The sequence below is a fragment of the Aliihoeflea sp. genome (assembly GCF_052435475.1).
GTDB lineage: Bacteria > Pseudomonadota > Alphaproteobacteria > Rhizobiales > Rhizobiaceae > Aliihoeflea.
The window spans coordinates 1-115,343 of sequence record NZ_JBQVMV010000011.1 but is presented as its reverse complement, the minus strand read 5'-3'; the positions used below and the strand labels follow the sequence as shown (position 1 = coordinate 115,343).

General features: G+C 65.1%; 94 protein-coding genes and 1 riboswitch (1 of these 95 running past the window's edge). Of the genes, 27 read left to right on the top strand and 67 right to left on the bottom strand.

Annotation, left to right across the window (positions count from 1 at the left end; genetic code table 11):
* The 5 genes in view from ACT6QU_RS13425 to ACT6QU_RS13405 are tightly spaced (each overlapping or abutting the next) and all read right to left on the bottom strand, a layout consistent with a single transcriptional unit that may run on beyond the window.
* Positions 1-382 carry the 5' portion of an aminotransferase class IV family protein gene (locus ACT6QU_RS13425; RefSeq protein WP_444565850.1) on the bottom strand. Its footprint begins 281 nt before the window's first position, so the window shows 382 of its 663 coding nt (coding positions 1-382); the start codon lies at positions 380-382; its stop codon lies beyond the left edge, outside the window.
* Complete coding sequence (locus tag ACT6QU_RS13420) at positions 331-1,485, bottom strand: aminodeoxychorismate synthase component I (RefSeq protein ID WP_444565851.1); 1,155 nt, start codon at positions 1,483-1,485, stop codon at positions 331-333. Before ACT6QU_RS13420 ends, ACT6QU_RS13425 begins: the two co-directional genes overlap by 52 nt.
* On the bottom strand, positions 1,482-2,087 hold the full coding sequence (locus ACT6QU_RS13415; RefSeq protein WP_444565852.1) for an energy-coupling factor transporter transmembrane component T family protein: 606 nt from the start codon (positions 2,085-2,087) through the stop codon (positions 1,482-1,484). The genes ACT6QU_RS13420 and ACT6QU_RS13415 overlap by 4 nt, the downstream gene beginning before the upstream one ends.
* Positions 2,084-2,758, bottom strand: a complete 675-nt coding sequence (locus tag ACT6QU_RS13410; RefSeq protein ID WP_444565853.1) for an energy-coupling factor ABC transporter ATP-binding protein — start codon at positions 2,756-2,758, stop codon at positions 2,084-2,086. Before ACT6QU_RS13410 ends, ACT6QU_RS13415 begins: the two co-directional genes overlap by 4 nt.
* Entirely contained in the window at positions 2,755-3,309 is a 555-nt protein-coding gene (locus tag ACT6QU_RS13405) for a biotin transporter BioY (RefSeq protein ID WP_444565854.1), read from the bottom strand. Before ACT6QU_RS13405 ends, ACT6QU_RS13410 begins: the two co-directional genes overlap by 4 nt.
* A 149-nt stretch (positions 3,310-3,458) precedes the next feature.
* On the opposite strand from ACT6QU_RS13405, the gene ACT6QU_RS13400 reads away from it, so the two are divergent.
* Positions 3,459-3,686 (top strand): DUF982 domain-containing protein, encoded by a 228-nt coding sequence (locus ACT6QU_RS13400; RefSeq protein ID WP_444565855.1) that lies wholly within the window; start codon positions 3,459-3,461, stop codon positions 3,684-3,686.
* Between the two features lie 4 nt (positions 3,687-3,690).
* Here ACT6QU_RS13400 and lpdA read toward each other — a convergent pair whose 3' ends face one another.
* The 7 genes from lpdA to ACT6QU_RS13365 all read right to left on the bottom strand — a co-directional run bounded on the left by lpdA (position 3,691) and on the right by ACT6QU_RS13365 (position 13,544).
* Positions 3,691-5,085 (bottom strand): dihydrolipoyl dehydrogenase, encoded by a 1,395-nt coding sequence (gene lpdA / locus ACT6QU_RS13395; RefSeq protein WP_444565856.1) that lies wholly within the window; start codon positions 5,083-5,085, stop codon positions 3,691-3,693.
* 181 nt (positions 5,086-5,266) lie between these two features.
* The gene (locus tag ACT6QU_RS13390) at positions 5,267-6,610 is read right to left on the bottom strand and encodes a dihydrolipoamide acetyltransferase family protein (RefSeq protein ID WP_444565880.1); all 1,344 of its coding nucleotides are present in this window, start codon (positions 6,608-6,610) and stop codon (positions 5,267-5,269) included.
* Positions 6,611-6,868: 258 nt separating this feature from the next.
* Entirely contained in the window at positions 6,869-7,882 is a 1,014-nt protein-coding gene (locus tag ACT6QU_RS13385; RefSeq protein WP_444565881.1) for an alpha-ketoacid dehydrogenase subunit beta, read from the bottom strand.
* A 227-nt stretch (positions 7,883-8,109) separates the two neighbouring features.
* The gene (locus tag ACT6QU_RS13380) at positions 8,110-9,342 is read right to left on the bottom strand and encodes a thiamine pyrophosphate-dependent enzyme (protein ID WP_444565882.1); all 1,233 of its coding nucleotides are present in this window, start codon (positions 9,340-9,342) and stop codon (positions 8,110-8,112) included.
* Positions 9,343-9,416: 74 nt separating this feature from the next.
* Positions 9,417-10,574, bottom strand: coding sequence for an iron-containing alcohol dehydrogenase (locus tag ACT6QU_RS13375; protein ID WP_444565883.1), 1,158 nt, complete (start codon positions 10,572-10,574; stop codon positions 9,417-9,419).
* Between the two features lie 201 nt (positions 10,575-10,775).
* Positions 10,776-12,161 (bottom strand): aldehyde dehydrogenase family protein, encoded by a 1,386-nt coding sequence (locus ACT6QU_RS13370; protein ID WP_444565891.1) that lies wholly within the window; start codon positions 12,159-12,161, stop codon positions 10,776-10,778.
* Between the two features lie 12 nt (positions 12,162-12,173).
* Positions 12,174-13,544, bottom strand: coding sequence for a glutamine synthetase family protein (locus tag ACT6QU_RS13365; RefSeq protein ID WP_444565884.1), 1,371 nt, complete (start codon positions 13,542-13,544; stop codon positions 12,174-12,176).
* 292 nt (positions 13,545-13,836) lie between these two features.
* Between ACT6QU_RS13365 and ACT6QU_RS13360 the strand changes: the two genes are divergently transcribed.
* Together ACT6QU_RS13360 and ACT6QU_RS13355 are read left to right on the top strand one after the other, a co-directional pair.
* The gene (locus tag ACT6QU_RS13360) at positions 13,837-15,012 is read left to right on the top strand and encodes an efflux RND transporter periplasmic adaptor subunit (RefSeq protein ID WP_444565885.1); all 1,176 of its coding nucleotides are present in this window, start codon (positions 13,837-13,839) and stop codon (positions 15,010-15,012) included.
* A gap of 12 nt (positions 15,013-15,024) precedes the next feature.
* Positions 15,025-18,162, top strand: a complete 3,138-nt coding sequence (locus ACT6QU_RS13355) for an efflux RND transporter permease subunit (RefSeq protein WP_444565886.1) — start codon at positions 15,025-15,027, stop codon at positions 18,160-18,162.
* A 70-nt stretch (positions 18,163-18,232) separates the two neighbouring features.
* Here the strand turns inward: ACT6QU_RS13355 and ACT6QU_RS13350 are convergent, their stop codons facing one another.
* The 10 genes from ACT6QU_RS13350 to ACT6QU_RS13305 form a co-directional block, all read right to left on the bottom strand.
* Entirely contained in the window at positions 18,233-19,471 is a 1,239-nt protein-coding gene (locus ACT6QU_RS13350) for an ABC transporter substrate-binding protein (protein WP_444565887.1), read from the bottom strand.
* A gap of 48 nt (positions 19,472-19,519) precedes the next feature.
* A complete protein-coding gene (locus tag ACT6QU_RS13345) occupies positions 19,520-21,409 on the bottom strand; it encodes an AMP-dependent synthetase/ligase (RefSeq protein WP_444565888.1) in 1,890 nt (629 codons plus the stop codon).
* A 241-nt stretch (positions 21,410-21,650) separates the two neighbouring features.
* Positions 21,651-22,457 (bottom strand): ABC transporter ATP-binding protein, encoded by an 807-nt coding sequence (locus ACT6QU_RS13340; RefSeq protein WP_444565889.1) that lies wholly within the window; start codon positions 22,455-22,457, stop codon positions 21,651-21,653.
* A complete protein-coding gene (locus tag ACT6QU_RS13335) occupies positions 22,454-23,239 on the bottom strand; it encodes an ABC transporter ATP-binding protein (protein WP_444565890.1) in 786 nt (261 codons plus the stop codon). The genes ACT6QU_RS13340 and ACT6QU_RS13335 overlap by 4 nt, the downstream gene beginning before the upstream one ends.
* Positions 23,236-24,336 (bottom strand): branched-chain amino acid ABC transporter permease, encoded by a 1,101-nt coding sequence (locus tag ACT6QU_RS13330; RefSeq protein ID WP_024587781.1) that lies wholly within the window; start codon positions 24,334-24,336, stop codon positions 23,236-23,238. Before ACT6QU_RS13330 ends, ACT6QU_RS13335 begins: the two co-directional genes overlap by 4 nt.
* Before the next feature lie 4 nt (positions 24,337-24,340).
* Positions 24,341-25,210 carry a branched-chain amino acid ABC transporter permease gene (locus ACT6QU_RS13325; RefSeq protein WP_244437434.1) on the bottom strand — a complete coding sequence of 290 codons (870 nt, stop codon included), beginning with the start codon at positions 25,208-25,210 and terminating at the stop codon, positions 24,341-24,343.
* Between the two features lie 108 nt (positions 25,211-25,318).
* Positions 25,319-26,353 carry a zinc-binding dehydrogenase gene (locus ACT6QU_RS13320; protein ID WP_444565018.1) on the bottom strand — a complete coding sequence of 345 codons (1,035 nt, stop codon included), beginning with the start codon at positions 26,351-26,353 and terminating at the stop codon, positions 25,319-25,321.
* 10 nt (positions 26,354-26,363) lie between these two features.
* Positions 26,364-27,335, bottom strand: coding sequence for an NADPH:quinone oxidoreductase family protein (locus ACT6QU_RS13315; RefSeq protein ID WP_444565017.1), 972 nt, complete (start codon positions 27,333-27,335; stop codon positions 26,364-26,366).
* A complete protein-coding gene (locus ACT6QU_RS13310) occupies positions 27,335-28,567 on the bottom strand; it encodes an acyl-CoA dehydrogenase family protein (RefSeq protein WP_444565020.1) in 1,233 nt (410 codons plus the stop codon). Before ACT6QU_RS13310 ends, ACT6QU_RS13315 begins: the two co-directional genes overlap by 1 nt.
* 14 nt (positions 28,568-28,581) lie before the next feature.
* Positions 28,582-29,226 (bottom strand): TetR/AcrR family transcriptional regulator, encoded by a 645-nt coding sequence (locus ACT6QU_RS13305; RefSeq protein WP_444565016.1) that lies wholly within the window; start codon positions 29,224-29,226, stop codon positions 28,582-28,584.
* Between the two features lie 156 nt (positions 29,227-29,382).
* On the opposite strand from ACT6QU_RS13305, the gene ACT6QU_RS13300 reads away from it, so the two are divergent.
* The 5 genes from ACT6QU_RS13300 (at position 29,383) to ACT6QU_RS13280 (ending at position 35,359) form a co-directional block, all read left to right on the top strand.
* Positions 29,383-30,198, top strand: a complete 816-nt coding sequence (locus ACT6QU_RS13300; RefSeq protein WP_444565015.1) for an SDR family oxidoreductase — start codon at positions 29,383-29,385, stop codon at positions 30,196-30,198.
* A gap of 11 nt (positions 30,199-30,209) precedes the next feature.
* Positions 30,210-30,701: a MaoC family dehydratase gene (locus ACT6QU_RS13295; RefSeq protein ID WP_029660512.1), complete on the top strand. Its 492-nt coding sequence runs from the start codon at positions 30,210-30,212 to the stop codon at positions 30,699-30,701.
* A complete protein-coding gene (locus ACT6QU_RS13290) occupies positions 30,698-31,732 on the top strand; it encodes a phosphotransferase family protein (protein WP_444565014.1) in 1,035 nt (344 codons plus the stop codon). Before ACT6QU_RS13295 ends, ACT6QU_RS13290 begins: the two co-directional genes overlap by 4 nt.
* A 23-nt stretch (positions 31,733-31,755) precedes the next feature.
* Positions 31,756-32,532: an SDR family NAD(P)-dependent oxidoreductase gene (locus ACT6QU_RS13285; protein ID WP_444565013.1), complete on the top strand. Its 777-nt coding sequence runs from the start codon at positions 31,756-31,758 to the stop codon at positions 32,530-32,532.
* 136 nt (positions 32,533-32,668) lie between these two features.
* Positions 32,669-35,359 carry a bifunctional diguanylate cyclase/phosphodiesterase gene (locus tag ACT6QU_RS13280; protein ID WP_444565012.1) on the top strand — a complete coding sequence of 897 codons (2,691 nt, stop codon included), beginning with the start codon at positions 32,669-32,671 and terminating at the stop codon, positions 35,357-35,359.
* Here the strand turns inward: ACT6QU_RS13280 and ACT6QU_RS13275 are convergent.
* From ACT6QU_RS13275 to ACT6QU_RS13260, 4 genes are all read right to left on the bottom strand, one after another.
* Positions 35,356-35,907, bottom strand: coding sequence for a sarcosine oxidase subunit gamma (locus tag ACT6QU_RS13275; RefSeq protein WP_444565011.1), 552 nt, complete (start codon positions 35,905-35,907; stop codon positions 35,356-35,358). The genes ACT6QU_RS13280 and ACT6QU_RS13275 overlap by 4 nt on opposite strands.
* 186 nt (positions 35,908-36,093) lie before the next feature.
* Positions 36,094-39,072, bottom strand: coding sequence for a sarcosine oxidase subunit alpha (locus ACT6QU_RS13270; RefSeq protein WP_444565010.1), 2,979 nt, complete (start codon positions 39,070-39,072; stop codon positions 36,094-36,096).
* A 166-nt stretch (positions 39,073-39,238) separates the two neighbouring features.
* A complete protein-coding gene (locus tag ACT6QU_RS13265; RefSeq protein WP_444565009.1) occupies positions 39,239-39,550 on the bottom strand; it encodes a sarcosine oxidase subunit delta in 312 nt (103 codons plus the stop codon).
* A 9-nt stretch (positions 39,551-39,559) separates the two neighbouring features.
* Positions 39,560-40,813 (bottom strand): sarcosine oxidase subunit beta, encoded by a 1,254-nt coding sequence (locus tag ACT6QU_RS13260; protein ID WP_444565008.1) that lies wholly within the window; start codon positions 40,811-40,813, stop codon positions 39,560-39,562.
* A gap of 302 nt (positions 40,814-41,115) precedes the next feature.
* Here ACT6QU_RS13260 and rpsU point away from each other — a divergent pair, with 302 nt between their 5' ends.
* From rpsU to ACT6QU_RS13245, 3 genes are all read left to right on the top strand, one after another.
* Positions 41,116-41,355, top strand: a complete 240-nt coding sequence (rpsU, locus tag ACT6QU_RS13255; RefSeq protein ID WP_024587796.1) for a 30S ribosomal protein S21 — start codon at positions 41,116-41,118, stop codon at positions 41,353-41,355.
* Between the two features lie 130 nt (positions 41,356-41,485).
* Positions 41,486-42,325, top strand: coding sequence for a tetratricopeptide repeat protein (locus tag ACT6QU_RS13250; protein ID WP_444565007.1), 840 nt, complete (start codon positions 41,486-41,488; stop codon positions 42,323-42,325).
* Positions 42,326-42,388: 63 nt separating this feature from the next.
* Positions 42,389-42,862: a DUF992 domain-containing protein gene (locus ACT6QU_RS13245; protein WP_444565006.1), complete on the top strand. Its 474-nt coding sequence runs from the start codon at positions 42,389-42,391 to the stop codon at positions 42,860-42,862.
* Between the two features lie 59 nt (positions 42,863-42,921).
* Here the strand turns inward: ACT6QU_RS13245 and ACT6QU_RS13240 are convergent, their stop codons facing one another.
* From ACT6QU_RS13240 to ACT6QU_RS13215, 6 genes are all read right to left on the bottom strand, one after another.
* Positions 42,922-44,322: an NAD(P)(+) transhydrogenase (Re/Si-specific) subunit beta gene (locus ACT6QU_RS13240; protein WP_444565005.1), complete on the bottom strand. Its 1,401-nt coding sequence runs from the start codon at positions 44,320-44,322 to the stop codon at positions 42,922-42,924.
* A gap of 10 nt (positions 44,323-44,332) precedes the next feature.
* On the bottom strand, positions 44,333-44,749 hold the full coding sequence (locus tag ACT6QU_RS13235) for a proton-translocating transhydrogenase family protein (RefSeq protein WP_444565004.1): 417 nt from the start codon (positions 44,747-44,749) through the stop codon (positions 44,333-44,335).
* On the bottom strand, positions 44,749-45,954 hold the full coding sequence (locus tag ACT6QU_RS13230; RefSeq protein WP_444565003.1) for a Re/Si-specific NAD(P)(+) transhydrogenase subunit alpha: 1,206 nt from the start codon (positions 45,952-45,954) through the stop codon (positions 44,749-44,751). The genes ACT6QU_RS13235 and ACT6QU_RS13230 overlap by 1 nt, the downstream gene beginning before the upstream one ends.
* Positions 45,955-46,014: 60 nt before the next feature.
* The gene (locus ACT6QU_RS13225; RefSeq protein WP_024587802.1) at positions 46,015-46,242 is read right to left on the bottom strand and encodes an aa3-type cytochrome c oxidase subunit IV; all 228 of its coding nucleotides are present in this window, start codon (positions 46,240-46,242) and stop codon (positions 46,015-46,017) included.
* 78 nt (positions 46,243-46,320) lie between these two features.
* Complete coding sequence (locus tag ACT6QU_RS13220; RefSeq protein WP_081718996.1) at positions 46,321-46,464, bottom strand: DUF3096 domain-containing protein; 144 nt, start codon at positions 46,462-46,464, stop codon at positions 46,321-46,323.
* Positions 46,465-46,547: 83 nt separating this feature from the next.
* Positions 46,548-47,339, bottom strand: coding sequence for an N-acyl amino acid synthase FeeM domain-containing protein (locus ACT6QU_RS13215; RefSeq protein WP_024587803.1), 792 nt, complete (start codon positions 47,337-47,339; stop codon positions 46,548-46,550).
* Positions 47,340-47,550: 211 nt separating this feature from the next.
* Between ACT6QU_RS13215 and ACT6QU_RS13210 the strand changes: the two genes are divergently transcribed.
* The 3 genes from ACT6QU_RS13210 to ACT6QU_RS13200 all read left to right on the top strand — a co-directional run bounded on the left by ACT6QU_RS13210 (position 47,551) and on the right by ACT6QU_RS13200 (position 53,346).
* Entirely contained in the window at positions 47,551-48,855 is a 1,305-nt protein-coding gene (locus ACT6QU_RS13210; protein ID WP_444565002.1) for an MFS transporter, read from the top strand.
* Positions 48,856-48,903: 48 nt separating this feature from the next.
* Positions 48,904-49,114, top strand: a riboswitch (cobalamin riboswitch).
* Positions 49,115-49,218: 104 nt separating this feature from the next.
* On the top strand, positions 49,219-52,074 hold the full coding sequence (locus ACT6QU_RS13205) for a ribonucleoside-diphosphate reductase subunit alpha (RefSeq protein WP_444565001.1): 2,856 nt from the start codon (positions 49,219-49,221) through the stop codon (positions 52,072-52,074).
* Positions 52,075-52,260: 186 nt separating this feature from the next.
* A complete protein-coding gene (locus tag ACT6QU_RS13200) occupies positions 52,261-53,346 on the top strand; it encodes a ribonucleotide-diphosphate reductase subunit beta (RefSeq protein ID WP_444565000.1) in 1,086 nt (361 codons plus the stop codon).
* Positions 53,347-53,349: 3 nt separating this feature from the next.
* Here ACT6QU_RS13200 and ACT6QU_RS13195 read toward each other — a convergent pair whose 3' ends face one another.
* A complete protein-coding gene (locus ACT6QU_RS13195) occupies positions 53,350-54,300 on the bottom strand; it encodes an AraC-like ligand-binding domain-containing protein (RefSeq protein WP_444564999.1) in 951 nt (316 codons plus the stop codon).
* A gap of 188 nt (positions 54,301-54,488) precedes the next feature.
* On the opposite strand from ACT6QU_RS13195, the gene capB reads away from it, so the two are divergent.
* Both capB and capA read left to right on the top strand, forming a co-directional pair.
* Positions 54,489-56,249 (top strand): caprolactamase subunit beta, encoded by a 1,761-nt coding sequence (gene capB, locus ACT6QU_RS13190; protein WP_444564998.1) that lies wholly within the window; start codon positions 54,489-54,491, stop codon positions 56,247-56,249.
* A gap of 16 nt (positions 56,250-56,265) precedes the next feature.
* Positions 56,266-58,341, top strand: a complete 2,076-nt coding sequence (capA, locus tag ACT6QU_RS13185) for a caprolactamase subunit alpha (protein WP_444564997.1) — start codon at positions 56,266-56,268, stop codon at positions 58,339-58,341.
* Here the strand turns inward: capA and ACT6QU_RS13180 are convergent, their stop codons facing one another.
* The 12 genes from ACT6QU_RS13180 to ACT6QU_RS13125 all read right to left on the bottom strand — a co-directional run bounded on the left by ACT6QU_RS13180 (position 58,342) and on the right by ACT6QU_RS13125 (position 69,173).
* Positions 58,342-58,788, bottom strand: a complete 447-nt coding sequence (locus ACT6QU_RS13180) for a GNAT family N-acetyltransferase (protein WP_444564996.1) — start codon at positions 58,786-58,788, stop codon at positions 58,342-58,344. It abuts the gene before it with no gap.
* Positions 58,789-58,808: 20 nt separating this feature from the next.
* Positions 58,809-60,056 carry an ABC transporter substrate-binding protein gene (locus ACT6QU_RS13175; RefSeq protein ID WP_444564995.1) on the bottom strand — a complete coding sequence of 416 codons (1,248 nt, stop codon included), beginning with the start codon at positions 60,054-60,056 and terminating at the stop codon, positions 58,809-58,811.
* Between the two features lie 8 nt (positions 60,057-60,064).
* Positions 60,065-61,111, bottom strand: coding sequence for a CobW family GTP-binding protein (locus tag ACT6QU_RS13170; protein WP_444836675.1), 1,047 nt, complete (start codon positions 61,109-61,111; stop codon positions 60,065-60,067).
* Positions 61,108-61,434, bottom strand: coding sequence for a hypothetical protein (locus ACT6QU_RS13165; protein WP_444564993.1), 327 nt, complete (start codon positions 61,432-61,434; stop codon positions 61,108-61,110). Before ACT6QU_RS13165 ends, ACT6QU_RS13170 begins: the two co-directional genes overlap by 4 nt.
* Positions 61,435-61,456: 22 nt before the next feature.
* Entirely contained in the window at positions 61,457-62,338 is an 882-nt protein-coding gene (locus ACT6QU_RS13160; protein ID WP_444564992.1) for a polysaccharide deacetylase family protein, read from the bottom strand.
* A 36-nt stretch (positions 62,339-62,374) separates the two neighbouring features.
* Positions 62,375-63,466, bottom strand: a complete 1,092-nt coding sequence (locus ACT6QU_RS13155) for an ABC transporter ATP-binding protein (RefSeq protein ID WP_444564991.1) — start codon at positions 63,464-63,466, stop codon at positions 62,375-62,377.
* A gap of 71 nt (positions 63,467-63,537) precedes the next feature.
* A complete protein-coding gene (locus ACT6QU_RS13150) occupies positions 63,538-64,749 on the bottom strand; it encodes an ABC transporter substrate-binding protein (RefSeq protein WP_444564990.1) in 1,212 nt (403 codons plus the stop codon).
* A 47-nt stretch (positions 64,750-64,796) separates the two neighbouring features.
* Complete coding sequence (locus ACT6QU_RS13145) at positions 64,797-65,567, bottom strand: SDR family NAD(P)-dependent oxidoreductase (RefSeq protein ID WP_444564989.1); 771 nt, start codon at positions 65,565-65,567, stop codon at positions 64,797-64,799.
* A 19-nt stretch (positions 65,568-65,586) separates the two neighbouring features.
* Positions 65,587-66,324: an SDR family NAD(P)-dependent oxidoreductase gene (locus ACT6QU_RS13140; protein ID WP_444564988.1), complete on the bottom strand. Its 738-nt coding sequence runs from the start codon at positions 66,322-66,324 to the stop codon at positions 65,587-65,589.
* Positions 66,321-67,166, bottom strand: a complete 846-nt coding sequence (locus tag ACT6QU_RS13135) for an ABC transporter permease (protein WP_444564987.1) — start codon at positions 67,164-67,166, stop codon at positions 66,321-66,323. The genes ACT6QU_RS13140 and ACT6QU_RS13135 overlap by 4 nt, the downstream gene beginning before the upstream one ends.
* 4 nt (positions 67,167-67,170) lie before the next feature.
* The gene (locus ACT6QU_RS13130) at positions 67,171-68,100 is read right to left on the bottom strand and encodes an ABC transporter permease (RefSeq protein ID WP_444564986.1); all 930 of its coding nucleotides are present in this window, start codon (positions 68,098-68,100) and stop codon (positions 67,171-67,173) included.
* Positions 68,100-69,173, bottom strand: a complete 1,074-nt coding sequence (locus tag ACT6QU_RS13125) for an ABC transporter ATP-binding protein (protein WP_444564985.1) — start codon at positions 69,171-69,173, stop codon at positions 68,100-68,102. The genes ACT6QU_RS13130 and ACT6QU_RS13125 overlap by 1 nt, the downstream gene beginning before the upstream one ends.
* A gap of 334 nt (positions 69,174-69,507) precedes the next feature.
* Here ACT6QU_RS13125 and ACT6QU_RS13120 point away from each other — a divergent pair, with 334 nt between their 5' ends.
* Positions 69,508-70,506 carry a GntR family transcriptional regulator gene (locus tag ACT6QU_RS13120; protein ID WP_444564984.1) on the top strand — a complete coding sequence of 333 codons (999 nt, stop codon included), beginning with the start codon at positions 69,508-69,510 and terminating at the stop codon, positions 70,504-70,506.
* On the opposite strand, the gene ACT6QU_RS13115 is transcribed toward ACT6QU_RS13120, so the two are convergent.
* From ACT6QU_RS13115 to ACT6QU_RS13095, 5 genes are read right to left on the bottom strand one after another with little or no spacing between them, the layout of a single operon-like run.
* Positions 70,503-71,474, bottom strand: coding sequence for a biotin-dependent carboxyltransferase family protein (locus ACT6QU_RS13115; protein WP_444564983.1), 972 nt, complete (start codon positions 71,472-71,474; stop codon positions 70,503-70,505). The two genes, ACT6QU_RS13120 and ACT6QU_RS13115, sit on opposite strands and share 4 nt — an antisense overlap.
* Positions 71,464-72,339, bottom strand: coding sequence for a 5-oxoprolinase subunit B family protein (locus ACT6QU_RS13110; RefSeq protein ID WP_444564982.1), 876 nt, complete (start codon positions 72,337-72,339; stop codon positions 71,464-71,466). Before ACT6QU_RS13110 ends, ACT6QU_RS13115 begins: the two co-directional genes overlap by 11 nt.
* Entirely contained in the window at positions 72,336-73,724 is a 1,389-nt protein-coding gene (locus tag ACT6QU_RS13105) for an acetyl-CoA carboxylase biotin carboxylase subunit (protein WP_444564981.1), read from the bottom strand. Before ACT6QU_RS13105 ends, ACT6QU_RS13110 begins: the two co-directional genes overlap by 4 nt.
* Positions 73,725-73,729: 5 nt before the next feature.
* The gene (locus ACT6QU_RS13100; RefSeq protein WP_444564980.1) at positions 73,730-73,972 is read right to left on the bottom strand and encodes an acetyl-CoA carboxylase; all 243 of its coding nucleotides are present in this window, start codon (positions 73,970-73,972) and stop codon (positions 73,730-73,732) included.
* A gap of 12 nt (positions 73,973-73,984) precedes the next feature.
* The gene (locus tag ACT6QU_RS13095; RefSeq protein ID WP_024587827.1) at positions 73,985-74,764 is read right to left on the bottom strand and encodes a 5-oxoprolinase subunit PxpA; all 780 of its coding nucleotides are present in this window, start codon (positions 74,762-74,764) and stop codon (positions 73,985-73,987) included.
* Between the two features lie 155 nt (positions 74,765-74,919).
* Between ACT6QU_RS13095 and ACT6QU_RS13090 the strand changes: the two genes are divergently transcribed.
* Positions 74,920-75,831 (top strand): LysR family transcriptional regulator, encoded by a 912-nt coding sequence (locus ACT6QU_RS13090; protein WP_444564979.1) that lies wholly within the window; start codon positions 74,920-74,922, stop codon positions 75,829-75,831.
* 182 nt (positions 75,832-76,013) lie between these two features.
* Entirely contained in the window at positions 76,014-77,381 is a 1,368-nt protein-coding gene (locus ACT6QU_RS13085; RefSeq protein WP_444564978.1) for an oligosaccharide flippase family protein, read from the top strand.
* A 9-nt stretch (positions 77,382-77,390) separates the two neighbouring features.
* On the opposite strand, the gene ACT6QU_RS13080 is transcribed toward ACT6QU_RS13085, so the two are convergent.
* On the bottom strand, positions 77,391-77,774 hold the full coding sequence (locus ACT6QU_RS13080; protein WP_444564977.1) for a hypothetical protein: 384 nt from the start codon (positions 77,772-77,774) through the stop codon (positions 77,391-77,393).
* 264 nt (positions 77,775-78,038) lie between these two features.
* Between ACT6QU_RS13080 and ACT6QU_RS13075 the strand changes: the two genes are divergently transcribed.
* Positions 78,039-79,427, top strand: a complete 1,389-nt coding sequence (locus tag ACT6QU_RS13075) for a hypothetical protein (RefSeq protein ID WP_444564976.1) — start codon at positions 78,039-78,041, stop codon at positions 79,425-79,427.
* Positions 79,428-79,460: 33 nt separating this feature from the next.
* On the opposite strand, the gene ACT6QU_RS13070 is transcribed toward ACT6QU_RS13075, so the two are convergent.
* On the bottom strand, positions 79,461-80,714 hold the full coding sequence (locus ACT6QU_RS13070; protein ID WP_444565019.1) for a glycosyltransferase: 1,254 nt from the start codon (positions 80,712-80,714) through the stop codon (positions 79,461-79,463).
* A gap of 159 nt (positions 80,715-80,873) precedes the next feature.
* Between ACT6QU_RS13070 and ACT6QU_RS13065 the strand changes: the two genes are divergently transcribed.
* Positions 80,874-82,184 carry a glycosyltransferase family 4 protein gene (locus ACT6QU_RS13065; protein ID WP_444564975.1) on the top strand — a complete coding sequence of 437 codons (1,311 nt, stop codon included), beginning with the start codon at positions 80,874-80,876 and terminating at the stop codon, positions 82,182-82,184.
* A gap of 14 nt (positions 82,185-82,198) precedes the next feature.
* Here ACT6QU_RS13065 and ACT6QU_RS13060 read toward each other — a convergent pair whose 3' ends face one another.
* The 10 genes from ACT6QU_RS13060 to ACT6QU_RS13015 all read right to left on the bottom strand — a co-directional run bounded on the left by ACT6QU_RS13060 (position 82,199) and on the right by ACT6QU_RS13015 (position 99,664).
* A complete protein-coding gene (locus tag ACT6QU_RS13060; RefSeq protein ID WP_444564974.1) occupies positions 82,199-88,621 on the bottom strand; it encodes a type I polyketide synthase in 6,423 nt (2,140 codons plus the stop codon).
* A gap of 139 nt (positions 88,622-88,760) precedes the next feature.
* Positions 88,761-90,068: a glycosyltransferase family 4 protein gene (locus ACT6QU_RS13055; RefSeq protein ID WP_444564973.1), complete on the bottom strand. Its 1,308-nt coding sequence runs from the start codon at positions 90,066-90,068 to the stop codon at positions 88,761-88,763.
* 179 nt (positions 90,069-90,247) lie between these two features.
* Positions 90,248-91,429 carry a Gfo/Idh/MocA family protein gene (locus ACT6QU_RS13050; RefSeq protein ID WP_444564972.1) on the bottom strand — a complete coding sequence of 394 codons (1,182 nt, stop codon included), beginning with the start codon at positions 91,427-91,429 and terminating at the stop codon, positions 90,248-90,250.
* A gap of 218 nt (positions 91,430-91,647) precedes the next feature.
* Positions 91,648-91,884, bottom strand: coding sequence for a hypothetical protein (locus ACT6QU_RS13045; RefSeq protein ID WP_444564971.1), 237 nt, complete (start codon positions 91,882-91,884; stop codon positions 91,648-91,650).
* 115 nt (positions 91,885-91,999) lie between these two features.
* Positions 92,000-92,872: an ExeA family protein gene (locus ACT6QU_RS13040; protein ID WP_444564970.1), complete on the bottom strand. Its 873-nt coding sequence runs from the start codon at positions 92,870-92,872 to the stop codon at positions 92,000-92,002.
* Between the two features lie 131 nt (positions 92,873-93,003).
* Complete coding sequence (locus ACT6QU_RS13035; RefSeq protein ID WP_444564969.1) at positions 93,004-93,795, bottom strand: hypothetical protein; 792 nt, start codon at positions 93,793-93,795, stop codon at positions 93,004-93,006.
* Positions 93,783-95,378: a GumC family protein gene (locus tag ACT6QU_RS13030; protein WP_444564968.1), complete on the bottom strand. Its 1,596-nt coding sequence runs from the start codon at positions 95,376-95,378 to the stop codon at positions 93,783-93,785. The genes ACT6QU_RS13035 and ACT6QU_RS13030 overlap by 13 nt, the downstream gene beginning before the upstream one ends.
* Before the next feature lie 41 nt (positions 95,379-95,419).
* Complete coding sequence (locus ACT6QU_RS13025; protein WP_444564967.1) at positions 95,420-96,670, bottom strand: polysaccharide biosynthesis/export family protein; 1,251 nt, start codon at positions 96,668-96,670, stop codon at positions 95,420-95,422.
* Entirely contained in the window at positions 96,667-98,760 is a 2,094-nt protein-coding gene (locus ACT6QU_RS13020; RefSeq protein ID WP_444564966.1) for a hypothetical protein, read from the bottom strand. The genes ACT6QU_RS13025 and ACT6QU_RS13020 overlap by 4 nt, the downstream gene beginning before the upstream one ends.
* Positions 98,750-99,664, bottom strand: coding sequence for a hypothetical protein (locus ACT6QU_RS13015; protein WP_444564965.1), 915 nt, complete (start codon positions 99,662-99,664; stop codon positions 98,750-98,752). The genes ACT6QU_RS13020 and ACT6QU_RS13015 overlap by 11 nt, the downstream gene beginning before the upstream one ends.
* Before the next feature lie 216 nt (positions 99,665-99,880).
* Between ACT6QU_RS13015 and ACT6QU_RS13010 the strand changes: the two genes are divergently transcribed.
* The 4 genes from ACT6QU_RS13010 to ACT6QU_RS12995 all read left to right on the top strand — a co-directional run bounded on the left by ACT6QU_RS13010 (position 99,881) and on the right by ACT6QU_RS12995 (position 104,217).
* Positions 99,881-101,134 (top strand): glycosyltransferase, encoded by a 1,254-nt coding sequence (locus ACT6QU_RS13010; RefSeq protein WP_444564964.1) that lies wholly within the window; start codon positions 99,881-99,883, stop codon positions 101,132-101,134.
* 89 nt (positions 101,135-101,223) lie between these two features.
* Positions 101,224-102,255 (top strand): glycosyltransferase family protein, encoded by a 1,032-nt coding sequence (locus tag ACT6QU_RS13005; protein ID WP_444564963.1) that lies wholly within the window; start codon positions 101,224-101,226, stop codon positions 102,253-102,255.
* Complete coding sequence (locus ACT6QU_RS13000) at positions 102,252-103,205, top strand: glycosyltransferase family 2 protein (RefSeq protein WP_444564962.1); 954 nt, start codon at positions 102,252-102,254, stop codon at positions 103,203-103,205. Before ACT6QU_RS13005 ends, ACT6QU_RS13000 begins: the two co-directional genes overlap by 4 nt.
* Before the next feature lie 4 nt (positions 103,206-103,209).
* The gene (locus ACT6QU_RS12995; RefSeq protein ID WP_444564961.1) at positions 103,210-104,217 is read left to right on the top strand and encodes a glycosyltransferase; all 1,008 of its coding nucleotides are present in this window, start codon (positions 103,210-103,212) and stop codon (positions 104,215-104,217) included.
* Positions 104,218-104,227: 10 nt separating this feature from the next.
* On the opposite strand, the gene ACT6QU_RS12990 is transcribed toward ACT6QU_RS12995, so the two are convergent.
* On the bottom strand, positions 104,228-105,016 hold the full coding sequence (locus tag ACT6QU_RS12990; protein ID WP_444564960.1) for a WecB/TagA/CpsF family glycosyltransferase: 789 nt from the start codon (positions 105,014-105,016) through the stop codon (positions 104,228-104,230).
* A 126-nt stretch (positions 105,017-105,142) separates the two neighbouring features.
* On the bottom strand, positions 105,143-105,997 hold the full coding sequence (locus tag ACT6QU_RS12985) for a glycosyltransferase family 2 protein (RefSeq protein WP_444564959.1): 855 nt from the start codon (positions 105,995-105,997) through the stop codon (positions 105,143-105,145).
* Positions 105,998-106,340: 343 nt separating this feature from the next.
* Between ACT6QU_RS12985 and ACT6QU_RS12980 the strand changes: the two genes are divergently transcribed.
* Positions 106,341-107,780, top strand: a complete 1,440-nt coding sequence (locus ACT6QU_RS12980; RefSeq protein ID WP_444564958.1) for an undecaprenyl-phosphate glucose phosphotransferase — start codon at positions 106,341-106,343, stop codon at positions 107,778-107,780.
* Here the strand turns inward: ACT6QU_RS12980 and ACT6QU_RS12975 are convergent.
* Together ACT6QU_RS12975 and ACT6QU_RS12970 are read right to left on the bottom strand one after the other, a co-directional pair.
* Positions 107,774-108,481, bottom strand: coding sequence for a 4'-phosphopantetheinyl transferase family protein (locus ACT6QU_RS12975; protein WP_444564957.1), 708 nt, complete (start codon positions 108,479-108,481; stop codon positions 107,774-107,776). The genes ACT6QU_RS12980 and ACT6QU_RS12975 overlap by 7 nt on opposite strands.
* Positions 108,482-108,487: 6 nt before the next feature.
* Positions 108,488-113,095 carry a MupA/Atu3671 family FMN-dependent luciferase-like monooxygenase gene (locus ACT6QU_RS12970; RefSeq protein ID WP_444564956.1) on the bottom strand — a complete coding sequence of 1,536 codons (4,608 nt, stop codon included), beginning with the start codon at positions 113,093-113,095 and terminating at the stop codon, positions 108,488-108,490.
* 263 nt (positions 113,096-113,358) lie between these two features.
* On the opposite strand from ACT6QU_RS12970, the gene ACT6QU_RS12965 reads away from it, so the two are divergent.
* Positions 113,359-114,264 carry an acyltransferase family protein gene (locus ACT6QU_RS12965; RefSeq protein ID WP_444564955.1) on the top strand — a complete coding sequence of 302 codons (906 nt, stop codon included), beginning with the start codon at positions 113,359-113,361 and terminating at the stop codon, positions 114,262-114,264.
* A 38-nt stretch (positions 114,265-114,302) separates the two neighbouring features.
* Here ACT6QU_RS12965 and ACT6QU_RS12960 read toward each other — a convergent pair whose 3' ends face one another.
* Positions 114,303-115,193 carry a rhamnan synthesis F family protein gene (locus ACT6QU_RS12960; protein WP_444564954.1) on the bottom strand — a complete coding sequence of 297 codons (891 nt, stop codon included), beginning with the start codon at positions 115,191-115,193 and terminating at the stop codon, positions 114,303-114,305.
* Positions 115,194-115,343 lie beyond the last annotated feature (150 nt).

Here is a 115,343-nt window from a genome sequence, read left to right as displayed (position 1 = left end):
CACCCCGCGCCTGCGCATAGATTGCTCGGCTGTCGGTCTTGTGCCGGCGCAGCGGATCGGCGGCATCGAGCCGCGTCGCCGCGATGGCAAGCTGCCAGACCGTGCCGCGCGGAAGCGCCGTGAATGGCGTCGTCGTCAGCCCGATCTGGCCCGTCGTCGATAGCTCCAGCCGAACCCGCAAGGCCTCTTCGCTGGCGATCCAGTCGAGCACGTTTTCCGCGTCCTGCCGGTTGAAAGCAAAGCCCAGCGCGACCGCCGAATGCGCCATGCGATCCACATGCCGCGCGCGGCGCGGGATCGTGCCGTCCGCCTCGCGGCGCATGGTCTCGATCAGGGCGTAGCCGGCGAGTTGCCCGTCGCGAAGCGCGCTTTCAAAAGGCATTCGGCATATTCCCCTTCTGCCGTGGAATCGAAGACGACACCGCCGCCGACATTGTAGACGGCCTCGCCCGACGGATAGAGCGACAGGGTGCGGATCGCAACGTTGAACCGCATCCGCTGGCCGGGTGCAACCCAGCCGACCGCGCCGCAATAGACGTCGCGCGGACCGTCCTCCAGTTCCCGCAATATCTCCATGGCGCGGATTTTCGGCGCCCCGGTGATCGAGCCGCAGGGGAAGAGCGCAGCAAAAATGTCGGCAATGTCGAGTCCCGGCAGAAGCTTCGCGCGCACCCGGCTCACCATCTGGTGCACCGTCGCGTAGGTCTCGACCTTGAAGAGGTCCGGCACGTCGAGCGTCCCGACCTCGCTGATCAGCGAAATGTCGTTGCGCAGAAGATCGACGATCATCCGGTTCTCGGCCTGGTTTTTCGGATCGCCGGCAAGAAAATCGCGCTGGCGCGCATCGTCTTCCGGTGTCGCTCCACGCGGCGCGGTGCCCTTCATCGGCAGCGTTTCGATCCAGCCGTCGCGCGAAACGTCGAAGAAGAGTTCCGGCGAGCGTGAGACGACGACCGGTCCGTCGAGTTCGACCAGCGCCGAATGGCGCACCGGCTGGCGCACGGCAAGCTGCCGGAAGATCGCCAGCGGATCGCCCTCCCACCGCGCATGGACGGGAAAGGTCAAATTCCCCTGATAGCAGTCGCCGGCACGCAGATGGTCATGCAGCTTGGCGAACCGCGCTTCGTAAGTCGCCGCGGACCACGTCGCACGCGCGTCGAGTATCGCCGGCTCGGCATTCGAATGTGGCCGGAAAATCTGGCCGGCATCGCCCTCGAACGGGCCGTCGAATATGCCGAAGCACAGAAGCGGGGCGCGGCGGTTTTCGGGTAGCAGAGGCCGCAGTTTCGGCTCCAGAAGATAGCCGGCTTCATAGGAGACATAGCCGGCCAGCCACTTGCCCGCTTCCCGCGCCACCTGCGCTTCCTCCAAAGCCGGAAAGAACTCTCGTTCGTCCCACGCCACGATCAGCCGTTCCGGCTCGGCGAACAGAAGTTCACGCCCGGAAAAATCGTCGCGGAAGAGCACGAAGCTGCGAAAGTTCATTTGCGTGTGCTGCGGAAGCCCCGCGCGTCGATCGCGTCGGCGATGTCCTCGCCCATCTTGAGCGTGCGGACCAGCAGCGGCACGGCAAGCGCGACGAGGCTTCCATCGAGCCCGCGCGCCCTCTGCGCCTCGCGCACCTCCGCGCCCACCGACGCGATCAGCGGAATGAACCGAAGGGCGAGTGACAGCGCGAGGCTGATCTTTTCGACATCGACGCCGAGCTTTGCGAGCGGCTGCAAGCCGGTTTCGATCGCCGCCATGATCGCCGATGACGGGGTCGTCAGCGTCACCAGCCCGGCGAGGAGCACGAGCGCGGCAAGCCGCATTCCCATCGCGAACGCCGCTTCCCAGCCATTCAGCCAGGCGTGCGCAAGCACGAGGAGAACCATGACGATCAACAACGGCCGCAACACCTGCCAGATGTCGCGAAGCGTCAGCCCGGCCAGGAAGTACAGCGCGATTGCGACGGCGAGCGCAGCCGCCGTCCCGGCCAGTCCAGTCACGAAAAAGAGTCCGGTTCCGGCAATGGCGAGCACCGCCATTTTCGGCCCCGCCGCAAGGCGATGGATCGGGCTCGTTCCGGGCCGGTAGGCAGAGATCATCCCATCAGGCCTTCATAGTGGCGGATCGCATCGAAGGGCTTGCCGTCGAGGACGAGCCCGCCCTCGTCGAACACCAGCGCACGGTCGAAATTGGCGACGAGATCGAGGTCGTGTGTCACCACGATCGCCATCTCGTCCAACTCCGAAATCGTCCGGGCGACGCGCCTCTTGTTGCGCAGGTCGAGCAGCGTCGTCGGCTCGTCGAAGATGATGATCTCAGGCTCCAGAATTGTCACGCCGGCAATCGCCACCATCTGCTTCTCGCCGCCCGAAAGACGGTGCGTCTGCTCCTTGGCGAGGTGCGAAAGTCCGAACCGGTCAAGCCCCGTTTCGACCATCCGGGCGATCTCGTCCTTCGGAAGTTTGCGGTTCTTCAAGCCGAAGGCGAGGTCTTCCTCGACCACCGGATAGACGATCTGGTTGTCCGGGTTCTGGAAGACGAAGCCGACCTTCCCCCTCACCTCTTTCCCATCGCTTTTCGTATCTAGCCCATCGACGAAAACGCTCCCCGACGTCGGCACTAGCAAGCCGTTGATCAGGCGCACGAACGTGCTCTTGCCCGACCCGTTGGCGCCGATCACGGCAATGCGCCGCTCGGTGAGTTCGAGGCTGAAGGGCTTCAGAACCTCGCGCTCGCCGAAGCGGTGGCTGACGCCGGAGAAGCGGATCATGCGCGGCGGGGCGCCTCGATCAGCGGATAGGATTTGCGCACCGTCACCGCCACCGTCGCGGCGATCGCGGCCTTGATCAAATCGCCCGGAATGAAGCCCAGCGAACCCGCCGCCGCCTCGAAATAGGAGAGCCCGGTGGTCAGGCTGATCCAGGCGATGCCGATCGGATAGAGGACGAGAATGCCGCCGAGGACGTTGATGCCGAGCGCCTGGAAGAAGCCGAGATTGCGCCAGAAACGCTCGCAGAGGAGGCCGACCACGAAGGCCACCAGAATCCACGAAACGAGGAAGCCGCCGCCCGGTCCAGCGAAGACCGCGAAGCCGCCGCGCCCGCCGGCCAGAAGCGGAAGGCCCGCCGCGACGAGGACGAGGAACAGCGCGAGCGCCAGCGAACCGCGCTTGGCGCCGAGGACGGAACCGGCCAGCATCGCGCCCATCGACTGCGCCGTGATCGGCACGCCGACGATCGGCAGGGTGAACGGGGGGAAAACTCCGAGCGCTGCCGTCAGAGCGGCGAAAAGCGCGATGAAGACGATGTCTTTTGTGTTCATTGTGGCCCCGTTTCAGAGAATTTCGGCCCGTTCCGGCCGGTTTTGAGCTCGTTCGTTACGCCTTTGCGGCGAAATCTTCAACGCGCGGATAAGTCCGCCCGCAACCTGTCCACATCGGGCGAGTTCTGTGAGGCGAAGGAGCCCTCGCCATGACCAAGCATTTCGAAACACCCGTCAACCTCACCGACGGCCGCAGCCTCGCCTCGCTCGACGACGCCATCGCCGCCCTCTCCGACACCGGCTGGCCGGAGCGCGGGCCGCGCCACGACGAGGCGCTCGACATCTGCCTCAAGGTCCGCGACGGCCACCGTTCTCTATCGGAAGGCCGCATGGCGCTGGAGATGGCCGCGCAGGAAGCGGGCAATCTCCAGCCCTGATTTCCTAGATGTGCAAGGCGTGGCCAAGCGTCCGCAAAGCCGCTTCCTGCAAGGCTTCGCCCTGTGTCGGATGGGCGTGGATCGTGCCGGCGATGTCCTCCAGCCGGGCGCCCATTTCAAGTGCGAGCCCGAACGCCGCCGACAGTTCCGAGACGCCCCGTCCGACCGCCTGGATGCCGAGCACCAGATGGTTGTCCGACCGCGCCACGACCCTGACGAACCCCGCCTCGTCAGCCATCGACATAGCGCGGCCATTGGCGGAAAACGGGAACTGCGCCGTCTTGATCTCGCGCCCCGCCGCCTTCGCCTGATCGGGTGACAATCCGACCGAAACGATCTCCGGATCGGTGAAGCAGACGGCCGCGATCGCCACCTTGTCCCAGCTCCGTTTATGGCCCGCGACGATCTCCGCGACCATCTCGCCCTGCGCCATCGCGCGGTGCGCCAGCATCGGCTCGCCGGTCACGTCGCCGATGGCGAAGATGCCGCGCATGGAGGTGCGGCACGCGTCGTCGATGCGCACGAAGCGGCCATCCATGTCGAGCACCATTTCCTCGCGGCCCCAGCCCTCGGTCGCCGGCTTGCGCCCGACCGTGATGAGGATCGCGTCGGCCTCGATCTTCTGCTCCGCACCGTCTGCCGTCTCGACCAGAAGCGCGCCGGTGCCGGACAGGCCCTTGGCCTTGGCGGACAGCAACAAGTCGATGCCGAGTTCGCCAAGCCGCTTGGCGACCGGGCGCACCAGTTCAGCGTCGTAGAGCGGCAGGATGCGGTCCAGCGCCTCGACGACGGTAACCTTCGCGCCAAGCTTGGCAAAAGCGGTGCCGAGTTCGAGCCCGATATAGCCGGCGCCGATGACGGCGATCTTCTCCGGCAGCTTCGTCAGCGCCAGCGCTTCGGTCGAGGACATGACCTTGCCGCCGAAGGGCAGGTTCGGCAGCTCGACGGACTGCGAACCGGTCGCGATGACGATGTGCTCGGCGCGGATGATCTGCATGCCGGTCGACGTCTCGACCTCGACGGTCTTGCCATCGCGGAACCGCGCGCGGCCCTCGACGCTCTTGACCTTCGCCTTCTTGAGAAGTCCCGAAACGCCGGTCGTCAGCCGGCCGACGATGTTGTCCTTCCAGGCGATGGTCTTCTTGAGGTCGATCGCCGGCGAGGCGAGCGAGATGCCGACCGGCGACGCGCCCTTGGAGGCCTCGGTCGCTATGTGGAATTCGTCCGCCGCGTGGATGATCGCCTTGGAGGGGATGCAACCGACATTGAGACAGGTGCCGCCGGGGCGCTTTTCCTCGACGATGACGGTGTCGATGCCGAGCTGACCCGCCCGGATCGCGCAGACATAGCCGCCGGGCCCGGCGCCGATGACGAGGAGTTTGCAGGAGATGTCTTTCATGAAGTGGCTCCTGCTTGCGGGGTTTGGGCCCTATGGCGCCCCCCTCTGTCCTGCCGGACATCTCCCCCGCACGGGGGGAGATTACGCTGTGTCGATGACGAGACTAATCTCCCCCCTCGCGGGGGAGATGTCCGGCAGGACAGAGGGGGGCGTGAAGGATCGCGACAAGAATTGACCATGCTCAATCCCCCACAAAAATCAGCGCCGGCGTCTCCAGCAGCGCCTTGACGCGCTGGATGAACCGCGCCGCGTCCCAGCCGTCAATCACGCGATGATCGAAGGACGACGACAGATTCATCATCTTCCTCGGAATGAACTGCGTGCCGTCCCAGACGGGCCGCATCATCATCTTGTTGACGCCGACGATGGCAACTTCGGGGTGGTTGATGACGGGGGTGGTGACGATGCCGCCCATCGCGCCGAGCGAGGTGATGGTGATGGTGGAGCCGGAAAGTTCCTCGCGGCTGGCGGTGCCGGACTTCGCCGCCTCGGCGAGGCGGCCGACTTCCGCGCCGCAATCCCAGATGTCACGCGCCTCGACATGGCGCGCAACGGGCACGACCAGCCCGGTCGGCGTCTGCGCGGCGATGCCGATATGGATGCCGCCATGCTGACGGATGATGCCCGCCTCGTCGTCGAAGATCGCGTTGATCTCCGGCTGCTCGCCGATCGCCTTGGCCATCGCGCGCATCAGGAAAGGCAGGATGGTGAGCTTGGGCTGGTCCGGTTTCTTCGACGCATTCATCGCCGCGCGAAGCTCTTCGAGCGCGGTGACGTCGATTTCCTCGACATAGGTGATGTGCGGGATGGAGCGCTTGGCGAGCGCCATCTTCTCCGCGATCTTGCGGCGAAGGCCGACGACTTTGACCTCGGTGATTTCGGTGTTGCGGGACATGCCGCGCGGTGCGCTGGTCGAGCGGCCGGCGGAGAGGAACGCGTCGAGGTCTTCGTGGCCGATGCGGCCTGCGGGACCGGAGCCGGCGACTTGGCGCAGGTCGATGCCGGCCTCCTTGGCACGGAGGCGGACGGCTGGGGAGGCCAGAGGTTTTTCGCCTTCTGGGCGGGGGGCGCCGGTGGAGAGGGAGCTACCCCCACCCTTTATCCCTCCCCACAAGGGGGAGGGAGGCGTCGGCGCTTTTGCCTTACTCTGCGCCGGCGCAGCCGCCTCATCTGTGGATGCATTCTCGGCTTTTGGCGATGCCGTCTCCGGTTCCCCTCCCCCTTGTGGGGAGGGGTTAGGGGTGGGGGTCACTTCTTTGGAAGACTCTTCTTCCAGCCCCTCACCGCCCGTCTTGATCCGGATGAGCGGCGCGCCGACCGCGACGACGTCGCCGATCTCGGCGCCGAGCCACGAAATCTCGCCCTCGACGGGCGACGGGATCTCGACCGTTGCCTTGTCGGTCATCACTGCGGCCAGCACCATGTCCTCGCGGACCGGATCGCCGATCTTGACGTGCCATTCGACGAGTTCCGCCTCAGCCACGCCTTCGCCGACATCGGGCATCTTGATCGTGTGTTCAGCCATGATGCACTCCGAGCATGGTGTCGGCGGAATGGGGAAGCGCCTGCGGAAGCACCCCCACTCCGTCCCTTCGGGCCACCTCTCCCCCTGCCCAGGGGAGAGGAAACCAAGCTGGAAAAGCGCCGGCGCTGCGGCAGCGCATTTCCTCTCCCCCGGGCAGGGGGGGCCGAAGGACGGGCGAGACCCGTGGCTCGCCCCGGCAAGGTGGCACGCGAAGCGTGACGGAGTGGGGGTGATTGCGCTGTTTCAGAAGGGCCATCCTCACGCCTCCATCACGGCGCGAAGCGCTTCGCTGACGCGGGCGGGGCCCGGAAAATAGTCCCATTCCTGCGCGTGCGGATAGGGCGTGTCCCAGCCGGCGACGCGGGCGACGGGGGCTTCGAGGTGGTAGAAGCAGTGTTCCTGCACCAACGTGACGAGTTCCGCGCCGAAGCCGGACGTCATGGTCGCCTCGTGGACGACGACGCAGCGGCCGGTCTTCTTGACCGACGCCGTGATGGCGTCGAGGTCGAGTGGCAAAAGCGTGCGCAGGTCGATTACCTCGGCGTCGATGCCGGCGTCTTCGGCCGCGGCGAGCGCGACATGGACCATGGTGCCGTAGGCGAGAATGGTGACGGCCGAGCCCTCGCGGCGGGTGATGGCCTTGCCGAGCGGCACGGTGACGTGATCGGCGGCGACGTCGCCCAGATCGTGCTTCGACCAGGGCGTGACGGGCCGGTCGTGATGACCGTCGAAGGGGCCGTTATAGAGGCGCTTGGGTTCGAGGAAGATCACCGGGTCGGGGTCCTCGATGGCCGCGATCAGCAGGCCCTTGGCGTCCTGCGGGTTGGACGGGACGACGACCTTAAGGCCGGAGACGTGGGTGAACAGGGCTTCCGGGCTCTGGCTGTGCGTCTGGCCACCGAAGATGCCGCCGCCGGTCGGCATGCGGATGACGATCGGGCAGGTGAACTGGCCGGCCGAGCGGTAGCGGATGCGGGCGGCCTCCGAGACGATCTGGTCATAGGCCGGATAGACATAGTCGGCGAACTGGATTTCGACGCAGGGGCGAAGACCGTAGGCGGCCATGCCGACCGCGACGCCGACGATGCCGAGTTCGGAGATTGGCGTGTCGAAACAGCGCGACGAGCCGTATTTCTGTTGCAGGCCGGCGGTGCAGCGAAAGACGCCGCCGAAATAGCCGACATCCTCGCCGAACACGACGACGTTTTCATCACGGCCCATGGAGACGTCCATGGCGTCGCGGATCGCCTCGATCATGGTCATGCGGGGCATGGGGTGGACTCCGTAATCGGCTGCGTTTCGCCCTGTCGCGCCCCCCTCTGTCCTGCCGGACATCTCCCCCGCATGGGGGGAGATCGGCCTTCATGACGACCTCCATCAACAGTCGACGTTTGCGTGGGACGACGACGCGCGTGATCTCCCTCCTTGCGGGGGAGATGGGCGGCAGCCCAGAGGGGGGCAACGTGGAGCATCGAAGCTTCAATCAAACCCATCATCCCTCAAACCCCCGCCTGCTGGCGCTGGCGCCGCAGATGCGGCGGCATTTCGGCGTAGACGCCTTCGAACATGTCGCGCGCGGAAGGTCTGCCGCCGGCGTGGAGGGTGCCGTGCTTTTCGGCTTCCTTCTGCGCGGTGATGACCATGTCGAGCACTTCGGCTTCGGCCTGCTTGTGACGGTCGTCGGTCCACACGCCGCGGCGGATCAGATGGTTCTTCAGGCGGATGACCGGATCGCCGAGGGGCCAGTTGTCGGATTCGGTCTTGGGGCGGTAGGCGGATGGGTCGTCGGAGGTGGAATGCGCGCCGACGCGGTAGGTGACATATTCGACCAGCGTTGCGCCGAGGCCCATGCGGGCGCGCTCGACGGCCCATTTGGCGACGGCGTGGACAGCGAGATAGTCGTTCCCGTCGACGCGCAGCGCGGGCAGCCCGAAGCCGAGGCCGCGTGCGGCGAAGGTGCCGGCGCCGCCGCGGGCGATGCCCTGGAAGGTCGAAATCGCCCACTGGTTGTTGACGATGTTGAGGACGACCGGCGCGCGGTAGGTGGAGGCGAAGACGAGCGCGGCGTGGAAATCGCTTTCCGCGGTCGAGCCGTCGCCGATCCATCCGGCGGCGATGCGGCTGTCGTTCTTGATGGCGGACGCCATCGCCCAGCCGACGGACTGGATGAACTGGGTGCCGAGATTGCCCGAGATGGAGAAGAAGCCGTGGTCCTTGGCCGAATACATGATCGGCAATTGCCGGCCCTTCAGCGGGTCGGCCTCGTTGGAATAGATCTGGTTCATCATGTCGACCATCGGATAGTCGCCGGCGATGAGGAGGCCGGCCTGCCGATAAGTCGGGAAGTTCATGTCGCCGGGCTCCATGGCCCGCCGAAACGCGCAGGAGACGGCCTCCTCGCCCATATGCTGCATGTAGAAGGACGTCTTGCCCTGGCGCTGCGCCATCTGCATGCGCGCATCGAAGGAGCGCAGCGTCATCATGTGCTTGAGGCCCTCGAGCAGTTCCTCATCGGTCAGCGTGCCGGCCCAGGGGCCGACCGCCTCGCCGTCGCGATTGAGGACGCGGATGATCGAGAACGCCATGTCGCGGATCGTCGCCGGATCGACATCGACCGGCGGGCGCTCGACGGAGCCGGCGCGCGGGATCTTGACCTTGGAGAAATCCGGTTGGCCGCCAGGGCGTACCTCCGGCTCCGGCACGAACAGTCCGCCTTTGCGAGTCTCGACCATCCAACTTCCTCCCTTTGGGGCAATTTAGGACAGGATTGCTGACCTAGTCATCCCCTCATCGCACGCGAATTTCCTCACATCGACTTTTCGAGAAGCGCCAGCGCGGCTTGCTTCGTCAATTCGACCGGGTTGCCGCCTGCGGTCGGATCGACGATCGCCATTTCGGCGATGAGGTCGCGGCGCGCGTCGTCCATCTGGAGGCCGGGGATGAGGTCGCGCAGGGTGGAGGGTACAGACAGTTCGGTGCGAAGGTCCATGATCTTGCTGCGAAAGCCGTCGAAACCGCCGGAAATGCCGCAATAGGCGGCGAGGCGCTCGATGCGTTCTTCGATCGCGGGGCGGTTGAAATCGAGGACATAGGGCATGAACAGCGCATTGGTCATGCCGTGATGCGTGTCGTAGAGCGCGCCGATCGGGTGCGAGAGCGAATGAATCGCACCGAGGCCCTTCTGGAACGCGGTGGCGCCCATCGCGGCGGCCGACATCATGTGCGCGCGGGCCTCGATGTCGGTGCCGTCGGCAAAGGCGCGGGGAAGGTTTTCGAGGACGAGGCGAATGCCTTCGAGCGCTATTCCGTCGGCCATCGGGTGGTAGCCGGGGGCGCAATAGGCTTCCAGGCAATGCGCCAGCGCGTCCATGCCGGTGCCGGCAGTGATCGCCTTCGGCATGCCGACCGTGAGTTCGGGATCGGCGATGACGGTGACGGGCAGCATCTTCGGGTGGAAGATGACCTTCTTCGTGTGCGTCGCCTCGTTGGTGAGCACGCCCGCGCGACCGACTTCGGAGCCGGTGCCGGCTGTGGTCGGCACGGCGATGACGGGGGCGACGGCCGCAGAATCTGCGCGGGTCCACCAGTCGCCGACATCCTCGAAATCCCAGATCGGGCGCGGCTGGCCGGCCTGGAAGGCAATGAGCTTGCCCAGATCGAGCGCCGACCCGCCGCCAAACGCGATGACGCCGTCATGCCCGCCGGATTTGAAGACGGTGATGCCGGCGGCGAGGTTGGATTCGACCGGGTTCGGCCGGACGTCGGAGAATATGCCATAGGTGACCGTCGCCTTGTCGAGGATCGCCAGCGTGTCGGCGACGACGGGGAGTTTGGCGAGACCCGGATCGGTGACGAAGAGCGGGCGCGCGATGCCGGCCGATTTGAGGACGGCGGGCAGTTCACTGACCCGACCGGGGCCGAAGAGGACGGTGGTCGGGAAGTTCCACTTGAAGGTGAGGGTCATGTCATTGGCTTTCGGTATGTGAAGGCGCCCCCTCCACCATGCTGCGCATGGTCGGGGCGAGCCGCGGGTCTCGCCCGCCTTGCAGGCCCCCCCGCTTCGCAGGGGAGGATCTGAGGTCGCGGCCGATCTCGACGGTTGATCCTCCCCCGTTTAAGGGGGAGGTGGCGCGAAGCGCCGGAGGGGGCGTTCGAGCGATGCGCATCAGACTTCGCGCAGATGATAGCCCTTGGGGCGGGTGAGGTTGTCGTAGCCGGTGCGGCCCATAGCGCCGCCCTTGCCGGTGTCCTTGACGCCGGTCCAGACGAGGCCGGGGTCGACATAGTCGCAGCGGTTCATGAAGACCGTGCCGGTCTCGATCCGGTCGCCGAGCGCGGCGGCGCGGTCGGCATCGGTGGTCCACAGCGAGGCGGTGAGGCCGTAGGGGCTGTCGTTCATGAGCTGGATCGCCTCGTCGTCGTCGCGCACCTTCATGATGCCGACAATGGGCCCGAAACTCTCCTCGCGCATGACGCTCATCTGGTGATTGACGTTGGTCAGCACTTCGGGCGCGAGATAGGGCGAGCCTTCGCGGTCGTTGTCGACCTTCATGCCGACATGGGCGACCGCGCCCTTGCGCAGCGCCTCGGCCTTCTGCTCACGCACGAAATCGGCAAAGCGCGGTTGCGCCATCGGCCCTATCGTGGTCGCCTCGTCGAGTGGGTTGCCGACGACGTAATTCTTCGTCTCGGCGATGAAGCCCTCGACGAAATCGTCATAGACCTTTTCGTGGACATAGACGCGCTCGATGCCGCAGCAGCACTGGCCCGAATTGTAGAACGCGCCGTCGACGAGGTTGGCGACGGCATGGTCGAGCTTGACGTCCGGCAGGACATAGGCCGGGTCCTTGCCGCCAAGCTCGAGGCCGAGCGTCATGAAGGTGCCGGCGGCAGCCTTCTCCATCGCGCGTCCGCCGGCGACCGAGCCGGTGAAGTTGCAATGGTCGATTTTGCCCGAGCCGAGCAGTTTTTCGGTCTGGACGTGGTTGAGGACGATGTTCTGGAACACGCCCTTCGGCAGGCCGGCGACCTCGAACGCTTTGGCGAAGCGCTCGCCGACGAGCAACGTCTGCGCGGCGTGCTTCAGGATGACGGCATTGCCGGCCATCAGCGCCGGGACGATGGTGTTGATCGCGGTCAGATAGGGATAGTTCCACGGCGCGATGACGAGGACGATGCCGAGCGGCACGCGGCGCAGATAACGGTGGAAGCCGGGCCTGGCGTCATGCGGGATGACGTCGGCGAGCGCGGCTGCCGCGAGGTCGACCATATAGCGCGTGCGCTCCTCGACCCCGCCCTTCTCGCCGCCATAGCGGACCGGCCGGCCCATCTGCCAGGCCAGTTCCGGCACGATCTCCTCGTTCATGGCAAGAAGTGCCTCCAGAAAGGCAAGCACATACCGACCGCGCTCGGCGAGCGGCGTCTCGGCCCAGGCGATCTGCGCGGTCTTCGCGCGCTCGGTTATCGCATTGATTTCGGCATCGCTCGCGACCGGACGCTCGGCATGGAGCGAGCCGTCTACGGGCGAGATGAGTTTGATGGTTTCCACGATAGTCTCCGGTTTCTAGTACCGCTCAAATCCCCGATGGAGTTCCCAGTCGGTGACGCGGCGGTCGTATTCCATCTGCTCCCAGCGCGCGGTGTGGAGATAGTGCTCGACGACGTCGTGGCCGAGGGCGCTGCGGAGCATGTCGGAGCGCTCCAGCGTCGCGATGGCGGCGCGCAGGGTCTTGGGGATTTCGGGCAATTCGGCGCCCTGGTAGGCGTCGCCCTCGAAGGGGGCGGGCAGGTCGAGCTTTTCGTCGATGCCGGCAAGGCCGGCGGCGATGAGGGCGGCGAAGGCGAGATAGGGGTTCAGGTCGGCGCCGCCGATGCGGCATTCGGTGCGGATGCCCTTGGTCCCCTCCCCGCAGAGCCGGAAGCCGGCCGTGCGGTTGTCGCGGCTCCAGATCATCTTGGTCGGGGCGAAGGTGCCAGCCTGGAAGCGCTTGTAGGAATTGACGTAAGGCGCGAGGAACCAGGTATAGTCGGCGGCGTATTTGAGCTGGCCGGCGACCCATGAGCGCATCAGCGGCGTCATCGTGTATTCGCCCTTCTTGTCGAAGAAGAGCGGCGTCTTGCCGTTGGCCGACCAGATCGAATTGTGGATGTGGCTCGAATTGCCCGCCAGCGCGTAGTCGTATTTGGCCATGAAGGTGACGGCCTTGCCTTGCAGATGCGCGATCTCCTTGGCGGCATTCTTCAGGAAGACGTGGCGGTCGGCCATTTCGAGCGCATCGGAATAATAGACGTTGATCTCCTCCTGCCCCGGTCCCCATTCGCCCTTGGAATTCTCGACGGGAATGCCGGCCTCCTCGAGGCCGTTGCGCAGGGCGCGCATGTATTCCTCTTCCTTCGACGTGATCTGGATCAGGTAGTCGCCGATATGCGGAGAGGCGGTGCGAAGCTCTTTCCAGCCCTGTCCCTGGGCGCTCTCATAGCTTTCGTCGAACAGGTAGAATTCGAGTTCGGAGGCGAAATAGGCGAGATAGCCGCGATCCTTCAGCCGGTCGACCTGGCGCTTGAGGATGGCGCGCGGCGAGTGGGCAAGGTCTTCGTGGCTGTGATGGTCGAGAAGGTCGGAAAGGACGAGCGCGGTCTTTTCCAGCCACGGCGTCAGGCGGATGGTCGACAGGTCCGGCTTGATGACGAAATCGCCATAGCCCTTCTGCCAGCTTGCCGCCTTGTAGCCGGGGACCGGCTCCATATCGATGTCGTTGGCGAGCAGGTAGTTGCAGCCATGGGTTTCTTCATAGGCGCCGGCAAGGAAGTGCCGCGCCGTGAAGCGCTTGCCGATGAGGCGGCCCTGCATGTCGGCGGCCGCGACGAGAATGGTATCGATGTCGCCGGCTGCGACCAGTTTCTTCAAGGCGTCGAAGGAAAGCGATCCGGTCATGCGGCCCTCTGTGCGGCGGCGCCAGATGGCGTGCCTTGTTGTTCGAGCAGGGGCACTTGCGGCCCAAGATGATCATTTGGATCACGCATTCGTGCGCCTCTCAAGGGCCAAAGCGTGGTCAGATGTGCCGTTCCTTACGGATATTTAACAACAAAACTGGTGCATGGACCGCCTGCTGCTGGCATAAATCGTCCAGCGGAGCGCATCGCCCGTCACCTTCGCATGTTGCTGCATCCGCTCCGAGGCTTCGAGGCTTCGCGCGCTGCGGTCGGATTTTGAACCGGAGTCACCCATGCCGATCTGGAAACAGCTCATCGTCTGCATCGCCTTGCTCGCCATCGGCGCCGCAGCGTGGGTTTTCTTCGTGCCCGGATCGCGCGAGACGCTGGCGAGCTTCGGTATCGGCTCGGCACCGGCCGCCACGGAAGCCTCCGCCCCGGCGGCACGCGGCGGACAGGGACGCGGCGGCGCGGGTGGCGGAGGCGGAGGCGGCGTCATAACGACGCCGGTCACGACCGCGACGATCAATGACCGACTTCAGGCGATCGGCACCGGCCGCGCGGCCGAAACGGTTGCGGTGACGCCTTTCGCCTCGGGACGGCTGACGGAAATTCTGGTGCGCTCCGGCTCGACGGTGGAAGCCGGCGACATCATCGCACGGCTCGATTCGCAGGCGGAGACGATCGGCGCGGAGCGCGCCCGCTTTGCGCTCGAAGACGCGCAGGCTCGGCTGGAGCGCGTCAATCAGCTTCGCTCCTCGAACACGGCCTCGCAGGTGCAGGTGACCGAGGCGCAGCTCGGCGTCGAGAATGCGCGGCTCGAACTCGCGGACGCCGAACTGGCGCTCGACCGCCGCCAGATCGAGGCGCCGATTTCCGGCATCGTCGGCATCCTTCCCGTTTCGGTTGGCAACTATGTGACGAGTTCGACCGAGATCGCGTCGATCGACGACCGCACGTCGATCCTCATCGATTTCTGGGCACCGGAACGCTATGCCGGAGCCATCGAGGTCGGCGCCGAGATCGAGGCCTCGCTGATCGCCCGGCCGAACGAGGTGTTTCGCGGCGAGGTGAGCGCCATCGACAACCGCGTGGATGCGGAAAGCCGCACGCTGCGCGTCGAGGCGACGATCGACAATCCGAGCGACGCGCTGCGCGCCGGCATGTCCTTTCAGGTCCGCATGACCTTTGCCGGCGAAACCTATCCGGCGGTCGATCCGCTGACCGTGCAATGGGGCACGGACGGAGCGTTCATCTGGACCGTGGAGGACGGCGTCGCCCGGCGCACGCCCGTCCGCGTCGTCCAGCGCAACACCGATTCCATCCTGATCGCGGCCGAGGTCGAGCCGGGCATGCAGGTCGTCTCCGAGGGCATCCATCTCGTGCGCGAAGGCGGCGACGTGCGGATCGCGCAGCGCCGCGGCCAGGGGGCGGAAGGCCTGCCCGCCGTCGAAGCACGCGGCTCGTAAGGGGGCAGCGTCATGTCCAACGGCACCGACCAGATCCACAACGTCAACGACATGACGGCGCTCTTCGTGCGCCGCGCCGTCCTCGCCTTCGTGGTCAACGTGCTGATCGCGGTGGCCGGCCTTGCCGCCTTCTTCGGCGTCGAGGTGCGCGAACTGCCCGATGTCGACCGCCCCGTCATCACCATCCGCACCGACTATATCGGCGCGGCGGCCGAAACCATCGACCGCGAACTGACGTCGATCCTCGAAGGCGCCGTCTCGCGCGTTCCCGGCGTCAACTCGATCTCGTCCTCGTCATCGTTCGGCCGCTCCCGCGTGACGGTGGAATTCAACGACAACGTCAATCTCGACACCGCCGCCTCGGACATGCGCGACGCGGTGAGCCGGGTGCAGAACAATTTGCCCGACAATGCCGAGGCGCCGCTGATCGTCAAGGCGGACGACAACGCCCAGGCGATCATGCGCCTTTCGGTGACGTCATCCTCGATGAACATCGAGGACATGACCCTCTTCATCGAGGACCAACTCGTCGACCAGTTCGCCTCCGTGCCCGGCGTCGCCGACGTGCAGGTCTATGGCGGGCGCGAGAAGATCTTCCGCATCGACATCGACCAGAACCGGCTGGCGAGCCTCGGCCTGACGGTGGCCGACATCCAGACCGCGCTCAACACCATCTCCTTCGACACGCCGGCGGGCAGCCTGTCTTCGAGCACGCAGGACCTCGTCGTGCGCGCCACCGCGCCGGTGACGACGCCCGAGGATTTCGAGAACATCGTCATAGCGGGCGGCGCGCGGCTGCGCGACGTCGCGAATGTGACGCTCGGTCCGGACATCGGCGAATCCATCCTGCGCTCCGACAGCGTGCCCGGCATCGGCCTCGGCATCATCCGCCAGGCGCAGTCCAACACGCTCGACATTTCCGAGGGCGTGCGCGCGGCCGTCGAGCGGGTTCGCCCGACCCTGCCGGAAGGCATGAACGTCTCGGTGCGCAGCGACGACGCGACCTTCATCCAGGGCGCCATCCACGAGGTCGAGATCGCGCTCGGCATTTCGGTGACGGTGGTGCTTCTGATCATCTTCGTCTTCCTGCGCGACTGGCGGGCGACGATCATTCCCGCGCTCGCATTGCCGATCTCGCTGATCGGCACGGTGGCGGCCGTCTATCTGCTCGGCTTCTCGCTCAACATCCTGACGCTGCTTGCGCTGGTGCTGGCGACGGGCCTCGTCGTCGACGACGCGATCGTGGTGCTGGAAAACATCGTGCGCCGGCGCAACCAGGGCATGGGACCGCGCGCGGCGGCGGTGCTCGGCACGCGCGAAGTGTTCTTCGCCATCCTGGCGACGACGGCGACGCTGGTGGCCGTCTTCGTGCCGCTCTCCTTCCTGCCCGGCCAGGCTGGCGGGCTCTTCCGCGAATTCGGCTTCGTCATGGCGATCGCGGTGTTCCTCTCCTCGATCGTCTCGTTGTCGCTGTGCCCGATGGTTGCCTCGCGCATGCTCAAGGAAGGCAGCCACGATGCCAAGGACGACGGCGTGATCGGCCGGCTGGGCGGCGTGCTCGCCGAAATCTACCGGCGCACGTTGGCCGCCTGCCTCAACGCGCCGATCGTCGTCGTGATGGTCTCCGTCATCTTCGCCGGCGCGGCAGCCGCCGCATTCGGCCTGCTCGAATCCGAACTGACGCCGCCGGAGGACCGCTCCGCCGCCTTCATGCGGATTTCCGCGCCGCAGGGCGTCTCGATCGACTATCTCGCCCAGCAGATGGCCGAGGTCGAGCGGCTGATGCAGCCGCTGCGCGAGACCGGCGAGATCGAGAGCACCTTCTCGCTTGCCGGCCAGGGCGGTTCGACCAATTCCGGCTTCATCGCCATGACTCTGGCCCCCTGGAGCGAGCGCGAGCGTTCGCAGCAGGAAATCCTCGACGAGGTCAACGCGCTGGTCGAGCAGGTGCCGGGCGTGCGCGCCTTCGCCTTCCAGCCCAACAGCCTTGGCATTCGCGGCGCCGGTTCCGGCCTGCAATTCGCGATCCTCGGCAACAACTACCAGAATCTGGGCGCGGCCGCGGCGGCGATCGTCGCCGACATGCAGGACGATCCGCGCTTCCAGCAGGCACGGCTGTCGACCGAATCCACCCAGCCCCAGCTTGCCGTGTCGATCGACCGCGAGCGGGCCTCCGACCTCGGCATCGAGATTTCCGGACTCGCCCAGGCGCTGCAATCGCTGCTCGACGGACGCGAGATCGGCGAGGTCTTCATCGACGACCGCGCCTTTGCGGTGAAGCTGGTCTCGACGACCAACCCGATCAACGATCCGACCGACCTCGAAAACATCTACCTGAAGACCGGCGACGGGCGCTTCGTGCCGGTGTCCACCATCGCCTCGATCCGCGAGATCGCAGTGCCGCCGGAACTGTCGCGCGAGGAGCAGTTGCGCTCGGTGTCGATCACCTCGGCGCTGGCCGACGGGTTCCCGCTCGGCGAGGCGCTGGCGGTGGCGACCCAGATCGCCGAGCGCCACATGCCCGAAGGCGCGCGCGTCCTTCCGCTCGCCGAAGCCGCGACGCTGGGCGAGACGTCGAGCGCGATGTTCACGATCATGGGCTTCGCGCTCGTCATCGTGCTCCTCGTGTTGGGGGCGCAGTTCGAAAGCTTCACCAGCGCCGTCATCATCATGGCGACGGTGCCGCTGGGCCTTGCCTGCGCGGTTTTCGCCATGCTGATGACCGGCACGACGCTCAACGTCTATTCGCAGATCGGGCTGGTGCTGCTTGTCGGCATCATGGCCAAGAACGGCATCCTGATCGTCGAGTTCGCCAACCAGCTCCGCGACCGCGGCCGCAATGTGCGCGACGCGATCGAGGAAGCCTCGAACGTGCGCCTGCGCCCGGTGATGATGACCATGCTGTGCACCATCGTCGGCGGGCTGCCGCTGATCCTCGCCTCGGGTGCCGGCGCGGAAGCGCGCATCGCGCTCGGCTGGGTCATCGTCGGCGGGCTTGGCCTCTCCACCATCTCGACGCTCTACCTGACGCCGGTCGCCTATCTGCTGCTCGGCCGCTGGGTGACGCCGAAGGTGGAAGAGGAGGAGCGGCTGGAGCGCGAACTGGCGCAGGCCTCGGCGACCGAAGCCAACCTCGCCCCGGCAGAGTAATCAGCGCACGCACAACGAAAAACGCCGCCCGGAAAACCCGGGCGGCGTCGTCGTTTCGAAGGCCGGTCGATCAGTCGGCGGTGTCGGTCTCTTCCTCGCCTTCGGCGGGCGCAACGTCCATCGCGGCTTCCTCGGTCGGGTCGATGCGGCCGACCTCGATCCACTTGCCTCCCTCGATCTTCGAGATCACAATCGTCGCGCCGCCCTGGTGGTCTTCGGGCGTGTACTTGACCGGGATGTCACCGGAGATGACGTCGGTATATTCGAGGCTTTCCATCGCGTCCTTGAAGCTTTCGGCCGTAAGGTCGGGACCTGCAGCCTCGAGCGCCTTGACCAGCGTCGTTGCGGCGCCATGGCCAAGGATCGCGGCCGTGCCGGCCGGCTCGCCGTTCTTCTCGGCATAGCCGTCGGCCCAAGCCTTCACTTCCGGATTGTCCATCCGGTCCTCATGGTCGGCCCAGCCTGCGGCGGCGTAGTAGCCTTCCGTCACCCCGCCTTCGACCTTGGCGATGGCGGTGTTGAAGCCGGCCGACGAGCCGATGAACTTGACGTCGTTCCAGCCGAGGCGCTTGGCGGTGCCGAGCGCGATGATCGTCTGGCGCACGCCGACGCCGGTCGCGATGATGTCGCAGTTGAGCTCGCGCAGGCGCGTGACGGCGCCGACGAAATCCTGCTCGTCGGGACGGTGCGTCGTCTCGCCGGCAAAGGTCAGGCCGAGCGCCTCGGCCTCGTCGACGGCGGCTTCATGGACTTCGAGGCCGAAATCGGACGGCAGGTACATGGAGCAGATGTTCGCGACCTCGTCGCCGCCCTCCTCGGCCAGCATCTTGATGCCGGCGCGCAGGCCGTCATAGTAGGCCGCGAAACCCGAATATTTGTAGGTGATGTCGCCTTCGAGCATCTGCCGCGCCGAGGTGAGCGGGCCGATATTGGCGACCTGCTTGGGCTCCATGATCTGGAAGCCGGCGATGTTGTGCGGCGTGCCGAGGTTCAGGATCATCGCGAAGACCTGGTCGGAATTGACCAGCTTGTTGAAGTTCTGCACGGCGCGCGGCACCTGGTAGCCGTGATCCTCGACGACGAAGCGGATCTGGCGTCCGTGGATGCCGCCTTCCGCGTTGATCTCGTCGAAGAGGTTCTGCGCGGCCTTGATGGCGCCGACATTGAAGGCGGCGAAGATGCCCGACAGATCGCCGTTCGAGCCGATCACGACTTCCGTGTCGGTGACGCCCTGCGTGGCGAAGGCCGCGGTGGACATGCCGGCGGCAAGCCCGAGCGCGAGAATGGATTTTCCGAACAACAGTCTCATTTCAAACTCCTCCTGGGGTTGTTCCGCATTGTTTTCGTACGGTTCTCCTCAACCGTACATCTCGTCGATCAGAGGCTTGTGCTTCTGCTCGACGAAACTTCTCTTCAGCTTCATCGTCGCCGTGAGTTCCTCATCCTCGGCGGTGAGGAGGACGTCGATGAGCCTGAAATCCTTGATCTGCTCCACGCGGGCGAATTCGCGGTTGGTCTCGTCGACGACGGAGCCGATCAGGTCGCGCACCTCCTGTGCCGCGCATAGTGACTTGAAATTGTTGAACGGCACCTTGCGATCCTGCGCGAACTTTTCGACGTTTTCCTGGTCGATCATGATCAGGCAGGACAGGAACTTGCGCTTGTCGCCGATGACGACGGCATCCGAGATGTAAGGCGAGAACTTCAACCGGTTCTCGATCTCGGCCGGGGTGATGTTCTTGCCGCCGGCGGTGATGATAATGTCCTTGACGCGGCCGGTGACGAAGAGGAAGCCTTGATTGTCGATGCGTCCGACGTCGCCGGTCTTCAGCCAGCCATCCTCGCTGATCGTCTCGGCGGTCTTGTCGGGCTTGTTCCAATAGCCCTTGAAGACATTGGCGCCCTTGTACTGGATCTCGCCTTCCGGGGAGATCCGCACTTGCGAGCCCGGCACGACCTTGCCGACGCTGCCGTTCTTCGAATCCTCCAGAAGGTTGATCGAGATGACACCCGAGCTTTCGGTCATGCCGTAGCCTTCGAGGACGGTGATGCCCACGGCCTTGTACCATTTCAAGAGATCGGGCGAGATCGGCGCCGCGCCCGTCGTGCCGCGCCGCAGACGGTCGAAGCCGAGCATGCGCCGCAGATTGCCGAGCACCATGAAGTCCCAGAACGAATAGGCGAGCTTGGTTCCGGCCGGAACCGGATCGCCCGCTTCAAGCGCGGCGGCACGTTTCATGCCGGTCTTCACCGCCTGCCGGTAGGCCCAGCGGCCGATCGGCGTGGAATCGTTCGCCATGATCGAGATGCGGCTGTAGATTTTTTCCCACACGCGCGGGACGCCGGTGAAGACGTGCGGAGAAACCTCGCGGACATTGTCGAAGACCGTTTCGGGGCTTTCGGCGAAATTGACGGTCGACTTCAGCCCGATCGGGGTGAAGACCGTGATCAGGCGCTCGAGGATGTGGCAGAGCGGCAGGAAGCAGACCTGGTCGTCGTCAGGCGTTACGGGCAGCGTCAGCGCCGAGCCGATGACCGATGCGATGATGTTGGAATGCGAGATCATCGCGCCCTTCGGCGGGCCGGTCGTGCCGGAGGTGTAGACCAGGATCGCCGTGTCCTGCGGCTGCGACTTCGCGATCTCCTCGTCGAACCGGTTGGGGTTCTCCTTCAGGAATTCGCGGCCGATCCGGTAGAGGTCCTCGAGGAAGATGACCTGGTCGTCGGCGAATTCGTGCAGCCCGTCGCGGTCGAAGACGACCACCTTGGAAAGCCCGGGCATCTGGTCGCGCACGGACAGGAACTTGTCCAATTGCTCGTCATTTTCGACGAACAGGAAGCGGCTGTCGGAATCGGTGACGAGATATTGAAGCTGCTTGGCGGAATCGGTCGTGTAGACACCCGACGCGATGCCGCCGACGGATTGGATGCCGAGATCGGAGTAAATCCACTCCTTGTTGTCTTCCGACAGGATGGAAACGACCTCGCCGCGCTTCAGCCCGAGCGCGATCAGGCCGAGGCCGATCAGGCGGGCATGCTCGTAGAAATCGGTCCAGCTATAGGCGAGCCAGATGCCGAAATCCTTCTCGCGATGCGCGATCTTGGGCCCGAGTTCCTGGCAGCGCTGGCGGAAGAGCTTCACCAGCGTGTCGCAGCCGTCGAAATAAAAGGGCGCGCGCTGAAGGTCCTGGTTGAAGGAATGGCCGCGCACTGTCTGCATGGGCGGCAGTTTTTCTGCAATGGTCATGTCAATTTCCTCCCGATGGAGAGCGTCTTCCTGCAATGCCAGGCGTTGACGGGCGTCATCCCGCAACCCGTTCCGAGCGAAGCGGAGGAATGGGTATGCGGGATCCATTCCGTTCCGTCCGCGAGGGCACGGAATGGGTCCCGGATAGCCGGGCCTCGCTGCGCTCGCGCCCGGCTTCCGGGATGACGCGGAGAGGTGGCGGGCGTCGTGGCGGAACGCGAAACGATGAGTGCAAACTCGCTCATCGCCACGTCTTCTTCTGCTTCCAGCGCTTCTGGCCGCGCTGGGTTTCTTCCACGACGCCGAGATAGAACTCCTGGATGTCCTTCGACGCCAGCAGACGGTCGGCGGTGTCGGCCATGACGATGCGGCCGAGTTCCATGACGTAGCCATAGTCGGCGACTTCGAGGGCGACCTTGGCGTTCTGCTCGACGAGGACGATGGTGACGCCCTGCTCCTTGTTGAGCCGGCGCACGATCTGGAAGATTTCCTTGACCAGGAGCGGCGACAGGCCGAGCGAGGGTTCGTCGAGGAGCATGATCTTGGGCTTGGCCATCAGGCCGCGGCCGATCGCCAACATCTGCTGCTGGCCGCCCGAAAGCGTGCCGGCCGCCTGGCGGCGGCGCTCGGCGAGGATCGGGAAGTAGCCGTAGACCATCTCCTCGTCGCGGGCGATGCCGTCCGTGTCCGAGCGCGTGAAAGCGCCCATCCGCAGATTTTCCTCGACGGTCAGCAGAGGGAACACCTCGCGGCCTTCGGGCACGTGGACCATGCCGAGGCGGACGACCTTGTCCGGATTGGCGCCGGCGATGTTCTGCCCGGCATAGAAGATCTGGCCCTTTTCGGGGTCCATGACGCCCGAGATGGTCTTGAGCAGCGTCGTCTTGCCGGCCCCGTTGGCGCCGAGCACGGTGACGATCTGGCCCTCGCGCACATCAAGGCTGGCGCCGCGGATGGCCATGATCGGCCCATAATAGCTTTCGAGGTTCTTGATCGACAGGATGGTCTTGGCCTCGACGGCCGGCGTGGGCTGCGCGGTCATGGTCATGCCAGCACCTTTTCGTGTTCGTCGGCGACGCCGATATAGGCTTCGACCACCTTGGGATGGTTCTGCACCTCGTGCGGCGTGCCCATGGCGAGCATCTTGCCGTCGGCAAGCGCCAGCACACGATCCGACACCGAGGCGACGAGGTGCATGTCGTGTTCGACCATCAGGACGGTGACGCCCATCTGCTTCTTGATGTCCTCGACCCAGAAGGCGACGTCCTGCGTCTCCTCGACCGAAAGGCCCGAGGCCGGCTCGTCGAGCAGGAGCAGGCGCGGTTCGATGGCGAGCGCGCGGCCCATTTCGACGACCTTGCGCACGCCATAGGGAAGGCCGGCGATGTACTTGTCGCGGTAGGCCTGGAGGTCGAGGAAGTCGATGACCTTCTCGATCGCCTCGCGGTGGCGGCGCTCCTCGCGCCGCACGAAGGGCGTGAAGAGAAGCTCGGACCACATGCGGCTGTGGCGATGGCGGTGGCGACCGACGAGCAGGTTCTGCATCACCGTCGCATGATCGAAGAGTTCGATGTTCTGGAAGGTGCGGGCGATGCCGAGCCGTGCGATCTCGTGCGGCTTGCGGTCGAGGATCGACTTGCCGTCGAAGCGGATGTCGCCTTCGGCCGGATCGTAGATGCGGCTGATCAGGTTGAAGATCGTCGACTTGCCGGCGCCGTTGGGGCCGACCAGTGCGAAGACCTCGCCCTCCTCCACCGAGAAGGAGACCTGGCTGACGGCGGTGAGGCCGCCGAAGCGCAGCGTGACGTTGTCGAGTTCGAGCAAGCTCATCGCATCCGCTCCGTCTTGAGATAGGCCTTCTGGCGGCGGAACATGTCCTTCCGGTAGAAGGGGAAGAGCTCGAAATAGGTTCGGATCTTCACCCACCGGCCATAGATGCCCATCGGCTCGAACAGGATGAACAGGATCAGGATCAGGCCGAAGATCGCCGTTTCCATGCCGGGGATCGCGATCGAGCCGCCGCCGATCATGCGGGTCAGGAAATCGCGCGCGACCGCGATCGACTGCGGCAGCATCGCCACCACCGCCGCGCCGAAGAACGCGCCGTGGATCGAGCCCAGCCCGCCGATGACGATGGCGAGGAGAAGCTGGATCGAGATGATGAGATTGAACGTCTCGTTGTTGAAGATGCCCGCATAGTGGCCCATCAGCGCCCCGGCGAGACCGGTGATGCCGGTGGAGATGCCGAAGGCGACCGTCTTGGTGCGCGCCACGTTGACGCCCATCGCCTGCGCCGAAATCTCCGAATCGCGGATGGCGGCGAAGGACCGGCCGAGCGGCGAGCGCAGGAGATTGCGGTAGAAAAGCACCACCAGAAGCGTGATGGCGAGCGTCAGGTAGTAGAGGAGGTTGGGCGTCGAATAGCGGTCGATGACGAGGCCAAAGATCTGGATCGGCGGCGCGATGAGGCCGATGACGCCATTGGTCAGCGGCGTCGCGATGACGATGAAATCCTCGACCAGGATGACGACCGCGATGGTGCCGATGGCGAGATAAATGCCGTGCAGCTTGGTCATCGGCATGGCGATCAGCGCACCGGCGATGCCCGCGATCAGCCCCGCGAGCGGGAAGGTGATCAGGAAGGGTAGGCCGAGCCGGGTCTGCAAGAGGATGTTGGCATAGCAGCCGATGGCGAGGAACGCGGCGTGGCCGAGGCTCGCCTGTCCGGACTGGCCGACGAGGATCATGAGCCCCATGCAGGCGATGGCCCAGATCAGCACGTTCGTCGCCTCGCCGAGCGCGAAGTTCGACAAGAGGAACGGCAGCGCGAGGGCAACCGCGAACAGAGCGAGATACCAGCCCATCTGCTGGGGGTGGCGGAAGAGATTGATGTCGGCGTCGTAGGACGTTTTGAAAACGGTTCTCATGTCCTCACACCTTCTTCGCGTGGACCTGGGCAAGGATGCCGTGCGGTCGGAAAATCAGGATGAGGAAGAGCAGGAGATAGGGCATGATCTGCGAGTAGCCCGACGGCATGTAGCGGCCCGAGAAGGGCTCGATCAGGCCGACGATGATGCCGCCCAGAAGCGCGCCCGGCAGCGAGCCGAACCCGCCGATGACCGCCGCCGCGAACGCCTTGATGCCGAGGAGCCCGATCGACGGGTCGATGGAGCCCTTGGAGGCGAAGAGGATGCCCGCGACCGCCGCCGTCATGCCCGACAGCGCCCAGATCAGCGAATGGATGCGCTTGACCGGGATGCCCATGTAGTAGGCGGCAAGCTGGTTCTGCGAGGACGCCTGCATGGCGACGCCGAGCTTGGTGCGGTTGAAGTAGAGGTAGAGGAGCAGCGTCAGGATGCCCGTCACCGCGATGACCATCACCTCGTCGAGCCCGAGCACCACGCCGCCGAAACGCACGTCGCGACCGGCGATGGGCGAGGCGAGCGAGATCGGCTCATGCCCCCAGATGACGCCGGCGGCAAAGCGCAGCACGAAGCCGAGGGCGATGGTGAGGATGACGATGGCGATCTGCGACTGGCCGAACATGCGCCGCAGCACCACCAGATCCAGCGCATAGCCGAAGGCGCCCATGATCGCGATGGCGATCGGCACCGACACCCAGAAGGGCAGGCCCATGAACTGGGGATTGGTGAGACCGAGACAGATGAAGGCGCCGAGCATCATGAAATCGCCTTGGGCGAAATTGACCGCTTCGGTCGCCTTGTAGATCAGCACGAACCCCATGGCGATGAGGCCGTACACGCAGCCATTCGCAAGGCCGCTGACGATGAGCTGCAACACGTCCAAGGACGTTCTCCTCCACTTTATGACACGCGATCTGACGCCGCGATGTCCTTCAACCTTAAGCTGCCAGAACGGGTGCGCAAGCTCCTCCCGCGCCCGTTTTCGTCATGGCCTGATGAATACCTTTCCGTTCGGCCGGGCGAGTTCACCCGCCACCCGCTCGACCGCATCTGCGAGCGGCACGATCGCGGTCACGTCCGTCTTCCAGCGTCCGTCGGCAAAGCGCTTCTGCGCCTCTATGACGGCCGCCATGCGCTTGTCGTTGCCGGCCGTGCGCATCCATTCGGTTAGCCAGAAACCCTCGATCTTCTTGTGCATGAAGATCATCTGGCCAGGCTCGATGATGGGCGTCGTCTCGGGGTCGAGACGGCCATAGACGATCCAGCGCGCGCGCTTGCCCATCGTGTGGAAGATCTTGGCGGCGAGTGGCCCGGTGACGGCGTCGAGGAAGATGCGCGGCTTCTCCTGGCCCAGCACCTCGGCGAGCTGCCGGTCGAAATCGGCGCTCTCGGCATTGAGCACATGCGCCGCGCCGATCGCCTTCAAGGGCTCGATCTGGTCGTCCCGGCGCACGATGGCGATGGGCCGGTAGCCTTCATCCTTGGCGACCGCGATCATCAGCTTGCAGAGCTGGCTCGCGCCGGCGGTGACGACGAACGCCTTCTCGCCCTCGTCCTTGACGATGCCGAACATGGCGAGCGCGGTGAGCGGGTTGACGATCATCGCCGCCGCATCCTCGTCGCGAACGCCGTCCATGATCGGGATGCAGGCGCCGGCCTCGGCAACCGCATAGTCGGCCCAGCTTCCCCAGTTGGAGAGGCCGGTGGCGAAGGCGACGCGCTTGCGGACCAGCCCTTGCGCCTCGGCACCGGCGGCGACGACCTCGCCCACGCCCTCGAAGCCGGCAGGCTGGCCTTGCTTGCGCGGCTGGCCGTAGAGGCCCTTCAGGAACATGACGTCCGATGGATTGATGGCCGCGAGCGCAACCTTGACGAGAACCTGGCTCGGGCCGGGCGCGGGCACCTCGATCGTGCCGGCCTCGACATAGGGCTCCATCGCTTCGAGCGCGGTGCCGGAATGCTCGCGCGCATAGCCGTCGTTCCTGAGCAGCAGCGCGTTCATGGTCTTGGGGAGGGTCATCTCGTCTCCTTCATGGCTTCAGGACGATCTTGCCGGTCGCACCGCGACCGAGCACGCGCTTCAGGATGGCGGGCGCGTCCGAGAGCGGATAGATGCCCTCGATTACCGGCTTGACCTTGCCGTCCAGATACCAGCCGATCAGCTCCTTCATATTGTCGGCATTGACCTTCGGCTCCTTGGCGGTGAACGCGCCCCAGAAGACGCCGACGACGCTGTAGCCCTTGACCAGCGTCAGGTTGACGGGAAGCTTGGGGATTGTGCCGGAGGCAAAGCCGATGACGAGCAGGCGCCCGCCCCAGCCCATCGAGCGCGAGAGAACGTCGAAGCCCTCGCCGCCGACCGGATCGAAGGCGACGTCGACGCCCTTGCCGCCGGTCGCCTGCTTGAGCGCGTCCTTGAGATTGTCGTAGCCGAGCACGATGTCTGCGCCAGCCTGTTTCGCCACGTTCTGTTTCTCCGGGGTCGAGGCGACGGCGATGACCTTCGCGCCCATCGCCTTGCCGATCTGGACCGCCGCGACGCCGGTCGCGCCCGACGCGCCGAGCACGCAGAGCGTCTCGCCGGGCTGCAACTGGCCGCGCTGCTTCAAGGCGTGATGCGCGGTGCCGAAACCGCACATCAGCGCACAGGCGTCTTCGTCGGTGAGGCCGTCCGGCAAAGGCATGACGGCGTTCTCGTCGGCCGCCACTTTCTCGGCATAGGCGCCGAGCGCGGAAACCGAGCCGACCCGATCGCCGACCTTGAAGCGCGTCACGCCCTCGCCGATGGCCGAGACGCGGCCCGCCACCTCCATGCCTGGCACGAAGGGCGTCTCGGGTTTCATCTGGTAGAGGCCCTGGACGAGAAGGCCGTCGGGATAGTTGACGCCGATCATCGCGGCATCGATGACGACCGTCTTCGGGCCGATTTCGGGCTCCGGCCAGTCGGCATAGTCGAGCTGGTCGAGGGGCCCGTAATCGCGGGCGACGATGGCTTTCATCATCACACCTTCTCCTGCGTGTATTTCTTCAGTTCCTCGCGGGCGACCTGGCGGCGGTGGACGGCGTCGGGGCCGTCGGCGAGGCGGAGGGTCCTGAGGTGCGTCCAGGAGCGGGCGAGCGGGGTGTCCTGGCTGATGCCCTGCCCGCCATACATCTGCACGGCCTCGTCGGTGACCTTGAGCGCGACGCGCGGTGCGACGACCTTGATCTGGCTGATCCACGGCGCAGCGGCCTTCTTGTCGCCCTGGTCGATCATCCAGGCTGCCTTGAGGCAGAGGAGCCGGGCCATTTCGATCTCCATGCGGCACTCCGCGATGATGTCGAAATTGGCGCCGAGCTGCGCGAGTTTCTTGCCGAAGGCTTCCCGGCGCAAGGAACGCTTGCACATCAGTTCGAGCGCCATTTCGGCCTGGCCGATGGCGCGCATGCAATGGTGGATGCGGCCGGGCCCGAGGCGGCCCTGCGCGATCTCGAAGCCCCTGCCCTCGCCGAGGATCAGGTTCGACGCCGGGACGCGCACGTCCTCGAATTTCAGATGCAGATGGCCGTGCGGGGCGTCGTCGTCGCCATAGACCTGCATGGCGCGCAGCTTGGTGACGCCCTTCGCATCGGCGGGCACCAGGATCATCGAATGCTGCTGATGCTTCGGGCGGTCGGCCGAGGGGGAAGCGACCATGGTGATATAGATCTTGCAACGCGGGTCGCCCGCGCCTGACGACCACCATTTCTCGCCATTGAGGACGTAGTCGTCGCCGTCACGAACGCAGCTCATGGCGATGTTGGTGGCGTCGGACGAAGCGACGTCCGGCTCGGTCATCAGGTAGGCGGAACGGATTTCGCCGTTGAGGAGCGGCTTCAGCCAGCGCTCCTTGTGCTCGGGCGCGCCATAGCGTTCCAGCACTTCCATGTTGCCGGTGTCGGGCGCCGAGCAGTTGAAGGCTTCGGCGCCCAGATGCGCCTTGCCCATTTCCTCGGCGAGATAGGCATATTCGACCGTCGTCAGGCCGTAGCCGCGGTCGGAATGGGTGAGCCAGAAGTTCCAGAGGCCGCGCTCGCGCGCCTTGGCCTTCAGCCCTTCCATGATCTCGGTCTGGCGTTTCGTGTGAGTCCAGCGGTCGCCGTCCTTGCCGATCTCGGACAGGAACTCCTCGTCGAGCGGCATGATCTCTTCGCGCACCATGCGCGCGACCTTATCGTGCAGCGGCCTGACCTTCTCGCTCATGGCGAGGTTCATCTCGGGATTGACGCTCATTTATCGGTTCCTTCCGTGCCGCCCAGCCCGCGCCAGGCGCAGGTGACGACTTGGGCGATGAGATCCTCGATATCGGCGCGGGTTTCCCCGGTGCGCGGCGAATACCAGAAGATCGGCGAGTTGAGCGTCATGAACATCAACTGGTTCGCGACGCTGAGATTGGCGAACTGGAAGTGGCCGGTCTCGCGGCCCTCCGCGATGAGGGTGCGGAAGATGTCGCCATAGCGCGAGCGCGTCTCGAACAGTTCCTCGAACAGCGCTCGCTGGTGCGGCGTCGGCGCGCCGACGAGGTGCATCTCGACGCCCATCCAGACGACGCGCTGGAAGGCGCGGGTGGTGATCATCTGGTCGACATGGACCCAGGCGAAACGCCGCCAGCGCTGATGCGCCTCGCCCTTCATGGCGCGCAGCGGTTCGAGCGCGGCATAGTTCATGTCCATGCCGACGCGAAAGACCTCGGCGAAGAGGTCGGCCTTGGATTCGAAGTGATGGTAGATGCGGCCCTTGGTCGACTGCAGCGCCCGGGCCACGTCGTCGATCGACGTCGCCGCATATCCGCGCTCGTGGAAGCAGCGCGCCGCCGCCTCCAAGATGGCGCTGCGCGAACTGTCGAGCGTGCGTTCCCGTATGCCGAGGCCCATTCGAACCGATTTCCTCCCGCCCTTCTGCAAGCCCTCCACCGGTCTTTTGCCGGTTTTCACGAAGGGCCTTTACGGACGCCGAATGATGAACATACTATCGGGTATGTTGTCAACGCGGCTTCCGAACGTCGCGGCGAAACTTTCCCGGGAGGAACGATGAGCTTTATCGAGGACCTATATTCCGTGCGCGGCAAGACCGCGCTCGTCACCGGCGCGGCCACGGGCATCGGCCGCATGGCGGCGACCGCCCTGATGCATGGCGGCGCCCGCGTGCTGATCGCCTCGCGCAAGGGACATGACTGCGCCCGCACCGCCGAGGAACTGAATGCGCTCGGAACGCCCGGCACGGCCGAGGGCTTCGGCGGCGACGTGTCCTCGGAGGAAGGCGTCGCCGCCCTCGTCGCCGAGGTCAGGAACCGGACCGACAAGCTCGGCATCCTGTTCAACAATGCCGGCATTTCCTGGGGGGCGGAACTCGCCGATTTTCCGTATTCGGCCTGGGCGAAGGTGATGAACGTCAACGTCACCGGGCTTTTCCACCTGACGCGCGAGTTGTTGCCCGAACTCGAACGCGCGGCCAGCGACGAGGACCCGGCGCGGATCGTCAATCTCGGATCGGTGATGGGCACGCAGCCGATCGCCGACGGCGCCTATTCGTACACGGCGTCCAAGGCGGCGGTGCATCACTTGACGCGAACCCTGGCGATCGAGCTCGCGGGACGGCGGATCACCGTCAACGCCTTCGCGCCCGGCCCCTTCCAGAGCCGCATGACGGCCTTTGCGACGGCGACCGAGGAACAGGCCGACCATGTCGGCTCACGCGTTCCGCTCGGCCGGATCGGCGCACCGCATGACATTGCGGGAGCGACATTGTATCTGTGCTCGAAAGCCGGAAGTTACGTGACGGGCGCGATTCTGCCGATCGATGGCGGGCAGTCCGTCCAGCACGGCATGTCGTTGTTCAAGGAATAAGGGTTTCAGCCATGGAAGGTCCCCGTCTGGAGCCGGTCGATATCGACCGGCTGGTGGCGAATGTCGGCAACGAGATCGGCGTGTCGCCCTGGCGCACGGTCACCCAGGGCATGATCGACATGTTCGCCGAAGCGATCGACGACCACCAGTTCATCCATGTCGACCCGGTGCGCGCCGCCGAGACGCCCTTCGGCGGGACGATCGCCCATGGCTTCCTGACGCTGTCGCTGCTCTCGGCGTTTTCCTATGAATCGATCCCGCCGCTGGCGAATGCCGAAATGGGCGTCAATTACGGGTTCGAGAAGGTTCGCTTCGTCACCCCGGTGAAGACCGGCGCGCGGGTGCGCGGCCGCTTCGTCCTTGCCGACGTCAATGTGCGGCCATCGGGCTGGATACAGGTGGCGACCGATGTGACGGTGGAGATCGAGGGCGTCAAGAAGCCCGCCTTGACGGCGCGCTGGCTGACGCTCGCCGTCCTGCAACGCGAGGAAGCACGGGCATGAGCGATCCCAACGCGCTCGACGCGGCAACGCTCGCCCCCTATCTGGAAGCCGCGATCCCGGGCTTTGCGGGGCTCGGTGATATCAAGAAGTTCAATGCCGGCCAGTCGAACCCGACCTACCTTTTGACGGCGAAGAGCGGACGCTACGTGCTGCGCGCCAAGCCGCCGGGCGAACTGTTGAAATCGGCCCATCAGGTCGACCGCGAATTCCGCGTCATGAAGGCGTTGGCCGGGACCGGCGTGCCGGTGCCCAACATGGTCCACCTCGCCCCCGAGGATTCGCCGATCGGGCGTATGTTCTACGTCATGGATTTCGTCGACGGGCGCATCTTCTGGGACCCTGCCCTGCCGGACGCGAAGGACAATGCCGAGCGCAAGGCGATCTATGACGACATGAACCGGGTGCTGGCGGCGCTCCATTCGGTCGATGTCGAGGCGGCCGGGCTTGCCGATTTCGGCCGGCCGGGCAGCTATTTCGACCGCCAGTTCGCGCGCTGGTCGAGCCAGTACCGGGCGTCCGAGACGGGCCGCATCGAGGACATGGAAACGCTGCTCGCCTGGCTCGAGGCCCATGCGGTTCCCGATGACGGCGTCGTCTCGCTCGTCCATGGCGACTACCGGCTCGACAACATGATCTTCGCGGCCGACGCACCGAAGGTGGTCGCGGTGCTGGACTGGGAACTGTCGACGCTCGGCCATCCCTATGCGGACCTTTCCTACCAGTGCATGCAGTGGCGCCTGCCGCACACATCCGCCTTCAAGGGCCTGGGCGGCATCGACCGCAAGGCGCTCGGCCTGCCGACCGAAGCCGAATATGTCGAGGCTTATTGCGAGCGCCGCGGCATTGTCGGCATCGACAACTGGACCTACTACGTCGCCTTCTCCTTCTTCCGCCTCGCGGCGATCTGCCAGGGTGTCTACAAGCGCGCGCTCGACGGCAACGCATCCAACCCGGAAAAGGCGAAGACCTACGGCCAGGCGGTGACGCTTCTGGCGGAGCTGGCCGTCGAAACCATCAAGACCGGCAAGTGAGCCGGCAGAGCGGGGAACATGACATGAAGCGTTATGAGGGGCTGACGGCGATCGTCACCGGCGCGGGCGGCGGCTTTGGCAAGAGGCTCGCTGAGCGGCTGGCCGAGGAGGGCGCCAATCTCGTCCTCTCGGACATCCGCGAGGCCCAGCTGAATGCCGTTGCTGACCCGTTCGGGGACAAGGCGGCGAGCCTTGCGGGCGACGTGGCGCATGAGGAGCATTCACGCGATCTCGTCGAACTGGCGCTGGCGCGCTTCGGACGTCTCGACGTCGCCTTCAACAATGCCGGCATCGCGCATGCCTTCTCGAAGCTGCCGCTGATGGATTCGGAGGAGGCGCGGCGCGTCATCGACATCGACCTGATGGGCGTCTTCTACGCCATGAAGCACCAGTTGCCGGTGCTGGAGCGGCAGTATCGCCGCGACGGATCGAAGGGCGCGATCGTCAATGTCGCATCGGTCGCCGGCATCGCCGGCGCGCCTCGGCTCAGCGTCTATTCGGCGGCCAAGCACGGCGTCGTCGGCCTGACGCGCTCGGCGGCGGCCGAATATGCCTCGAAGGGCATCCGCATCAATGCCGTCTGCCCCTCCTATGCCCGCACGCCGATGGCGACGGACGCGCTCGGCGCGCTGGGCGAGGACGCCGCGTCGGGCGAGAAGGAACTGGTGCGCGGCGTGCCGATGCGCCGGCTGGCCGAAATCGACGAGGTGATCGAGGTGATGCTGTTCGCCGGCTGTCCGCAGAACTCCTTCATGACCGGCCAGACGCTTGCAGCCGATGGCGGCATAACGGCGATTTAACCCTGTTTGGAAAAGCCGCCGGCGCGAGCCGGTTTATTCCCTCCCACGCCGGCCATGCTGCGCCGCCTAAATGCTAATTTAAGGTCTCCCCGCTCATCTTGGCCCAACAGGCATTGGGGCAGCGTCGGGGCAATCGATGGGCGGGCTTTCGGACCAGAAAAGCAATCGCAGGGGGTTGCGGCGGATACGCGCCAGCCATCTGCACCTGCTGCTCGCCACCATCGTCGTGGTCGCCGCCGCGATCTTCGCCCTTCACCAGAACCAGAACGTCTTCGACCAGAAGCTGCGCTCGGACGTGCTCTCCAAGGCGAGCCTCGTGCGTGCCAAGCTTGAAGGCTCGATCAACGCCAACATCCAGCTCGTGCGCGGCCTCGTGGCCTCGATCGAAACCAATCCGCAAATCGAGCAGGCCGAGTTTTCCGAACTGGTCGGCAGTCTCCTGACGCAGGAACTGCAGATCCGCCACATCGCCGCCGCGCCGGATCTCGTGGTCAAGCTGATCCATCCGATCGAAGGCAATGAACGGGCGGTCGGGCTCGACTACCGGACGAGCGAATCGCAGCGCGGTGCGGTCTTCCAGGCCCGCAATTCGGGCGGGCTGGTGCTCGCCGGCCCCGTCGACCTGGTGCAGGGCGGACAGGGCTTCATCGGCCGCTTCCCCGTCTTCTCGCGCAATGCGATGGGCGTTCGCGAATTCTGGGGCATCGTCTCGGCGATCGTCGATGTGGAACAGCTTTACCGCCAGAGCGGCCTTCTCGACGAGGACCTCGCCATCGAGATCGCCATCGTCGGACGCGATGCCGCCGGTATTCGCGGCGACCGCTTCTTCGGGCCCGCCTCGATCCTCGCCGACGACCCGGTGACCGTCGACGTCCTGCTGCCTTCGGGCACATGGCAGATCGCCGCCCGCCCGAAGGGCGGCTGGGACCAGCCGATCCCCGGCCGCGGGCAGCTCTATGCCTGGCTGATCGCCGCCGCCCTTTTGGTGCTCGGCCCGACCTTCATCATGGGCCGCCTGATGGACGAGCGCCAGCGCAACATCGCCGACATGCGCGAGCGCAAGCTGGAACTCGAACGCCTGTCGCGCCGGCTGCGCCTCGCCGTCCAGGCCTCGCGGATCGGCATCTGGGAGATGGACGTCCAGAACGGCGAACTCATCTGGGACGACCGGATGAACGAGCTCTACGGCTATCCGCAGGATGCCGGCATCCGCAACTATCCCTTCTGGGCACGTCGCCTGCATCCCGACGACAAGGTGCGCGCGGAGGCAGACTTCTCCGCCGCCATGCGCGAGACCGGCCGCTACCACTCCGACTACCGCCTGATCCTCGACGACGGATCGATCCGCCACGTTCGCGCCATCGGTTCGGTGTTCCAGGACGAGACCGCGCCGCCGCGGATCGTCGGCGTCAACTGGGACGTGACCGAGGATGTCGAGCGGGCCGAGGCGTTGAACATGGCGGTCCTCCTTTCGGAGGCACGCAACGCCGAGCTGGAATCGATCCGCGAACGGATCGAGTTCAATGCCCTGCACGATTCGCTCACCGGCCTTCCCAACCGGCGCTATCTCGACGAGACGATCGCCGAACATGCAAAGGCCTTCGCCGAAGGCCGGGAGGTGGCGGCGATCCTGCAGATCGACCTCGACCGCTTCAAGGAAATCAACGACACGCTCGGCCATGCGGCCGGCGACGCGATGCTCGTCCATGCCGCCAACGTCCTGCGCCATGCGGTGTGGCCGACCGACTTCGTGGCGCGCGTCGGCGGCGACGAATTCGTCGTCGTGCGCCGGGCGCGCAATGCCGCGCTGCTTTCGGCGGAGAGCCTTGCCGACCTGGCCGCCACGATCATCGTCAAGCTTCAGGAACCGACGCTCTATGAAGAGCACGAATGTCGCATCGGAGGCTCGGTCGGCATCGCGGCCGATACCGACACGATCGCCGACGCGACCCGCCTTCTCGTCAATGCCGACATCGCGCTCTACCGGGCCAAGCGGAATGGACGCAACTGCTTCCAGTTCTTCTCCGAGGAACTGCAGGCCGAGATCATCACCACCAAGCAGATAGCCGACGACATCCGCTCGGGCCTCGAGCGCGGCGAGTTCGTGCCGCACTACCAGCCGCAATTCGACGCCCAGACCTTCGAGATCATCGGCGTCGAGGCGCTGGCGCGCTGGGAACACCCGCAAAGGGGCCTGCTCGCTCCCACCTATTTCCTCAAGGTCGCCGAGGAACTCGACGTCGTGCAGGAGATCGACAGCCGGATGCTGGAGGCGACCGTCGCGCAGCTCGGCGTGTGGGAGTTGCAGGGGCTGCGCGTGCCGCAGGCCTCGGTCAACGTGTCGGCGCGACGTCTCCACAATGCGGACCTGCTCGCGGGGCTGCGCAAGATGCAGATCGAACCGCGGCGGATCGCCTTCGAACTGGTGGAATCGATCTTCCTCGACGAACATGACGACCGGCTGATGGCGCATGTCGACGAACTGAAATCGATCGGCATCGACGTCGAGATCGACGATTTCGGCACCGGCTACGCCTCGATCGTCTCGCTGTTGAAGCTGAAGCCGCAGCGCCTGAAGATCGACCGGCAGCTCGTCCAGCCGATCGTCGGCTCGCTCGCCCAGCGCCAGCTTCTCGGCTCGATCATCGAGATGGGCCACTCGCTCGGCATCCAGGTGCTGGCCGAAGGCGTCGAGACGATGGAGCACGCCCACATCCTCCAGCGCCTCGGCTGCGACGCGCTGCAGGGCTATGCGTTGGCAAGGCCGATGCCCGCCCGCGAACTCATCGCCTTCGCCAATGAGCAGCGGCTGAGGAAAGCGTCCTAAGCGTCGCGCGCGGCTTCCGTGAGGAAGGTGAAGGCATAGTCGGCGAAGGACCGCCAGCACTCGACGCGGAATTCGTCGTCCCCGGTGCGGAAAAGCACGATCTCGGTCTTATGCAGGATGGTGCGCGAGGCGGCGCCTGCCGGGAATGCGGCGAGCGAGAGATCCTGCGGGCAGCCGGCATTGATGGCTGTAGCTGCGCCCTTCCCCGAGACGACGAAGGCCGCGTTGCGGTGCGAGACGTCGACGGCGGAATGGAAGGCGGCGACGGGCTTCAGGAGCGCCGCGAGGTCCGCGCCGGTCTCGTCGATGACGAGCCATTCGTCCGGGCCGAGCCAGAGCGCGTGGCGCGCGTTGGCGGAAGCGGTGGTTTTTGGCTTGGTCGGGAGAGTGAGGCCGAGCGCGGATGAAAGCGCGGCGACGCTTTCGGATGGAGCGCGCAGCGACAGGCGCGATGCCGGCGGCGCGACGGTGACCGTGGCGTTCGACGCGGCGGTCTGGCGGCCGGCGAGGATGGGGCGGCGGGTGGCTTGAGAAGCTGTCATGGTCATGCCTTGAATCTTGCCGCAGCGAAATCATTGGAAGGAAGCGCTCTACGTTGCCCCCCTCTGTCCTGCCGGACACCTCCCCCGCAAGGAGGGAGATCACGCACGGCGAAGACGAGATTGATCTCCCCCCTCGCGGGGGAGATGGGCGGCAGCCCAGAGGGGGGCGCGACAGGGCTGGCTGTTTCCAAATTAGCCATTCAACCGCTCCCCGCTCTCATCGAGGAACACCGTCCCCGTCACCTCCACCTCGATCACCTTCCCCGGCATCGGCACGAACAGCCGCTTACCGATCAACGAGCGTCCATCGACGACCAGCGCGAGTGCGATGGAACGGCCGCAATTGGGGGACCAGTAGCTTGAGGTGACGTGGCCGATCATCTTCATCGGGATCGGCTGTTCGGGGGTGGCGACGATCTGCGCGCCTTCTTCGAGGACGACGTTCGGATCGACGGTCTTGAGGCCCACGAGCAGCTTGCGGCCGGTGCCGACGAGGTCGGGGCGCTTCAGGCCGCGAATGCCGACGAAGTCGGTCTTCTTCTTGCCGATCGCCCAATCAAGCCCGGCATCCTGCGGTGTGACGGTGCCGTCTGTTTCCTGGCCGACGATGATGTAGCCCTTTTCGGCGCGCAGGACGTGCATCGTCTCGGTGCCGTAAAGACAGGCGCCTTGCTTCTGCGCCTCGCCCCAGACGGCTTCCAGAACGCTTTCGCCGAAATCGGCCGGCACGTTGATCTCGAAGCCGCGTTCGCCGGTGAACGACATGCGGAAGAGCCGGGTCGGCACGCCGCAGATCGTGCCCTCGCGCACGGACATGTGCGGCATGGCGGCGTCCGAGATGTCAATGCCCTCGACGAGAGGTGCGATGATGTCGCGGCTCTTTGGCCCCTGCACCGCAATCACCGCCCACTGCTCGGATGTCGAGGTGAGATAGACTTTCAGATGCGGGAATTCGGTCTGGAGGTAGTCCTCCATGTGGTTCATCACGCGTGCGGCGCCGCCGGTCGTCGTGGTGACGTGGAAGCGGTCTTCGGCAAGGCGGCCGACGACGCCGTCATCGTAGATGAAGCCGTCCTCGCGCAACATGATGCCATAGCGGCAGCGGCCGGGCTCGAGCTTCGCCCAGGGGTTGGTGTAGAGGAGTTCCATGAACTGGGCGGCGTCCGGGCCGACGACTTCGATCTTGCCTAGGGTCGAGGCATCGAAGATGCCGGCCGACTGGCGCACGGTCTTCGATTCGCGCGCGACGGCCTGGTGCATGTCCTCGCCCGCCTGCGGGAAGAACCAGGCGCGCTTCCACTGGCCGACATCCTCGAACACCGCGCCGTGGCCTTCGGCAAAGCCGTGCATGGCGGTGCGGCGCGTCGGATCGAACAGGCTGCCGCGCGAATGGCCGACGATGGCACCGAAGGTGACCGGCGTATAGGGCGCGCGGAAAGTGGTGAGGCCGACCTGCGGGATCGGCTTGCCGAGCGTCTCGGCGGCGATGGCAAGGCCGTGCATGTTCGACGTCTTGCCCTGGTCGGTGGCCATGCCGTTGGTGGTGAAACGCTTGACGTGCTCGATCGAGCGCATGCCTTCGCGCACGGCAAGGCGGATGTCCTTGGCGGTGACGTCATTCTGGAAATCGACGAAGGCCTTGACGGTGGTGTCAGCGTCCGCACCGGGACCGGTGCCGAGGAAGTTGCCGGTCCAGTTTTCGGAGGTCGAGGCGGCGGGGCGGTTGGCCTTCGAGCCCTTCGTCGCCTTTTTCCCCGCTTCATAGGCCTCGTCGATGACGGCCTGCAGCGTATCGGTGCCGTTGCTGGCGCCGACGGAGACGCAGTCCTGCGCGTAAGTGCCGGGCAGGAAGCGCTGGGTGGCGTCGTCGAACGTGACCTTGCCGCGCGATTGCGAGAACAGGTGGACGGAGGGCGTCCAGCCGGACGACATCAACAGCGCATCGACCGGAATGACACGCGTCGTGCCGCCCGATTTCGGCGCGACGGCCATGGAGGCGATGCGCAATTTGCCGCCGGTCTTGACGACGCCGTGGCCGGTGAGGATTTCGATGCCGAGCACGCGGGCCTCGTCGATGGCGGAGCCCTGCGGCGCGTCGCGGATGTCGACGATGGCAGCGATGGAAACGCCGGCTTTTTTCAGATCGATGGCGGCAGCATAGGCGGAATCCGTCGCGGTGTAGACGCCGACATTTTTGCCGACCGCGACGCCATAGTGGTTGAGGAAGGTGCGCGCAGCGGAGGCCAGCATGATGCCCGGCCGGTCATTGTCGGCGAAGACCATGTGCCGCTCGATCGCGCCGGTGGCGATGATCACCTTGGCGGCGCGTACCTGCCAGAGGCGCTCGCGCGGCAGGTCTTTGCCGGGATTGGCAAGGTGGTCGGTGACGCGCTCGACCAGCCCGACGAGGTTCTGCGCGTAGTAGCCAAAGGCAGTGGTGCGCGGCAGGACGCGGACATTGTCCATGGCCTTGAGCTTCGAAAGGCTGGACTGCGCCCAGTCCCAGCCGCCCATGCCGTCGATCTCGGCGCCCGTCTCGAAGCGCAGAGCGCCGCCGAATTCGGCCTGCTCATCGGCGAGGATGACACGCGAGCCGCCGGAAGCTGCCGCGAGCGCCGCCGCGATGCCGGCCGCGCCGCCGCCGATCACCAGCACGTCGCAATGTGCGTAGAACGAGGAATAGTGGTCCGGATCGGGCTGGTCCGGCGCGACGCCGAGCCCGGCCGCGCGGCGGATGAAGGGCTCGTAGACTTTGTCCCACGCGGCCTTCGGCCACATGAAGGTCTTGTAGTAGAAACCGGCCGAGAACATCGGCGAGCCGAGATCGTTGGCCTCGCCGATGTCGAAGGCAAGCGAGGGCCAGCGGTTTTGCGAGACGGCGGTGAGGCCGTCATAAACCTCCTGCACCGTGGCGCGCACGTTCGGCGTCTTGCGGGCGGCATCGCGGTGGATGCCGACGAGCGCATTCGGCTCCTCCGCGCCGGCGGAGAGGAAGCCGCGCGGACGGTGGTATTTGAAGGAACGGCCGACGAGATGGACGCCGTTGGCGAGCAGCGCGGAGGCGAGCGTGTCGCCCTGAAGGCCCTGGTAGGACTTGCCGTCGAAGGTGAAGCGGGCGGTGCGCGCGGGGGTGAGACGTCCGGCGTCGCCGATGCGGAAGGTTTCGGTCATTGTTCGATCTCCGCACCCGTTTGCGCGCTACGTTGCCCCCCTCTGTGCTGCCGGACATCTCCCCCGCGAGGGGGGAGATCACGCAGTGTCGATGACGCGACTAATCTCCCCCCATGCGGGGGAGATGTCCGGCAGGACAGAGGGGGGCGCGACGGGGTGCGAACGATCATTTCAATGCTCCGTTCGCGGGCGCCATCAGCGTGATTTCCGGCTTCGGCTCGCCGGCCTTGTAGGTCAGGTGGAACTTGTCCGTCACCGTATCCCGCGCGGCGTTGAAGAAGCGGCCGCAGCCGTGGATGTGACGCCAGCGCTCGAAGATCAGGCCTTTCGGGTTCTGGCGGATGAAGAAGAACTTCTCGAACTGGTCGTCGCTCAACTCACTCATCTCGGTGGAGCGTGCGATATGCGCTTCGCCGGCATGGCGGAATTCGAGCTCGGGGCGCTCTTCCTCGCAATAGGGGCAGCGGATGAGAAGCATGGGATATCCCTAGTGCGCGACGGCGGCGGCGGCCGCTTCGTCGATGAGGCGGCCGGTGCGGAAGCGTTCGAGGTGGAACGGCGCGTTGATCGGGTGCGGGTTGTCGTTGGCGATGGTGTGCGCGAAGACGTGGCCCGAACCCGGCGTCGCCTTGAACCCGCCCGTGCCCCAGCCGCAATTGACATACAGCCCCGGCACCGGCGTCTTGGCGAGGATCGGCGAACGGTCCGGCGTCACGTCGACGATGCCGCCCCACGAGCGCAGCATCTTCATGCGCGTGAACATCGGGAACATCTCGCAGATCGCGTCGAGCGTGTGGTTCAGGATATGGAACCCACCCGTCTGTGAGTAGGAAGTGTACTGGTCGGTGCCCGCGCCGATGACGAGCTCGCCCTTGTCGGACTGCGAAATATAGGCGTGGACCGTGTTCGACATGACGACGCAGGGGAACACGGGCTTGACCGGCTCGGAGACGAGTGCCTGCAGCGGGTAGCTCTCGAGCGGCATCCTGACGTCGGCCATCTGCATGATGACGGAGGAATGGCCTGCCGCGACGACGCCGACCTTCTTGGCCCCGATGAAGCCGCGCGAAGTCTCGACGCCGGTGACGTGGCCGTTCGACGAGCGGCGGATGCCGGTGACCTCGCAATTCTGGATGATGTGGACGCCGCGATCGGCCGCCGCGCGGGCATAGCCCCAAGCGACGGCATCGTGGCGCGCCGTGCCGCCGCGGCGTTGCAGCGCTGCGCCCATGACCGGGTAGCGCGCGGACTTCGAGATGTTGAGCGGCGGGCAGAAGTCCTGCGCCTCCTCCGGCGTCAGCCATTCATTGTCGACACCGTTGAGGCGGTTGGCGTGGATGTGGCGCTTGAAGACCTGCACGTCGTGGACGTTGTGCGCCAGCATCATGACGCCGCGCGCGGAATACATGACGTTGTAGTTCAGATCCTGCGAAAGCCCGTCCCACAGCTTGACGGCGTGATCGTAGATGCCCGCGCTCTCGTCATAAAGGTAGTTGGAGCGGATGATGGTCGTGTTGCGGCCGGTATTGCCGCCGCCGAGCCAGCCTTTTTCCAGCACCGCGATGTTGGTGATGCCGTGATGCTTGGCGAGGTAGTACGCTGTCGCCAGCCCATGCCCGCCGGCGCCGACGATGATGACGTCGTATTCGGACCGCGGCTCGGGCGAGGACCATTGTTCTTCCCAGCCCTTGTGGCCGCGAAGCGCCTCGCGGGCGATGGCGAAGACCGAATATTTGCGCATGGGGCTCGTGCCTCGCGGACGGTTGGAAAGCGCCATCAGGGAGAACCAGAATGGCGAAGCTATGACTAGCGAAAAGCGCCGATCCGCCTTGCGCTGATTGCGACTTCGATTGCCCGTTTGCGCCGCGCGGATTTGCCTGCGACGAATTGGCCGGTTGCATGCCTTCCCGCCCCTCGGCGATTTCCGCTCGACAAGGGGTGTGGGTGGTGATATGAGCCGCACCGAACCGTGGTGCGTGCCACGGGCGCAATTCGTTGCGCTTATGAATTTTGACAGATCCACGGTAACGAACAGGAACGCACGTGCAGGTACTCGTCCGCGACAACAACGTTGATCAGGCGCTACGCGCGCTCAAGAAGAAGATGCAGCGCGAAGGTATCTTCCGCGAGATGAAGATGCGCGGCCACTACGAGAAGCCGTCCGAGAAGCGCGCCCGCGAAAAGGCTGAAGCCGTTCGCCGCGCCCGCAAGCTGGCCCGCAAGCGCGCCCAGCGCGAAGGCCTGGTCGGCGGCGGTCGCGCTCCGGCCGTCGCGGCGCGTTGATCCGCCGCTTTTTGGTCTCTATTGCCGAATTATAAGAGGTGGCGCGAGCAATCGCTGCCACCTTTTTTCATTGTCCGCGTTTGACCCAACGCAGCCTTGCTTGCAAAATCCGAACCGGGGGAACCAGCCGATGATCTCGACCGCGCGCCACGCCAAGCGTACCGCCACCGCCTTCGCTCTCGTCTCCGTGCTGGCGCTCGCCGCCTGCCAGACCGCGCCCGAAACGATGTCGACGGTCTCGCCGATGGACGCCGCCCAGACATCGACGGAGAACATCTCCTCGCTGACCGCCGTCATCGAGCGCTCCCCGCAGGACCCCGAGGCCTACAATGTGCGCGGCTCGGCCTATGGCCGCGGCGGCCGCAATGCGGAGGCGCTGGCCGATTTCGACCGCGCGATTCAGCTCAATCCCGGCTTCTTCCAGGCCTACAACAACCGCGCGCTGATCCATCGCAACATGGGCAATCAACAGGCCGCGCTCGCTGACTACAACCAGGCACTCCAGCTCAATCCGAACTACGATGCCGCCTATATCGGCCGTGGAAATCTCTACCGGCTCGCCGGCAACGCAAACAACGCGTTCCAGGATTTCGAGCGCGCCATCCAGCTCGATACGACCGATCCGCGCGCCTACTACAATCGCGGCCTGCTCTACCAGACACGGACCCAGCACGATTTCGCCATTTCCGATTTCGCGCAGTCGATCTCGCTGGCGCCGAGCGCAGCCGAGCCCTACACGGCGCGCGGCCTATCCTATCTCGCGATCAACAATGAGGACAACGCGCTCGCCGACTTCAACACGGCGCTGAACCTCGACAAGTCCAACGCCGAGGCCTGGGCCTATCAGGCGGTGATCCTCGAGCGTCGCGGGGAAAATCAGCGCGCCTCGCGCTCCTACGCCGAAGCCGTCCGGCTCGACCCGAACCTGTCGGTCGCCGCCGAAGGCCTGCGACGCACGCGGCCTTCGTAACGTAACCGGAACGAACTTCTCCCCGTTCGGTTGTCAGCCAGACACTCGAACGGGAGATTTCACATGATCCGCACGCTGATCGCCGCCGCCCTCGTGGCCGGCACCGCTGCCACCACCGCCCATGCGCAGGACACCCGCGCGGAAATGGGCATGCTCGAATGCGCCATCGAAGGCGATGTCGGCCTGATCTTCGGCTCCTCGCGCGACATGCAATGCGCCTTCACCCCCGCCGACGGGCGCCCGCCTGTGCAGTTCGTCGGCGTCGTCAACAAATACGGCCTCGATGTCGGCGTGACGAGCGCCGCCGTGATGCAATGGGCCGTGCTCGCGCCGACCGCGGCAGAACTGTCGCCGGCCGCACTTGCCGGTGACTATTATGGCGCCTCGGCGGAAGTGACGGCGGCTGTGGGTGGCGGGGTCAATTTGCTGGTCGGCGGGTCGAACGAATCGGTGATGCTGCAGCCCTTGAGCGTGCAGGCGCAGACGGGGCTGAACGTCGCGCTCGGCGTGACGGAGTTCAAGCTGCGGGCGCTGTAGAGCGCGCTGATCGAAAAAGCAAAAACCCGGCTTTACAGCCGGGTTTTTTCCGCTTTGCCTCAGTGGTGCATCGCCTTGACGATTTCCTCGGTCATTTTCTTGGCGTCGCCGAGCAGCATCATCGTGCCGTCCTTGTAGAACAGCGTGTTGTCGATGCCGGCGTAGCCGGAGCCGAGCGAGCGCTTGACGAAGAGGCAGGTGCGGGCCTTGTCGACGTCGAGGATGGGCATGCCGTAGATCGGCGAGGACTTGTCGTCGCGCGCGGACGGGTTGGTGACGTCGTTGGCGCCGATGACGTAGGCGACGTCGGCCTGGGCGAATTCGGAGTTGATATCCTCGAGTTCGAAGACCTCGTCATAGGGCACGTTGGCTTCGGCGAGGAGCACGTTCATGTGGCCGGGCATGCGGCCAGCGACCGGGTGGATCGCATATTTGACTTCGACGCCATTGGCCTTGAGCGTGTCCGCCATTTCGCGCAGCGCGTGCTGCGCCTGCGCGACGGCCATTCCGTAGCCGGGAACGATGATGACCTTCTGCGCGTTCATCATCAAATACGCGGCGTCGTCGGCCGAGCCCTGCTTGACGGTGCGCTCGATCCCGTCATCGGCGCTCGCGGCAGCCGTCTCGCCGCCGAAGCCGCCGAGGATGACGGAGATGAAGGAGCGGTTCATGCCCTTGCACATGATGTAGGAGAGGATCGCGCCCGACGAGCCGACCAGCGCGCCGGTGATGATGAGCGCGAGATTGCCGAGCGTGAAGCCGATGCCGGCCGCGGCCCAGCCCGAATAGGAGTTGAGCATCGAGACGACGACCGGCATGTCCGCGCCGCCGATCGGGATGATGATCAGGACGCCGAGCGCCAGCGCCAGAATGACGATCAGCCAGAAGGCGAGCGTCGACTGCGTCATGACGAGGACGACGACGAGCAGGACGAGCGCGGTCGCGATGGCCGCGTTCACCATGTGGCGCGCGGGCAGCATGATCGGCTTGCCGGACATACGCCCGTCGAGCTTCAGGAAGGCGATGATCGAGCCGGTGAAGGTGATGGCGCCGATGGCGACGCCGAGCGACATCTCGATCAGTGCCTGGGTGTGGATGTGGCCGACCGTGCCGACGCCGAAACTTTCCGGCGAATAGACGGCGGCGGCCGCGACCAGCACGGCGGCAAGGCCGACCAGCGAATGGAAAGCGGCGACGAGCTGCGGCATGGACGTCATCGGGATGCGCTTGGCGATCACCGCGCCGATGCCGCCGCCAATGGCGATGCCGACGACGATCATCAGGAAGCCGCCTAAGGTCGGACGCGCCAGAAGCAGCGTGGTGACGATGGCGATGCCCATGCCGACCATGCCGTAGAGATTGCCCTGGCGGCTGGTGGTGGGGTGCGACAGGCCGCGCAGCGCCATGATGAACAGGACGCCGGAGACGAGGTAGAGGAAGGAGGCGAAGTTCTCGCTCATCGAATGCGCCTCACTTCTCTTTTTTCTTGTACATGGCAAGCATGCGGTGGGTGACGAGGAAGCCGCCGAAGATGTTCACCGATGCGAGGATGAGGGCGATGAAACCGAAGCCGGTCGCGAGGCCCGAGGCCGAGATGCCGACCGCCAGAAGCGCGCCGACGACGATGACCGACGAGATGGCATTGGTGACGGCCATCAAGGGCGTATGCAGCGCCGGCGTCACCGACCAGACGACGTAGTAGCCGACGAAGATCGCCAGGACGAAAATGGCGAAGCGGAAGACGAAGGGGTCGATCGCGCCGCCCGTCGCCGCCGCAGCAGCATGGCCGGCCACTTCGGCGGTTTCGAGATCGGAGAAGGCGAGCCGCAGCGCCGCGGTTGCCTGTTCGAGCTGCTCGATGGCGCGTTCCATCGCGGTCATTTCCATCACGCATCCCCCTTCTTCGAAGCGGATTTCGGCTTGGGTGCGGGTTCCACAGGCTCAGCGGGCGCGGCCTCGGCCTTGGCGAAATTCGCGTGGACGACCTGGCCCTCGTGGGTCAGGAGCGTCGCCTTGACCAGTTCCTCGTCCGGCTTGATCGCGAGCGTCTTCGTTTCCTTGTCGACCAGCGTCTCCAGGAAGGCGAAGAGGTTCTTGGCGTAGAGCAGCGAGGCGGAGGCGGCGACGCGGCCGGCCATGTTGAGATGGCCGACGATCTTGACGCCGTTGGCGGTCGTCACGACTTCACCCGCCTTCGCGCCCTCGACATTGCCGCCGCGCTCGACCGCGAGGTCGACGATGACCGAGCCGGGCTTCATCGAGGCGACCATCTCTGCCGAGATCAGGCGCGGCGCGGGCCGACCGGGAATCAGCGCGGTGGTGATGACGATGTCCTGCTTGGCGATGTGCTCAGCCGTCAGCGCGGCCTGCTTCGCCTGGTATTCCTTCGACATTTCCTTGGCATAGCCGCCGGCGGTCTCGGCCGCCTTGAACTCTTCATCCTCCACGGCGAGGAACTTCGCGCCGAGCGAGGCGACCTGTTCCTTGGCGGCGGGGCGAACGTCGGTCGCGGTGACGACGGCGCCCATGCGGCGCGCGGTCGCGATCGCCTGCAGGCCGGCGACGCCGACGCCCATGATGAAGATCTTGGCGGCGGGCACGGTGCCGGCCGCGGTCATCATCATCGGCAAGGCGCGGTCATATTCGGCCGCCGCGTCGACCACGGCCTGGTAGCCGGCGAGATTGGCCTGCGACGAGAGGATGTCCATCGACTGCGCACGCGTGATGCGCGGCATGAATTCCATCGCGAAGGCGGAGATGCCGGCCTTGGCCATGGCGGCGACGGCGGCGTCGTTGCCGTAAGGGTCCATCGCGGCGATGACCGCGGCGCCCTCTTTGTAGGATTTGAGTTCGGTATCGTTTGGGCGGCGAACCTTGAGGACGATGTCGGCGGTCGATGCGTCGGCAGTCGAGCCGATGCGCGCACCGGCCTTCTCGAACTCGGCGTCCGGGATGCGCGAGGCGGTGCCCGCGCCAGCTTCGACGACGACGTCGAGGCCGAGCCCCTTCAGCCGCTTGACGGTATCGGGCGATGCCGCGACGCGCGGTTCTCCACCCTCGACTTCTCTCGGTACGAAAACGATCTGCGACATTGGCCCCTCCCTGACTGCCGATCCTCACTCCCCGGCGGAAACGATCCGCCGCGACGACCGTCAGCGCAACAGGATCGCGCCGAGGCCGCAGATGAGCAGGAAGAGGATGGTCGAGGAGATGAAGCCGGCTGCCGTGAAGAAGCCGAACGCCATGGCGATCAGGAGCGCGACCACGGCGAGCGTGCCGTATTTCGCGAATTCGAGAAAGAGCGAATAGGTCTTCTCGTGCTCGTGATAGTCCATTTCCGCGCCCATCTCGAGCGGGCCGGAATGATGTTCTTCTGCCATGGAAGGCTCCCTCGCAATTCTGTCGTTCGCTGATAACGAAAAGCGTGATTGAGGGCAATGGCAGGATTGTCGCGGAAACTAGCCTACGATGTCTGGAAAGAGGCCGATGAGGCCGATGACGATGAGATAGAGCGCGACGATGTAGTTGAGCAGGCGCGGCATGATCAGGATGACGACGCCGGCGATGAGCGAGATCAAGGGTGTCAGTGCGAGATCGGGCATGGAAAATATCCGTGAATGAAGTCCCTGCGGTGAATAGCTAGGCGCACATCGCGGCGCGGCAAGCATATCGCTGCGTCAGCCGTCTAGGCCGCGACGCGATACTTCGCCGTCGGCAGGACGGTGAGCGGCGTCAGTTCGCCGGCGTCCGGGCGCTGGAAGAGAAGCCGACGTTCGGCGAAGGTGGAGCGGAAGAACGGGTATCGCGCCACCGTCTTCGCCATGTTCTCCTCGCAGTTCGACTCGTAGAGCATGACCGGCACGGTGAAGGGCGGATAGGGCCGCGCGAGGCCGACCTGCGCCGAGCCGAAGATGCGCTTGTAGAACGCGACATGCTCGTCGCGGATCAGGCAGACGCAGCTCGTGGAATCGAAATAGGTATTTGCGATGACCGCGAGGCGCAGCGTGAGATAAGGAAGCAGCCGGAACGAGCCGGCGACCGATGGATCGGCCGTGAACTGGCCCGGATTGACGAAGGTCTCACCGGCGGCAAGCCGCGGCTCCAGCATGTCCGAATAGACCCGCATGACGGGCCCCCAGGGCTCGGCGGCGGTGATGTGGTGAAGACGGACGGTCGAGACGAGTTCGCCGTCGATGAAGACGCCGAAACGGTAGCTGTTCGGCGTGTCGTCCATCGCATCGCAGATGCGCTCGTTTTCAGCTTCCCCGACGAGGCCGTAGGCCTTGTACGCCTTGTAGCGGAGGCGGTAGATCGCCTCGAGATCCTCGCCGCTTTCGCAGCGCCGATATTCCGTCCGCTCCAGAAGAGCCGACACGCTGCGCGCGAATGCCGACCCTTGGCCGTCGCCCGATTGCCCCTCGCCCGAAACGGACCCGCCGTCTGCCTCGGCACGCAGTGCCGCTGCCTGTCCTGTCATGCCACATTCCCCCGTACCGCCATTAACCGAATGGTAACTGCGTATCGACTGTTCCAAAACCCCGAAACTGCGACTTGATTCATTTACCTATGGTTAAGGTTAACGGCTTGACTGCCATGAAAGGTTGAAAATGACCCGGCAAGTCCATCCGGCGCTCGACAAATTTTCACAGCGCCCCTAGAGCGACGCTCACAGATTGGGGGATTTTCGAATGACGACGATCGATGCGGTTCTGGAGCGTGGCGGCACCGGGCCTTTCCAACGAAGGCTGCTCGGGGTCTTCGGACTGGTGTGGACGGCCGACGCCATGCAGGTGCTGGCGGTGGGCTTCACCGCGGCGTCGATCGCGGCGACCTTCGGGCTGACGGTGCCGCAGGCGCTGCAAACCGGGACGCTTTTCTTTCTCGGCATGCTGATCGGCGCGGCGGTGTTCGGGCGCCTTGCCGACCGGTTCGGGCGCCGGCGCATCCTGATCGGCACGGTGGCGATGGATGCGGTGTTCGGCATCGCGTCGGCCTTCGCGCCGGATTTCCAGACGCTGCTCTTCCTGCGCTTCATGACCGGGCTTGCGGTCGGCGGCACGCTGCCGGTCGACTATGCGATGATGGCCGAGTTCCTGCCGCCCTCGCGGCGCGGGCGCTGGCTGGTGGCGCTCGAAGGCTTCTGGGCGGTCGGCACCGTCGCCGTGGCGCTGACCGCGTGGGCGGCGGCTTCGGCGGGCGTGGCGGATGCCTGGCGGGTGATCTTCTTCGTCACCGCGCTGCCGGCCATCGTCGGCATTTTCCTGCGCTTCTGGATACCCGAATCCCCGATGCACCTGATGCGCCAGGGCAAGGAGCCAGAGGCGCGCGCGGTGATGGACAAGGTGCTGGTCGCCAACGGCAAGACGCCGCTCGGCGAGACAAAGCTGACGGCGACGCCCGCCGCATCGAGCGTCGGCCTCCTGTCGCCGGCGCTGCGGCGTCGCACGATCCTGATCCTGGCCTGCTGGTTCCTCGTCTCGATCTCCTATTACGGCATCTTCGTGTGGATGCCCGCGCGGCTGGCGACCGAGGGCTTCGGCTTCGTGCGCGGCTACGGCTTCCTCGTCCTCGTCGCCCTGGCGCAGATCCCCGGCTATGCGCTCGCCGCCTACGGAGTCGAAAAATGGGGCCGGCGCACTACGCTGACGCGGTTCCTCGTTCTGAGCGCGGCGGGTTGCGCGCTCTTCGTCATCGCCGCCACACCGGCGCTGATCGCGACGGCGCTTCTGCTGATGAGCTTTGCGCTTCTCGGCACATGGGGCGCGCTCTACGCCTTCACACCCGAACTCTACCCGACCGCCTCGCGGGCGACGGGCATGGGTGCCGCCGGCGCGATGGCGCGCCTAGGTGGGCTCCTCGCGCCCTCCGTCGTGGTCTACCTGTTCATCGAGAGCACGGCGGCGGCGATCGGCCTTTTTGCCGGTCTTCTGCTGGTGGCGGCGATTGCGGCGCGGGCGATCGACGTCGAGACGCGGCGGGCAGCACTCGCGTGAATTGTGGATCGCGTTCCACAAGATGTTGACGCGATCCGCAAATACCCATCTATATGCGGTGGTCATGGGTCTTCCGGGCGGGCAACCGCCCGGGAGCTAAGAGGGAAGCCGGTGCGCGAAAATGCAATGCCGGCGCTGCCCCCGCAACTGTAAGCAGTGAGCTTGCGTCGATTGATGCCACTGGTGCCGCCGGCACCGGGAAGGCCGACGAGAGCTGTGACCTGCGAGCCAGGAGACCTGCCCTGACGGCTTGAACGAACCTCGGGCGGGGTGTCCCGGTGGTGCGTGTGCCGCGGGCGATCGATTCACCCCGTCAAAGCATGCGTGCGCCCTCCCCCGTCCGCCATCGCCACGGGGATTAAGATGCAGGGCATTGCCACACGACCATTCAGCGGAGCCGTCCCGGTTCCGCATTTCATCGCAGATCCAACCGACGAGGTCGGCCATCGCGTCATCAGGCGCGGCGGCGCGCTGACGCCGTTCGATCCGAACAAGATCGCGGTCGCGCTGACCAAGGCGTTTCTCGCCGTCGAGGGGACGGGCGCGGCCGGCTCGCGGCGGGTTCACGACGCCGTCGAGGAATTGACCGCGCAGGTGGCATCGGCGCTCGCAAGGCGGGGCGGCGAAGCACGCATCGTCCATATCGAGGACATCCAGGACCAGGTCGAACTGGCACTGATGCGCGGCGAGCATCACAAGGTCGCGCGTGCCTATGTGCTCTACCGCGAAGAACGCGCTCGCGAGCGGCTGGCGGCCCGGCCGAAGACGGCAGATCGGGCACCGGTGCTCAACGTCAAAGCTGCCGACGGCAGCCTCGCGCCGCTCGACGAGGCGCGGCTGACGGCGCTCGTCAACGAGGCCTGCGCGGGGCTCGCCGCGGTTTCGCCGGAGCCGATCCTGACCGAGACGCGGCGCAATCTCTATGACGGCATCACGCTCGACGAACTCTCGCTGGCACCAATCCTCGCCGCGCGGGCATTGGTCGAGACCGACCCGGATTACAGCCACGTATCCGCACGACTGTTGCTCGACCGGCTGCGGCGCGAGGCGCTGAGCTTCGTTGCCGGGCGGCCGGACGCGGCGACGCAAGGCGAGATGGCGGAGCGATATGCGGAGTACTTTCCCGGCTTCATCGGGGCAGGCATCGATGCCGGGCTGATCGATCCGGAACTTGCGCGTTTCGACCTTGCACGCCTGGGCGCTGCGCTGAGGCCGGAGCGCGATCTGAACTTCCAGTATCTTGGGCTGCAGACGCTCTACGACCGCTATTTCCTGCACACGAAGGGCAAGCGTTTCGAGCTGCCACAGGCCTTCTTCATGCGCGTGGCGATGGGGCTTGCCTTGCGTGAGATCGACCGCGAGGCACGTGCGATCGAGTTCTATGATCTGCTTTCGTCCTTCGACTTCATGGCGTCGACGCCGACCTTGTTCAATTCGGGCACGACGCGTCCGCAACTATCCTCGTGTTTTCTTACGACCATCGGCGACGATCTCGATGCGATCTTCAAGGGCGTGAAGGACAATGCGCTGCTGGCGAAATATTCCGGCGGGCTCGGCAATGACTGGACGCCGGTGCGCGGCCTCGGCGCACATATCAAGGGGACCAATGGCGAGAGCCAGGGCGTGGTGCCGTTCCTGAAAGTGGCGAACGACACGGCGATCGCGGTCAACCAGGGCGGCAAGCGCAAGGGCGCGGTCTGCGCCTATCTCGAGACCTGGCATGTCGACATCGAGGAATTCCTCGACCTGCGCAAGAACACCGGCGACGACCGGCGACGCACGCACGACATGAACACGGCGAACTGGGTGCCGGACCTGTTCATGCAGCGCGTGGAGGCGAATGCCGAGTGGACGCTGTTTTCGCCGGACGAGGTGCCGGATCTGCACGATCTTTATGGAGCGGCCTTCAAGGCGGCCTACGAGGCGCATGAGGCAAGGGCTGCGGCGGGCGAGATTGCGGTGTTCCGTACGGTGCGCGCGGTCGATCTGTGGCGGCGCATGCTGACCATGCTGTTCGAGACCGGCCATCCGTGGATCACCTTCAAGGACCCTTGCAACATCCGTTCGCCGCAGGGCCATGTCGGCGTCGTGCATTCGTCGAACCTGTGCACCGAGATCACGCTCAACACGTCCAAGGACGAGGTCGCGGTGTGCAATCTGGGTTCGGTGAACCTGCTCAATCACGTCAGCGAAGCCGGCCTCGACATGGCGCGGATGGCGAAGACTGTCACGACCGCGATGCGGATGCTCGACAATGTCGTCGACATCAATTTCTACACGATCCCCGAGGCACGGAAATCGAACCTTCGCCATCGCCCGGTCGGGCTCGGGCTGATGGGTTTTCAGGACGCGTTGCAGGCGCTGCGCATTCCCTATGCCTCGGATGCAGCGGCGGATTTCGCGGATCGATCGATGGAGGCGATCAGCTATCACGCGATCTCGGCCTCGGTCGATCTGGCGGCCGAACGCGGACGCTATCCAAGCTTCGACGGTTCGTTGTGGTCGAAGGGGATATTGCCGATCGATTCGATCCGGTTGCTCGAAGAAGCGCGGCCGGGGGTCGAGATGGACGCGCGCGCGACCCTTGACTGGAACGGACTGCGCGAGCGGGTGAAAACGGTCGGGATGCGCAACTCCAACACGATGGCGATCGCGCCGACGGCGACGATCTCCAACATCTGCGGCGTGTCGCAATCGATCGAGCCAGCCTACCAGAACCTGTTCGTGAAATCGAACATGTCGGGCGATTTCACCGTCGTGAACGCGGCGCTGGTGCGCGATCTGAAGGCGCGCGGGCTGTGGGACGAGGTGATGATCTCGGACCTGAAATACTTCGACGGTTCGGTGGGGCAGATCGACCGCATTCCCGATGATCTGAAGGCGCTTTACGCGACTGCTTTCGAGATCGACAGCGTCTGGCTGATCGAGGCCGCGTCGCGGCGTCAGAAATGGATCGACCAGGCGCAGTCGCTCAATCTCTACATGGCGAACCCGTCCGGCAAGGCGCTCGACGCGCTCTATCGGCTGGCGTGGCGGAAGGGGCTGAAGACGGCCTACTATCTGCGCGCGCGCTCGGCGACCCATGTCGAGAAATCGACTTTGAAGGGCACGGACGGGAAGCTCAACGCGGTGTCGGCGGCGCCGATCGTGATCGATCCGGGTGCGGCTTGGGGCAAGGCTTGTGCGGTGGACGATCCGGATTGCGAGGCGTGTCAGTAGCGCCTCCGCTCGACGTTCCCTCCACCCTCTCCGTCACGCTTCGCGTGTCACCTCTCCCCCTTCGGGGGGAGGAAACGCCGTCGCCGGCCCTGACGCCTTTCCTCGCCCCCGGAGGAGGAGAGGTGGCGCGGGCGCAGCCCGCGACGGAGAGGGGGAGTTCCAGCAAATAGATATCAGGATTTCCCAATGCTCAACCTATCCGCTCCCCTCCCCGCCTCCGACGCGACTGGCCTTGGCGCCATCGAGCGCGGCGGTGCGCGGGTCGCCATCGACGACAAGCGCATGATCAACGCCCGCGCCGACGTGAACCAGCTTCTGCCGCTCAAGTATCGCTGGGCGTGGGAGAAATATCTTGCCGGCTGCAACAATCACTGGATGCCGACCGAGGTCTCGATGCAGGCCGACATCACGCTCTGGAAGTCGAAGGACGGGCTGACCGAGGACGAGCGGCGAATGATCAAGCGCAATCTCGGCTTCTTCGCCGCCTCGGAATCGCTTGTCGCGAACAACATCGTGCTCGCCATCTACCGGCATCTGACGAACCCGGAATGTCGGCAATATCTGCTGCGGCAAGCCTTCGAGGAGGCGATCCACACGCATACGTTCCAGTATATCGTGGAAAGCCTGTCGCTCGACGAGGGCGAGCTCTTCAACATGTATCGCGAGGTGCCGTCGATCACCGACAAGGCGGCATGGGCGCTGAAACACACACAGTCGCTCGACGATGCCGATTTCAAGACCGGAACGCCGGAGACCGACACCGCCTTCCTGCGCGACCTCGTGGCCTTCTACGTCATTTTCGAGGGCATTTGGTTCTATACCGGCTTCGCGCAGATCCTGTCGCTGGGCCGGCGCAACAAGATGGTCGGCATCGCCGAGCAGTACCAGTACATATTGCGCGACGAGAGCATCCACCTGAATTTCGGCATCGACGTCATCAACCAGATCCGGCACGAAAACCCGCATCTGTGGACGGCGGCGTTCCAGGAGGAAATCCGCGGAATGATCGCCGATGCGGCCGAACTCGAAGCCGCCTATGGCCGCGATACGATGCCGCGCGGGTTTCTCGGGCTGAACGCGGCGCTGTGCGAGCAATATATGCGCTTCATCGCCAACCGGCGCTGCGCGCAGCTCGGTCTCGCGCCCGTCTTCGCCGAGACGGAAAACCCGTTTCCCTGGATGTCGGAGGCGATGGATCTGAAGAAGGAGAAGAACTTCTTCGAGACGCGGGTGATCGAGTATCAAAGCGGCGGGGCGCTCTCCTGGGACTGAGCCTCAGCCGACGTTGAGGCTCTTGCGATATCCTCCCGGCGCCTTTCCGAACCGGCTTTTGAACAGGCGGGTGAAATGGGCGAGGTCGCCGAAACCACGCGCGAAGCAGATCTCGGCGATCGATGCCTGCGGGCCTGCCGACTGAAGGTCCTCGCGCGCAGCTTCGAGCCGCATGTCGCGCACCCACTGGCCGAGCGTCTGGTTGGTGTCGCGGAAGATCTCGTGGAGATAGCGCACGGAAATGCCGCAGCGCCGCGCGATCAGTTCGGGATCGAGGTCGCGGCGGTGAAGATTGGTGCGCACGAAGGTTTCGACGCGCGACAGATGCGCGGCGCGGACGCTCGACTGGCCGGAGGTGAGCGTGCGCTCGTCGGCGCGGATGGAGAGCGCGAGGAGGTCGACGAGTTGCTGGCCGACCGCATCGCGCGCCTCTTCGCTCATCGAGCCGATCTGGGTGGGAATCTGGTGCAGCATGGCGACGAAGAGGCCGGAGACGCCGTCCGATCCGTTGAACTGCATCCCGTAGAAGCGTTCGGGCGCGCGAATGCGGCCGCGCAGCGCGGCGGCGTCGACCTTCATGACCCAAAGGTCCGAGCGCTCGCCATAGCTGAACTCGTAGGGCTCGTGGCCGCATTCGATGATGTAGCCGCCCGGCGCGCAGGTGACGTCGCGCCCGGCTTGCGAAAAATAGACCGGCGCACGGACAGGGACGGTGATCAGGAGCTGTTCGTCGCTTTCGCCGCGCAGATGGCGTGGCAGGCGGTGATAGGCAAGCGCCTCGGAACGCAGGCGCGACAGCGAGACGCCGCCGAGCGTCCATTTCGCGAGGTGGCCGGTGAAGCGTTCGGGATCGCGGAATTTCAGATCGAGCGGAAAATAGGCATGGGCGATCGCCTGATGCCAGTGGGCGCTGCGGCTGGCGGGATCGACCCCGCGTGTCGTGATGACGTCCATCTGCGTCCTCTCCCAACCTGACCTTATGGCAGGTCTCCGCACCTGACAAACGCTTCATGGACGACTGCGCTGACGGTCAAGAAATCGCGCGCTCCTCGTCAAAGACGTGCGCAGCGCGACGGGCATAGGCTTTCCGAAAACAAGGGAACATCGGTGCGGCGCACGACCGGGCCGGGAAGCGAGGACCAATGTACCGGACAGAAGCCACGCGCACCGTCGACCCGATCACCCTGTCGGTGGTGCGGGGCATTCTCGAAACGACGCAGCGCGAAATGACGCTGTCGCTGGAAAAGACCGCGCGATCGAGCGTCTTCAACCTGGCGCATGACTATTCGACCGCGCTCTTCAACGCCGAGCCGGAGATGATCCTGCAAGGCCAGGACATCCCGATCCATCTCGGCTCGCTGATCCCGGCGATGAAGGTGGTCGCCGGCTATTTCGAGGGCGACATAAACGAGGGCGACCTGATCCTCCACAACGACCCCGCCTATGGCGGCAGCCACGCCATCGACGTGTGCATGTACAAGCCCGTCTTTTACCATGGCGAACTCGTCTACTGGACCGTCTGCAAGGGTCATCTGACCGACATCGGCGGGCCGGTGCCGGCCGGCTACAATCCCGACGCCAAGGAAATCTACGCCGAGTGCCTGCGCATTCCCCCCGTCAAGATTTGGGACCGGGGCAAGCCGCGCAAGGACGTGCTCAACATGATCCTGACCAACATGCGCGCAAGGCGGGATCAGGAAGGCGATTTCAACGCGCTGATCGGCGCCTGCCAGGTCGGCGAGCGGGCGCTGGTCCGGATGCTCGACAAATACGGTAAAGACGTGGTCGACGCGTGCATCGGCGAACTTCTCAACATGGCCGAGCGCCAGATGCGCACGCTGATCCGCTCGGTTCCCGACGGCACGTATGAGGGCGTCGCGGTGCTGGAGGATGCGGGCCACGGCTTCGGCGATTTCGACATCAAGGCGACGGTGACCATCGAAGGGGACGATTGCCGCATCGTCATCTCGAGCCCGCCGCAGATCCCCTATTTCATCAATTCCTACGAGGGCAATTCCTATTCGGGCGTCTATCTCGGCCTGATGATGTTCGCGCAGCTTCCCCCGCCCTACAATGAAGGGCTCTATCGCTGCGTGGCGGTCGACATGGGTCCGAAGGGCACGCTGTGCAACGCCAAGGAACCGGCGCCGCACATGAATTGCACCACGACGCCGATGGAGACGCTGACCGACGCGGTGCGCCTCGCCTTCGAGAAGGCGATGCCCTCGAAGGTCGCGGCTTCATGGGGGCATGCCAACGGCCTCAACATCGCCGGCTGGGACAAGCGCCACGACGAGGAATATGTGACGATGGTGCTCGCCACCATCATTTCCGGCGCGGGCGCGACGCCGCAGCAGGACGGTTGGCACGCCTGTGGACCGGAATGCTGCTTCGGCGCGCTGACCTCGGGCGACATCGAGCTTCTGGAGCATTCCTACCCGATCATCATCCACAAATATTCGCTGATGACGGATTCGGGCGGCGCTGGCTTGCATCGCGGCGGCTCGGGCACGGCCTGGGAGGTGGAACCGCTCGATGGCGACATGACCTTCATCATGTTCGGCGAAGGACGGCGGATTCCCGCATTGGGTGCCGCAGGCGCGACATCGACCATGATCGACACCAAGGTCGGCCGGCTGGAACTCAAGCGCGACGGAAACACCGAGACGATCCGCAACAACACGATCGGCGTCATCAAGCCCGGCGAGACGGTGACCAACATGAATCCCGGCGGCGGCGGCTATGGCGACCCGAAGAAACGACCGGTCGATAAGGTGGTCGAGGACGTCAAGCTCGGCCTCGTCTCGATCAACGGGGCGCGCGAGGACTACGGCGTCGTCATCGCGGATGCGGAAACGCTGAAGGTTGACCTCGACGCCACCCGCAAATTGCGCGCCGCCTGAAGTGGGAGAAAAGATCATGCGCAGCAAATATCGTCTCGGCATCGATGCCGGCGGCACCTTCACCGATTTCGTCCTGGCCGAGCAGGCCGGCGGCAACCGGCTCTACAAGGCGCTGTCGACGCCGGCCGACCCGACCATCGCGATCCGCAACGGCCTGTCGCTGATCGCCGAAGACCTCGACGTGCCGCTCGACGAGATCATCCCCAATTGCGATTTGTGCATCAACGGCACGACGGTCGGCCTCAATGCGCTGATCCAGCACAAGGGTGCGCGCACGGGGCTGATCTGCACGGCCGGCCACGAGGATTCCATCGAGATCCGCAACGGCCACAAGGAGGACGGCTATCGCTACGACGCCGATTATCCGCCGGCCGTCATGCTGGTGCCGCGCAATCTGCGAAAGGGCGTGCGCGAGCGGGTGTTGTCGAACGGCGAGGTACGAACGCCGCTGACCGAGGACGATGTGCGCGCGGCCTGCGAGCATTTCGTGAAAGAGGGCGTGGAATCGGTCGCGATCTCCTTCGTCTGGTCGGTGCTTCACCCCGAGCACGAGCGCCGCGCCAGCGAGATCGTGCGCGAGATGATGCCGGGCGTTATCCTCACGCTCGGCTCGGCGCTCTACCCGCAGGTGCGCGAATATACGCGCACCTCGACGGCGGTGACGAACGCCTATCTCGCGCCGACATTGAAGAAATATGTCGGCGCGGTGGACGCCTATTTCCGCTCGCTGGGCGCGAAGCACCCGGTGCGCTACTTCCAGTCGAACGGGGGCCTTGCCATCGGCGAGGCGATGACGGATCGCTCAGTCTACGCGATCAATTCCGGCCCGGCCTCGGCGCCGCTGGCAGGCCTCCACGTCTCCGCCCCCTTCGACGAGACCAACGTCATCACCATCGACATGGGCGGCACGTCGTTCGACATCACGCTGACCCATGAAGGCGTGACGAACCTCAACAAGAACATCGACTTCCTTCGCTACCGGATCGGCGTGCCGATGATCCAGGTCGAGACGCTGGGCGCGGGCGGCGGCTCGATCGGCTGGATCGACGAGATGGGCCTGCTCCAGGTCGGCCCCCAAAGCGCCGGCTCGGACCCCGGCCCCGCCTGCTACGGCCAGGGCGGAACCTTGCCCACCACGACCGACGTCAATCTCGTCCTGGGCTATCTGAACTCCGACGGGCTGGTCGGCGGGCGCCTGCCGCTCGATCCGGTGAAGGCACAGGACGCGATCCAAAAACACGTTGCCGAGCCGCTCGGCATCTCGCTCGAAAAAGCCGCCTACGGCATGTTCACCATCGTCAACGCCAACATGGTCAACGGCATCAGGCGCGTCTCGATCGAGCGCGGCTACGACCCGCGCGACTTCGTGCTGGTCTGCGCCGGCGGCGCGACGGGCGCGCACATCACGGCGCTGGCGCGCGAGATGGGCATCACGCGGATCATCGTGCCGAAGCTCGCCTCGGGCCTTTGCGCCTTCGGCCAGATCATCTCGGACGTCAAATACAACTACATGGCGACCTGCCCGGTGCGGCTCGACAATGAGGACGCCTATCGGCGCGTCAATGCGCTGTTCCACGAACTGGAAGAGGAAGGCCAGGCGCATCTCAAGGCCGACGGCTTCGGCGAGGACCAGATCCGCATCAAGCGCAGCCTCGACATGCGCTATGTCGGACAGGTGCACGAATGCACGGTGGAGGTCGACAATTTCGAGATCGGCGCGGAGACGGTCGAGCGCCTGAAGGACGCGTTCCACCGCCGGCACGAACAGCTCTACACCTATGCCGAGCCGAACAACACGGTCGAGATCGTCAACATCGAAAGCACGCTTTACGGCCTGGTCGCCAAGCCGGACGACAAGGCGCTGGCGAAGGGCGGCAATGTCGACGCGTCACTGAAGGGAACGCGGCAGGCGATCTTCACCGCCGACGGCCAGAGGCAACGCGTGCCGGTATATGACGGGGGCAAGCTTGGAGCCGGCGACGTGGTGACCGGACCGGCGATCATCGAGGAGACGACGACGACGATCGTGATCGAGCCGGGCTGGAGGGCGGAGTTGCATGCGAGCGGGTCTTATGTGGTGACGCCGGGTTGACTACAGCGCGATGTCGTAGGTCAGCCACTCGGTGCGTTTGGCGATCCGGTCATAGGCGGCACGGGCGCGGTAGTTGTCGTCTTTGGTGATCCAGCGGATGACGGTCCAGCCGCGCGCGCGGCCTTCGTCGGAGATTGCGGCAATCAACGCTTGCGCGGCGCCGGACCCTCGCAAATCCGGGTCGACGAAGAGATCGTCTAGGAAGCCGCCGCGCGTGGCCGAGAGCGGGCGGGTGAACTGGCGGAAATGCGCGAGGCCGACGACGCGGCCTGTTTCGTCGGCGGCGAGGAAGCCCTGCTCCTCCTCGTCGGGCGATTGCAGCCAGCCCCAGACGCGGTCGCGCATCTCGGTCGTCTGCACGACCTTGTAGAACTGCGCGTAGGCTGCATAGAGCCGGTCCCAGTCGTCGCGGTGCTGCGGTTCGGGCCGGATGATGGTGACTGCCAAGGCGGATTCCTTCTTCAAGATCAGGACGCGCGCTTCAAGCCGCCGGCCGGTTCGCGCACGAGCTCGGCCCAGCGTCGCACGAGGTAGTTGTGCTCGTCCATGGTCGTGTTCCACAGCGCGATATGCAAGGCGCGGCTCCAGTAGGAACCGCCGGAGCGGACTGCGCCGAGCTGGATCGCGGGCTTGCCTTCAGGATCATTGAGGATGCGGCGCGCGGGCTTGCCCTCGTACCAGTAGTCCCACTCTTCCGGCTCGAGATGGTCGCGCACCGGCTCGGTGACCGACATGTAATAGCCCTGCCGCGCGACGACGGCGCCGGGCCAGCCCGACAGCGACCAGTTGAGATAGGCATAGGCCTGGTCGAGCCGGTGGCCGGTGAGATGCCGGGCGAGGCACAGCCCGCCGTGCCAGGCGCGGTAGCCCTCGACGGGCACGGCCTGGCGGATGCGCAAGTGACGGCTTTTCAGCGCCACCGCGCTCGGGCTCCACATCGACCCGGCCCACACGTCGCCGCTTTCCATCAAGGCGGTCGCCTCGGGCGCGGTGCGCCAGAAGGTGTGGAAATGGCCTTTGCGTTTCAAGGCAAGCGCGAAGTCGAGCAAATGGTCGATCTCGTCGACCGTCATGTTGCCGAGTTCCTTGAATGCCATCTTGCGCGCAGCGCGGAAGGCGAGCGCGAGGTCGAAGATGCCGATCGCCGGCTCGTCGACGATGGAGACATGGCCGCGCCAGCGCGGGTTCAGGAGTTCGGCCCAGGAATGGACGTCGCGGTCGGTGTCGATGCCGGTCGCGGTTTCGTTGATGCCGAAGGAATCGAAATTGTGGACCGTTGGCAGCATCGAAAGGTAAGGCGTCGGCATGGAGGACAGGGTGTTGTCCTGCTGCACATAGAGCCGCGTGACGGGCGCATCGCCGAAGCCGAGCGGGGCTGCGGCGTTGATGCAGCCCTTCTTGGTCAGGTCGTTGACGCGCGGCCACAGATCGATGCGGTCGATCTCGATCGGCTTGATGGCGCGCCAGTGCCAGACGATATCGAGATTGTGGAAGCACTGGTCGTAGATGTCGTAGCGGTCGGGCTCGGTGGCGGCGAGGCGCTGGGCGGTGACGAAATCATGCTGCTCGAAGGCGAGTTCGAAGCCGAGGTCGCGCTGGGCGCGGGCCTGCAACTGGCGGAACGGCGTGATTTCGGTGCACAGCACGCGCAGGGTCTGCGGCTTGGCGATGTGGACGGCCGGCGCCGCGATGGCTTCATTGTCCTCAAGGGTCATCCGGTCTCCTATCGCGGGGTTGCACCTTCGAGGCAACCGCTTGCGCGATGCGGCAGCACTTTTTCCGACAGCCTGTTGAACACGCGGAACGAGGCTTCGATCCGTGCCGGGTCGAGATCGTCGACGATGAAGACGATGCGCGACTGCCGGTTCGCATCCGGCCAGCCGCTCATGTGGGCCGGCGCATGGACGAGGCGCTGGACGCCGTGGATGGCGACCGGCCGGTCCTCGCCGGCGACGTTGAGGATGCCCTTGACGCGGAAGATGCGATCGCCATGCCGGTTGAGAAGCATGGTGAGCCAGACGCCGAACGCGGTCCAGTCGACCGGGCCGTCGACGGTGATGGCGAAGGAGCGGATTCTTGCGTCGGCGGCGTCGTGGTGGTGGTGATGATGATGGTGATCGTGGTCATGCGCGAGATGGCTTTCCCAGCCTTCCACGCGCAGCGTGGTGCTCGACGCGATGAAATCGTTCGAGGCGGCGTCGGCGGCTATGATCTGGCGCGCGGTCGGATTGAGGCGCGTGAGCGCGGCGCGGAGGTCGGCGGTGCGGGCCTCGTCGGCGAGGTCGGTCTTGGTGATGACGACGACATCGGCCGCGCCGACCTGACGGACGGCTTCGAGACGGTCGGAAAGTTGCTTCTGGCCGTTGACGGCGTCGACCGTCGTCACGACGTTGGCGATGGAGAAATGGCTGCGCAGGACGGGGTGCGACTGGATGGTGGAGAGGGCGGGGAACGGATCGGCGAGGCCCGTCGTCTCGATGACGACGCGGTCGAACCAGGGGATTTCACCGCGCGCGCGTTGCGAATGGAGGCCGAGCAGGGCATCGGCGATCTCGCCGCGCACGGTGCAGCAGATGCAACCCGATTTCATCAGGACGACATTGTCGTCGATGCGGTCGAGGAGGTGATGGTCGAGCCCGACCTCGCCGAACTCGTTGATGAGCACGGCGGCGCTGGCCATGGCCGGGTCGGTCAGGAGGCGTTGCAACAGCGTCGTCTTGCCCGAACCGAGGAAGCCGGTGAGGAGGTTGATCGGCGTGGCATCCTTCATGACAACGCCTTCAACTGCTCCAGATAGACCGGATCGAGCGGATCGAAGTCGCGGCCGGCCATCGTCTCGGCTTCTGGCCAGAGATGGGCGAGGCTGTCGAAGATCTGCGTGCGGCCGGTAGGGTTCGACAGGACGTAGGACGTGCCCTGCCATTCGGAGACGCTGATTCGGCGCGGCGACAGGACGGCGTTGGCGAACTTCATCCGGTCAGCCGCCTCGCGCCGCCGCGAGAGCCGGTCGGTGTTGCGCGTGTAGACGCCTGGACGAGCGACCGCGCTCGTCCAGTGGTCGTCGCACCCCAATATGCCACACAGCGAGCACATGACCGGCTCCTCCCCTTCGCGCCTATTTCTTGCGCGGATGGCGCTTGGCGAAATCGTCGGCCATCTCGTTCATGGTGACGAAGCGCACGCCCTCGTGGCCCTTGATGTATTCATAGAGGCGCTCGAGCATCAAAAGCACCTGCGGGCGGCCCGACACGTCGGGATGGATGGTGATCGGGAAGACGGCATAGTCCATCTCGCGATAGACCCAGTCGAACTGGTCGCGCCACATCTCCTCGATGTGCCGGGGATTGACGAAGCCATGGCTGTTGGGCGCCTTCTTGATGAACATCATTGGCGGCAAATCGTCGAGATACCAGTTGGCCGGAATCTCGATCAGGTCGGTTTCCTCGCCGCGCGTCAGCGGCTGCATCCAGTCGGAGGGCTTGGCGGAATAGTCGATCTTGGTCCACTTGTCGCCGACGCGCACATAATAGGGCGTGAAGTCGTTGTGCATCAGCGAGTGGTCGTACTTGATGCCCTTCTTTAGCAGCAACTCGTTGGTGACGTTGGAGAATTCCCACCACGGCGCGACATAGCCGGTCGGCCGCTGGCCGGAGAGCTTGGTGATCAGGTCGATACATCTATCGAGGACCTGCTCTTCCTGCTCGGGCGTCATTGCGATCGGGTTTTCGTGGCTGTAGCCGTGGATGCCGATCTCGTGGCCGGCATCGGCGACGGCCTTCATCTCGTCCCAGAAGGTCTCCGCCGAGTGGCCCGGGATGAACCATGTCGTCTTGATGCCCCAGCGCTCGAACATCTTCAAGAGGCGGGGCGAGCCGACCTCGCCGGCGAACATGCCGCGCGAGATGTCGTCGGGCGAATCCTCGCCGCCGTAAGAGCCGAGCCACCCCGCCACGGCATCGACGTCGATGCCGAAACCGACCAGAATTTCCTTAGCCATTGCCGATCTCCCTTGGATTGATTGAGCGTTTTGCGTTCATCCCCTGGCGACCAGGGTGACGTTTTCGGATGGACAGTCGACCGTGACCGCGTCGCCCACGGCAAGCTGCATCAGGTCGCGATTGTCAGTGCTCGTCTCGACGTCGACGCGCTGGCGCCCGTCGAGGTCGATCTGAAAATGCTGGACGCTGCCGACCGCATGGCGCATCGCGATCGTGCCGTTGAGGCGGTTTTCCGCGGGCAGCGCGTCGGCGGCGCCGCGCCGTGAAATCCGCATCGCCTCGGCCGGGATCGCGACCAGCACGCCCTCACCGGCTCGAACGGTTTCGGCAGGCCGGCCGCGCATGCGTCCGAAGGCGGTGTCGACCGCGCCGATGCCGTCCGCGATGGTCAGGTTCTGGCCCTCGATGATGGCGTTCGAGCCGATGAAGCGGGCGACGAATTCGGTCTTCGGATTGGCGTAAACTTCGTGCGGCGTGCCGATCTGCTCGACGCGGCCGCGATTCATCACGACGATGCGGTCGGACAGGCCAAGCGCCTCGGACTGCGCATGAGTGACGAAGACGAAGGTGATGCCGAGTTCGCGCTGCAGGAGCTTCAGTTCGTTCTGGATGACGCGGCGCAGATTGGCGTCGAGCGCGCCGAGCGGCTCGTCGAGGAGGAGGATGTCGGGCTCGACGACGAGCCCGCGCGCGAGCGCGATGCGCTGGCGCTGGCCGCCGGAAAGCTTGTCGGCCTTGCGGTCGGCAAAGGGCGTCAGGCCGAACATGTCCATGATGCGGTCGACCTTGGCGGTCTTCTCCGATGTCGACAGCGCCTTGACGTCGAGGCCGAAGCCGATGTTCTGGCGCACGGTCATGTGCGGGAAGAGCGCGTAGTTCTGGAAGATCATCGAGGTCGGGCGGCGCTCGGGCGGGATCGACGAGACGTTCTTGCCCTTAATCAGGATGTCGCCATTGGTGATCTCCTCGAAGCCGGCGATCATGCGCAGGGTCGTCGACTTGCCGCAGCCGGACGGGCCGAGAAAGGCGACGAACTCGCCCTTGCCGACGCGAAGATCGAAATCGGCCACCGCGACGGTGCCGTCCGAATAGGTCTTGCCGACGCCATTGAGTTCGAGATCGTACATGCCGATTTCCGATGCGACTTTGGATGAGGAGGCCCCGCGCGCCGGGCGATCCGGCGCGCGGGAGAGCGGGATCAGGCGTTGAGGAACTCGTCCCAGCGCTGGATCAGATAGTCGTACTCGTCCGGCCACTGGTGCCAGTAGGCGACGTTGGCCGAGCGCTCTTCGAGCGAGCCGCCATCGCGCAGGTCGCCCTCGTTGATGCCGCGCTCGGCGGCGCCGACCCAGGGCTTGCCCTCGTACCAGAAGGCGTATTTGTCCGGGTCCATCGCTTCCTTGATGTTGGTCGAGGGCGAGTAGTAGCCCTGTTCCGTCACGGCGATGGCCGGCGGGCCGGAGAGCCAGTAATTGGCGTAGGCGATGACGGCCTCGCGGTTGGGCGAGCCGGCGATCAGCGAAGGGCCGATGGTCCAGCCGCGCGTGCCTTCCTTCGGCGTCGCGTATTTCGCAGGACGCCCCTGCGCCTTCACCGCCATGACGGCCGGCTGCCAGGCGTCGGAGACGACCATTTCGCCGGACGCCATCAGGTTGACGAGCTCGCCGAAATCGCCCCAGAGCGCGCGGAACTGGCCGCCCTTCTTCTTGGAGATCAGGAAGGCGGTCGCCTCGTCGATTTCCTCGACGGTCGGGTTGCCGGGGTTCTTGGACTCCAGTTCGCCGAGCGTGTTGAGCGCGATGATGGCCTGGCCGAAGGCGATCAGCGGATCGACGTTGAGGCCCGACTTGCCCTTCCACTTGTCGTCGAAGAGCGCCGTCCAGCTATTGGCTTCCTCGTCGCTGACGACGTCGGGATTGTAGCCGATGGAATCGAAATTATAGACGGCCGGGACCATGTAGAGCTCGGTCTGGCCTTCGTCGGCCCAGATCTGGCCGACGATCTGCGCCTTGCGCTCCCACTTGTCGTTCTCGGTCGTGAAGGTGTCGCGGATCGAGTTCCAGTTGGGGATTTCGGAGACCGGGATCGGCTCGACATTGTTGGTGGCGATGACGGCCGGTAGCCGCTCGGCGATCACCTCCCAGCAATCATAGTCACCCGCGCCCGACAGGATGCGCGTCTGTGCGTCGGGGAAGGTCGAGGCGGTGCCGGTCGCGGTGCCAACGCCGCTTTCCTGCTTGAAGGAATCGAGGATGCGGTCTTGCACGGTGACCGACAGGCCGATCGTGCGAAGCTGCTGGTCGGCGAGCGCCTGCGCATATGCCTTCTGGCGGGCGAACGGCGCGAACCCGCCCATGGCCAGCGCCATGGCCCCCGCGCCCCCTTTCAGCATCGTGCGTCTGTTCAACATTGGATGCTTTCTCATCTGACTGTTCCCTTTGTTATGATTGCCCATTTTCAGTAGCGCCCCACCAGGAGGCCTCCATCAACCGCGATCACCTGACCCGTCAGGTAGCGTGCCGCGGAGGAAGCGAGAAAATGAATGACGTCGGCGATGTCGTCCGGCTCGCCGAGCCGGCCCATCGGAATGAAGGCGGCGGCCTTTTCGGCGCCTTCCGGCCCGAGCGAGTGCTTTTCCGACAGGAGCTGCGCGGTGCGGATGTAGCCGGGCGCGACGCCGTTGACGCGGATGCCCTGCCCCGCGAGTTCAACGGCAAGGCCGCGCACCAGACCGACGACGCCGGACTTGGCGGCCGAATAGTGGACGTGCTCGTCCCAGCCATAGGCGACGCCCATGATCGAGGAGAGGCAGACGATCGCGCCGGATTTCTTCGCGCGCATCGACGGGAGTGCTGGCCGGATGACGCGGATCATGCCCTTCAAATCGATGTCGAAGGTCTCGTCCCACTTGGCGTCGGTCAGGTCCGCGAGCGGCACGCGATGGGCGATGCCGGCATTGGCGACGATGACATCGACGCCGCCGCGCTCGGCATCGATGCGGGCGACGAGCGCTTCGGCTTCGTCGGTCGAGCGCACGTCGAGCCAGGCGAATTCGGCCGAGCCGCCGGACGCGTTGATCTCGTCGGCGACCGCCTGTCCTTCACGTCCGAGGACATCCGTCACCACGACATGATCGCCCGAACGCGCGAAGGCGAGCGCGGCGGCGCGGCCGATGCCGATGCCGCCTCCGGTGACGAGGATGGTGCGCGGGGTGGCTGGTTTGGTCATGCGGGTTCTTTCCTGACTCTCAGAGCATCACGTCGCCGGAATTCGGCCCGAGCGTCTGGCCGACGAAGAGCGCGCCGTCAGCCGAGGCCAGAAAGGCGACTGCTCCGGCCACCTCATGCGTCTCGCCGAACCGGCCGAGCGGGAGTTCGGCCGCCTTGGCTTTCTTCCAGTCTTCGGAAAGTGCCTCGACCAGCGGCGTGTTGATGGGTCCGGGCGCGATCGCGTTGACGCGGACACCCTTCTTGGCGACCTCGCGGGCGAGCGACTTGGTCATCGCGATGATCGCGCCCTTGGCACCGGCATAGTGGACGAGTTCGACACCGCCGACCTGTCCGAGCTGCGAGGCAACATTGACAATCACGCCTTCGCCGGCCGCGAGCATCGACGGCAGCACCGCCTGGCACATCAGGAACGTGCCGCGCACATGGACGGCGAACATGCGCTCGAACTCGGCGAGCGAGATGTCGAGGAACGCGGCCTGATGGCCGTGACCCGCATTGTTGACGAGAAGCGCGACCGGACCGAGACGCGACGTGGCGTCGGCGACCAGTCCGGTCACGGCTGCCGGATCAGAGATGTCGGCGGGAAATGCCTCGGCCGTGCCCCCGGCCTTTGCGATCGCCTCGACGGTCTTCGCACAGGCCTCGGGCTTCAGGTCATTGACGGCGACCCGATAGCCCTCGGCGGCAAGCCGCGTTGCGATGCCCGCGCCGATGCCCGATCCGGCGCCGGTGACGAGTGCGGTCTTGCCGCTCATGCCTCCGCCTCCTGGCCCTTGAAGGCCTGACCCTTGCGAACGGCGCGCAGCATCAGGAGCGCGTAGATGGCAAGGAGCGTGAAGGAGAACAGCGTCGTCAGGACGCCGAAGGCGAAGATGTTCGGATAGATCTCGACCGAGAACGTGCCGTAGATCGTCAGCGGCAGGGTCAGTTCGCGGCCCGAGGTGAAGAGCGTACGCGAGAACTCGTCATAGGAAAGCGTGAACGAGAACAGCATCGCCGAGAGCACGCCGGGGAAGATCATCGGGAAGGTCACGCGCCGGAAGGTCTGCGCCGGCGAGACGCCGAGCGACAGCGACGCTTCCTCCACGCTGCGGTCGAAGCGGTTCAAGATTGCCAGCATGACGAGGAAGGCGAAGGGGAAGGTGTAGACGACGTGCAGTACGAAGGCCGTGCCCCACCAGGCGCGCGCCACGCCGGCCATGTTGGAAAACAGCGCCATGCCGAGGCCGACGAGCACGCCCGGCACGATCATGCCGAGGATGACGAGGTAGAAGACGACGCCCGAGCCCTTGAAGCGGGTGCGGAAGCCTTGCGCCGTCATGACGCCGAGCACCGTCGAGACGACCGTCGTCATGAACGCGAGCGTGAGCGAGCGCAACAGGGCGTCGCCGATGGGAAGCTGCGTGATGCGGCCGGGCGGAGTGAGGCCGAGAAGGTGCTGATACCAGTAGGTCGACCATTCGATGATCGGGAACTGCGGGCCGCCACCGGCGCCCTGGAAGGACAGGATCGCGAGCACGATCATCGGGCCGTAGAGGAACAGGATGAAGGCGGCGCAGTAGACGGCGAGGACGGGTTTCAGGACGCGCGATTCCATCGGCCTACATCTCCTTCCTGAGATTGACCACGCGCAGCATGACCGTGATGACGATGGCGATGATGATAGTCAGGATGACGCCGGCGACCGAGGCGAAGGCCCATTTGAGCGAACCGACCTGGCTGACGATGATGTTGCCGAGAAGGTTGACCTTGCGGCCCGACAGCGATGCGGCGGTGGCGAATTCGCCGAGCACCATGACCGAGACGAAGATTGCGCCGACGACGACGCCAGGCAAGGAAAGCGGCAGGATGATCTTGAAGAAGATCCTGCCGAAACCCGCGCCGAGATCGCGCGCGGCCTCGATGATCGACGGGTCGATGCGCGACAGCATGAAGGTGATCGGCCCGACCATGAAGACGCAGTAGATCTGCGTCATGCCGACGAGAACGGCGAACTCGGAAAAGAGCAGCGTCGTCAGCGGCGTGTCGATGATGCCGAGATTGATCAGGATCATGTTGATCGCGCCCTCGGTGCCCAGCATCGGCCGCCAGGCGATAACGCGGATCAGGAACGAGGTCCAGAACGGGATGACGCAAATGACGAGAAGCGCCGTCTGCAGCGTCTGGTTGCGCACGAAAAGGCCGATGAAGAGCGCGACCGGATAGCCGATCAGGAGCGTGGAAACGAGCACGATCGCCCAGATGCGAACCGTGGTCCATGTGGCCGACAGATAGGTCGAGCTCGACAGGAAGCGCTGCCAGCTCTCGATGGTGAGCGTCGGTTCGACGGTGAAGGTGGTCTGCGTCCAGAACGAAACGTAGACGACCATCAGGAGCGGCAGCACCATGAATAGCGTCATCCAGGCGATGCCGGGCGTGACGAGGAACAGCGCGCGGCGGCGCTCCTCGCGCTCGCGCTTTTGCGCCGGCGAGGAACTGCCCTGGCTTTCGGCAAAGCCGGAGGCGGCAGGCCTGTTGTCGGCGATTTCCATCAGGCAGCCCTTTCGAAGAACGGAACGATCTCGGCCGGATCGAAGGCGAGGCTGTAGACCTCGTCCTTGGTATAGGTTTCGGGCACCGGGCCGGAGAGGTGCGAGACGACCTGGACGAGTTGCCCGTCCTCGGTGCGGAAGAAGGATAGGACGCTCGACCCGGTAAACTCGCTGGTGATGAAGCGTGCGCGCAGCGCGGCGTCGCCGGCTAGACCTGCCGGGCGCACGCTGATCCGGTCGAAGCGCAAGGCGACCTCAACCGGCGTGCCGTCCCGCGCCGAGGACGGCGCGGGCAGCGGGAATGCGGCGGCGGGCGAGCGGAAGCGGCCGCCCTCCATCGTGCCGGAGAGGATGTTGTAGGCGTTGAGATGGCGCGCGACATCGGCGCTGCGCGGCTCGGAAAAGAGCGTCGAAGCGGGCGCGAACTGGGCGATCGTGCCGCGCGACAGGACGGCGACGATGTCGCCCATCAAGAGCGCCTCAGTCTCGCTGCCGGTGACATGCAGGAACGTCACCTTCAGGCGCTGCCGGATATGGCGCAGCTCGTCGCACATGCGCTCGCGCAGGTTCGCGTCGAGCGCGCCGAGCGGCTCGTCGAGAAGGACGATGCGCGGCTCGGTGACGAGCGTGCGGGCGAGCGCGACGCGCTGGCGCTGGCCGCCGGAAATGGCCGAGACCTTGCGCGAGGCGAGGCCTTCGAGGCCGACGAGGCGGATGATGTCGTTGACCCGGTGCGCGACCTCGGCGGCATCGGTGATCGGAGCATGCTCGCGGTAGCGCAGGCCATAGGCGATGTTGTCGCCGACGCTCAGATGCGGAAACAGGGCGAAGTTCTGGAACACGAAGCCGATGTCGCGGCGATGCGGCGGCACGCCGTCGAGGCGCTTGTCATCGAGCGTGACGGTGCCGGCATCCGGCTCCTCGAAGCCGGCGATGATGCGCAGGAGCGTGGTCTTGCCGCTGCCGCTCGCGCCGAGGACGGAGACGTAGCTGTCGGCCGGCACGGCGACGCTCAGCCGGTCGAGCGCGACCGTCTCGCCATATCGCCGCGATACCGAATTCAGTGCCAGCATCGGCAAACTCCCCGAGCGTTCCCACGCTTTCTAAATTGATTATGTATACAAACACATCTACATTGGCTCTCGCAAGAGCCGATAGCGTGTTTTTTTGACGTCGGGAAATGCTGGCACACAAGCGCGTGAAGCCCCATCATACGCTGATGCGCAGGCGTGCGTGCCAGACTGCACGGGCAAATTGCAGCCTGCTCACCGGTCGGGCGCAATCCGGCCGGATGCGCCCGAAAAATGATCTTCGTGTACGTTACTAAATCACGTTAGCCAATTTCCCGATTGAACCGGGTCGCAACTGTCTCCAAAAGCGAGGCGTATCGAGATGAGCCGGAGCGAGATGATTCCCCCCAAGGCGCCAGGCCGGGCACCGCTGTTCCTGACGGCGGCCGACACCATCCGCGTGAACATCGAGACCGGCCGGCTGGACCGGGGCCAGGTGCTGCTCGAAGGCCCGCTCGCCGAGCGGCTGAAGATCTCGCGCAGCTCGGTCAAGCGCGCGCTCGGCCTGCTCGAGGAGGAAGGCGCGATCCGCCGCTTCGACGGGCGCGGCTATGTCGTCGGCCCGCCCGACGACGACACGGCGCCGATCCGCAGCGATCTCAAATCCATCCATCTGGTCGTCGACGAGGCGCATGACGAAACCCTCAACCGGCCGAACTGGAAACGGATTCACGACCAGGTCGAGGCCGACGTGTCGGCCTGCCTCGTCTTCGGCCAGTTCCGCATCGTGGAAAGCGATTTGGCCGCCCATTTCGACGTCAGCCGCACCGTCATCCGCGACGTGCTGGGGCGGCTGCAGGAGCGCGGGCTCGTCACCAAGAGCTCGACCTCGCGCTGGATCGTCGCGCCGCTGACGGCGCAATCGATCAAGAACAAGTTCGAGCTGCGCATCATCCTCGAAGTCGCTGCGCTGCGCTCGGCCGCGCCCTTCATCGACCGGATCGCGCTGGAGCGCATCTGCCGGTCCATGGCCGCGGCCGAGGCGGAAGGACGGCTGGTGCGGCCCGAGACCTGGTTCCGGCTCGTCAATGAATTCGTCGATCTGGCCATCCTGTCCACTCCCAACGAGGATTTGCGCCAACTCATCTCGGCCAACATGAAGACGCTGCAGGCCTCGCAGAACGCCCTTTTCGGCCTCGGCCTCTTCGGCGACGCGCTCGCGATCCGCGAAATCCGCATGATCGGCGAGCTCATCATCGTCGGCTCGACCGCTTCGGCGGCCGAAATGCTCGAAAGCCATTTGTCGAAGTCGCGCGACCGCACGATCGCGCAACTCAAGCTCGTCGCCGTGCTGCCGCAGCCCGGCCATATCGCGCCCTATCTGATCCCGGTTTAACCCAGATGCGCGCGCAGTTTGTCGAGCCGCGCCGCCTCCTCGTGCCGGGCCTGCATCGCGTCTTCCATCGTCACGCGCCGGAAGCGTGACGGCGTGTTGGGCTGCAACTGGCCGATCAGATCCATATCGGCCGAGATGACCGTTCCGATCATGAAGTAGCCGCCGCCCGACACCGCGTCACGGTGGAGGATGATCGGCTCGGTGCCGCCCGGCACCTGCACGGAGCCGTAGGGGTAGCAACTGTCGACGATGTTCGACGGGTCCGAGCCCGCGCCGAAGGGCTGCTCGCGCTCGACGAATTCGAGCGGCGTGCCGCCCTTGAAGCGGTAGCCCATGCGGTCGGCCTCGGGCGCGACCTTCCACTCCTCGTCGAAAAAGCGATCGAGCGAGCTTTTGGTGACGCGGTGGTCGTAGAGGCCGGGCACGATGCGCAGTTCGACCGGCATCGCCGATTTGCGGCGGAGATTTTCCGGCACGCTCGCGCCGTTTACTGCCTTGCCCGCCTTGCCGACCGGCAACTCGTCGCCGGCCGCGATCGCCCGGCCCTTGAAGCCGCCGAGCGCGCCGATCGGATAGGTCGAGCGGCTGCCGAGCGCGACGGGCACGTCGATACCGCCGGCGATGGCGATGTAGATGCGCGCGCCGGATTTCAGATAGTCGAAGGAAAGCGTCTGCCCGGCCTTGACGGGAATGGCGCTCCAGCCGGGATGCTCCTGCCCGTCGACGCGCACCGGCATCTCAGCGCCGGTGACGGCGACGACCGTATCCGCTGTGAACTCCAGCTTCGGCCCGACGAAGACCGCTTCGAGCCCCGCCGCGCCCTCGTCATTGCCGACGAGAAGGTTCGCCGCGCGCATCGCGTAGGAATCCATCGCGCCGGAAGTCGGGATGCCGAGGTGGAAATAGCCCGGCCGGCCAAGGTCCTGAACGCTGGTCAGGAGGCCCGGATTGATGACCTTAACCGCCATTGATCATGCCCTCCAGCTTGGCGTTGTAGCCGCGAATGTCGGCGTTGAAGGCGCGCAGGTCAAAACTGACGTCCCTGATCTTCGGCCGGAAACTGTTGTTGGCGACGGCCTCGACCGTGCGGTCGTACTCAGTGCGGTCGATCGGCTTGAACTTCACGATGTCGCCTGGCCGGAAGAAGACCATGAAGTCGGAGAGGTAGCTGGTCTTCTGGTCCGGATCGAAGATCGGCATCGGCGTGATGCCGAACATCTGGTAGCCGCCCGCGCCGCGCACCGAATAGATGCAGGAAAAGCAGCCGCCATAGCCGACGGTGAGCTTCGGCGTATCGGTACGCGGGCGCAGATATTTCGGCACCTGGATCTGCCGCTCGCGCTCGACCATCTGGAACATGAAGGGCAGGCCGGCGACGAAGCCGACCATCGAGACGAACCAGGGCGAACCGGAATGCGCGCCGATGAACGCCTCGACGCTGTCATAGCCGTTGATGCGCGCGGCATATTCGAGGTCGCTCGACTGCGGGTCCTGATGGCGCTCGCGAAAGCGCATCAACGTCTCGTGCGTCCACGGGTCCTGGTAGAAGACGGGGATCTCGATGATCCGTGTCTCGATCACCGGATCGGAATGCTCGGCAAGGCTCTCGATCGACTTGACCTCGTCGAGCAGGGCCTGCGGCGACACGATATCGGGGTCGAACTTGACCTGGAAGGACGCATTGGCCGGGCAGATCTCGGTGACGCCGGCGATCTTGCGCTCGGCGATGATGCGCGTCATCGACAGGCTCTTGAAGAAGGCGTCGAGGGACATCTCCTCGTCCACCTCGACGAACAGGTGCTCGTCGCCGCCGAATGTGTAGCGCGTCTTCATAGAGCATGCTCCGCTTTGGTCGTTTCGGGTCGCAAAGGATTGCCGGCGAGCCAGGGCTCCAGCCATTTCGTATCGAACCGGCCGGCGCGCACGTCGGCGTTCTGCGCAAGCGCTGCGTGGAGCGGCACGGTCGTCTTGATGCCGCCGATCTCCAGCTTCGAGAGCGCTTCGCCCATCCGGGCGATGGCCGATGCGCGGTCGGGCGCGTGGACGATCATCTTGCCGAGGAGGGAATCGTAAAATGGCGGGACCGTATAGCCCTCATAGAGCATCGTATCGAAGCGGGTGCCCTCGGCTGCGGGAACGACAAGCCTGTCGACGGTGCCCGGATTGGGCATGAAGTTCGCGGCCGGGTCCTCGGCATTGATGCGGCATTCGATGGCATGGCCGTGGATTGCGACGTCCTCCTGCCGGATCGAGAGCGGCGCGCCGCCGGCGATCTGGATCATCTCGGCGACGAGGTCGATGCCGGTGATCATCTCGGTGACGGGATGCTCGACCTGGATGCGGGTGTTGACCTCGATGAAATAGAAATCGTGCGTGTCGCCGTCGTAGAGATATTCGACCGTGCCGGCGCCCTTGTAGCCGACCTGCTTTCCGAGCGCGACGGCGCTTGCCGTGAGCTTCTCGCGGATGTCGGGCGACAGGCCGAAAGCGGGCGCTTCCTCCCAGACCTTCTGGCGGCGGCGCTGCAGCGAGCATTCGCGCTCGAAGCAATGGATGACGTCCGTCCCGTCGCCGAGGATCTGCACCTCGACATGGCGCGCCTTGGTGATGACCTTCTCGATGTAGAGCCCGCCATCGCCGAATGCGGCGGCGGCTTCCGATGCCGCCTGCGGGAACTGCTTTTCAAACTCTGCAAAGCTGTCGACGATGCGGATGCCGCGCCCGCCGCCGCCGGCCGCCGCCTTGATCATGACCGGAAAGCCGATCTCTTCGACGAGTGCGCGCGCCTCGTCCATGTCGGCGACGCGGCCGTCGCTGCCGGGCACGGTCGGCACGCCCGCCTCCTTCGCCACCTTGCGCGCGGCGACCTTGTCGCCGAGCAGGCGGATCGCCGCGGCATCGGGGCCGACGAAGATCATGCCGGCATCGACGACGGCTTGGGCAAAATCCGCGTTCTCGGCCAGAAAACCGTAGCCCGGATGGATGGCGTCGACGCCCTTTTCCTTCGCCGCCGCGATGATCGCCTCGATGTTGAGATAGGACTTCGCCGCAGGCGGCGGGCCGATCAGGACACTGTCGTCGGCCATGCGCACGGCGAGCGATTCGGCATCCGCCGCGCTGTGCGCCTGCACCGCGCGGATGCCGAGCGACTGCGCGGCGCGCACGATGCGCACGGCGATCTCGCCGCGATTGGCAATCAGGAGGGAGCGGATCGCCATACCGGTCAGCCGTCGATCTCGGCGATGGTCTGCCCGGCCATGATCGCATCGGAATCCTCGAGCAGGAAGCGGATCGCCTTGCCGGCGGCCTCGGCCTTCACCTCGTGGAAGCTCTTCATCACCTCGATCAGCCCGACCACGTCGCCGGCGGCGACATCGTCGCCATCCGACTTGAAGGCGGGGCTGTCGGGCGACGGCTTGCGGTAGAACGTGCCCGGCATCGGCGCCTTGATCTCCAGCTTGCTCATGAAATGTCCTTGCTATCGGTTGAGGAGTTGGGAAAGCGGCACGATCTTGATGCCGGCCTCGGTCAGCCGCGAACGCATGGTGCGGGCGATGTCGGCCGACCCGGGCGTGTCGGAATGAAAACAGATGGTCTCGAAAGCGATGTCGACCTCGTTGCCGGTGACCGTCGTCACCTTGCCGGTCTGGCAGGCTTTCACGACCTTGGCCGCGATCGCCTCCGGATCGAGCCGGCCGACACGGCGGGTGAAGACGATGGCGCCATCGTCGCCATAGTCGCGATCGGCGAAGAATTCGCGCGCGACGGGATGGCCGGCCTGGCGGGCGAGCTCATAGGTGCGCGACATGCCCATGCAGAAGATCGGCGTGTCGGGCTCGACCTTGCGCATGTAGGCGATGAAGGCGTCGGAGAGTTCGTCATTGCCGGCGAGTTCCATGTAGAGCGCGCCATGCGGCTTGACGTGCTGGAGCCGGACGCCATGGCGCTTGGCGAATTCCTTCAGCGCGCCGACCTGATAGATGATGTCGTTGACGAGTTCGGCCGCGCTGCCGTCGATGCGGCGGCGGCCGAAGCCCTGGAGGTCGCGATAGCCCGGATGCGCGCCGACGCCGACGCCGTGCTCGGCGGCGAGCCGCACGGTGCGGTCGATGAGATTGGGGTCGCCTGCATGGAAGCCGGCGGCGATGTTGGCGGAACTGATCAGGCCCATCAGGACGTCGTCGGACGTGTCGCCGAGTTGCCAGGGCCCGTAGCCCTCGCCCATGTCGCAATTGATATCGACCGCCGACAGCGCCATTCCGGCTCTCCCGTTTCGCCGCGTGCCCGTTCCGGGTCTGTCGCGGCTGTTCCATGCTCGAAACGCTAGTCGCTGACGGCCTTCTTGGGAATTTCTATTTTCCGAAGCGTCATCTTCAATTAATCAGATACCTAACCTTCACGACCGGATGCCCCATGTCGTTCAGCCTTCGCCAGATCCGATATTTCGTCGCTACCGCCGAGCTCGGCCAAATCTCGCAGGCGGCCGTCGCGCTGTCGATCTCGCAATCGGCCGTGACGACCGCGATCCGCGACCTCGAGCGCCATGTCGGGCTCGACCTCTTCAACCGCACCCCGCTCGGCATGGATTTGACGGCGGCTGGGCGGGAATTCCTGTTCCACGCCTATGAAATCCTGCGCAAGGTGCAGGAGGCGAGCAACCTCAATCTGCCGTCGAACGCAGTGGAGGGAAAGTTGACGGTGGCGGCGACCTATACGGTGATGGGCTACTTCCTGCCGCACCACATCCAGCGGCTGAAACGCTCTTATCCGGGGCTCGACATCCATCTTTTCGAGCTCAACCGCGAGGCGATCGAGGAGGGGCTGACCGACCGGCGCTACGACATCGCGCTCGCGCTGACGTCGAACATCACCAACCCGTCGATCGCGACCGAGACGATGATGAGCTCGCCGCGTCGCCTCTGGCTCTCCTCGCGCCATCGCTTCCTGTCGCGCGCCGATGTCGGCCTGAAGGAGGTGGAGGAGGAGGCCTACATCATGCTGACGGTGGACGAGGCCGCGCAGACGGCGATGAAATACTGGAGCCAGTCGCTCTATCGCCCGCGCGTGACGCTTCGTACCTCGTCGGTCGAGGCGGTGCGCTCGATGGTGGCCGGCGGAGAAGGCGTCGCGATCCTCTCCGACATGGTCTACCGGCCGTGGTCGCTGGAAGGCGAGCGGCTGGAGACGATGGTGCTCTCCGACCCGATGCCGCCGATGAATGTCGGCCTCGCCTGGCACCGCGACGCGACCTTCTCCGATCCGATGCGCGCGCTGCGCACCTACTTCCAGCAGGCATTCAACCGGCCGATCACGCCAGCGCGCTAAAGCCCTTAGACGATCGACGCAATCGAATGACGCGCGGCTTTTGCCCTTTCGCATTGCGCGGCGGCGCGGCATTGTACCGGAGGTGGTAAAAGGGGTTCGGCCTGGTTGGGGGATATGGGCTTCACGGTTTTTCCAGCCATCTGCATGCGGCGGCCTTGCCTCGGCGCTACTGCGAGCGCCCCATGAAGGGCATCGCCCGGCTCTTGAGAAGCAACGACCTTGTCGCGCGCGTCGTGCGCGGAGCAGGCTGGACCGCCTCCGGCTTCGCCGTCGCGCAGGTGCTGCGGCTCGCCTCGAACCTCGTTCTGACGCGGCTGCTCTTCCCAGAAGCCTTCGGCCTGATGGCTCTGGTGAGCGTCTTCATCGCCGGGCTGGCGATGTTCTCGGATGTCGGCCTCGGGCCCTCGATCCTGCAGAACAAGCGCGGCGACGACGAGGATTTCCTCAACACCGCCTGGACCATCCAGGTCGTGCGCGGGGTGTGCATGTGGCTGGGAACCTGCATCCTCGCCCTGCCGCTCGCGCGTTTTTACGGTGAACCGGCGCTGGCGCAGCTCCTGCCCGTCGCCGGGCTCGCCCTCGTCATTTCCGGCTTCAACCCGACACGCTTGATCACGGCCAACCGTCACCTGCTTCTGGGCCGCATCACGGCGATCGAACTCCTCAACCAGATCATCGCGCTCGTCATCATGGTCGCGCTCACCTGGTACATGCGCTCCGTATGGGCGCTCGTCATCGGCGGCGTGATCGCGGCCGGAACGTTCCTGATCTTCGCCCATCTTCTCCTGCCCGGAAAGGCGAACCGCCTGCGCTGGGAGAGGGAGTCCGTTCACGAACTGGTCCATTTCGGCAAGTGGATTTTCTTCAGCACCGCGCTCGGCTTTTTGGTCCTCCAGGGCGACAAGCTCATTTTAGGCAAGTATCTCCCGATCGAACGCCTCGGCATCTACAATATCGGCTATTTCCTGGCGAGCTTCCCGCTGCTGCTGGGCGGCGCAGTGATCGCGCGCATTCTCATCCCGCTCTATCGCGAACGCCCGCCGCAGGCATCGCACGAAAACTTCACCCGGTTACGCTGGATGCGCTTCGCCCTGACGGCGGGCGTGCTGGCGATGCTGGCGGTGATGGCGTTCAGCGGAGCGGTGCTCGTGGATCTGCTCTACGATCCGCGCTATGCGGCGGCCGGCGGCATCGTCGTCATCATCGCCTGCATCCAGATCGTCCAGCTCGTCGGGCTGACCTACGACCAGTCGGCACTGGCAGCAGGAGACTCGCGCAGCTATTTCGCCGTCTTCGTCGTGCGCGCGGCGCTGCAGATCGGCGGGCTGGTGATCGGCTTCGAACAGGCCGGTCTGATCGGAGCACTGGCCGGCCAAGCACTCGCCGCCTTCGCCACACATTTTGCGATCGTCTGGCTGGCGCGCCGGCACGGCGCCTGGGACCCGCTGCATGATGCCGTGTTCGCCGGCATCGGGCTTGCCTTCGCCGCGTCGGCGCTGTGGGTCAACCAGGATGCAATCGCGACCCTTTGGTCATGGCGCGGATCGTAAAAGGCGCGCTCAGTCGCCGCTGATGGAGGTCGGCTCTGTGCGGACGATCTCGGGCATCATCTGACCGATGTCGGCCTTCGCCTCCGCGAGCAACTGGAGATGCCGGCCGAGCGTCATCAGGCGGCGCTCGCACGCGATGATCGTCGCGGACAGTTCGGCAAGTCGTTCCTCGCGCTCGACGCTGACCGTCGTTCCGGCCGCATCGGAGGCGAAGCCTGCGGAGATGCAGGCTTCACGATAACGCACGGCAAGGCCACTGCGCTCCGCCGTCACCTCGGCGGCGATCTCGTCGACGAAACGGATCAGCCTTTCGCTTCTCGATCGGTCCGTCTCTGCATCGCGCAAGGGCGAGCGCATGCGGAACGACAAAATGGAAAGCCGACGATGGAACATTACCCCCCCAAACCCCATCGAAACATGCCTGCCGGACAGGCCTGTCGACGGGCCACCGGCATGAGCTCGGCACCATGCTAGCCGAAGTCGCGGCACCGATCTCTAGTCAAGATTACCTACTTCAAGCGATGCTTGGCGCACTCTATGGTGATCCGTCATGCTTATATTTTGACGAGCATGATTTCGGGCAGAACATCGTCGGCATCAAGACTCGGTCACACCAAGTCTCCGACGAGAATTACGGGGTAAATCGGGGCGCGGTCGATGCCGAATGCTTTCGCGTTCATGATGCTTGGAGTATGGCCGCTCGTCGTCATCGCGATGTTCCGCCGGATGCCGCTGGAGCGCGCGCTGATCTGGTCGGTTCTGGGCGGCTACCTGATCCTTCCGCCAGTCGTCGTCATCGACCTGCCTGCCCTGCCCGCCCTCGACAAGCACACGATCCCGTCGCTTGCGGCAGCCATGTGCCTGACCGTGATGGGGCGGCGGGTGCGGATTCTCCCGGCCACGATGCTCGGCAAGATCCTGGTTCTCATGATCCTGTTCAGCCCGATCGGGACGGTGCTGACCAATCGCGAGCCGGTGCTCTTCACGGCCGGCGGACTCCCGGGCCTGACGCCATGGGACATCGTTTCGAGCGGCGCCTATCAGTTCATGATGCTGCTTCCCTTCCTGCTCGCACGCGACGTCCTTGCCGGACCCGCCGCGCAAAGGGAGATCGTCCGGGCGCTACTGATCGGCGGGATGATCTACTCGATACCGATGCTCTACGAAGTTCGGATGAGCCCGCAGCTCAACCTCAAGATTTACGGGTTCTTCCAGCACGGCTTCGACCAGACCTTCAGGTTCGGCGGCTTCCGTCCCATCGTCTTCCTGCAGCACGGCCTGTGGGTTGCGTTCTTCACCGTGACCGCGCTGGCAGCGGCCCTTGCCGCCTTGCGGGCGGCCGATCCGCAGAACAGGATGCGCTACCTCCTCGCGACCATCTATCTCGCCATCGTGCTGATCTTCTGCCGCAGCCTCGGACCGCTTGTGCTGGCCGTCGCGATCGTGCCGCTGGTTTTCCTGGCGAGCCGGCGTACCCAGTTGCGCGTGGCCGCCCTCCTGGCCGTTCTCGTGATCGCCTACCCGGTTCTGCGGGGTGCCAATCTCGTGCCTGTGGAGGCGATGCTGGAACAGGCGGCGCGCGTCGACGAACAAAGGATGCAGTCGCTGCAGTTCCGTTTCGACAATGAGGAAGCGCTTCTGGAGCGCGCGAAGGAGAAGCCCTATTTCGGCTGGGGAGCCTGGAACCGCAACATGATCCACGACGACGCGACGGGCTTCCCCGTTTCCATTTCCGACGGTCTATGGATCATCGTCATCGGCATCGGCGGCTGGTTCGCGTTCATCGCCCAGTTCGGGCTGCTCGCATCGCCGCTGCTCATGCTGAGGCGCAAGGTGCGCTCCCTGCCGGACATCACGGAAACGCCCTATCTTGGTGCTCTTGCGTTGATGCTCGCCTTCAACATGATCGATCTCATACCAAACGCCACCCTGACGCCGCTGACCTGGCTGCTGACGGGCGCGCTGTTGGGCTATGCCGAGAAACTCGCGCGTGTGCCCGCGCGCCAGATCACGCGCCAGCCGCAGATGGCCTCGCGGCCGGCATAGCGCCGACGCGCCTTCAGGCAGAGCCGTGATCGATCAGGACCGCGCCGCCGCGAGGGAGGTGCGAATGACGCCCGCCAATTGTGCCGCGGTCACGCGATAGTCGAACTTTCTGCAGGCGGTCTGCCGCGCCGCACGAGCCAGACGCTCGCGTTCGAGCGGATCGGTGGCGAGTATCCGTGCGGCCCTCTCCAGCCCATCGACATCCTGTTGTGCGACGAGCAGTCCGTCCTTACCGTCCTCGATCATGTCGGCCGTGCCGCCGATGCGAGAACAGATCACCGGCAGCCCACACGCCATGGCCTCCATGACCGCTACCGGCGCCGCCTCGCCATAGCCGAAACTGCTCAGCACCAGAAAGTCGGATTCGCCGAGAAGTGCGAGGACCCGTTCTTCGGAGATCGCACCCAGAAGTGTCACGCGATCGCCGAGGTTCAAGCGGCGAACGACGTCCTCTATCGAGGCCCTGTACGATCCTTCGCCGGCAATCGTATAGCGCAGATCGATGCCGTCCGCGACAAGGCGCGCCATGGCTTCGAGGAAATACTCATGGCCCTTGGCCCGATTGAGGCGCGTCACACTGACGGCACGGATCGCTGCATCCGGCGCGGTGGTCTTCGCCTCCAGAGGCCGAAATCGATCGATGTCAACGCCCATCGTTATGACGGGCACGTCGCTGCGGCTGACCGTTGCCAGTTGGGTCGCGAGAGGTCTCGTGACGCAACTGGCGAACGCGGCGCGCTCAAGCTTGCGTGCATGGTCGGTCCCATAAACCGACAAGTCTCCGTGCAGGGTCGCACTGTAAGCCGAGCCGCCGAGGATTTTGGCAATTGCCGCGATGTGGAGTGCATTGGCAAAGGAATGGACGTGGACATGGGAGATGCCTTCGCTGCGACAGAACTCGACAAGGTCCGCAGCCGAGGGGATCAACGCCATCGTGCGAAGCCGCTCGCGCGGCGAAGCTTCGGCGAGACGGATCACGTAGCGAAGCGCTTCGAGGGTTCGCCGCGGCTGGGACAGCAATCGGCCGAGCGCGGCTCCCCATCTTGGTGGAAAGAGGTATCGCGTCTGACCGATTGCCGCAGCCGCAAAGGAATGCGGCGAGCCATGCTTGGGCCGCCGTGTCGAGATCAAGCGCACATCAAGGCCATCAGCGCGCAATCCCTGCACTTCGCGCCAAAAGAAGGCGTGCGTCTGGGAGGGAAATTCCGGCACGAAATAGCCGAGCCTGAGGTCGCGTCTCGCCTTTCCCGCCAATGTCGACCAGCGTGCTTGTACGAGATCGTCCATCGCCAACCCAATGATCGAACCCCGCTGAAAACCAGCGGGCAGGACGTTATTCCAGCCTGCCCCGCCACCGGAAGCAATATACAATAAGTGTTAGTTGCGGCGGCGAAGTTTTTGTGTCCGTCTTACTGGGTTTTCACGCGGGAAATTTGACCCAAGACCATGTCGTCGCGTCTCAAGCTGCTCGTCATTGCTGAAGCGGCCAACCCGGAATGGGTGAGCGTGCCGCTCGTGGGATGGTCCCTCTGCAAGGCGCTTCGCCAGGTTGCCGATGTCCACATCGTCACGCAGGTCAGGAACCGCGACGCTTTTCTGCGGGCAGGTCTTCTCGAAAACGTCGATTTCACGGCCATCGATTCCGAAGCCGTCGCCCGCCCGCTCTGGAAGATCGGCAGTCTGCTGCGGATGGGCGAGGGAAAGGGCTGGACGACGCTGCAGGCCTTCGCGGCACTCTCCTATCCCTATTTCGAGCACCTGGTCTGGCAATCTTTCGGCATGGACATCAAGGCCGGCAGATACGATGTCGTGCATCGGGTGACGCCATTGAGTCCGACGATTCCCAGCCCCCTCGCCCGGCGCTGCGCTCAAGCCGGTACGCCGTTCGTTCTGGGCCCGCTCAACGGCGGCGTGCCGTGGCCGAAGGGCTTCGACAGCGAGCGCCGACGCGAGCGCGAAGTGCTCTCCTACGTCCGCAGCCTCTACAAGCTGGCGCCCGGACGCAGCAGCACCCTTGCAAATTCCGCCGCCATTTTTGTCGGCTCCAGGCATACCGAAAGCGAGATACCGCTCCGGTTCCGGGAAAAATGCATCTACCTGCCGGAAAACGCCATCGACACGGACTGGGTGTCCTCGCCAAAGCCCCCCCTCTCGGTGCCGTTGCGAGGCTGTTTCATCGGAAGGATGGTGCCCTACAAGGGTCCCGATATCCTTCTCGAAGCTGCCATGCCGCTGCTCCTGGCCGGGCGCCTTCGCCTGGACATGATTGGCGACGGTCCGTTGCTGAGCGAGTTGAAAAACTTGGTCGCTCGCGAAGGGGCATCGAACGCGGTGACTTTTCACGGCTGGATGGCACACGCCGATGTGCGGACGGTTGCCTCGCAATGCACGCTGTTCGCATTCCCGTCGATCCGTGAATTCGGCGGCGGCGCGGTCATGGAAGCGATGGCGCTGGGGCTCGCGCCTCTGATCGTCGACTATGCCGGCCCCGGCGAAATCGTCACCGACGAAACCGGCATCAAGGTGCCCATCGGCACCCGAAGGGAAATCGTCGAGCGGTTTCGAACCGAACTCGAACGTCTGACGGAAAATCCAGATCTGGCTTCGACCATCGGGCTGAACGCTCGGGATCGGGTCCGAAGCCATTTCACCTGGGACCGAAAGGCCCGCCAGATCCTGCAAGTCTACGACTGGGTGCTCGGACGATCCACCAAACCGGACGATCTGTTGCCAGCCATGCAGCACGCGACGGACTGAGCGGCGGGCACCGCCTATTCGGCGGCGATCGACTGGTGAATCTGTGACCGGTCTTTCGAAAGTTCCGCACGCATGCGATCGGCGAGCACGCGCACGCACGGTTCGAGAACCATCGAATCGTGGTCGCCCGGCACCTCGGTCACCGCCAGATCCGGCACAAGGGGGCTCCAGCCATTGTCGTCTCGGATGAGGTTGCGACCGGACTGCAACCGGCGTCCCCCGCTCAACGTGTAGTAGACTGAGGGACGCGGCCGATAGAGAGCCACTGCACCATCATAGGGACCGGGCTCATATCTCTGGAGCGCACGGTAGAAGGCTGCCTCGATGGAGCCGTTGTGGAAGTCTTCCGACGATGACGCGTGGTCGGCCTGCCCGGCCAATTGCCTTTGCTTGGCGGCCCAGTCGATCTTGTTACCGACCCACTGCCGCACGAAGCCCAGCCCATGCCGCCGGATGTCCTGAATCTTCATCGACGCGCGATCGCGCCGCGACAAGGCGGGCTGCGTCGGGAGGGGGGTGTCGAGCATGATGAGGCGCGCGACCTCCTCGCCCTCGGCGACGAGTTGCCGCGCCATCTCGTAGGCCGTTATGCCGCCGCCGGAAAAGCCGGCCAGGAGATAGGGCCCAGAGGGTTGCACGGTCCGCATTTCCGCGATGTAGTCGCGGGCCATCTCCTCGAACGTCTCGTGCGGCTCCGCGCCGCCGAAGAGGCCTCGCGCCTGCAACGCATAGACGGGCCGGTCGCGTCCGACATGCAGCGCGAGCTGGCGCAGGTTGAGGACATTGCCGAACATGCCGGCGCAGATGAAGAGCGGCGTCGCCGATCGCTGCTTCGCGTCCACCCGCAGCGCAACGAGATGCGTCGCGCTGGTTGCAGGTGCGGCGGCCACGGGCTGCGCCTCTCCTGCCTCCGCAATGCCATGCGTTGCCAGAAGCCCGGCACATGCCGCGATCGTCGGCGCCTCGAACAGGACCGACATCGGCAGGTCGACGCCGAAGCGGTTGCGGATCATGCGGAACAGGCGCACCGCGATCAGCGAATGGCCGCCGATGTCGAAGAAGCTGTCATGGATGCCGACGCGCTCGACGCCCAGCAATTCGCGCCAGAACGCTACGAGCGTCGCTTCGATGTCGTTGCGCGGCGCGACATAGGCTTCGTCGAGTTCGGGGCGATCGAAGAGATTGGCATCGGCTTTCTGCGGCACTGCCGGCTTCGCCGCCCGCTCGCGCAGCACATCGAGATCGATCGAACTGACGATCGGCTGGACGACTTTGGCAGCGAGCGCGCGCACGAGCGCATCGAACCCCTCGGCCGGCGTGATGCCGGCGCGAACCTGTGCCGCGAGCGGCGTCGCGGCAGCAGGGGCGGCGTGTGCGCGCGGCGCCTGCTCGATCTTTTCGGCATGGTCGGCAAAGCCGAGATCGGTGTCAAGCTTCTTGACCACGAAATCATCGACCTCCAGCACCGCCAGGCCATCCGCATCGACGATGGTGATGTCGAAGGCGGCGTAGCCTGCGCCGAGATCGGCGCTGTCGGCAAGGCGCACGATGCTGGTGAATCTGCCCGGCAGGGGGCGGTGGAGGGTCAGCGCGCCGTAGCTCGCCGGCGCCCAGAGCGTCTCGTCCGGATCGTAATCTGGAACGAGTTCCATCGCACATCCCGTCGCGATGTCGAGGAGAGCGGGATGTGCGACGCTGCCGGCCTCGAGATCATCTCGAAAACGCGGCGCGAGTTCAATCTGCGCGACCGCCGCATCCGGCCCGAGCGCGAGACGGCGCAGGACGCCCCAGCGCAGCCCGAAGCTGACATGCCCCTCCTGGATTGCCCGAAGCGACGAGCCCTCGGGGGCAGCGCGCCTGTCCGTGCATCGCCGCTCGAGTTCCACGATCGATATCGGTCGGCGCGATCCCCGCGGATGCGGATCGTAATGCGCTTCGGCGTGCTTGCCGGACGCCAGGACGCTGACCTGAAAACCGTCGCCGGCCGACCTGAACCCAACCCTCAGCGTGCGCGTCTCGCCGTCCGGCACGATCAGGGGTCGCAGGAAGACCAGATCGGTCAGATGGCCGGTGGCCGGAAGCCCGTAGGCGACCGCGGCACGCAGGACGATGTCGACATAGGCGGTTCCGGGCAGGATCGGCTGGCCGGACGTCAGCCGATGCTCGTCCAGCATCCAGTGCGAAGCCGGTGCGATGGACGTTTCAAGCCAGGCGATGCCCGCCTCGTCCTCCACCCAGCGCTCGAAGAACGGATCGTCGGGACGCTGCGCTAGCATCGTTTCGCCGACGCGCTGGGGCGAGCCGGCGACGGCGCGCGCGGCCATGCCGACTTCGTTCCAGACGCCCCAATGCAAAGCGACGGTGCGCCGGTTGCCGTCACCCGCGCGCGATTCGGCATAGGCGTTGAGATAGGCGTTGGCGGCGATGTAGTCGACCTGACCGGCCGGCGCCGTATCGGTGCTCGTCGATGAGAAGAGGACGACGAGATCGACGGGCTCGCGCGCCAGAACTTCGTCGAGGACGGCCGTGCCATAAAGTTTCGGCGCGAGCACGCCGTCGATGCTCTCGCTGGTCTTCGCCTGCATCAGCGCGTCGTCCACGACGCCTGCCGCATGAAAGACGCCGTCAATGCGACCGAACCTTTCCCTGGCGTTCCTGATGACCGCGGCCATCGCCTCCGGGTCGGCGACATCCGCCTTGAAATAGGCAACCTGCGCGCCCCGTGCCTCGAGGTCTTCGATGGCATCGATCGCGCGCCGGATGCGGTTGTCGCGCGGAAGGACACGCTTCCAGAGCGGCCACTCGGCGCGGGCGGGCAGTTCCGTGCGGCCGACGAGCGCGAGGCGCGCGTGGAGTTCGTCCGCCAGCGAACGGGCAAGGGCAAGCGACAGGTCGGCGAGGCCGCCGGTGAAGAGATAGACGCCGTCTTGCCACAGGCCCGCCGCGCTCGTCAGAGCCGGCTTCAGCGGCAGCCGCGTCGTGCATTGCGTCCAGCGCCTGTCGCCGCGCCACGCCACCGCTTCGCTCGAAGGTTGGGCGAAGATTTCGTCCCAGAGTTGATCATCGACGAGGGAGGCGACGGGCGCACGGCGACGCCATGTCCGGCCTTGCTCGGCCGCTTCGGCGACGGCGAAGTCCACGACGCGAACAAACGAGCCCTCCAGTTCGCGCGGGATCACGAGGGCGGGGCCGAGAATGGTCGCCTTTTCGGGGAATGGAACCGGCTCGTCAGCGACACGCTGGAGCCCGTTTGTCGCGACGGTCAGATGCAGATCGTGCCCTTCATCGGCATCGGTCATCGCCTGCGCGAGGTGCAGGAGGCTGTAGAAGCCGCATTCCTGATTGCGCTGGAAGAAGCTCGACCCCGGCCGGAACGATCGGCTTTGCGTCAGCAGCCAGAGATGGACGATGCGGCGCGGAAAGTCGCCGCGCTCGCCAAGGGCGCTGACGAGCGCGTCATATCCGGCCCGCCCGTCTTCCGGGCACAGCACGAATTCGTCCCTGCCGCGAACCGCAAACGCATCGCCGAGCGCGACCGTTGCCACCGTGTGGCCGAGCCCCCGCAGCCTGGCTGCCAGCTTCTCGCCATGCCCGGCTTCGTCGAGGAAGACCAGCCATGAGGACGCGTCCTTCGCGGCATCTGGCGAGCAGTCGGGGACGGAGCGCTTCCAGTCGCGCCGGTAGCCCCAATCCTCGATGTTCGCGATCTTCTCGAGCGGGAGATCTCGCCGCGTGCTGTCGGCGGCTTCGCGCGCGGGCTCGATGAAATAGCGGCGGCGCTGGAACGGATAGGTCGGCAGGCTCACCCGGCGCGCGCTGGGTCGCGTCACCAGATCGGACAGGTCCGGGTTCAGCCCGACGGCCCAGCTTCTTCCCAAAGCCGCGAGGAAATGGAGATGGTCGTCGCATGTGTCATCGGGATGCGGCAGCGAATTGATGACGCGGTTGGCGTCGATCGTTCCCTGCCCCTTCGCTAGCGACGACATCGTCCGCCCCGGGCCGACCTCGACATAGATGCGCCGGTCATCGGCGGCGAGCGTAGACAGCCCTTTGGCGAATTCGACCGTCGATCGCAGATGGGTGGTCCAGTAGGCAGGGTCGGTCGCGTCCGCGGCGCAAAGCGTCCGTCCGTCGCGGTTCGAAATGATCGGGATGGTCGGCGCACGAAGCGAAATTCCACGGAGATACGCCTCGAACGGCGCAAGGATGCCGTCGAGCATCCGCGAATGCGCCGCGATGTCGATCGGCACGCGCGTCGCATCGATGTTCTGCGCGGCAAGCAGGTCGCCGAAGCGCTGCAAATCGGCATTGCGACCGGACACGACGCATAGCTGCGGCGCGTTGACCGAGGCGAGATCGAGTTCCGGCAAGATGAGATTGCGCACGGTCTCGGCATCGGCCGACACCGACAGCATGCCGCCTGGCTCGATCGTGTCGAACAGCCGGCCGCGCAGATGCACGAGCCCGACAGCGTCCCGGTAGCTGAGCACGCCGGCGATGCAGGCGGCGGCATTCTCGCCCATCGAATGCCCGATCAGGGCCGCTGGCCGGATGCCGCGCTGCATCCAAAGCCGCGCAAGCGCCACCTCGACGATCAGGATCGCCGGCAACTGGCGCGAGGGAAGCAGGAAACGCTGCCGGGCGTCATCGTGCGACAGCGACCCGCCGAGCCAGATCTCGCGAATTTCGGCTTCCGCCTCTGCGGGCAGGTAGCCAAGCCCCTCATCCACATGCGCCCGGAAATCCGTATCGCGCTCGTAAAGATCGCGCGCCATGCCCGGATGTTGCGCCCCTCCCCCCGGAAACAGAAACACGACCTCACCCGCACCATCGACGCGCCTGTGGGTGAAGGTGTAGCTGGCGTCGGACTGCGTCAGGGACTGCACGGCGTCATCGCGGTCGCGCACGGCGACGACGCGGCGATGCTCGAACTGCCGGCGGCCGGCATGAAGCGTGTGAACGGCATCGCGAAGCGCCAGTCCCGGCTGCGAGGTGAGAGCTGCGCCGATCCGCGCGGCCATGTCGTCCAGCGCCTTCGGCTGCTTTGCCGACAGCGTGATCAGCATGGCCTTTTCGTCCACTCGCTCGCCTTGCGGGTCGATCGGCCGATGCGGCGCTTCCTCGAGGATCATGTGCGCGTTGGTGCCCCCGACGCCCAGCGAATTGACCGCCGCGCGCCGCGGCCGGCCGGCCATCGGCCAGGGTCGCAGGCTGGAATTGACGAAGAACGGGCTGGCGTCGAAGGCGATGGCGGGATTGGGCGCCTCGAAGCCGAGCGAGGGCGGGATTTCGCCGTGCTTGAGCGAAAGCGCGACCTTGATCAGGCTGACGACGCCGGCCGCCGTGTCGAGATGGCCGATATTGGACTTGACCGAGCCGACCGCACAAAAACCCCGCCGATCGGTGTTCTGGCGAAAGGCCTGCGTCAGCGCCTCGATCTCGATCGGATCGCCGAGCGCGGTGCCGGTGCCGTGGCACTCGACATAGTCGATCGTCTCGGCTTCGATGCCGGCAAGCCCCTGCGCCTCGATGATGGCCTCGGCCTGGCCGTTGACGCTGGGCGCGAGATATCCGGCCTTGCCGGCGCCGTCATTGTTGACGGCCGAGCCCTTGATGACGGCGTGGATGCGGTCGCCATCGGCAATGGCGTCGGCAAGGCGGCGCAGGACGACCACGCCTGCCCCGCTGCCGAAGACCGTGCCGGCAGCGCGATGGTCGAACGGCCGGCAATGCCCGTCCGGCGACAGGATTTCGCCTTCCTGGAAAAGATAGCCGCGGCGATGCGGGAACTCGATGGTGACGCCGCCGGCAAGCGCCATGTCGCATTCGCCCGAAATCAGGCTCTGGCAGGCATAATGCGCAGCGACCAGCGAGGTCGAACAGGCGGTCTGAACGTTGACGCTCGGCCCGCGCAGGTCGAAGGAAAAGGAGGTGCGCGTCGCCAGGAAGTCCTTGTCGTTGCCGTTGTGGCGCAGCAGGAACATGCCGACCTGCTCGACGAGTTGCCGGTTGCTGCAGACGTTGAAATAGAAATAGCTGCCCATGCCACAACCGGCAAAGACACCGACGGGCCCCCGGATCGTGTCCGGCGTGTGCCCCGCATCCTCCATCGCCTCCCACGCGCACTCCAGAAACAGGCGATGCTGGGGGTCCATGATCGCCGCTTCCTTCGGACTGAGGCCGAAGAAATCCGCGTCGAACATCTCCATGTCGGCCACGTCCGCGGTCCGGCGCACATAATGCGGATCGTCGACCGGCGCGCCATCGGCGGCGGCGGAGGCGACTTCCTCGGCCGTCAGGTCGCGGACGGATTCGACGCCGTTGCGGATGTTCGACCAGAAGCTCTCGACATCGCCTGCCCCCGGCGCGCGCAGCGACATCCCCACGACGGCAATGTCGTTTGGCGAGATCGCGGCTGGCGGCGAATAGACGTTCATCTGGGCATCCCAACTGGGTCTGCAGGACGCGCCCGGGCGACGACCCGCACTCTCGAAGCAAATTTACCGGTCGTCACAGTTCTTCTTCAATAAATCATTCGGTTATGCTTGGCATGCCGCCGATGCGCAGGCCGACTGCTCAACGGACGCGCCGCTGCGCACCGGCCATGTGTCGCGCCACGCCTTGTGCTGTCGGCCGCATTGGCGGCGAGGCCGGTGAGGGAAACCGATCCCTGACGACAACGCCCGTCTGCACGACCCCACCCATGAGATCGACCAGTTGCGCGGCGCATCGGTCGATGTCGTGCCGTTCGAGCGCGCGCGCGCGCCCAGCCCGGCCCATCTCTGCCAGCCGCTTGGGACGGGTCGTCGCGAACTGTTCGATCGCATCGGTCAGCGAGACCACGTCGCCCGGCGTGACGAGCCAACCGTGTGCACCATCGCGAACGAGTTCGGGAATGCCTGCGATCCGCGTCGCGATCACCGGCCGCGCCGCGGCCATCGCCTCCATCAGAACGACCGGAAGCCCTTCGGCGAAACTGGGAAGGACGAGCGCGTCGGCAGCGTCCAGTGCCACTCGCACCGCCTTCTCGTCCAGCCATCCGGCAAGCGTGACATTGGCCTGGAGCCCGGAGCGGCGAACGGCCGCCTCGATCTCGCCGCGCATCACACCGTCGCCGACGATCGTCAGATGAAGATCGGGATGGGTTCTCGCTGCGCGCGCCATGGCCTCGATGAGGAGCAACTGGCCCTTCTGCTCGACCAGTCGACCGACCGTGACCAGACGCCGTGCGCCGGCGGGCGGGGCGGGCTTTCGGAACATGGACGGATCGATGCCGCAATGGACGATCGCGATCTTGTTCCAGTCGCCGGAACGGCTCCACCGATAGAGCTGGCTTCGACCGAAGGAACTGATGGCGACGACGAAAGCCGCCCGTTCGATCTTGTCGCCGAGCGAGAGCGCGTTCGGCATGTCGAATTCTTCAGGGCCGTGAACGGTGAAACTGTAGCCGGGACCGCCAAGCGCATTGGCGAGCATGGCGATCGCCGCCGAGTTCGTGCCGAAATGCGCGTGGACATGCTGGATGCGCAGGTCCCGGCAGCGCCAGGCGAGATGGCAGGCTTCGACGAGATAGGCCAGATGGCGCCCGTAACCGGCCCGCGATCCGCGTGCCAGGCGAACGGTCAGCGCGAGCGCGGACAGCGTCCGGGCGGGCGCGCGGACAAGGGTGGCCAAGGCCGTCGCGGCAAGGCGCCACCAGGGCTGCGCGAGGATGTATTCGGTCTTCTCCCGCTCCTCGACATCGGCCGGGTCGACGAGCGAACCGTCCACCCGGAGCGCGAAGCGCTTGACGGCCACTCCTGCGCGCTCGACCGCCTGCAACTCGCGGCGGACGAAGGTGGAACTGCCAAGCGGATACGTGTTTACCAGATACGCAATTTTCACAATCTGACCCTATCGGGGGTCGCACCCCTGCCCTTTGACCGGCGACGACGGCAACTGCCCAATCAGATGTCCGTCCGGCCGCGCGCCCTTTGCGCAATCAAGAATTATGTTTCTGATGAAACATTGCAGTATACGTGCGGTGATTGCTTCTAGTAAATTCGATCTATATTATTGAAATCTCATGCAACATCGGCTTCAGGCCGACGCCCGACCGGCCATCGCGGCCGGCGGCGAAGGTGCGTCGCCCAGGGCATTGGGGCGACCGGGGAACACCTCGTTTCCATCTTCCTGATGCCCGATGAATTGCCGGCGGCATGAATGACCAGCGTCACTTCGGTGACGTGCAGTGCGAATTCGGCGGTCAGCCGCGGCGCGTGGTTGCCGGCTATTGCTTCTGCCAGATCGAGGGGACCGAGGCCGAAATTCATCGACGCCGCGCCGAACCTCGGCGGCTTGGGATGCGTCGGTGCGGGGAATCGAAGTCGCTGCGAAATGGGCGAGGTCACCAGCTTCCGGCGGAACGGAAAGCGGCGCCGAAACCGCACCGGTCCGGCATTGTCCCAGCAATCGTCGACTTCGAGCACGCCCTTGTCGCCGATGACGACGAGACCATGATTGTGAGGGGCGAGAATGGAACAGGTGAGCCGAGCGACCACGCCGGATTCGAAAAAGAGCGTCGCGACGGAGAAATCAGGCGCGGGCCGATCGACCGCCATCTGGTCCGGCGCCAGGCAGGCTGAGACCGCGACGAGGCTTTCGACACTGCCGAACATGGCGATGAGCCAGGTCAGATAGTAGCCGGCATGCTCGATCGTGCAGCCCACCTCGAACTCGTCCCGGGACGGCCAGGGAATGCCCGACCGGCTCGACCACCTGTCGTAGGGCGCCTGCGAGACGTAATCGTCGTCGAGTTCGGCATAGACGAGCCGGATGCGGCCCGGCACCGCAGCGCGCACCGCCGCCGCCATGAGCTGCGCGCTCTCTCCCAGGACGCTGCAGGGCGCGGACGCGATCAGGAGGCCCTTCTCCCTGGCGACGTCGCACAGATGTTGGGCCTCGACGAGTTCGAGCGCCAGCGGCTTTTCCGAATAGACATGGACACCGGCCTCAAGGCACCTGAGGCTGATCTCGTAATGCGCGGACGGGTTGGTGAGGTTGAGGACCAGCCCGCCTGCACCCACCGCGGCGATCAGGGCGTCGACGTCGTCGAGGGCCGCGACGTTCCAGTGCCGCGCGAAACGCGCCCTGCGATCGGGCTCGGCATCAGTCGCGCCGACGATCGCGACCGCCGGAAGAACCGCGAAAGACTGCATGTAGAGATCCGCGACGTAACCCGTTCCGACGATACCGATCTTGACCATCGCGATACCTTCGCGACCATGGTCGCGGAATGATGCCGGATCGCCGAGCGTATTCGAGTTCGCGGAAAATCCAGGCTATGAACGTGGCACCGGGGTATCGGACCGGGTTCGAACGTCGTCCCGATGCTCCGGGTGGCGGCTGAACTACATGAGCGTTGCATCATGTTGCAGCGCGCACGCGCATGCCATTAGCTAAATCAATCTAGGATCGCGGCATGTCAGCCGACCATATGGCCGCGAATGAACGAGCGGCAGACCCTTCCGACGAGGAAGCCGACATTGATCGCGACCACGAGGCCGAACCATGCGAACAACGCGGTCGCGGGATCGCGCCAGACATATCCGAGCGCAATGCAGAACAAGGCGATCATGACGCCGAAGGGAATGAGCGCGAACACGGTGAAGCGCGTCCCCAGAGCGACGCCTGCGAGAAAGACGATCAGCGCGGCAAGCACGATCGGGTCTCACCGCGTTGCATGGCCGGTTCGGACATGTTCATCGGAACAACTCCTGCGAATCGGATGCCGGGGCGCATGGTTGCGCATCTTCCCGACAATGTCGCGGAATCGTTTAGAGACTTTTAATCGTCTGCGCGACTCCGGTGTCGTGCAGATCGGGCTGGACGGCGGCGAGCGTGAACGAGCCGTAGCGATCCATGTCGTCGGTCACCTTCCTGACGATCCGCTGGCCGACGAAACTCACGCCCTCGCCGAACGCATAGACGAGACAGCGGTCGGCGACGATGTTCATCGCGCGGGGAACGCCGCCTGCATAGGCGTAAATCAGTTCGGTCGCCGGTCTCGTGAAAAGCCGCGTCCGGCCGCCCGCGACCGTCAGCCTGTGGGCGAAATAGCGCGCGGCATCGTCGCGCGACAGCGGCAGCAGGTGAAAATCCGACGCGATGCGCTGCGCGAACTGGCGCATTTCGGGCGCCCGCAACAGGTCGCGAAGCTCCGGTTGGCCGACGACGACCAGTTGAAGCAGCATTCGCTCGACATTCACGTTGGACAGCATCCGCAGTTCTTCGAGCCGCGCCGAGTCGAGATTCTGCGCCTCGTCGATGATGAGCACGCAACGCCTGTCATTCCTGCGCTGCTCGACGAGGAATTGCTGGAACTCCTGATAGAGCCGCGGATAGGACCGGTCCTCGAACGGCAACCCGAAAGCCATCATGATCCAGTCGATCAGCCGGCCAGCATTGCTTGACGTGTTGCTGATGAGCGCCATCGTGACGCCGTCGGGAATGTCGCCGATCAGCTTGCGCACGAGCGACGTCTTGCCCGACCCGATATCGCCGGTGATGACGGTGAAGCCGGCATTGTCGATCACGCCATATTCGAGCATCGAATAGGCCATCCGGTGGCGGCTGCCGAGATAGAGAAACTTCGGGTCCGGAAGGATCGAGAACGGTTTCTCCCGGAGACCGAAATGCGCTTCAAACATCGACCGCCATCCTGACCTTGTCACCGGAGCCGCCCATTCCCGGCCGTCTACCAACACCACCGGGCATGCAGCGAGAACCTACCCTGCCCCAAGCCGGGCGGGCTCGGCAAGCTGGCAGCCTCCTCGCATCTTTAGAGACCGTGACGGCGCGCCTTGTTGAGAACGATCTGATGCGGCGTGGCCGTCAGCGACCCGCGACACGCCTCCAGATCGGCGACAGTGGAAGAACCGACGCCCAGAACGAGGAGTGCGATGTCGGATCGCGCCGCGATGGCCTGGCTGTCGTCATTGGTCAGGAGCGGCGGCAGGTCGAGGACGACGATTGTTGGCCGGCAATCATGCCTGACTTCGTCGAGCCACGCCGAAACCAGCGCATGCCGGGCGGCGGTGGAACCCTCCCGGATAGCGATATGCGCGAAGCTGCCGACTTGGACGAGGACGTCATCGACCTCGACCTTGCCGACTTCGATCCCCGAAGCGTCCGATGAATGGACCGCAGGGGCACATAGGCCGAGCCGCTCGAATGCAGGCGACATGCCGTCGAGCGTGGCGAGAAGCACCCGCCACTGCCGTTTGCGCGCGATGCTGAAGGCAAGGTTCGCGGCGACCACGGACGTTCCGCAGCCATGCGTCGGCGAGGCGACCGAAATGATGCGCGTGGCATCGGGCGCGACCGGCGCCAGCAAGCCGTTGCGAAGAAGGTCGAAGGCTCGCGTCTGACGGTCTTTGGGATCGAAGGCGACGACCCGCTGGTTCTTGAGACGCCGCGACGAAAGCTTCACGGCAGGCAGGTCGTTGCCCCGGAACGGATCGACGAACATATCGTCCCTGTGAACGCGGTCGGGATGATGGCCCTCACGCGTCCGGATGTCGCCGAACGAGAGTGTGCGCGCCCTGTTGAGCGCCTCGACTACGCCTTCCATGACTGTCCTCCCGCGACAAGAGCCGGCGCCATCGGGGCCATTGCCTCGACCCCGATCCACGACCAGTCGAGCCCGTCCGGCGGCCAACCATACCGGGCCAGCAGAAGGCCCCCCGCAGCGAGAATCGCGACGATGGCAAGGGTTGCGATCACCTTGTTGCGGCGACGCTGGGCAGGCGTCTTCCATGTATCGATCATCACCATCGGCACATCGCCTGCGGCTCCGGCAACGTCGAACGCGCCCCGGACCTTCGGGTCGAACGTGTCGGCGGCATAAAGGCATCCCATGCCGAGCGCCAACGCGGCACCGATCACCGCGAGCATGTACTCCCGGCGTGACGAGCCGGAGGCATAGAGCGGCGCTTCCGGTGCTTCCAGGATCTGGATCTGCTCGTCCTGCTGGTCCGTCTCGAGGCGCTGGCCCAGACGGGCGACGTTGAGCCGGCCGGACATGTCATCGAGATTGCGCTGGGCGCTCGCACGCTCGCTTTCCAGCAAGGTGAACTCGGCCTCGACATTGGGCATTTCCGCGACGATCTGGCGGATTTCGCCCAGGCGCGCGGTCAGCTCGGCCTGGCGCTCTTCGAGCAGTGCCATCTGCTGCTCGGCGAACTGGATGCGCCTGGCGATGAGCTGGGCTTCGGGCGAAGCGACCGCGTCGGCATTGGCCGGCTCGTCGATGGCGGCGCCCGCGGCAATGTCGTTTTTCAGCGCCGCGACACGCGACTTCAGCGACCTGATCTCGTGATGCTCGGGGGACAGGACAGAGGAGCGCGCGACGAGCGTAGCCTGCAGCGTGCGCAATTCGCTGTGCTGCTCGCGCAGCGGCGTGTTCTCGCTCGACGCCGCGAGAGCAAGCTCGACCCGCAGGAGTTCGAGCGCCGATTGCGCTTCCGCGAGCGACTGGGTGACTTCGGCAAGTTCGCTTTGACCCTCGCGTATATCGCCAAGATGCAGGCTCAGTCGCGACGGCAGAGCGTTTTCGTGGTTACGAACGAAATCGGCCAGACGCGCATCGAACTCGCTGACCCGAGACTTCAGCGTAGCGACCTCGCGCTCCAGGAAGGCGGTGGCTTCGGTTGCCCGGGACATCCGCGCCCTGCGGTTCTCCTCGGTGATCATCGCGGCGATCTCGGCCGCCATATCGGCGGCGAGATCGGGAGCCGTGGCATTGACGCCGATGCCGAACACCGAGCTCGCCGCATATTGTTCGGACGCCTCCGACGCCCGCATGGTGATGACGATCTGGCTGCGGACCAGTTTCGCGAGCTGGGTTTTCGAAATCTCGCCGGCCAGCGCTGGAAACAGGTCGAACCTGTCCACCAGCTTCAGGAGGTTCTCGCGTGCCAGCACGCGCTGCTCGATGAACTGAAGCCGCTCGTTCGCAACGGTCGACTGGACGAGACTGGAGGGGATGGCCTGCGACCCGACGACGATCACCGCTTCGGAATAGTAGGTCTTCGGCATGTTGACGACGTAGGTCACGCCGATCGCGAGGACGACCAATGCCGGCATCAGCCAGATCAGCGGCCGGCGCAGTGCGAGGTCGAGATAGTAGTGTATGAGTCGAAAATCACTGCCCATGTTGATCCCCTGCCCGCGTTCCGGGAACGCGCGCCCTTCCTTCAATCCATCGAACCGGCAACCCGGCTCCCTGCCGCACCCTTGACCACTTCCACCAAATCGCCGGGCTGGATGATCGTCGAGCGCTCCGCCTCGATCTCCGTGGCGCCCTGATCCGTCGTCCTGATGATCCTGTAAGTCACCGGAGCCTCCTCGGCATTGCTTGCGCCTTCGGCCTCGTAGACCGCCAGTGCGCGGCGATTGTCGGCAAGGCGTGCGACTAGCGCTTCGAGTTGCCGCCGCGTGTCGTTGAGTTCGGTCACGATCTCGACCTGGCGCTCGCGCGTGCCGTCGGCCGCGCGGCCCTGTTCGGTGATAAGGCTGGCTTCGGCCGCAGCCAGTTGCGCATCCATCTCGGCCGCCGTCGCGTCGAGAAGCGCCAGATCGCCCTGTTGCTCCAGCAGTTGCGAGCGCTGCATATGGCCGCGATCGACGAGCGTGGTCGCCGAGGCGAGCCGCGTCTCCAGGAGTTCTTTGCGGCGCACGACGGTGGCCTGCTGCTGGCGGACGGCTTCGAGGTTGCGCTCGCTCGTCTGCCGGAGCTGGTCCGACGTCGTGGCGAAGGACGTACGTTCGAGGCGCCTGAGCTGAAGAAGGGCCTGCTCACGGCGCTGGATTTCGGCGATTTGGGCGGCGTCGAGCCCCGGCTCGAGATCGGCCGGAACCGCGATCTCGTCCGCACCGGCAAGCTCGGCCTCCAGCCGGGCGACCGCGAAATTCAGTTCGACGACCGACTTGCGGCCGGCTTCGATCTCGCTGCGCAGCAGGATGGCGCGATCGACGTCGCTGACCGCCAGCGCGGTCCGATAGGGACCGCCCGCAAGGGTGATCGCATGCAGAACCATCATTTCGGGGCGGTAGGGAAAGACGCCCGGCTGCGTCACCTCGCCCGCCACGAAGACGGAGGGCATATGCGAGGGATGCGGCTGCAGCATGATCGTCAGGTCGAGGTCCTCTGTGTAGAAGCGGCGCAGGCGGTCGGTCGCCTCCTGCTCCAGTTCGTCCAGCGTCATTCCCTCTGCCGCCAGGTGCCCGACCATCGGCAGCGACAACCGCCCGTCGGGGCCGATCGTGACGTCGCGGTTGAGCTGTTCGTCCTGCGCGACCCAGAATTCCAGCACGTCGCCCGGCCGCAATTCGTAGGCCTCCTGCGCATTGGAAGCGCCGGTCGCGATGCCGGTGACGAGAGCGCCGGCGGCGAATGCCGTCGCCCGCGCCGCGCGCCCTGTTTTGAGGAGGCCGATGGTTCTCAATGGATTTCTCCCAAAGCCATGATGGCGGTCGCATCGCCGGAAAAATGCAGTTCGGCGATCCCGACGAGGGTCGCGATGCCTCCTGCGCCCGACGCGATCAGCCGGTCGCCAACTCTTGTGAACGCGTAGTCGCCGGGCGTTCCTGGAAGGACGACGACGTCGTGTCCGCCGCCGCCGTGAACGCGGTCGCTCCCGCCGCCCGATACGATGACCTCGTCGCCATCGCCGCCGATCAGAATGTCGGACTTGGACGTGCCGACGAGTTCGACCGCACCGTCGGCGACGTCGAGGTGGACGCCCTGCGCAAAGGTGCCGGCCGGTCGCTGCGTCCACCATGCGGGGGTCTGCGCGTTGAAATCGGTCAACGCTCGCCATCGCGGATTGTCGTCGTCGAGATGCCGCAGGCCGCCCCAACTGCCCCATTTGGTCGGTGCGGCGACGTCGACGAAGGCATTGAAGAGGGTTCCGCCGGCCCGGCGCCATCCGGCGAGAAGGTCGGTATGGATGTCGCCCATTTCGGCCGTATAGTTGAAATGGGTGAGGAAAGCCGTAATGGCGTCGTCATCGACCTGTGCGCCATGGCCGACGACATGCGTGCCGCCCTCATACATGATGAGATCGAGACCGCGCGCCCGCGCGACGGCGGCATGATAGGGCAGCACGTCGTTCAGCAGCCTGTCGAGCGTGTCATCGGCGTTGCCGGTCATCGAACCGTCGCGCAACTCGATCGCGGCAAGGCGCGCAGCGAGATCGTACTTGTGCGCCTCGATATACGCGCCGCGCGCGCTGCCTGAAAGCTGCGCCGCACCGGCTTCGGCAGCGGCGAGGCTGCGCGCGAGCCAGTCGCGAACGGCCGGCGCCTTGGCATCGAAGACGAGGCCGCCGCCGACATAGCCCGTCACGGCATAGGCGTCGAACTGCTCGGCGGGCGGCCTGTTCGCGGCTGGGTCTTCGCCGACCCAGGATGGCGCGTCGAGGATCGCCGCTTCAAGGCCGAGCCATCCGGTCTGCGTCGCGATGATCTTCAGGAGCCGCTCGTCCGCCTCATCGCCGAAGGCGGCAGTCCAGATGCCGGCGATCTCGCTGGCGCGCATGGCGTAGAATTCGACCCAGGTCGATTCCCGGTTCCAGCGCGCGCGCCCCTGCGCCTCGGCCCAGCGGGCCTGCTCGAACTGGAAGTTCCACACTTCGTTCGAATATTCCAGATGCGCCTTCAGCGCCGGGTCGAGCGTGTCGCGAACCATCGCGGCGAAGCGCTCGACATAGTCGTCGTCGGCCATGTGCGGGACGTTGAACCAGGGATCGGCTGCAATCTCGTTGGCAAGCGCGACCATGATTTCGATCGGCACGCCGATGCGGGCATAGGTATATTCCGATGGCCTCGGACGATCCTTCCAGTGCTGCTGGCGCGAGCCGTTCGTCGCCATCCAGTCCATGAAGCGCAGGACGCGGAAATCCTCGATCCGGCGCAGCCAGTCGGGATTGAACACCGCACCGGTCTCGTACAGCCTGATCCTGTCCTCGCGCACGATGGCGATGTCGCGAATGTAGTCGCCGTTGCGAGCCGGGTCGGTCTCGTGAATGGTCACGATCACATGTTCGCTGCCCGGATCGGTCGCAAACCAGATCTCGCCCGCCGCGCGCCGTTCGACATCGGCTGCGCCCGTCACCTCGATCCGGCCGCCCCCGCGATAGGTCAGGCGGTATCGCCCGGCCATCGAAACCGCTTCGGAAGGCTGTGCCGTGAGGACCAGCGTCGCCACGGCATCGAGTTCATCGGGAACCGCGCGTAGCCAGCCATCATCGTCGAGATAGCCCCGGCTCTTCAGGTCATCATGTGTCCATCCGCCCCATGCGCCCGGCAAATGACCGGTCCAGGGCCGCGCCGTCTTCATCACGTCCACGAATGGCTGCTGGGTCGACCAGTCGACCACGCCCGACAGGCCGATCCCGACCGACGGATTTTCGATGCCGGTCGCCGCGCGCGCCGATGCCGGCGCGTGGATGACGGAACCGGGCTCGACGGCGACAAACGCCGCGCCGACGAGACTGTGGCCGATGAACAGGAGGCTGGCGAGGCTAAAGCTCATGCGCGCGCACCCCGGTCTTGGGATAGGAGGTGACGACGGCCCAGACGATTTCCTGCATCAGGCGCGCAGCCTCCGCGTCCGGTGCGTTCGCCACGCTGCCGTCGGCCCGCTGCAACTCGTGCGGCAGGCCGAGCGGATCGCGATGGTAGAGCACCGCGACATGGGTGAGCGCGACGAGATAGGTGCCCAGATCGCTCAGATGGATGCCGTCGGTGAACAGCGCGGAGCGGTCCGCGACATTGCCGACGCCGCCACGCGCCTCGACCTCGCGGACGAACCTGCCGAGCACCTGGCCGGCCGGAATGACATGGATCGCACGATCGCGCAGAGCGGGGACGAGTATTCGGCCTTCCCAATAGCGCGACAGGTCGCGGTCGATCCGTTGCAGCCATCCTTCCGGGTCGTCCAGCGGATGCCAGGTCTCGTAAAGATAGATGCGCGCCTGCGGATTGGCCTTCCAGCCCGCATCGGCCCAGCGCTTCAGATAAATGGAGCTGTCGAAATAGCGCACCGCGTCCTTTATCTCGACCATCTCGGTCAAGACGAACGCATCGTAGTCACCGCTGGAGACGGCCTCGCGGGCGGGGCGGAATCGGGGATGGCCATTCTCGAGCTCGAACCCCTTGATCGACGTGCCGGGCTCCCAATGCTCCTTCATGGTGGTGCCCCAGCCGAGCTGGCTTTCGTAGCGATGGTCCGCGCCAGCAAGCTGGGCGACCATGGCCGGCATGTCGCGCCCCACCAGGCTGTGCCCGAGATGGAAGACGCGCAGCGCACCGGCGGGTGCCTCGGTTCCGCGCGCGTAAAGCGCATCGATTTCGGCCGATCCGACGTTGCTTTCGTTGAATCCGAACGCTGCAAGGACGAGCAGTCCGGCCGCAGCGGGATTGAACAGCCTCGACATTCGTCACCCACCCCCTGAACTCATCGGACCCGGAACGCATTGCCCTTCCTCAGGAAGTTGAAGCAAATCATCGGAAGCATACATGTTCTAATTCGATCTAGACCGATTAGACTATTTGTATTTGCATTTGCGTAGTTTTGTTTTTTTACTATTGTTGACGAATAGATTTGAAATACGAGACGATCTATTTGGTTGGGGTTTCAGGGAAGCAGACGCATGGCCGGCAGATTGCTGATCTACGCACCGGTCCCGCTGGCGATGATCGATGGCGTACTCCACCTGGAGGACCAGGCCTGCGACGGGCTTCGCCTCTGGGCGGCCAATTTCGACCACGTCACTGTGATCATGCCTCTCACGACCGCGCTGCCCGGCCCGAACTGGGTTCCGCTTTCGGCACGGCCCGGCCTTGATCGGGTGTCGCTCGAACCCGTGCCGATGGCCTATCGCCCCGATCGGTTCCTCTTCCACCTGCCCGCCACGCGCCGCCGGATCGCGGCGTTGATCGAGGATGCGGACTATCTGTCCTTCGCGATCGGCGGCCTTTTCGGCGACTGGGGCGCCGTGGCCTGCTTCAAAGCTCATAGGATGAAGCGCCCTTACGCGGTCTGGACGGATCGGGTGGAATCGCGCGTCATGCGCGAGGCGGGAACGGCCGGTTCCTGGCGATCGCGATTGCGCGCAGCGCTCACCTGGCGACCCGCGGCCATGCTCGAACGGGCGGTGATCCGCCGGGCCGCGCTGGGGCTCTTTCACGGCCGCGAAACCTTCGATGTCTACGCGCCGTACTGCGCCAAACCGGCGGTCGTCCACGACATCCATGTCGACGCCGCGGATCACATTTCCCGCCTGGAACTGGAAGCCAAGAAATCGGCAACCGCGGATCGGCCGCTGCGCATCGTCTATGCCGGCCGGGCCGAATCCATGAAGGGCCCGATGGACTGGATCGACGTTCTTGCGCGCCTGCGCGACGACGGCGTCGACTTTCGCGCCACCTGGATCGGCGACGGCTCGATGCAGGCTGCGATGCGGACCAAAATCGAAAATTGCGGCCTTTCCGGGCGCGTCGACCTGCCCGGCCCGGCGCCTCATGACGACGTTCTGCGCGCGTTCCAAAAGGCGGATGTTCTCCTGTTTTGCCACAAGACACCGGAATCGCCGCGCTGCCTGATCGAGGCGCTCATCTCCGGCTGTCCGATCGTCGGCTACGACAGCGCCTTCCCGCGCGACCTGATCGCCGCTCATGGCGGTGGATCGCTGAGCCCGAAGGACGATGTCGCGGCGCTGGCGCGAACCGTTGCGCGGCTTGCGGGCGATCGCGCCGAGCTCGCGCAGTTGATCGACCGGGCCGCAAGGGACGGCGCGCCCTTCACCGACGTCGCCGTCTTCAAGCACCGCAGCGACCTCATCAAGGCCCATCTCGCGCCGAGCCGCGATGCGGCCGTTCAACGGGTGCAACTGCGATGCGCCTAGTCTCTCGCCTCAAGAGTTACGCGGGGCACCGGGCCCGCGAAGCGGCGCTCTACCCCACGGCGCTGCGTCGAAGGCAGGCCCCACGGATCATGTTCTTCCCCTCCAGCGTCAAAGAGGGCGCGAGCCTGCTGCGCGCCTACAACATCGCTGCCGAACTGCGCCAGATGGGATGGCAGACGCTCGTAGTGCCGGCGCAGCTCGAACTCGTCCAGCGCAAGCGGCTGATCCGGGTCTTCCGGCCGGACGCCCTGTTCTTCCAGCAATGCAGGCACGCCTTGAACGATGCAGCGCTCAGCTTCGACGTGCCTTTCGTCCTCGATATCGACGACGCCGATTTTCTCTCGCCGCACATGCGCGACCGACTGGCGCGCATGTGCAGGGAGGCGCGCGGCGTGATCGCGGGAAGTCGCTTCGTGGCCGACTGGTGCCGCCAGCACAATGCGCGGACGAAAGTCGTCTGGACCGGCACGCCGCTTCATTCCCGTCCCCGGCCGAACCATGCCGACCGCCCACCGGTGATCGCCTGGGCACAAGCCTCGCCGACCGGCTATCCGGCGGAACTCGATTTTGTTCGCCGTTTCCATGAACGCCTGACCGCGCGCGGCGCACAATTCCAGCTCCGCCTCTACGGCATCGACGATGCGGCGCAGCGGCAGGACATCGTGGAGCGTTTCGGCGGCGCGACCAATATCGAAACCCGTCCGCTGATGGATTACGACGCGTTCCTTTCCTCCTTGCAGGACGTAGCGATCGGGCTATCGCCCATCATGAGCAGTTCACCCTTCAGCCGCGGCAAGTCCTTCGGCAAGATCCTCGGCTATCTCGATGCGAAGGTGCCGGTCATCGCCAGCGACGAGGCCGACCATGCGCTCTTCTTCTCGGCGAGCAGTGGCGTCGTCAGCAACGATCTCGATGAGTGGATCGAGGCGGCGCTGGCGCTTTTGGCCGATCCCGAACGGCGCAATGCGATGGCCGACGCCGCATTCGAAGCCTACCGCCACCGCCTCAGCACGCGCGCGGCCGCGCAAAGGGTGGACGGGTTCCTGAGGGATCTCGGCCTTCATCTGCCGGCGGCGGCGCGATCTTCGCCGGCCATCGAGGCGATCGGGCTGTCCTCATGAACGACCTCGCCATCATCGTCGTCAACTACAACGCTTTCGATCTGACGATCGACTGCATCGCCTCGCTCGTCGCCGACCCCGCTTTGCCGGCCCTAACCCGGGTCGTCGTGGCCGACAACGCGTCACCCGCAGGCGATGCGGCACGCCTGCGCGAGGCGATCTCCCAACACGGATGGGGCGAGCGTGTGACGCTGGTCGCGCATGCCCGCAACGGCGGGTTTGCTTTCGGCAACAACAAGGCCATTGCCGCAGCCGACGCGCAGTTCGGTCCATCGCGGCTCTATCTGCTCTTGAATCCGGACACATGGGTCCGGCCGGGAGCCGTGGCAAAGCTCGCGGCCTGCCTCGACACCCATGCCGAAGCCGGCATCGCGGGATCGCGTCTGGAAGACCCGGACGGCACGCCGCAAGCCTGCGCGTTTCGATTTCCGGGCGCTGCCAGCGAGCTCGAATCGTCTATCTGCATCGGCCTCGTCACCCGGCTTCTCGAAAGATGGCGCGTCGCCCCTCGCATGCCGGACCACCCAACGGAAGTCGACTGGGTTTCCGGCGCCAGCCTGATGGTCAAGCGTGCCGTGATCGAGGACATCGGCCTGCTCGACGAAGCCTATTTCCTCTATTACGAGGAACTCGATTTCTGCCTGCGTGCGGCAAAGGCCGGCTATTCCTGTTGGCACGTGCCCGAAAGCCGTGTCGTCCATCTCGTCGGCCAGTCGACGGGCGTGACGCGGCGCGATTCGGTTCGCGATCGCCGCCCTTCCTACTGGTTCCGGTCGCGGCGGCGTTACTTCGTCAAGCATCACGGCCGCGCTTACGCACTGCTGGCGGACCTCGCCTGGCTTGCCGGCCAGTCCGGTTTTCGCCTGCGGCAGGTCCTTGCGCGGCGCCCTGCGCCGGAGCCGCGCCTGATGAGCGATTTCGTGAAGCACAGTTGGCTGGCGAGCGGGTAGAGCGATGTCTGACTGCAGCACGATACAGCACCCTGCCGCCATGGAGCGGATCGGCATCGTCGTGATCGGGCGCAATGAGGGCCATCGGCTCGTCGGATGCCTGGCATCGCTGCAGGGATTGATCCGCAAGACCGTCTATGTCGATTCCGGGTCCACGGATGGCAGCGTCGCGCGTGCCGAACGGATGGGCGCGAGGGTCGTGAAGATGGAGCGCGGCGACCGGTTCTCCGCCGCCAAGGCGCGCAATCTGGGCTATCGGCAATTGATGCGCGAGGCGCCGGAAACGGCGTTCGTCCAGTTCGTCGACGGCGATTGCCTGCTCGACCCCGACTGGATCTGCGCTGCCGTCGGATTCCTGCTGCTCAATCCCGCCGTCGCGCTGGTCTGCGGCCGCCGCCGCGAACGCCGTCCCCAGACGAGCGTCTACAATGCGATGTGCGACCGCGAGTGGGACGGCCCGCTGGGCGAGATCGAGGAATGCGGCGGCGACTTTCTGGCGCGGGTCGAAGCCTTCGACGAGGTCGGCGGGTTTGCCGCTCACCTGATCGCCGGCGAGGAGCCCGAACTTTGCGTCCGGCTGCGGGAAAATGGCTGGCGGATCTGGCGCATCGCCGCCGAGATGACCTCGCACGACGCCAACATCCTGCATTTCTCGCAATGGTGGCGGCGAACCGTCAGGGGCGGTCACGCATTCGCGCAGATCGAGGCGATGCACCGGACGTCCGAACATGGCCTCTGGCGACGAAATGTGCGGCGCGCGCTGTTCTGGGGCGGGCTGGCACCGGCTCTCATCCTGGCGGCGCCCTTTGCCGGGCAATGGGTCCTCGCCGGCCTCCTTGCCTATCCGCTGCAATGGGCGCGTCTGGTGCTTCGCGAACGAAACTTTACGCGCGAGGGCCTGGCACGCGCGGGCCTCCTCGTCGTCGGCAAGCTCGCCGAACTTCAGGGCATTGCGATGTTCTATTCCAGCCGCCTGCGCCGGCGCGATACCACGCTCATCGAATACAAATAGCGGGCGATCGCTAGACGCGCTGGGTGATGCTGCGGCGGATGTCGGTGACAACGAGCCCTGCCAGCGGAACGACGGCCAGGACATAGCGCCGCCACAGCCGGCGCGGTTCGCTGAGCAGCCGGTGCAGCCATTCGAGCCCGAGACCGCGCATCCATTGCGGCGCGCGTTGCTTCAGACCCAGCATGAATTCGAGCGAGGCCCCCACGCAAAGCGCCGTGCCCGTCGCGCCGGGCCGCCTCGACCAGGTATGGGCGATGAACTCGGATTGCGGGGCGCCGATCGCGATGAAGGCGAAGCGCGATTGCTGCGCAGCAAGGAAATCCACGCAGGCCTTGAGCGCGTCACGATTGGCCGCGATCCCGGCCGGAGGCACGTGGATGCGAAACCGCAGATCTGGGTAGCGGTTCGCCATCCCCTTGGCGATTTCCTCGCTGCCCGCGACAAGCGCGACCTCGTCGCCGGGACGCAGGACCGAACCAAACATCCGCGCCGTCAGGTCGGACCCCGTAACGTGGCCGAAATCGCCGCGCAGATAGCGCGACATCGCCCAGATGGGCTTGCTGTCGCAAAGGCAAAGCCAGGCATCGTCGTAGATGAAGGCGAGCTTCCTTTCCCGCGACAGCTTCACGACATGGTCGACATTGGGCGTGACCACATAGCGCAAAGGCTGGTCGGATCGGCGGGCGGACATCGCGGCGAGCACGTCCACGAAGGTCACCCGATCGAAGGGCATGCCGAGAAACTCCGACCGCGTTGGCGGTGGCCGAAGCACATCGTGCGGCAGATCCGTCACCGTCATGGCGATCCCTCGAAACAAACCTTGTCGTTTCCAAGTATCGCCGCTCGCCGCAAAGCTTCGTAAGCTGACAATTTGTTCTAGATATCGATCAAAACCCCTATTGCCCCGAAGGCGCGGCCGATCTTCTTAGCGGCCCCGCTCCCAACGGGGTCTGCCTGCGCCGACGGGAATGCGAACGGCCAGCGAGACGGCGGCATAGACGAGGAAGCCTAGAGGATCGCGTATCGCGAGCCGCGCGAGCCTGCCCGCCCCGAGCGCCGACTTCTTCTCATTGGAAAGCAGCGCGGGGTAAAGCCGTGCAACTTCCTCCACGCCGCGATCCTGCCGCCGCCTGACGCGAACGAGATTGCGAAATCCCTCGACCATCGGCCAGACATAGGATTCGGGCACCTCCAAGCGGCGCTCCGGCGAAAAATGCAGACGGACGAACGTATCGTCGGAAATGATGTCCGGGAAACGGCCCCACAATGCGCGTCCGGCCGCATTGACGGCGAACATCCCGCATCCGGGCGCACCATCGGCAACGAAGGGAAGCTGCGTCCAGAAACGCGCATAGCGGCGCGTGACGAGGCTCGATGGCCTGGCGACGACCAACGCCCCGCACGCATAGACAGGGTCCGGCCGGTCGAGCGCATCGGCGATAGCCTCGATCAGCCCGGGACTGACGATGACATCGGCGTCGAGATAGATGCGGTCGGCATGGGCTGCATGGTCGTCGCCGACGTTGAGAGCGTTCAGCTTGCCGCCCTGCGCGACGTCGATGACGGCGAAAGACCAGCCCCTGGTCTTCGCCCGGTCGGCAAAGCGTTGCGCAACGGCGACCGTATCGTCCCGGCAACCGTTCGCGACGACGATGATTTCGACGGGACGTGGCGTCTGCACGGAAGCGAGCAGCGAGTCGAGAAGGCCGCCGATCACGGCCGCTTCATTGCTGGCCGGAACGATGACGCTCAGTCCGTACGAGGCGTCGCGATGGTCCATCCCAATCACTTCACATTGCCCATGCGGACTGCCCATCGATCCGTATGGCAGAAAGGACCCCGCTTGCCCCGCCTGCCGGTTCTCCACCTCGCCGCCCGCCTGAAGTAGAGTCGCGCTCTTGATTTCGACATGGCGCCTTTGGTGGCGCCGGTGAAGTTTTCGGCACGATGCACGATTTCACGACAGGCGCCAACGCTTTACGCATTCAGCAACGCCGGGTTCTAATTCTATCGATATCCCCCACTAGACCGATTTTCTCGGTTACGCGCGAAGAAAATACAATGAAAAATCGGTTAAATTGACTTTATCGATCGCGTAAGCGTTGCAGTCGGAGTTGGAAGCGATGGACAATCACTATGCTGCCTACTCCAATCGGGCAGCGATAGGGGACAAGGCCTCCGACGAGGCCGGTCGGCCCGATCTGGGCATGATCGTCTATTTCGCGGCGGCTCTGGACGTCGTGATCATCGTCCTCACTGCCGAGGTCTGCTCTCTCATCTACAGCCAGCTTTACGAATTCGAACGCGCCGACATTCTTTCCAAGCATCTCGGCGCCGGCATCCTGCTGGCGGCCACCTTCGTCACGCTCTTTGCCTCGAAGGGAGCCTATCGCCCGAACGAGCTGATGCGGGTTCACAAGCAGGTCCTGCGAATCGCGCTCTACGGATTGATCTCCCTTGGATTTCTTGCGCTGTTGAGTTTTCTCTTCAAGATCGGCGACCAGTTCTCGCGCGGCACGACACTGCTGTTCGTGATCGTGTGCCCGCTCTTCATCGTGCTCTCCCGCGTGTTCTGGGCGCAGTGGATTCCCAAGGCCACGGCGCGCGGCGTGCTGCGCGCGCGCCGCATCGTGCTCATCTGCGCGGCGGACTATCCGAGCGCACGCCTGCGCGAACAGATCGCCGACAGCGGCGTCATCCTCACCAATGTCCTGACGCTGCCCAAGAACCAGTCGGTCGGCCAGTGGATGGAAGTCATCAACACCCGGATCGCGCGCAGCGCCGACGAGGTTCTCGTCGCGTGGGAGAGTGCCGATCTGTCGTCGATCCGCGAGCTTCTGGGCGAATTGCGGATGATGCCGATGCCGGTGAAAGTCGCGCTCGATCCGATGATCGCGGACATGATCCGCCATCCGGCGACGCGGATCGGCCGCCTCGCCGCGGTGGAGGTCCAGCACGCGCCCTTGTCGGCGACCGAACATGTCCTGAAGCGCAGTTTCGACGTCGTCTTCGCGATCTTCGCGCTGGTCTCGCTGTTCCCGATCTTCATCATCACCGCAATCGCGATCAAGCTGGACAGCGCCGGGCCCGTCTTCTTCATCCAGCGCCGTCGCGGCTGCAACGACGCCGCCTTCGGCATTGTCAAGTTTCGCAGCATGACCGTGCTCGAGGATGGCGAGACCGTCGTCCAGGCGACGCGCAACGACGCACGCCTGACGCGGGTCGGCGCGTTCATCCGGTCGACCAGCATCGACGAGATTCCGCAGCTCTGGAATGTCCTTCTCGGCCAGATGTCGGTCGTCGGCCCGCGACCGCACGCCGTCGTCCATGACGACAACTACGATGCGCTGATCGCCCGATACGCTTTTCGCCGCAACGTGAAGCCCGGCATAACCGGATGGGCGCAGATCAACGGATTTCGCGGCGAAACGCCGACGATCGACATCATGAAGGCGCGGGTGGAGCACGATCTGTGGTACATCCACAACTGGTCGCTCTGGCTCGACATCAAGATCGTCGCGCTGACGCTGGTCGCGCTCGCCGACCGCTCACGCGCCTACTGACGGACAGCCGCGGGTTCGCTCCGAAGCCAGGCCGAGCTGATCACGAAATCCGCCGTCGCGCGAACCCGCCCCCCGATCCGATGACCTTGCCGCAAAGGCCCGGCCCGCCGCTTCAGAATGGCCTCGTAGGAGCGGACGTCGGGGCCTAGGTCGACCTCGACCTCGGTGAACTCCAGCCAGACGCCCGTCATCGGGAACTGGCACTTGAAGACGCTTTCCTTGATGCTGAAGAGGATTTTCGCGTGCGCCCGCGCCTGCTGCCGCGACATGGCGCCCATCGCCCTCATCTCGTCCGGCGTGCAGATAATGTCGAGGAGCGTCTCGTCGAGTTCGCCCGCCTGTTCGATGTCGACGCCGATCCCCGCATAGCCACGTGAGCGCAAGGCGGCAACGGCAAGGCAGGTCGAGCCGCTGTGACTGATCGAACCGACCGTGCCTTCAGGCCAGAGCGGCTCGCGGGAAGGTCCGCTGAAAATGGCTGTCGGCGGAATGCCCAAGCGGGCGAGTGCGCTGCGTGCGCAGCGCCTACCGGAAGCAAATTCGGCCCTGCGTAACGGCGCGGCGGAAGCGATGAACAGCCGTTCGGCAGGGAAAAGATGTTCCATATGCGCGCCGACCTGCGCGGTCGCAATCGCCACATCGACGTCGAACAATCCGCCCGTCTCGAGCACCGCCGGCCAGATGATCCTGGGCTCGCCCATGGCCATTCAGACCCGCGCGCCGACGCCCTGCTGCATCCGCGCCCGTCGCAATGCGGCCCGGTCTGCGACCGAACTCAATCTCTCGTTCGACGAATTGCGGTTCGCAAGATGCGCGGCAAGCGCGCCGACGGTTGGAAACCGGAAGAGATCGGTGATGGTCAGCTCCGGCGCGATCGATGCCTTCAGGTCGCGGTGGACCTGAACCGCGAGCAGGGAATGGCCGCCGAGCGCGAAGAAATTGTCGGCAAGCCCGACCCGCTCGACACCGAGGACCCGCGCGAACGCGTCGGCGATGGCGCGCTCGCGATCGTCCTTGGGCGGGAAGTGAATCGCTTCGACGGCCGGCGCGGCGCGTTCTTCGACCTGCGGCAGCCGCCCGCGGTCGACCTTCGCATTGGGCGTCAAGGGGAATCGTTCCAACTCAACGAAACGCGAGGGCACCATATAGTCGGGCAATGCCTGCGCGAGGTGGGCGCGCAGGCGCGCCTGATCCACGGGGGCGGAAACACGCAGATAGCCGACGATACGCGTGTCGCCCTCGACGGCCTGCTGCGCGACCACCACCGCCTCCGCGACGCCGGCGAAGGACTGGATGCGCGCCTCGATCTCGCCGAGTTCGATCCGGTAGCCCCTGACCTTGACCTGATGGTCGCTGCGGCCAAGGAAGCGCAAGGTCTGGCCATCGGGCTCGAACGCCACCAGGTCGCCGGTTCGGTAGAGCCGGCCTTCGCCGAACGGGTTTGCGATGAACCGCTCGGCCGTCAGGTCGGGACGACCGAGATAGCCGCGCGCGACACCTTCGCCGCCGATATGCAATTCGCCCGCCATGCCGGCCGGAACCGGATGGCCAAGCGCATCGAGGACGTAGAACTGCGTGTTGGCGATCGGCCTGCCGATGGGCACGACGCCCTCCGTCGGCTCCGCCGCCACGGTGGACGACCAGATGGTCGTCTCCGTCGGACCATACATGTTCTCGATCGTGGCGCCGGTCGCCGACCTGAGTTCAGCCAGCAACGACCCCGGAAGAGGCTCGCCGCCGATCATCAGATGCGCGATGTTTCCCATTGAGCGTCGATTGTCCGCATCCGCCAGGAACATCCGCGCCATTGACGGCGTGCATTGCAGATGGGTGACGCCATGCAGCGCCACCTCATGTGCAAAACCGCTTCCAAGCGCCGTCTCCCCGACGCCGTCGCGGCAGGTGGCGACGAGTTCTGCGAGCGGGCGCAGACCCGCCAGCACGATGTCCGTCTCGACGCCGAAATCGATCAGGCAGGCAACTTCGTCCACGCCGATCGCGGCAAGCTGCGCGATGCGCGCCTGGCAGTCCTCGATCGTGCCGAACAGGCCGCTGTCCTCGAAATAGCGAAGAAAGGCGAATTCGAGGATGGCGTCCATTTCGTCTTCGGCCAGGTCGCGCAGGTCGATATCCATCGCGTTGGCCGCGCCCGCAGGCTTCTTGAAGGCGGGAAACGCCCAGGCATATTGCTTGATCAGCGCCGCCGCGCTGCGCAGATAGTTCTTCATCGGCTCGCGCGCACGCTCACGCACCTCCTCGCGGTCCTCGCCGACGAGGGTGTGCAGCATCAGCGTGACCTTGTGCGCCGCCGGATCGCGACCGGCCTGCGCCAGGGTCGCGCGGTAGATGGCGATCTTTTCCGCGAGTTCGTCGATCGACTGGCCGAGCAGATGCGTCAAAATGTTCGCGCCGAGTTCGGCCGCTTCGCGGTAGCTCGCCGGATTGCCGGCCGTCGTCAGCCATACCGGAAGCTCCGCCTGCATGGGACGCGGCTGCGTGACGACGGAGACGGATTTATCGCCCAGCGGGAAATCGACGGCGTCGCCGCGCCACAGGCGCCGGACGGTCTCGATGTCCCGCAGCAAGGCGTTCTTGTTGCCCGGCGGTGCGTTTTCCGGACGCAGCACGAAGTCCTCCGGCATCCAGCCCGACGCAAAGGCCAAGGCTACGCGGCCGTTCGACAGATTATCGACCACCGCCCATTCCTCGGCGATGCGGATGGGGTGGTGCAGCGGCAGGACGCAGCTTCCCGCGCGGATTTCGAGATTGGAGGTGACCGCCGCCACGGCAGCTCCGGTCACGGCCGGATTGGGATATGGCCCTCCGAACGCATGAAAATGACGCTCCGGCGTCCAGATCGACTGGAAACCATGCGCATCCGCGAATTTGGCGCCTTCGAGCAGAAGGCGATATTTGGCAGGCCCGACGCCATCGTCATTGCCCCAGTAGAACAGCCCGAAATCCATCGGCCGGGCGCCGGGCGCCGACCGCGGCACGGGAGAAGCTGCCATGCGGTGCGCGCGATGGATCTCGCTGGCGTGGATCACCACCTTGAACCCGCGCGACAGGGTCCAGAACAGTTCGAGCACCGAGATGTCGAAGGAGAGGCTGGTCACAGCCAGCCAGACGGGCTGCTCGCCGGCGGGAATCGGGATGCGATCGTCCATCCCGGCGAAGAAATTGACGACGTTGCGATGCTCGATCATCACCCCCTTGGGACGACCCGTCGAACCGGACGTGTAGATGATGTAGGCGAGATTGTCGGCGCTGACGGGGGCGCGCGCCGGCATCGACCTTCCGCCGGCGACAAGCTCGGCGATGTCGAGCGAAAGGACGCCGGGTGACGTCGCGACGGGCGCAAGTGCGCGCTCGGTGAGCACGATCTTCGCACCGCTGTCCGCGACCATGAGCGACAGCCGGTCCTCGGGGAAGTCGGGGTCGAGCGGAACATAGGCGCCGCCGACCTTCAGGATCGCCAGCGCCCCGATGACGAGTTCGATCGATCGTCGCACGTGGAGGCCGACGGGGACGTCGGGGCCGACGCCTCGATCGACCAGCGCCGCCGCGACGCTGTCGGCCGCGCCATCGAGTTGGGCATATGTGACCGAGCGATCGAGGAAGGACACGGCGATGGCGTCCGGCGTCAGCCTTGCCTGCCTGGCGAACTGGTCGTGAACGCAGGCATCGCGGTCGAAATCCAGCGCCGTCTCATTGAAGTCGATCAGAAGGCGCTGCAATTCCGCAGCGGAGGCGACCGGCATCTCACCGACGCTGCGACCGCCATCGACGAAGGCCTTCGCGAAGATCGCGAGCCGGTCCGTCAGGTCCTGCGCTTTTGCCGGAGAAATGCGCCCGGAATCGCAGACCGCCCGCGCCTGGCCGTCCGGTCCGATGACGAAGGTGATCGCGCATCCCGCAATCGCGGCCGTACCGTGCGGATCGGCGGTCTCGACGATGCCGATCGACAATGAAGGCCGAGGTAGATCGGGGCGACGCATGAAGATGTCGGTCAGGAAGGTGGCACTGGATCGTGCCCGCTCAAAGTCATGTGCGAGACGGTCGCGCAGTTCGGCGGGCGAGAGGTCGAGATCGCAGGCCATGTCGACGGGCACGCTGTCGGCGACCAGTCCCCGGCTTGCTCGTGCCAGTCCGGGCAATGTGTCGTTGGCATAGACGACGGAATATCGCGACTTTGCGAACAGGCGCGCCAGGAAGGCGGGGATGATGGCCATCGTATCGGCGAGCGCGGCGCTCTCCGGCAGATGCAGCGTGATCGTCTGCGGCGTGGCGCTTACTTCCCCGGTCCATTGCGGATCTAGGTCGACCACATTGGCGATCGCCGAGACCCAATGCGCCTCATGCGGAACCACCCGGGCGACGATCTCGTCGATCGCACAGATGAAATCCGCGCCCGCGGCGGGCAGAACCTGCCCCACGACCAGCCCTTCGCCGAGCCGTTTCCCACCATCCAAGGACCGGCCCTCGATCCGCACCGGCCGGTCGCCTGTTGCCACGACGATGCCCTCGGCGTCGACGGCGATCAAGGTTCCGGGCGCGCGGGCGCCCTGCCCTTCGTCAAAGACGGCAAAACGCTCGACCGCATAGATGCCGTCGGGCGTCGCGACCTTCGGGACGACGAGCGGGTTTGCGTAGCGCACGCCGAAATCGAGTGCCCGGCAAATGCGCGAAAGCTCCACCGAACTGCGGCTGAGGCTCAAAAGCCCCGCCCCCGCGGGCCGTGCGCTCCGGCGATAGAGCACCCGGCCCTCACGCGGCTGCGGCCGCTGATCCAGCGTCGAATTCTCGATCGAGGTGATCAGCTCGGCAAAGCTTGCGATGCCGGCTTCGAAACATTTCGCGTTGAGGGTGAGGACCGTTTCGTCGGCATCGATCTCGAAGTTGCGTGCGACAAGGATATCGCCCTCGTCGATCCCGCCCGTCATGGCGTGCCAGGTCACGCCGTGGCTCTGCGCGCCCTCGAGGATCGCCCAGGAGGGCGTGTTCAGGCCGGCATAGCGCGGCAGCGGGCCGTCATGAAAGTTCACCGCACCGGCCCGCGCGATGCGCAGGACGTCCTCCGGCACGAGCCGCAGATTGGCGATGCTGAAGAGCCAGTCGAACGCGACCGGACGAAGGCTGGCCGCGAGATCGTCGCCCCACGCGCCGACATCGAGGTTCCGGGAGCGCGCCCAGTCCGCTATTGCGGGTGCCTGGGTCACGACCATCGCGATCGAATGGCCACGCTGAACGAGAACCTCGCCGCATTGAACGAGCAGCGATTCATCGCCGACAAGTACGGCTGCGAATTTCGACATTGGCTGACGAACCCCCGACGCCCGATGCTTCAAGTCACTCCCAAGAAGCGACACCAACATTTATGACGAAGGGGCCAATACATTTCCATCAATCGTATGATTGATTATGATCTACTCAAGTGATCGTCGACACGATGACAAGGCACGTCAGGTCGCGGGCACCCGGGCCAAAGTCGCGATGACGCCTTTCCAACAAACATGTTGCAGAAGCTCTTGCGAGCCAGCGAAATCCCGGCCAGATTGATCGCAATCGGGGGCTTCAGATGACCGTTCCTGGCGTGGACCGCCGCCATTCGGTGGATTTCCTGCGCTTTATTGCTGCTTTCGGGATCGTCTGGGCGCACATGCTCACGCCGGACCCTTCGGCGACGGTCGGCTACGCATCGCTCGCGCTCTTCCTGATGCTGGTGCCCTACCTGTCCATCCTTCACATCGAGCGCAAGGCGGAGCGGCCCGGACGCTTCAGGGGGCTTGTTCGCATCCGGCGCATCGCCTTGCCGTGGATTTTCTGGTCGATCGTCTTCAAGGCGCTGATCGCGCTGCAAATGCGCGATCCGGCTCAATTCTTCCAACTCAACGAGCCGAGATGGCTTCTCATCGGCCCGACCATCCATCTGTGGTTCCTGCCGTTCATTCTCCTCGCAACGGCGATCTTCGTTCCCCTGTCCCGCCGCATCGATACCGCGCGGACATTGTGGTTCGCCTGTGGGTTCGCTGTCGTGATCAGCATCGCGAGCCTGTACCTCCACGATTCAGGCCGTGCCCTCGAACCGTTCGCGCAATGGGCGTTCTCGCTGCCGCCGTTCCTCTACGGGCTTCTGGCAGCGTATGGAGAAAAGCTGGATGCGCCCTGGCCGCCGGCACTCTTCCTGATTTCGGTGACGGTGGGCTTCTGGATTTTCGGGTCGGGCTTCTGGCCGCCCTTCTTTCTTCTCGCCCTCGCGGCTCTCCACCTCGCGCTCACCTTTGAAGTGCGAAATCCGGTCTTCGTCAAACTCGGCTCGCTGGCTTTCGGGATCTATCTGATCCACCCCTTCTTCATGCTGGTCTGGTATTTCCTGGTGCAGGGCGGCGCGAACAATACCGCCGGCGCCGTGTTCGTCTTCACGGCCTCCGCGGTCGCGACGGCGATCATGCGCCGCATGCCGGTGGTGCGGGAGGTGGTCTGAGCCCGGGCGGCAGGCGGCGTTGGCAAATGGCTGAAAAATCAATCTATCTCGGCGTGTCCAAGCGCCAAGAGCCTTTCGCGGATGGCCTCGACATCCTGAAACGACTGCATTTTTCCAAGCAATGACTTTTTCAGGAATGGCAGCCCGGCATCGAGAAGCTCCAACGGTACGGTCAACATCGGGTCGCCATAAGTGCGACCATCGCTGTGCCAATAGCTGCCGACACTGGTATGCCCGCTAGCCACACGCGCAAGAGCAAGTTCCTGACACAGGATGACGTCGCCGGGACTATTAAACGAATGCTTTGGCAGCATTGCCTCACTCAAATTGCTCAGCAATGTCTTGTCGACTGACTTTACAGCAAATGCATACGACTGGATGTGATTTTCTGCCATTGCCGACGAAGTAAAGCCGGTTAGTCCCCATGGCGCGTTGGCCACCAATAGCTCGATGTCGCCAAAAGGACCGAAAACGGAATCGTTCATGACCAGAAGGTCGGCACCCGGCGCATTCGAACTGATCTCTTCCAGACCGATCCGATAAGCGGAAAAGTCGTATCCCGACAGCCCCTTCCAGATCAGCGCGTCAGTCGCTTCCCTCAAAATCACAGGAACATCTTCCTCGGCTAAGGTGGCAACGACAACAAGCAAGGGGATGCCGGTCGAATTCAAACGTTGAATTGTAAAATGCTGCGATACAGAAATCCTTCCGCTCGGCAAGAATAGAAACAAGAGGTTCCATCGCGAGGCAGGAAATACTGGCTTGATCACGCGATAAGGCGGCCTAGGGCTTCTTCGCCAATAAGATCGGAAAAGTCGATCGATCTTCTGCCGCCGTGAAACGCTGCTCGGTGTGAAGGACCACAGGCGCTGGAGCCCGGCGACCGGCCGCACGACGTGCTGCAACTGATCGGAAACCGGCATATCCATCGAACAGCCCCTGCCAACAACTCCAAGATGACGATAGTTGAGGCGGGTGGCTTTTGCCAGCCTGACACAACAGTCTAGGTGACATACCCATAAACGAGATTCCCAAGGGCTCTGCGGTGTGATTCCCTTCCTGCAATCGACAGGAGGTGT

Excerpts from the sequence above, each read along its gene's own strand:
- ACT6QU_RS13420 (WP_444565851.1), bottom strand. The coding sequence starts at position 1,485 with ATGAACTTTCGCAGCTTCGTGCTCTTCCGCGACGATTTTTCCGGGCGT.
- ACT6QU_RS13415 (WP_444565852.1), bottom strand. The coding sequence starts at position 2,087 with ATGATCTCTGCCTACCGGCCCGGAACGAGCCCGATCCATCGCCTTGCG.
- ACT6QU_RS13410 (WP_444565853.1), bottom strand. The coding sequence starts at position 2,758 with ATGATCCGCTTCTCCGGCGTCAGCCACCGCTTCGGCGAGCGCGAGGTT.
- ACT6QU_RS13405 (WP_444565854.1), bottom strand. The coding sequence starts at position 3,309 with ATGAACACAAAAGACATCGTCTTCATCGCGCTTTTCGCCGCTCTGACG.
- ACT6QU_RS13400 (WP_444565855.1), top strand. The coding sequence starts at position 3,459 with ATGACCAAGCATTTCGAAACACCCGTCAACCTCACCGACGGCCGCAGC.
- lpdA (WP_444565856.1), bottom strand. The coding sequence starts at position 5,085 with ATGAAAGACATCTCCTGCAAACTCCTCGTCATCGGCGCCGGGCCCGGC.
- ACT6QU_RS13390 (WP_444565880.1), bottom strand. The coding sequence starts at position 6,610 with ATGGCTGAACACACGATCAAGATGCCCGATGTCGGCGAAGGCGTGGCT.
- ACT6QU_RS13385 (WP_444565881.1), bottom strand. The coding sequence starts at position 7,882 with ATGCCCCGCATGACCATGATCGAGGCGATCCGCGACGCCATGGACGTC.
- ACT6QU_RS13380 (WP_444565882.1), bottom strand. The coding sequence starts at position 9,342 with ATGGTCGAGACTCGCAAAGGCGGACTGTTCGTGCCGGAGCCGGAGGTA.
- ACT6QU_RS13375 (WP_444565883.1), bottom strand. The coding sequence starts at position 10,574 with ATGACCCTCACCTTCAAGTGGAACTTCCCGACCACCGTCCTCTTCGGC.
- ACT6QU_RS13365 (WP_444565884.1), bottom strand. The coding sequence starts at position 13,544 with ATGACCGGATCGCTTTCCTTCGACGCCTTGAAGAAACTGGTCGCAGCC.
- ACT6QU_RS13360 (WP_444565885.1), top strand. The coding sequence starts at position 13,837 with ATGCCGATCTGGAAACAGCTCATCGTCTGCATCGCCTTGCTCGCCATC.
- ACT6QU_RS13355 (WP_444565886.1), top strand. The coding sequence starts at position 15,025 with ATGTCCAACGGCACCGACCAGATCCACAACGTCAACGACATGACGGCG.
- ACT6QU_RS13350 (WP_444565887.1), bottom strand. The coding sequence starts at position 19,471 with ATGAGACTGTTGTTCGGAAAATCCATTCTCGCGCTCGGGCTTGCCGCC.
- ACT6QU_RS13345 (WP_444565888.1), bottom strand. The coding sequence starts at position 21,409 with ATGACCATTGCAGAAAAACTGCCGCCCATGCAGACAGTGCGCGGCCAT.
- ACT6QU_RS13340 (WP_444565889.1), bottom strand. The coding sequence starts at position 22,457 with ATGACCATGACCGCGCAGCCCACGCCGGCCGTCGAGGCCAAGACCATC.
- ACT6QU_RS13335 (WP_444565890.1), bottom strand. The coding sequence starts at position 23,239 with ATGAGCTTGCTCGAACTCGACAACGTCACGCTGCGCTTCGGCGGCCTC.
- ACT6QU_RS13330 (WP_024587781.1), bottom strand. The coding sequence starts at position 24,336 with ATGAGAACCGTTTTCAAAACGTCCTACGACGCCGACATCAATCTCTTC.
- ACT6QU_RS13320 (WP_444565018.1), bottom strand. The coding sequence starts at position 26,353 with ATGACCCTCCCCAAGACCATGAACGCGCTGCTGCTCAGGAACGACGGC.
- ACT6QU_RS13315 (WP_444565017.1), bottom strand. The coding sequence starts at position 27,335 with ATGATGAAAGCCATCGTCGCCCGCGATTACGGGCCCCTCGACCAGCTC.
- ACT6QU_RS13310 (WP_444565020.1), bottom strand. The coding sequence starts at position 28,567 with ATGAACCTCGCCATGAGCGAGAAGGTCAGGCCGCTGCACGATAAGGTC.
- ACT6QU_RS13305 (WP_444565016.1), bottom strand. The coding sequence starts at position 29,226 with ATGGGCCTCGGCATACGGGAACGCACGCTCGACAGTTCGCGCAGCGCC.
- ACT6QU_RS13300 (WP_444565015.1), top strand. The coding sequence starts at position 29,383 with ATGAGCTTTATCGAGGACCTATATTCCGTGCGCGGCAAGACCGCGCTC.
- ACT6QU_RS13295 (WP_029660512.1), top strand. The coding sequence starts at position 30,210 with ATGGAAGGTCCCCGTCTGGAGCCGGTCGATATCGACCGGCTGGTGGCG.
- ACT6QU_RS13290 (WP_444565014.1), top strand. The coding sequence starts at position 30,698 with ATGAGCGATCCCAACGCGCTCGACGCGGCAACGCTCGCCCCCTATCTG.
- ACT6QU_RS13285 (WP_444565013.1), top strand. The coding sequence starts at position 31,756 with ATGAAGCGTTATGAGGGGCTGACGGCGATCGTCACCGGCGCGGGCGGC.
- ACT6QU_RS13280 (WP_444565012.1), top strand. The coding sequence starts at position 32,669 with ATGGGCGGGCTTTCGGACCAGAAAAGCAATCGCAGGGGGTTGCGGCGG.
- ACT6QU_RS13275 (WP_444565011.1), bottom strand. The coding sequence starts at position 35,907 with ATGACCATGACAGCTTCTCAAGCCACCCGCCGCCCCATCCTCGCCGGC.
- ACT6QU_RS13270 (WP_444565010.1), bottom strand. The coding sequence starts at position 39,072 with ATGACCGAAACCTTCCGCATCGGCGACGCCGGACGTCTCACCCCCGCG.
- ACT6QU_RS13265 (WP_444565009.1), bottom strand. The coding sequence starts at position 39,550 with ATGCTTCTCATCCGCTGCCCCTATTGCGAGGAAGAGCGCCCCGAGCTC.
- ACT6QU_RS13260 (WP_444565008.1), bottom strand. The coding sequence starts at position 40,813 with ATGCGCAAATATTCGGTCTTCGCCATCGCCCGCGAGGCGCTTCGCGGC.
- ACT6QU_RS13250 (WP_444565007.1), top strand. The coding sequence starts at position 41,486 with ATGATCTCGACCGCGCGCCACGCCAAGCGTACCGCCACCGCCTTCGCT.
- ACT6QU_RS13245 (WP_444565006.1), top strand. The coding sequence starts at position 42,389 with ATGATCCGCACGCTGATCGCCGCCGCCCTCGTGGCCGGCACCGCTGCC.
- ACT6QU_RS13240 (WP_444565005.1), bottom strand. The coding sequence starts at position 44,322 with ATGAGCGAGAACTTCGCCTCCTTCCTCTACCTCGTCTCCGGCGTCCTG.
- ACT6QU_RS13235 (WP_444565004.1), bottom strand. The coding sequence starts at position 44,749 with ATGGAAATGACCGCGATGGAACGCGCCATCGAGCAGCTCGAACAGGCA.
- ACT6QU_RS13230 (WP_444565003.1), bottom strand. The coding sequence starts at position 45,954 with ATGTCGCAGATCGTTTTCGTACCGAGAGAAGTCGAGGGTGGAGAACCG.
- ACT6QU_RS13225 (WP_024587802.1), bottom strand. The coding sequence starts at position 46,242 with ATGGCAGAAGAACATCATTCCGGCCCGCTCGAGATGGGCGCGGAAATG.
- ACT6QU_RS13220 (WP_081718996.1), bottom strand. The coding sequence starts at position 46,464 with ATGCCCGATCTCGCACTGACACCCTTGATCTCGCTCATCGCCGGCGTC.
- ACT6QU_RS13215 (WP_024587803.1), bottom strand. The coding sequence starts at position 47,339 with ATGACAGGACAGGCAGCGGCACTGCGTGCCGAGGCAGACGGCGGGTCC.
- ACT6QU_RS13210 (WP_444565002.1), top strand. The coding sequence starts at position 47,551 with ATGACGACGATCGATGCGGTTCTGGAGCGTGGCGGCACCGGGCCTTTC.
- ACT6QU_RS13205 (WP_444565001.1), top strand. The coding sequence starts at position 49,219 with ATGCAGGGCATTGCCACACGACCATTCAGCGGAGCCGTCCCGGTTCCG.
- ACT6QU_RS13200 (WP_444565000.1), top strand. The coding sequence starts at position 52,261 with ATGCTCAACCTATCCGCTCCCCTCCCCGCCTCCGACGCGACTGGCCTT.
- ACT6QU_RS13195 (WP_444564999.1), bottom strand. The coding sequence starts at position 54,300 with ATGGACGTCATCACGACACGCGGGGTCGATCCCGCCAGCCGCAGCGCC.
- capB (WP_444564998.1), top strand. The coding sequence starts at position 54,489 with ATGTACCGGACAGAAGCCACGCGCACCGTCGACCCGATCACCCTGTCG.
- capA (WP_444564997.1), top strand. The coding sequence starts at position 56,266 with ATGCGCAGCAAATATCGTCTCGGCATCGATGCCGGCGGCACCTTCACC.
- ACT6QU_RS13175 (WP_444564995.1), bottom strand. The coding sequence starts at position 60,056 with ATGACCCTTGAGGACAATGAAGCCATCGCGGCGCCGGCCGTCCACATC.
- ACT6QU_RS13170 (WP_444836675.1), bottom strand. The coding sequence starts at position 61,111 with ATGAAGGATGCCACGCCGATCAACCTCCTCACCGGCTTCCTCGGTTCG.
- ACT6QU_RS13165 (WP_444564993.1), bottom strand. The coding sequence starts at position 61,434 with ATGTGCTCGCTGTGTGGCATATTGGGGTGCGACGACCACTGGACGAGC.
- ACT6QU_RS13160 (WP_444564992.1), bottom strand. The coding sequence starts at position 62,338 with ATGGCTAAGGAAATTCTGGTCGGTTTCGGCATCGACGTCGATGCCGTG.
- ACT6QU_RS13155 (WP_444564991.1), bottom strand. The coding sequence starts at position 63,466 with ATGTACGATCTCGAACTCAATGGCGTCGGCAAGACCTATTCGGACGGC.
- ACT6QU_RS13150 (WP_444564990.1), bottom strand. The coding sequence starts at position 64,749 with ATGTTGAACAGACGCACGATGCTGAAAGGGGGCGCGGGGGCCATGGCG.
- ACT6QU_RS13145 (WP_444564989.1), bottom strand. The coding sequence starts at position 65,567 with ATGACCAAACCAGCCACCCCGCGCACCATCCTCGTCACCGGAGGCGGC.
- ACT6QU_RS13140 (WP_444564988.1), bottom strand. The coding sequence starts at position 66,324 with ATGAGCGGCAAGACCGCACTCGTCACCGGCGCCGGATCGGGCATCGGC.
- ACT6QU_RS13135 (WP_444564987.1), bottom strand. The coding sequence starts at position 67,166 with ATGGAATCGCGCGTCCTGAAACCCGTCCTCGCCGTCTACTGCGCCGCC.
- ACT6QU_RS13130 (WP_444564986.1), bottom strand. The coding sequence starts at position 68,100 with ATGGAAATCGCCGACAACAGGCCTGCCGCCTCCGGCTTTGCCGAAAGC.
- ACT6QU_RS13125 (WP_444564985.1), bottom strand. The coding sequence starts at position 69,173 with ATGCTGGCACTGAATTCGGTATCGCGGCGATATGGCGAGACGGTCGCG.
- ACT6QU_RS13120 (WP_444564984.1), top strand. The coding sequence starts at position 69,508 with ATGATTCCCCCCAAGGCGCCAGGCCGGGCACCGCTGTTCCTGACGGCG.
- ACT6QU_RS13115 (WP_444564983.1), bottom strand. The coding sequence starts at position 71,474 with ATGGCGGTTAAGGTCATCAATCCGGGCCTCCTGACCAGCGTTCAGGAC.
- ACT6QU_RS13110 (WP_444564982.1), bottom strand. The coding sequence starts at position 72,339 with ATGAAGACGCGCTACACATTCGGCGGCGACGAGCACCTGTTCGTCGAG.
- ACT6QU_RS13105 (WP_444564981.1), bottom strand. The coding sequence starts at position 73,724 with ATGGCGATCCGCTCCCTCCTGATTGCCAATCGCGGCGAGATCGCCGTG.
- ACT6QU_RS13100 (WP_444564980.1), bottom strand. The coding sequence starts at position 73,972 with ATGAGCAAGCTGGAGATCAAGGCGCCGATGCCGGGCACGTTCTACCGC.
- ACT6QU_RS13095 (WP_024587827.1), bottom strand. The coding sequence starts at position 74,764 with ATGGCGCTGTCGGCGGTCGATATCAATTGCGACATGGGCGAGGGCTAC.
- ACT6QU_RS13090 (WP_444564979.1), top strand. The coding sequence starts at position 74,920 with ATGTCGTTCAGCCTTCGCCAGATCCGATATTTCGTCGCTACCGCCGAG.
- ACT6QU_RS13085 (WP_444564978.1), top strand. The coding sequence starts at position 76,014 with ATGAAGGGCATCGCCCGGCTCTTGAGAAGCAACGACCTTGTCGCGCGC.
- ACT6QU_RS13080 (WP_444564977.1), bottom strand. The coding sequence starts at position 77,774 with ATGTTCCATCGTCGGCTTTCCATTTTGTCGTTCCGCATGCGCTCGCCC.
- ACT6QU_RS13075 (WP_444564976.1), top strand. The coding sequence starts at position 78,039 with ATGCCGAATGCTTTCGCGTTCATGATGCTTGGAGTATGGCCGCTCGTC.
- ACT6QU_RS13070 (WP_444565019.1), bottom strand. The coding sequence starts at position 80,714 with ATGGACGATCTCGTACAAGCACGCTGGTCGACATTGGCGGGAAAGGCG.
- ACT6QU_RS13065 (WP_444564975.1), top strand. The coding sequence starts at position 80,874 with ATGTCGTCGCGTCTCAAGCTGCTCGTCATTGCTGAAGCGGCCAACCCG.
- ACT6QU_RS13060 (WP_444564974.1), bottom strand. The coding sequence starts at position 88,621 with ATGAACGTCTATTCGCCGCCAGCCGCGATCTCGCCAAACGACATTGCC.
- ACT6QU_RS13050 (WP_444564972.1), bottom strand. The coding sequence starts at position 91,429 with ATGGTCAAGATCGGTATCGTCGGAACGGGTTACGTCGCGGATCTCTAC.
- ACT6QU_RS13040 (WP_444564970.1), bottom strand. The coding sequence starts at position 92,872 with ATGTTTGAAGCGCATTTCGGTCTCCGGGAGAAACCGTTCTCGATCCTT.
- ACT6QU_RS13035 (WP_444564969.1), bottom strand. The coding sequence starts at position 93,795 with ATGGAAGGCGTAGTCGAGGCGCTCAACAGGGCGCGCACACTCTCGTTC.
- ACT6QU_RS13030 (WP_444564968.1), bottom strand. The coding sequence starts at position 95,378 with ATGGGCAGTGATTTTCGACTCATACACTACTATCTCGACCTCGCACTG.
- ACT6QU_RS13020 (WP_444564966.1), bottom strand. The coding sequence starts at position 98,760 with ATGAGCTTTAGCCTCGCCAGCCTCCTGTTCATCGGCCACAGTCTCGTC.
- ACT6QU_RS13015 (WP_444564965.1), bottom strand. The coding sequence starts at position 99,664 with ATGTCGAGGCTGTTCAATCCCGCTGCGGCCGGACTGCTCGTCCTTGCA.
- ACT6QU_RS13010 (WP_444564964.1), top strand. The coding sequence starts at position 99,881 with ATGGCCGGCAGATTGCTGATCTACGCACCGGTCCCGCTGGCGATGATC.
- ACT6QU_RS13005 (WP_444564963.1), top strand. The coding sequence starts at position 101,224 with ATGTTCTTCCCCTCCAGCGTCAAAGAGGGCGCGAGCCTGCTGCGCGCC.
- ACT6QU_RS13000 (WP_444564962.1), top strand. The coding sequence starts at position 102,252 with ATGAACGACCTCGCCATCATCGTCGTCAACTACAACGCTTTCGATCTG.
- ACT6QU_RS12995 (WP_444564961.1), top strand. The coding sequence starts at position 103,210 with ATGTCTGACTGCAGCACGATACAGCACCCTGCCGCCATGGAGCGGATC.
- ACT6QU_RS12990 (WP_444564960.1), bottom strand. The coding sequence starts at position 105,016 with ATGACGGTGACGGATCTGCCGCACGATGTGCTTCGGCCACCGCCAACG.
- ACT6QU_RS12985 (WP_444564959.1), bottom strand. The coding sequence starts at position 105,997 with ATGGACCATCGCGACGCCTCGTACGGACTGAGCGTCATCGTTCCGGCC.
- ACT6QU_RS12980 (WP_444564958.1), top strand. The coding sequence starts at position 106,341 with ATGGACAATCACTATGCTGCCTACTCCAATCGGGCAGCGATAGGGGAC.
- ACT6QU_RS12975 (WP_444564957.1), bottom strand. The coding sequence starts at position 108,481 with ATGGGCGAGCCCAGGATCATCTGGCCGGCGGTGCTCGAGACGGGCGGA.
- ACT6QU_RS12970 (WP_444564956.1), bottom strand. The coding sequence starts at position 113,095 with ATGTCGAAATTCGCAGCCGTACTTGTCGGCGATGAATCGCTGCTCGTT.
- ACT6QU_RS12965 (WP_444564955.1), top strand. The coding sequence starts at position 113,359 with ATGACCGTTCCTGGCGTGGACCGCCGCCATTCGGTGGATTTCCTGCGC.
- ACT6QU_RS12960 (WP_444564954.1), bottom strand. The coding sequence starts at position 115,193 with ATGGATATGCCGGTTTCCGATCAGTTGCAGCACGTCGTGCGGCCGGTC.